Source organism: Tsukamurella sp. NPDC003166 (assembly GCF_040611135.1).
Lineage (GTDB): Bacteria > Actinomycetota > Actinomycetes > Mycobacteriales > Mycobacteriaceae > Tsukamurella.
Genome location: NZ_JBEXNL010000007.1, coordinates 114,728 through 223,699, shown reverse-complemented (window position 1 = coordinate 223,699; position 108,972 = coordinate 114,728). Strand labels below are relative to the sequence as shown.

Genomic DNA, 108,972 nt, shown 5'->3' with positions numbered 1-108,972 from the left:
GGCGCATCATCTGGCCACTGACTGATCGCAAGACGGATCCGGGCATCAACAGGCTCATTCCTCGGCACCGATCAATGCGACCACCCCGAGCGCCGCTGCCGGAGCGAGAAGTGTCACCACCAACCACCCCCACACTGTCACCGATGTCCTGATGCAGAACCGTCACCGATGTCGTGCGACATAACAGTCGCCCGGAAAGGGTCGATGACGAGGGGCGACGTCGCACCCGGGATCACGTCCATGTGAATGAATGTTCTCAAACTCTTGCGATCGCGTGTGATGTGGTTCACGATAGATTTATGACCAAGATCTATCGCATGCGGCGGCGGACGCCGGAGACTCTGGACGATCTCGTGACCCTGGCGGGGCTGTCGAACAACGCGGCCAATGTCGTGATGCAGCTCGCGATCCCCGGTGTCGGGCACGGTGTCGAGGAGAGTCGCGTGGCGTCCGGCCGGGCGATCGATCGGCCGCTCAAGCGGGCCCGGACGACGACGCAGTACCTGGCCGTCGCGCTGTACGGCTCGGAGCGGGACCGGTCGGTGTATCGCAGGGCCATCGCGGAGGTGCATTCGCACGTCCACTCCACCGAGGACAGCCCGGTCCGTTACAGCGGAAACTCCCGGAAGCTGCAGCTCTGGGTCGCTGCGTGCCTGTTCTACTACTACGTCGATCAGTACGAGCTGGTGCACGGCCCGCTCGACGAGTCCGCGCTGGACCGGCTCACCGTCGAGGCCTCCGTGCTCGCGACGGGCGTGAACGTGACCGCCGAGGAGTGGCCGCAGACCTGGGCCGATTTCACGGCCTACTGGGAGAAGTCGCTCGACGACGTCGCGATCGCCCCCGAGGTCCGCGCGTACCTCGACGACCTCGCCACGCTGCGGTTCGTCCGGGAGCCGTGGGGTCCGATCGGCGTCGCGCTCGCCGCGCTGCTCGGCCGCCCGTACAACTTCTTCACGCGCGGCACCGTCCATCCCCGCATCCGCGCGGCGATGGGCTGGTCGTGGAGCGATGCCGAGCAACGGCGACTCGAGCGGCTCATGCGCCTCGTCGCGGTGGCCGACCGGGTGTTCCCGGGGAGCCTGCTGTACCGCGCCTACCTCGTCGACCTGCGCGCCCGGGTGGTGCTGGGGCGCAATCCGCTCGGCACCACCCACCTCGACGACGGTGCCCGTGCGGCCTGACCCGCAGGCGCGCGGGCCGTGCCCGACCCGCGGTCCGACGGTCCGCCCCGGATCAGACCTCGATCCCGGATCAGACCTCGATCTGCTCCGCGAGCTTGGTGAGCCGGAAGCGGGCCATCGCGAGGTTCGCGCGCGAGCGGTCCAGCACCAGGTAGAGGAACAGGTCGTCGGAGCCCTGGTTGATCGGCCGGACGATCTGGTACTGGGTGCCGAGCGTGATGAGGATGTCCTCGATGTGATCGTCGAGGTCCATGTCGCCGAGCGTGCGGCCCATGGCCTGGACGAGCGCGGAGTTGCCCGCCGCAGCCACCTCGAGGTTGAAACTCGACGGCTCGCCCGCCGTGGCCAGCGCCATGCCGCTCTGCGCGTCGACGAGCGCGACGCCCAGCGCGCCGTCGATGTTCATCGCTTCGTTCAAGGACTCGTTGAATTCGGTCATGTCACCGGGTTCCTTCGGCTCGTGCTCGACCTGCAGCGTCTGCAGGGTTTCGGCGTCGACGTAGGTTTCATCGATCTGGGTGTACGGGAACGGATCGATCGCGAGCGGCTCGCGGAACACCGGCTGTGCCGGCTCCTCGACGCCCGCAGTCTCCTCAGCCGCGGCCCCCTCCGCGGGCTCCTCCGCAGCCGGCTCCTCCGCGTCGTGCTCATGATCCACGAACTCGGCGTGCTGCACCTGAGCTTCGTGCACCTCGCCGTCCTGGATCTCCGACTCGTACGGCTGCACCGGCTCCTCGTCGAGGTCCGCTGCGACCTCCCCGGCAGCGTCCGCCGCCTCGTGCGCGTGCACCTCCACATCGACCACCTCGACGTCGATGTACGAATCGTCCGGCTCGTCGAGAGTCTCGGCCACCGGCTCGTCGTGCGGGGCGAAGGTCGCCTCGAAGGTCTGGTCGGCACCGTCGGGCGACGACACGGGCTCGGCCCAGAGGGCCTCCGCGCGGCCCTCGGCGCGCGGCTCGAACCGCGGCGGCGCGAACTGATCGAAGCCCCCGTCGAATGTGGTCGCGGACGAGTTCGACGCCGTCTGCGGGCCCGTGGAGGTGCTGTAGCCGAAGCCGCCGATGACACCCGCGTCGAAGGTGTCCGACGCCTGCTGCACACCCTGGAAGGTCTCGGAGGTCAGCGGGTCCGTCAGCGGGTCGGGCTTGGCGGCCCGCGCCTCGGGTGCCGGACCTCCGGCCGGGGCCGCCGACGGTGCCCCGGTAGGACCGACCGACGGCGAACCCGGTGCCTGCGGCGGCGCGCCCGCCGCGGCGCGCGCAGCCTCCTGCGCGGCGACCTGGACCTCCGGCGGCGGGATCACCCGCGGCCGCCGCGGCGCCGGAGGCACCTGGCCCGGCGAGGGCGTGCCGGACGGGCGGGGCGGCACCGTCGGGCCGGCCGGAGCGGGCGGGGGCGCCGGGCGCGAGCCCATGCCGGTGTCGTGGACGCCGTAGTAGTCCTCGACACGCTGCCGATTGCTCGGCGGTCGCCGGTTCGGATTCGGGCCGCTCATGTGAGCTTCTTCGCGCGGATCTCGTGGCCGCTGGAGGTCAGGCAGCGGCCGGACTCGAGGTCCCACTGCCAGCCGTGCAGGTTGCAGGTCAGCTTGCCGCCGTCGACCACGCCGAACTTCGACAGGTCCGCCTTGAGGTGCGGGCAGCGGCGCTGCACCTCCCAGCCGTCCAGCTCGGTCGACGCGGTGTCGTCGTGCGCCTCGGAGAACCAGCCGTCGGCGTAGGCGATCCGCTCGTCGGTGAGGCACTTGAAGAAGGTGTAGAGGAACTCGTTGTAGCCGCCGATGCGCCAGGTGGTGAACCGCGTCGACAGGAAGATCGTGTTCACCCAGTCGGGCTCGTCGTCGCGGAGCACCGTGCGCACCAGCTCGGCGGCGATGCGGAAGCCGTACCGGTACTTGCCGTCGCCTTCCTCCGGGCTGCGGACCGTGCGGTTCGGGAAGTCGAGCACCACGGTCTCCACCGAGCCGTCGGGCGAGGCCATCTCCAGCCCGACCGCGTAGCCGATCCCATCGCTGATCAGCGCGGACGCCTGCATGATCGGCTCGAACTTGGCCTTCAGCGGCTCGAGCAGCGGCACCCCGTCGTCGGCCGCCCAGGTGGCCTTCTCGGCCTCGAGGAGCGGCGCCTGGCGCGCCGCGAAGGCGTCCAGGTAGGCGGTCTTGTTCTCGAAGATGTCCATCACCTCGGCCTCGGAGACCGGGTGCGTCAGGGACTTCAGCTCCTTGCCCGCGAAGTCTCCGACGGTGCCGGGGATGAACAGCAGGCCCCCGTCGTTGCCGTTCTTCTTCATCTCCTCGAGGAAGGTGATCTGGTCCGGGAAGATGTTCGACGGGTCGCCGCCGATCGTCTCGCGGTCCACGCGGCCCTCGTCGTTGAGGTAGCGCAGCTCGGGGTCGAGGAACGCGGGCGGGCCCGCCGACGGCACGACCCAGGTGCCGGCGACCTGGTCGACGTAGCTACGCGCGCGGTCCATGCCGCGCTGGCGCTTCTGCTCGGCGAAGCGGCGCTTGGAGCCCTTCGGCATGTCGTAGACCATCGGGTACCAGATGGCGCCCGAGTACTGCAGCAGGTGCACGTCGACGCCGCCGAACTCGTCGAGCACCTCCATGTCCACGGGGCGGGCGTCGTTCATGTTGAACAGCACCGTCTCGCCGTCGGAGACGACGAGGCCCGAGTCGCCGATGGGGCCGTCCGCGGGGGCGCGCAGGGCGATGATCATCACGTCCAGGTCGCCCTTGGGGCCGCTGATCGTGTGCTTCACCGAGTCCTGCGTCTCGAAGAACTTCGTGAAGCCCAGCTTCTCCAGCTCGCGCCGCAGGTCCGGCACCGGGTAGTCCGGCAGCAGGACGGTCGCGTCCTTGCTGACGTTCTCGGCCAGGTTCTTCGCGTCGAAGTGGTCGCGGTGCAGGTGGGAGACGTAGAGGTAGTCGACGTCACCCAGGGCTTTCCAGTCCAGCTGCGTGTTGTCCGGGAACGGGAACCACGACGCGAAGTACGCGGGGTTCACCCACGGATCGCACAGGATGGTGCCTGCGGCGGTGGAGATGTGGAAACCCGCGTGCCCGACGCTGGTGACCTGCACGGTGAAGCCTTTCGCCTGTTTCACTGACCAGTACAGCCTAATGGGAGCGTCGACACCTCGGCTGCGGCACCGCGCAGACGTGGCCACGGTTACTCTTGCGGTGTGGAACCCGTCTACGGAACGATTCTCGAAGTTGCCCGCGGTATGTGGGCCTTCCAAGGCATCAAGTTCACCGAGGTGGACTTCCATAAGTTCCCCCGCACGGGCGGGGCTGTGGTCGCCATCAATCACACCGGCTACCTCGACTTCCCCTTCGCCGGGAAGCCCGCCTACGACGCCGGCCGACGCAAGGTGCGGTTCATGGCGAAGAAGGAGGTCTTCGACAACTCGAAGTCGGGGCCGATCATGCGGGCGCTGCGGCACATCCCCGTCGACCGCGAGGCCGGCGCGTCGGCCTACGCGGCCGCGGTCGATGCCCTGAGGTCCGGCGAGCTCGTCGGCGTGTACCCCGAGGCCACCCACAGCCGCAGCTTCGAGCTCAAGGGCTTCAAGTCCGGCGCGGCCCGGATGGCGATCGAGGCGAACGTGCCCATCATCCCCGTCGTGGTCTGGGGCGCCCAGCAGATCTGGACCAAGGGCCTGCCCAAGCGGCTCGGCCGGAACAAGTTCCGCATCGTCATCGGCGTGTGCGATGCGCTCGATCCCGTCGGGCCGCCCGAGGAGCTGACCGCGCGGCTCAAGGAGTCGATGCAGGCCATGCTTCTGCAGCTGCAGGACCTGTACGGCCCGCACCCCCAGGGCGAGCCCTGGGTGCCCGCGCGCCTGGGCGGCACCGCGCCCACGCTGGAGGAGGCCGATGCGATGGACGCCGCCGACCTCGACGAGCGACGTCGCGCCCGGGAGGACCGGCAGGCAGACGGTGCCTGACGACCGTCCGCGCGAGGCGCCCGGGCTCGACGTACTCGGCCCGGCCCCGCTGCTCGTCGCGAGCGATGTCGACGGGACCCTGGTGGACGACGACGAGCGGATCAGCTTGCGCACGCACGTCGCGCTGAACGCCGTGCAGGCGTCGGGCGGGCACTTCGTGCTGGCCACCGGGCGGCCGCCGCGCGCCGTCGACCCGATCGCCGCGCAGCTGGACTTCGCGCCGCTCGCGGTCTGCGCGAACGGCGCCGTGCTGTACGACACCGGGACCTCGCAGGTCGTCTCGGCGTCGCTGATGTCGCCGGAGCTGCTGGACAGGGTCGCCGAGCTGGTCCGCCGACACCTCCCCGGCGCGGGTTTCGCCGCCGAGCGCGTGGCCCGGGGCGAGCACGACTCCGCCACCCCGCGGTTCGCGGCGTCCACCGGGTATCAGCACGCCTGGCTTGAGCCGGACACGGTCACCGCCGCCGACGCGGAGGTGCTCGCGCACCCGGCCGTGAAGCTCCTGGTCCGGCAGCCGGGATTGACCTCCGACGAGATGTCCGCCCGGATCCTCCCGCACCTCGACGGTGTCGCCGACGTCACCTACGCCACCAACAACGGCCTCATCGAGTTCCACGTCCCGGGGGTCACCAAGGCCACGGGCATCCGCGCCGCGATGGAGCATCTCGGTCTCGCGGCCGACGTCCGCACCGCCGCCTTCGGCGACATGCCCAACGACTCGGAGATGCTCCGCTGGGCCGGGGTCGGGGTCGCGATGGCCAATGCGCACCCCGCGGCCCTCGACGCCGCGAACCTCGTCACGGCGACCAATCTCGACGACGGGGTCGCCCGGGTCCTGGAGCGCTGGTTCTAGGAGGTTCGACGGTGCGCCGTTGGCCGGGCCGGCTGGGCCGGGCCGGGTGGGGGCGTCACCGCTCGCTTGAACCTCCTCCCGCTCGCCCAGCGGCTCGGGTCGTCCGATGCGCTCGACGGCGTCGTCCCCACCCGTCCCTCGTGCCGTCGCCGTCTCGCGAAGCCGGCTACCGCTGTGACCAATGTGACTAATGTTGCTTACGTGACGAATGTTGCTGATGGTGTTAGTCTCGACCTCACGTTGAGCGTTGTCCCGTCCGGGCACGGCTCACCTGCGTCGAGCTAAGGAGAAACCATGCCCGTATGGATCGACGGTGGCCCGCGTCGCCGCCGCGTACGGCGTACCGTCGCCCTGGCGATGCTCCCGGCACTGGCCGTGGGTGGCGCGGCGGCGCTGCTCAGCACCACGAACATCGTCGGCGATCCGCAGCTCACGGCGGGTAGCGAGGTCACCTTCACCGGCCAGGGCAACGGCCACGGCCGGGGACTCGGCCAGTGGGGCGCCTTCGGCTACGCGAAGTCCGGATGGACGGCCGAACAGATCGTCGCGCACTACTACGGTGGCTCCCAGCTCTCCCGCGCGGACACGAACCTGCCCGTGCGCGTGCAGCTCACCACGCAGAAGGCGGCGAACGTCCTCGCCCCGGCCGGCGCCAAGATCGGCGACCAGCAGATCGCGCCCGGCCAGGCCGTGCGCATCGACGGCGACAAGGCCGTCATCACCACCGGTTGTGGCGGCCCCGTCGTCAAGACCGTCCCGGCCGGGGACGCGACGATCACCCCGCTGAACGGCGCGGCCAACCGTCCGACGGCCGAACTCCTGAAGTTCTGCGGCACCAACGCCACCTACCGGGGCGCGGTCGCCGCGAAGGACGGCAAGGTCTTCAACGTCGTCAACATCGAGGACTACCTGCGCGGCGTGGTCCCGGTCGAGAGCAAGGCCGAGTGGGCCGACCAGGGTGGCTACGAGGCCCTGCGCGCCCAGGCGATCGCCGCCCGCTCCTACGCGCTCGCCGAGGGCGCCAAGCGCGGCGACACGTACAACGACACCCAGGACTCCCAGGTCTATGGCGGCGCCGCCAAGGAGGACCCGCGCACCGACAAGGCCGTCGCGAGCACCGCGGGCCTGGTCATGGCGAAGAACGGCTACGCGGTGCCCACCGAGTTCTCCAGCTCCACCGGCGGCTTCACCGCGGGCGGCGATTTCACGCCCGTCAAGGACGACGGCGACGTCGTCTCGCCCTACCGGAACTGGACGCAGAAGGTGCCGACGGCGAAGATCGCGCAGGAGTTCGGCGTCGGCACGTTCACGTCCATCCGCGTGACCAGGACGCAGTCCGCCCAGGCGCCCCGGGTCGAGGCCGTCGAGATCGTCGGTAAGACCAAGACCGTCACCGCGACGGGCGCGGACGTCCGCAAGAAGCTCGGCCTGCGCTCGGACTGGTTCACCATCGACGGCCAGGCCCCGGCCGCCGCGCCCGCCCCCGGCACCCCGAGCAGCCCCGGCGCGACGCCCGCGCCCGTTGCTCCCGGCGCGGGCACGGCACCGTCGGGCTCCTCCGCGGCACCGGTCCCCGGGCGGGTCGTGGACCGACAGATCGTGGCGGCCCCGGTCGACCCGTTCAACCCCGTCCCGACCGCGCCGAACGCCGCACAGTCCGCGCCCGAGGCCGCCGGCACGGCGACCGCTGCGGCGTCGGCCGTCACAGCGGCACCCGCCGCCCCGGCCGTCCCGACGGTGCCCGGCGCCGCCCCGGCGGCACCCGCGACGCCCGCTGCTCCGGCGGCCCCCGCCGCCGCGTCGGTCCCGACCGCGCCCGCCGCACCCGTGATCCCGGGCATCCCCGCGCCGCCGACCGCGTCCGCGGTCGCGCCCGTGGCGCAGGCCGTCACCGGCAAGGCCGCCGTCGAGGCCGCGTACGCCGGTGCGGGCGGCGAGGCCGGCACGCTGGGCAAGGCGGTCTCGAACCCGATCACGTTCCCGGACGGCTCGATGTTCCAGTCGTATCAGAACGGCACGATCTACTACACGAAGGCGAACGGCGCCCAGGTGGTGCCCTCGGGCGTCGCGGCCCCCACGACGCTGCTGAACTGGGTCACCGCGTTCGCGTCGGGCGGCGCGCCGAGCCTGCCGCCGCTGCCGCTGCTCAACCTGATCCCCGGTTGGGGCGACCTGCTCGGGATCAATCCGAGCGCCACCGCGGCCGCGCCCGCGTCCGGCGTGCCCGCCGTGCCGGTGACCCCCGGCGCATCGTCGAGCGCGGCGGCGACCCCGGCCGTTCCGTCCGCGCCCGCGGCCCCGTCGGCCCCCGCGGCGGCCGCTGCCACCCCGGCGACGACCCCGGCGGCGCCGAACACCCCTGCCGCTGTCGCTCCGGCCGCGGGCTCGACCCCGTTGGCCGTCCCGACGGTGCCGGGCGCGCCGCAGTGACGAGGGCCGTGGCGGCCGGCTCCGGGGAACCGGCGCCGGCCCGCCTCGGTCACAGCGCTCGGCAGGGTGGCGTCATGGACGCCGTCCGGCCGGTACCCTGAACGTCCGTGGCAACCTCCTCTCCCCAGTCCTATGACCTCATCGTCGTCGGCTCCGGCTTCTTCGGCCTGACCATCGCCGAGCGCACGGCCGCTGAGCTGGGCAAGCGGGTCCTCGTCGTCGAGCGCCGGCACCACCTCGGCGGCAACGCCTACTCCGAGGCGGAGCCCGAGACCGGCATCGAGATCCACAAGTACGGCGCGCACCTGTTCCACACGTCCAACGAGCGGGTGTGGGAGTACGTCAACAAGTTCACCGACTTCACCGGCTACCAGCACCGCGTCTTCGCGATGCACAAGGGCCAGGCCTACCAGTTCCCGCTGGGCCTGGGCCTGGTCAGCCAGTTCTTCGGCCGCTACTTCACGCCCGACGAGGCGAAGGCGTTGATCCAGGAGCAGGCCGCCGAGTTCGACGCCAAGGACGCGCAGAACTTCGAGGAGAAGGCGATCAGCCTGATCGGCCGCCCCCTCTACGAGGCCTTCATCAAGCACTACACGGCCAAGCAGTGGGAGACCGACCCGAAGAACCTGCCCGCCGGCAACATCACCCGCCTGCCCGTGCGGTACAACTTCGACAACCGCTACTTCAACGACACCTACGAGGGCCTGCCCGTCGACGGATACACCGCGTGGCTGGAGAACATGGCCGCGTCGGACCTCATCGACGTGCGCCTCGACACCGACTGGTTCGACGTCCGTGACGAGATCGTCGCCGCCTCGCCGGACGCGCCGATCGTCTACACCGGCCCCCTGGACCGCTACTTCGACTACTCCGCCGGCCGCCTCGGGTGGCGCACGCTGGACTTCGAGACCGAGGTGCTGCCCACCGGTGACTTCCAGGGCACCCCGGTGATGAACTACAACGACGCCGACGTGCAGTACACCCGCATCCACGAGTTCCGCCACTTCCACCCCGAGCGGGACTACCCCACGGACAAGACCGTGATCATGCGCGAGTTCGGCCGCTTCGCGAACGACGACGACGAGCCCTACTACCCGATCAACACCCCGTCGGACCGCGAGATGCTCGCGGCCTACCGGGCCCTGGCCAAGACCGAGGCCGCGGAGCGCAAGGTGCTCTTCGGCGGCCGGCTCGGCACCTACCAGTACCTCGACATGCACATGGCCATCGCCAGCGCGCTGTCGATGTTCGACAACACCCTGCGCCCGCATCTCGAAACCGGTGCCGCGCTCGCCGAGGAGGCCTAAGTGACCAGCGCGAAGACCCTGCTGCAGCGCGTCATCCTGCCGCGCCCGGGCGAACCGCTCGACGTGCGGTCGCTGTACATCGAGGAGGCCGAGACCAACTCGCGCCGCTCGCACGCGCCCACCCGCACCCAGCTGAACGTCGCCGGTGAGTCCGAGGTCAGCTTCGCCACCTACTTCAACGCCTTCCCGGCGTCGTACTGGCGCCGCTGGACCGTTCTGAAGGACGTGGTGCTGCGGATCGAGCTCAAGGGCACGGCCCGCGTCGACCTCTACCGCTCCAAGGTCGACGGTGCCCGCATCGCCCTGGGCGGCGGGCTGGTCGAGACCGACGCCACCGGCTACGGCATCGCCGAATTCGCCACCGACCTCGGCCCGTTCGAGGACGGCGGCTGGATCTGGTTCGACGTGACCGCCGATTCCGACACCGAGATCCTCTCCGCCGGCTGGTACGCAACCCTCGGCGAGGAGGGCCTGCCGGCCAAGCGCGTCACCGTCGGCATCCCCACCTTCAACCGGCCCGACGACGCCGTGGCCGCGATCGCCGCCCTGACCAGCGATCCGCTGGTCGACGAGGTGATCGACGCCGTCCTCATGCCCGACCAGGGCAACCGGAAGGTCATCGACCACCCGGATTTCGCGACCGCCGTTGCACCCCTGGGGGAGCGCTATCACCGCTTCGAACAGGGCAACCTCGGCGGCTCCGGCGGCTACGGCCGCATCATGTACGAGGCGCTGCGCCTGACCGACAGCCCGTACGTGCTGTACATGGACGACGACATCGCGATCGAGCCGGATTCGATCCTGCGCGCGCTGCAGTTCGCGCGGTTCGCGAAGACCCCGATGCTGGTCGGCGGGCAGATGCTCAACCTGCAGGATCGCAGCCACCTGCACTGCATGGGCGAGGTCATCGACCGCAACACCTTCATGTGGACCGCGGCGCCGTTCGTCGAGTACGACCACGACTTCGCGGAGTACCCGCTGAAGGACAAGGAGAACAGCAAGAATCTGCATCGGCGCATCGACGTCGACGGCAACGGCTGGTGGATGTGCCTCATCCCGCGCGTCGCCGCCGAGGAGATCGGCCTGCCGATGCCGCTGTTCATCAAGTGGGACGACTGGGACTACGGCCTGCGCGCCGCCCGGGCCGGCTACCCGACGGCGACGGTGCCCGGCATCGCGATCTGGCACATGGCCTGGTCCGACAAGGACGACGCCATCGACTGGCAGGCGTACTTCCACCTGCGCAACCGGCTGGTCGTCGCCGCGATCCATCACGAGGGCAGCACCCGGGGCATCATGACCAGCTCCATCAAGGCGCTGATGAAGCACCTGCTGTGCCTCGAGTACTCGACCGTCGCGATCCAGATCGAGGCGATGCGCGACTTCCTGCGCGGCCCCGAGGCGCTCCACGAGCTGCTGCCCACCGCGCTGCCGAAGATCGCCGCGATGCGCAAGGAGTACCCGGACGCCGTGGTGCTGCCCAGCGCCACCGAGCTGCCGCGCACCAGCGGCCAGGCCACCGCGTTCGGCACGAAGATCCCGCTGAACCCCGTCACCAAGGTCACGACGCTGGCGAAGGCCGTGCGCAACAACCTGCGTCCTGCTGATCCGCGCAACCACGAGGTGCCGCAGGCCAACTACCCGCCGCTCGAGGCGCGCTGGTTCAGCCTGGGCCGGGTCGACGGGGTGACCGTCACCACCGCCGACGGCCGCGGCGTGGTCTACCGGCAGCGCGACCGGGAGAAGATGTTCGCGCTCATGCGCGAGAGCCTCGCCGTGCACCGGGAGGTGGACCGCCGCTTCGCCGAGATGCAGCAGCGCTACCGCGCCGCGTACCCCGAACTGACCAGCCGGGAGGCGTGGTCGACGATCTTCGAGCCCGAGGAGACGAAGTGACCGACAACCCGGAGCAGGCGCTCAAGCCGGAGGAGATGATCCTCGTCGGCGTGCAGGCGCAGTTGGCCGGCCGGCCCGGGGTGCTCCCGGCGGCCCGCGGCCTGAGCCACTTCGGTGAGCACTCGCTCGGCTGGCTCGGCCTGGCCGCGCTCGGCGCGGTGCTGCAGCCGCAGCGTCGCCGGGAATACGTGACGGCCGGCGTGGGCGCCTTCGTCGCGCACGCGGCGTCCGTGGTGATCAAGCGGATCGTCCGGCGCAGGCGCCCCGACCATCCGTACATCACCGTCGGCGTGGGGACCCCGAGCAAGCTGAGCTTCCCGTCCTCGCACGCGACGTCCTCGACGGCCGGCGCGATCCTGCTGGGCCGAGCGTCCGGCGTGCCCGGCGGAGCCGTGCTCGCGCCGGCCGCGGTCGTGCCGCCGATGCTCACCTCGCGCATGGTGCTCGGCGTGCATTACCCGACCGATGTGGCGGCCGGTGCCGCGATCGGTGCCGTGACCGCGCTCGCCGCGATCGAGGGTGAGAGACTGTGGGCTGACCGAGCGGTGCGTTGCTCCGCGAAGAACCAGAGCAAGGGACCGAAGAGCTGATGAGCGAGGAGCCGATCGAGCACGGCGAGCCGAAGGCACCGTCGAACCTCGCCAGCGGATTGGTCAAGGCCATCCGGCCCCGGCAGTGGGTCAAGAACGTCCTGGTCGTGGTCGCCCCGCTCGCCGCGGGCAAGGACCAGCTGGAGCACGTCAACTTCGCGGGCGTCGGCGTCGCGTTCATCGCGTTCTGCCTGGCCGCGTCCTCGATCTACCTGATCAACGACGCGCTCGACGTCGAGGCCGACCGCGCGCACCCGACCAAGCGCTTCCGACCCATCGCCGCCGGCGTGGTGCCGGTGAACCTGGCCTACGTGCTGTCGGTGCTGTTCGGGGCCGGCGCCATCGCCGTCTCGTTCCTCGCGAACTGGCATCTGGCCGTGGTCATCGCGGTGTACATCGTGATCCAGCTCGGCTACTGCTTCGGCCTCAAGCACCAGGCCGTCATCGACATCTGCATCGTCAGCTCCGGCTTCCTGCTCCGCGCCGTCGCCGGTGGGGTCGCCGCCGACCTGCCCAAGGGCCTGTCGCAGTGGTTCCTGCTGGTGATGGCCTTCGGCTCGCTGTTCATGGCCGCGGGCAAGCGCTACGCCGAGCTGCAGCTCGCGGAGCGCACCGGCGCGAAGATCCGCAAGTCGCTCGAGTACTACACCACCACCTACCTGCGCTTCGTCTGGACGCTCGCCGCGACGGCCGTCGTCCTCTGCTACGGCCTGTGGGCCTTCGACAAGACCGCGCACGCGAGCAACATCTGGTACTCGCTGTCGATGGTGCCCTTCACCGTCGCCATCCTCCGGTACGCCGTCGACGTCGACGGTGGCGAGGCGGGCGAGCCCGAGGAGATCGCCCTGGGTGACCGCGTGCTGCAGGTGCTCGCGATCGCGTGGATTGGAACCGTCGTTGCCGCGGTCTACTTCGCCTGACGAGACGGCCCCGTCGAGCACGACCGACGCCGGGGCCCCGTCGAGGATCTCCGCACCCCGGGTCAGTCTCTGGCTCGGGGTCGTGGTCTGTGCGGTGGCGTTCGCGTACGGCGCGTGGGAGCGCCGGTGGATCGCCGACGACGGGCTGATCGTCCTGCGGACCGTCCGGAACCTGCTGGCCGGCAACGGCCCCGTGTTCAACGTGGGCGAGCGCGTCGAGGTCAACACCTCTGCGGCCTGGACCTACATCATCTGGTTCTTCTCGTGGATCAGCGGCGTGCAGACCGAGTACGTGGTGCTCACCGTCGCGTTGGTGTTGTCCGTCGCCGCGATCCCGTTGGCGATGCTCGGCACGGCCCGCCTGTACAAGGGCGGCGCGGGCTGGTCGCGGCTGCGCGGCTCGGGGCTGCTGCTCCTGCCCGCGGGCGGCCTGGTCTACATGGCGCTGCCGCCGGCGCGCGACTTCGCGACCTCCGGCCTCGAGGTGTCGCTGACCATCTTCTGGGTCGCGCTGCTGTGGTGGCTGGCCGTCGCCTGGTCGCAGGCCGACCGCGATCCGGTCGAGCGGCGCGATGTCGTCCGGTACTGGGCCCTGACGCTCTCCACCGCCTTCGTCGCGGGCCTGTCCTGGCTGGTCCGGCCCGAGATGGCACTGGTCGGCGGTCTGGTGCTGCTCGTGATGTTCGCGGCGCCCATCGGCTGGCGGCTGCGGCTGGGGATCACCGCGGCCGGTGGATTCCTCCCCGTCGCGTACCAGATCTTCCGGATGGGCTACTACGGCCTGCCGGTGCCGAACACGGCCGTCGCGAAGGACGCCACCGGCTCCAAGTGGGGCCAGGGCTTCACCTACCTGATGAACCTCGTGGAGCCGTATTCGCTGTGGCTGCCCGTGCTGGCGCTGCTCCTGGCGATGCCGCTGCTGCTCCTGCCCGCGCGCGGCGCGCGCGCCCCGCTGACCGGCCGGTTCCGCCTGCCCCGCGGCGCCCGCGGCCTGCGCGACCAGCTGCAGCGCCCCGCGGTGATCGTGGCCGTGATGTTCCTCGGCGGCGTCGCCGAGACTCTGTACTGGCTGCGTCAGGGCGGCGACTTCATGTCCGGCCGCGTCCTGCTCGCGCCGCTGTTCCTGCTGCTCCTGCCCGTGATGGTGATCCCGCTGCGGATCCCCGCGCGGCAACCGGGCGACTCGAAGGTCCGCGGCCTCGCGCGGCTCGCCGGCGGCACCGCGGGCGCCGCGATCGCGGCGGTGCTCTGGGTCCTCGTCATCGGCTGGGCCCTGCACGCCACGACGCTGCGGGGCCAGCCCGACGGGACCTCCATCGGCCGGACCGGCATCGTCGACGAGCGGGCGTTCTACTCCCTGCAGACGGGCCACGCGCACCCGATCACCGCCGACGACTACCTGGACTACCCGCGCATGCACGCGCTCCAGGAGATCCTCCGCCAGACCCCGCGGGGCGGCGTCTACCTGCCGTCCATCGACTATGACTGGTGGTTCATCGATCCGCTGCCCTACCCGCGGCCGGACGACGTGCCGCTGCGGCAGACGGTGTTCTTCACCAACCTCGGCATGACCGGGATGAACCTGCCGCTCGACGTGCGCGTGTGGGACCAGATCGGCCTCGCCTGGCCGATGGCCTCGCACACCGCGCGGCTCGAGGACGGGCGGATCGGGCACGACAAGGACATGTTCCCGGACTGGGCCGTGGCGGAGGCCAAGGCCTATCCGAAGCGTCCCGCGCTGCCGGGCTTCATCGACCCCGACTGGGTGAACCAGTCCCGGGTCGCGCTGACCTGCCCGCAGATCCAGCAGCTGCAGGCCTCGTACTCGGCCCCGCTGACCTTCGACCTGTTCAAGCGGAACCTCAAGCTGTCGTACGCGAACTACAAGCTGCGCATCGACCGCGTGCCCGAGTACACGCTGCGCATGTGCCGACTCGATGTGCCGCCGCCGCTCACCGACGAGCAGAAGTCGATGCCGAAGCCCTGAATCCGCACGCACGACTGCCCGTGTCACTGAGTGGAATGCCGTTGTTGTTCCCGTATTCCGCTCGCGCGAGGATCGATCCAGCGCGAGACGACGGGAGACGGACATGGCACTCGAATCAGGCGACCACATCTGGTATTACGACGGCCAGGGCAACGATCGGGCGGTGAGCGGGGAGCAGACGTCGACGGAGGCGAACATCCCCCGCCTCGACTGGTTCCCCACCGCCGATCCGAACGTGGCGACGAGCTACTGCGACAACGGTTGGCACATCTACCAGTTCGTGGTGTACGACGAGGAGCTGCGGCGCGGCCAGCCGCAGATGAGAAGCGGCGCAGGGACATTCGCCTGGCTCAACAACAACCCGGGGAACCTGACCAGGGACGGCCGGTCGTACGGACAGTTCGAGGGGAAGGCGAACTGGCACAACTTCATGATCTTCCCGGACTACGACACGGGATTCGCCGCCATCCGGCAGTGGCTGGGCAATAACGGCTACCTGCCCCGCACGATCACGCAGGCGTTCACGAAGTACGCGCCGGGCGGCGACGGGCAGAACTCTCCGGAGAAGTACGCGCAGGACGTCGCGGACGCGGCCGGTGTGGGAACGGACACGCTGCTGAGCGACCTGACCGACGACCAGTGGGCGTTGTTCCTCAACGCCATCGAGAAGGTCGAGGGATCCGTCGAGGGAACCTCGTTCGCCTACAACGATCCCGAGCTGCCGCCCGCGATCGCGGCCCTGGTGAGTGAGGTCTGATCATGCCCATCGACAACGAACCCCGCGCCCTCGCCGTGGACCTGTTGAGCAACGTGCTGAACTACATCAAGCAGAGCACGCCCACCCGTACCGACGGAAAGGCGACTCAGGGGTACGTCTACTCGGTTCTGCGGGTGGGGCAGATGATCTCGCCCGCGGACTACGCGCAGCCGTGGAGCCCGATCGGCGGGACGCCTGCGGATACGGCGACGGCGCAGCAACCGCCCGCGGATCCGGCCGCAGCAGCGACCGCCGCGGCCCAGAAGGCCGCGCAGCAGGCGAACACGAAGCGCGCCCTGAGGGCCACCTTCAACGTCGAGAACCTCGTCGACACCATGCTGGTGGTCACGAACGACGAGACGTTGGAGACGTACAGCGGCGGCGGGCGGCACCTCGGCTTCGCCTATCACGAGATCCTGCAGGCGATGGAGGCATTGCCCACCCCGCCGCGGTCCGCAGACGATCAGGCGCGGCTCGACGCGGCACAGAAGGTGCTCTGGAACGCCGACGGAACACCGACCCCGTTGTACGCGACGTACACGCGGAATCAGACCGCCTTCGCGACGGCCCAGGCTAACTACACGCTCAAGAGCGTCCAGCTGGTGGCGGATCCTGACACCGCGGACCAGGCCGAACTGCTGCTGCGCCCGGAGCAGGCGAAGGTCCAACAGGCGCAGGACCAGTGGAAGACCCAGGGCGCTCCCGACGTGGAGGCCGCACTCGCCGCGATCGAGAGCCTGGGCGTCTCGCTCGAGCAGGGCGCGATCATGGATGCGCGGAAGCTGTACGAAGCCTGGAACATTCCGGTGCTCAACGTCCCCGGCGCGAGCATGCCCTACTCGTTCGTCCTGCCGTCCACCTGGGCGGCCTTCGACAAGGACGACTCCGGTTGGACGCAACTAACCATCAAACAGGACGAGTACACCTCCCACTACGACAGCCATAGCTACAACGTCAACGTCGGCGGCTGGAACGGCGAATCCGAGTCCACATCGGGCGATCTCGGCCTGAGCATCTGCGGATTCGGCTTCAACGGCTCGTACTCCGAGGCGGATTCGAACAGCCACTCCGAATCCTCCTCCGACAGCAAGGACGGCTCGAGTTTCAAGAACGACGCGACGAACCTCACGATCGACTTCGAATACGGGCTGTGCCAGATCGCCCGGCCCTGGATGATGACGGACCTGTTCCGGCTGCAGAACTGGTATCTCAAGGGCGAGAAGGCGAATGTGATCAGCACCGGCAAGGTGGACGATCAGGTCGGGGACGAGAAGGCGCTGTTGCCCATGTTCCCCACGCACTTCCTCGTGATCCGGAACGTGAACATCAGCACCTCGCATTGGGGGAGTGACGGCCAGACCTTGCGCGACTACTACGAGAAGCACAGCAACAGTGCCGAAGAGCACTCCAGCTCCGTCGGAGGCGGCGTGGAGGTGCCGGTCTTCGGTCCGCTCTGCCTGGACGCCGGCGCCTCGCACAGCGAGAGCGGCTACAGCGGAAGCTACTCGGATGAGTCGGGCGGCACGTACTCGAACGACTACAAGGCGCACTTCGACGGCACGACACTGACAGTACGAGGGGCGCAGATCGTCGCGTGGCTCAGTGAGGTGCTCCCAGCCTGCCCGCCGAAAGACGACCCCGCGCTCGCCGCGAAGTAGCCCGGCGATGACGAATTCGCTGGATCCATTGTCCGACGCGGTGTCCCAGTTCTTCCTCGGCAAGATGGGGGCTCCCGCGCCGACGGGGCCGGGCAGCGTCGTCCTGGTACTCGACGCGTTCGGGACGCCGCTGACCCCGGGAGAGTTCGGGGTGGGCGGCACCACGGCGCAGCAGCAGCTGTTCGCCCACGCCCGGGCCGCGCAGCTGGCCGATCAGGTGCCCGCGGAGAATCTGTTCCGTGGCGGCTGGTACCTCGCGCGGCAGGGCAGCCGGCTCTCCCGCTGGTACGGAACCGCGATCTCCGGGGCGGAGTGTGTCAGCTCCTCGGCCTCGGCACGGGCGGCTTTCGAGGCGCGAAAGGCAAGCGCGGGCACAGCGTTCTCGGTGAACGCGCTGCCGGAGGCGGTCGGGGTCACCGGTGCGGGTACCACGGTGGATCCGACCGGAGTCATGGACACGAATTACGCGACGGGGATCGCGCCTCCCGCGTTCTACGCCCCGGGCTCGGACGTGTGGGAGCCTCACACCATCAGTACGCGCGTCCCGGCCGCCGCGGGAGCAGCGGCGGGCGATTCCCGTCCGCCCTTCGTCGTGTTCCACCGCCGCCGCCCGGACTTGGGCGTTCTCCCCGAGCTCGAATCGCTGACCGGAGTGGAGTCGTTCAGCGCGGTCGGCGGGCCGGTCGTCCTCGCGGGCCCGCCGCTCACGCACCCGCTGGACCGGTCGGTGCCGCTCGCGCATGGTCCGGTCGTCTACTCGGATCTCGTCGCCCCGGTCGAGTCGGCCGTTCCCCAGGACGGGGTCGTCGCCGACGACGCCGGAGACGCTGCCGACAGCGCCGCCGGGATCGACGTCGCATTCGAGTACTGCATCGTGCGGTTCTCGCGGCCGTGGTGGGACGAGGTGTTCCTCAGTTCGGCGGACTGGATGCTCCCGGGGTACTACGCCGGGCAAATCGCGAGCGGGAATCCGGCCGACCCGGCCGACCTGATTCCGGCGATCGCGGTCGGTGCGGCCGTGGTGCGGAATCTCTCCATCACCGCGGATTGGAACTCGGGGCAGCGTGCGAGCCTGGCCGCGAGCAACAGCCTCGGGCCGTTCAGCACGTCGGGCGCGTCGCTGGCGGGAGGCACGCTCAGCCGCGCGGGGATGCAGGTGGTCGCGTGGATCTGCCAGGTGCCCCCGGTGCTTCCCCCGCGCGACGATCCCAGCCTGCCGCCGCGCCCCGTCGCCCCTCCCACGACTCCCACGACCGCTTCGACGGGTACTTCTGCGGGCCCGGGCAGCGACGGCTCGGGCCCCGTCACCGTGGCGGACCTGGCGGCGAGGAACGTGACGTGCACGGTACCGGAAGCGGACCTCGCGAGCTGGCTGGCGGACCCGGCGACGACGCCGTATCCGGCGCTGGCGCAGGCCCTGCTGTCGATACTCGGAAACCGCCGCTTCGCGGTTCCGGTGCCTATTGATTGTATTCGTAGTGATTACGAAGAAGAACTACACTACCCATCGCCGCGGCGACGGTCGGACGTCGACGATGCCGGCCTGCAGAAAGCGGTCATCGCGACGTCGCACGAACAGAACGGAACAGACGCCGCGGTGTTCACCGATTTGTTGGAATGATCGCTCGCGTATCCGTGTGAAATTCTGCAGAAATGGCCTCGCCGCACCGGAGCAGGTCGGCGCGGACGCTGGGGCGCGCGATCGCGGACCAGGGCGCGGTGAGGCCGACCGCTCCGACGACGTGCCCGGATCCGTCGGTCACCCTGCCGACCGCACACGCCCACCCGAGGCGGACCTGCTCGGCCTCGATCGCGTAGCCGGATTCGCGGTACCGGTCGAGCGCCTCGAGGATCCGTCGCGGCGAGGCCTGGCTCATCGGGGTGAGCGGCGCCAGGGGCCGAGTGAGCAGGGACGGCACGCGCTCCGGGTGCTCCGCGAGGAACGCCTTGCCCAGCATGGTGAACACGAACCGGTCGCCCAGCCGGCGCGCTGTCGGCCAGTTGTCTGGGCGCATCGTCGCAGGTACGGTGCTGTCGAGTGAGGCGGCGGCCAGTCGGATCTCGGCACCGTCGAACCGGGCGAACCAGGCCACGGCGCACCTGCTGCGCGCGGAGAGTTCCTGCAGATGCGGTTGGGCGGCGAGATCCGTGCACCCGCCCGCCGCTCGTGCCGCCTGGCTCGCGAGGCGGGTGCCGGGCGCGTACCCGGGCCCGACGCGGGCGAGCATCCGTCGCGCGACGAGCGCGTTCGCGATCCGTAGCGCGCTCGGTTTCGGGATGCCGGTCGCGCGGCTGAGTTCGGCAAGGGCCACGGGCTGCGTTGCGTCGGTGACGACGTCGAGAATCGCGAGCGCCCGCCCGATTACGGTGTGATCATCAATTCCGCTTTCGTGATCATGCGTGGCGACGGACATCATCCCTCCCGACGTCTCCCGTAATTACCGCGTCCGTGTGCGACATTCAATGATGCTCCGTTTTTGAACAGAATTCGAGCCCCACGACAATTGGCGGCAATTTTGCGATCAAGAATGAACGGATTATCGTGTGTAAGATTCAGACCGTGAAGACGGCGCGATTACTCGGTGCGATCGCGGATTGCTCCGTGCACACGATCCGGACGGTACGGCGCCGCGGCGGTCAGAGCCGGTGCCGGTCCAGGAACTCCTCGATCGCCGCGGCGAAGACCTGGTTGTCGTCGCCCGCGACCATGTGCCCGGCGCCGCTCACGTCGGCGACCTCGGCCTGCGGCACGCGCTGGAGCATCTTCTGTACACCCTCCTCGCTGACCACGTCGGACTTGCCGCCGCGAACGATGAGCGTGGGGACGGTGACCCGGGCGGCCGCGGCGCCGAGCCGGTCCTTGTCCTGGATGCGGGCCTCGCCGCGGTCGTCGCCGCGGATGAACGCCGGGTCCCAGTGCCAGTACCAGCGGCCGTCGGCGCGCTGCCGCACGTTCTTCTTCAGGCCCTCGAGGTTGCGGGCGCGCTTGCGGGCGGGGTTGTAGGCGGCGACGGCGTCGGCGACCTCCTCGAGCGTGGCGAAGCCGTCGGTGTGCGCGGAGAGGAACTCGGTGACGCGGTCGATGCCCTTGGGCTCCACGTCCACCACGACGTCCACGAGCACCAGCGCGGAGGCGATACCGGGGTTCTCGCCGACCGCGCACAGGCTGGTGATCCCGCCGAGCGAGGCTCCGATCAGGACGGGCGGCGGACCGTCGAGCGTGTCCAGCACGGCCAGGAGGTCTCCGACGAAGTCGGCCAGTGCGTAGGAGCCGTCCGCCGCCCAGGCGGTGTCGCCGTGTCCGCGCGCGTCGAGTGTGATGACGGTGTGTCCTCGTGCCGCCAGCGCCGCGGCGGTGCGGTCCCACGAGTGCCGGGTCTGCCCACCGCCGTGCAGCAGCACGAGCGTCGTGCCGCCCTCGCCCCAGCGGTCGCCCGCGATCGTCAGGCCGGCGGCATTGACGGTGAACGGCTGCGAGGACGGGTACATTTCGGTCATCGAACAGTCCTATCACGACTGCAACGGCCGGTGACCCGGACCACCCTCCGCGCGGCACCGGGACCGCGAATGACACGCGTGTAACACTGGTCCCATGTCATCGATGGGCCGATTCGGAACGCTGCTCGTCGCCGGTGCGCTGGCGGCCGGAACCGTCGTCGCGGCACCGTCGACCCTGACCACCGCGCCCGCCCACGCGGACCCGGCCCCGGCGAAGTCCCGGATCGTGGGCGCGCAGTGGCAGGGGGACCACCAGGTGGATCTGACCGTCTACTCCGCGGCGATGAACGACACGATCACGGTCCAGCTGCTGCTGGCCCGCGACTGGCACGCGGACCCGAAGGCACGCTTCCCCACGCTCTACCTGCTCGACGGGATGCGGGCGCGGGAGGACCGCAACGGCTGGCTGATCGAGACGAACGTCGCGGACTTCTACCGCGACAAGAACGTGACCGTCGTGCTGCCCGTCGGCGGCCAGTCCAGCTGGTACACCGACTGGAAGCGCCCCGACAACGGCAAGAACTACCAGTGGGAGACCTTCCTCGCGAAGGAACTGCCTCCGCTGCTGCAGCAGGGTTGGCGGGCCACCGACGTCCGCGCCGCGGCCGGCGTCTCCATGGGCGGCACTGCCGCGTTCACCCTGGCGGCCCGCAACAAGGGGCTCTACCGGTTCGCGGGCTCCTACTCCGGCATCCTGTCGACCAGCACACCCGGTACGCCGGAGTCGATCGCGCTCGCCATGCGCGACGCCGGCGGCTTCAACGCCGACGCCATGTACGGCCCGCCGACGGATCCCGCGTGGGCGCAGCACGACCCGCTCAAGCTCGCGGAACAGTTGCGCGGCGTGAGCCTGTATTTCAGCTCCGGCAACGGCTCCGGCGGCACCGGCGCGCCCACCGACCTGCAGGCGATGGCGCTCGAGGTGCTCTCGCGGTCCTCCAACCAGGCCTTCGCGGTCGAGCTCAACCGCCTCGGCATCCCCGCGAACGCGCTCTACCGGCCGTCGGGCAACCACAGCTGGCCGTACTGGCAGTTCGAGAACGGCCAGGCGTGGCCGCAGGTGCAGTCGGCGCTGGGCGTCGCGAACCCGAAGCCGTGCGGCATCGGCGGGGCGATCGCCGAGGCCGCACCGAAGACTCCGGCGCTCGGATCGTGCGTCACCGTCGAGTACGCCGTTCCCGGCGGCCGGGCGCAGGACTTCCGCGGCGGGCAGGTGTTCTGGTCGGCCGACACGGGCGCCCAGGTGGTGGGCGGCGCGATCGGCGGCGCCTACCTGGGTGCGGGCGGCCCCGGCGGCGCGCTCGGTTACCCGACGGCGGGGGAGCGGGCCCTGCCCGACAAGAACGGCCGCTACCAGCAGTTCCAGCACGGCACCGTGTACTGGACGCCGCAGACGGGCGCACGAGCGGTGCGCGGCAAGATCGGCGAGAAGTACGCCGCACTGAACTTCGAGCGCTCGGCACTCGGCCTGCCCGTCTCCGACGAGACGAAGCTCGCCGGCGGAGCCTTCCAGCGCTTCCAGGGCGGGCAGATCTACTGGTCGCCGAAGACGGAGGCGGCGGTCGTGAGCGGCCCCATCTACGCGGAATGGGGCCGTCAGGGCTACGAGGCGGGCCGGCTCGGCTACCCGCTCGCCGACGGTACGCCGATCCCCGGTGGCTGGGAGCAGCGCTTCGAGCACGGCGTGATCGCCCTGGTGAACGGCGTGGCCACCACGCGCTGACGCCCGTCCTGGGGTTGCGCTTCACCGCTGCCGGTAGCCTTGCAGCGTTGCGTGCGGACGTACTTCAAGGAGAGAACACATGGCTGGACTTCGGAAAGCCCTTGTGGCCGCGGTGCTGACGGGTGGCGTGCTGCTGGGCGCCGTCGCGTGCGGCGGCAGTTCGACGGTCGAGGCGCCCACCACCGCGGCCGACGGCGGTACCTCGTCGGGTCCGACGACGCTCCCGGCGACCGCGCCCGCGTCGTCCTCGGCGGCGCCGACCAACCCGAAGGACGCGGCCTTCGTCGCGAAGATGAAGTCGCAGGGCCTCGTGGCCTCCGACTCGGACATCCTGGGCGCAGCGGGTTACGTGTGCTCCGCGCTGTCGCAGAACCCGAACAAGCAGTACCAGGAGAAGACCCTGCCGACGCTGGTCAAGGCGATGATCGGGACCTCGCGTACGGGTGGCGGCGTCAGCGCCGAGCAGGCCGACAAGCTCGCCACCGCCGACGCGACCAAGCTGATCGCCGAGGCCAAGACCTCCTACTGCAAGGCCTAGCCGGGTGACGCACCAGCAGCCCGACGGTAAGCCCGGCGGACGCCGGTTCTCGCCCCTCACGATCGCGGTGGGCGTGATCGTGGTGATCGCGCTGGTGCTGCTGGCGATCCTCGTCGGGACGTGGCTGCGGCCGGGGCCCTCGATTCCGCCGCCGTCGGAATCGCAGAGCTCGGCGCCGAGCACCTCCGGGTTCCCGCCGCGGCCGAAATCCCAGCCGGCGGACTGCCCGGACGTGCAGGTGATCTCCGTGCCCGGCACCTGGGAGTCGAAGAGCACCGACGACCCGTACCGGCCCACGTTCAACCCGAACTCGTTGATGCTCAAGGTGACCGGGCCTCTCGCGTCGTCGATCCCGGGCTCGCGGGCCGACATCTGGACCACGCCGTACGTGGCGCAGCTGTCGAATCCCGTCGCGATCCCGCCGGACGGGCAGGCGTCCTACGAGAAGTCCCGCACCGAGGGCTACGACAAGTCGGTCGCGCAGATCACGAAGGTGTACCAGCGGTGCAAGCTCACCGGCTTCGTGTTGATGGGCTTCTCCCAGGGCGCCGTGATCGCGGGTGACATCGCCGCCGAGATCGGCGCCGGCAAGCTCATCCCCGCCGAGAACGTGCTCGGTGTGGGCCTGATCTCCGACCCGCGGCGCGAGCCGGGGGACGCGCGCACCGTGGGCCCGAACCCGCCCGGTGTCGGCGTCGAGGTCGCCTACGGCGGCTTCAGCTTCGGCAGCCTGTCGCTGCGCGGTAAGCGCGAGGGCGGCTTCGGAGCGGTGAAGGACCGCACCGTCTCGCTGTGCGGCGCCAAGGACCCGATCTGCAACCAGCCGAAGGACATCTTCCAGGTGGACGAGCTGACCAAGACGCTGCCCGAGCTGCAGAAGGTGCTCACCGGCAATTCGCACGCGCTGTACGCGACCACCGCCGACTGGAACCTGAACGGCCAGACCGCGACGCAGTGGCTGCAGGGCTGGGCGCGCGGCGTGATCGACAAGGCGCCTAAGCCTCCGCACAGCTGACCCTGGTATCCACAGAGGAATGGCAGGCAAGAGCAAGCGCGCCCTGAACGTGTTCGGCATCGCGGTGATCATCGCCGCGATCATCGCGCTCATCGTGGTGGGAACCCTCCTCTGGTCGATGTGGAACAGGACGGGTCCCACCCCGCCGGGCGAGCCCACCGGCCCGCAGGCGGCAGGGTGCCCGGACGTGCAGGTGCTGTCCTTCCCCGGCACGTGGGAGTCCTCGGCGACCGACAGCCCGGAGAACCCCGCGTTCAACCCGCGCTCGCTCATGTTGCAGGTGACGAACCCGCTGAAGAAGCGGTTCGCGCCCGCGCGCGCCGATGTCTGGACCGTGAACTACGCGGCGCAGTTCCACAACCCGATCGCGGTCCCGCCGGACGGCCAGATGACCTACCAGGCCTCGCGCCAGCAGGGCACGGACCGCGCGATCGCGAAGATGAAGGCGGTCACGGCGACGTGCCCGCGCACGGGCTTCGTGCTGGTCGGCTTCTCGCAGGGGGCCACGATCGCGGGCAACATCACCGCGCAGATCGGCGCGGGCAAGGGGCCGATCGTCGCGCAGCGGTTGCTCGGCGTCGGCCTGATCTCCGACAGCCGCCGGGTGCAGGGGCAGGGGCGCGCGATCGGCGTCGACCCCGAGGGCGAGGGTGTCGAGGTCACGTTCTCCGGCTTCAACTTCTCGGGTGTCGACCTGCAGGGCAAGCGCGACGGCGGCTTCGGCTCGGTGAACGACAAGGTCGTCACCATCTGCGGTTCCAACGACCCGATCTGCAACCAGCCCAAGGGCGGACTGCTGGGCCTGGCCACCGGCCTCCCGCAGGTGATCTCGACGATCACGCAGAACTCGCACGCCGCCTACGGCACCACCGCCAACTGGTCGCTCGACGGTAAGACGGCGACCCAGTGGATGACCGGCTGGGCCGCGGGCGTCATCGACAAGGCGCCGAAGACCACGTGATCGTGCACCGTTGACCCCCTCACAGGGTGGTCAACGGCACACGATTCGTCAGCTCACCGGGCGGGTTGCTGCTGGGTGGCGCAGTGGATCCCGCCGCCGGCTCGTCCCCGTCGGCCCTGGCGTTAGGTGGGGGAGTGAATGTCGCGTGGGGGTCGGTCGAGCCCCTGCTGGAGGATCGGCGTCTGGTGGGGGAGCGAATCTGGGGCAGGGGAATCGGCGCCGCGCGGGGGACGACGGTGCCAACGCCGCCCCGCGTTGTCGGCCGATCTTCGTCCGGCCGACCTCCGTCCGGCCTGCTCCGCCCGTCCGCCCGCTCACCTGGCCGCCCCGCCAACCGCCGGCCCGACAAGCCCCGCCCGGGCCGCACCGTCGAACCGTTAGGCTGTCCGCAACCATGTCAGACCGCACCACCGCCGACCAGGAGTACGCACACGTGAGCACTGAGCCCCGCAAGTTCCGGTTCGCGGCCGGCGGCGCCGGCAACGCCGACGAGGGCGGCGTGCGCAAGTTCGTCAAGCTCGCGCAGGAGGCCGAGGAGCTGGGGTTCGACACCTTCGCGATCCCGGACCGGCTGGACGCGCAGGTGGGTCCGTTGGCGGCGCTCGGCGCGCTGGCCGTGAGCACCTCGACGATCCGGCTCGCCACCTCGATGCTCGCGATGCCCTTCCGGCACCCGGCGGTCCTGGCCAAGGAGCTGACCACGATCGACGTGCTGTCCAAGGGGCGCCTCGAGATCGGACTCGGCCTGGGCGCGTTCAAGGACGATTTCGACCAGTCGGGCATCGAGTTCGAGTCGCCCGCCCGCCGGCTGCAGCGCCTGGACGAGGGCCTGACGGTGCTCGACGCGCTGCTCCGCGGCCAGGAGGCCGAGTTCGAGGGCGAGATCTTCCGGGTCAAGGACCTCAAGGGCTACCCGCGGCCGCGGCAGGGCCCGCGCCCGCCGATCGCGATCGGCGCCGGCGCGCGCCGCACGCTCGAGCTGGCCGCGCGCCGGGCCGACGTGGTCTCGATCAACCCGCGCAGCTCGGCCGAGGGCAAGCTCAAGATCTCGGACATGTCGCTCGACGCGGTGAAGAACAAGGTCGAGGTCGTCGAGGCCGCCGCCGGTGAGCGCTTCGCGGACCTCGAGCTGTCCTGGTCGATCGCGACGATCGTGGTCACCGACGACCGCGAGCAGGTCGCGGATTTCGCGCTCAAGGCCATCGAGCGCGGGCTCTCGGCCAACATCGAGGTCGACAAGGAGGTGACGATCGACGACGTGCTGGGCTCGCCCTACCTCGCGATCGGCACCTTCGACGAGATCGCCGACCAGGTCCGCGCGACCCGCGCGGCCACCGGCATGTCCTACGTCGGCGTCGTCCCCACTCAGATGGAGGCCTTCGCGCCCGTGCTGGAGCAGCTGAAGGGCGAGTGACCCGACCTCACGGTTTTCGCGCCCGCCGTTACCGCGCGGTACGATAGCCGGGTTTGCGGATTTTTCTGCGCGTGTCACCTGACCAAACGGGTGAAACGCGTTACGGATATCGAGCACTATGAGGTGGCGCACAGGTCCGCAACGGGTCCGCGCCGCCACGCGATGTACCACTGTATGACCGGCGCTGCCCGGCACCGGTTACGAGGAGCGATGCATGAACAACGAGTTTGACCAGTTTCTGGATGAAGACGGCAACATCTTCTTCCGCCCCGGAACCACACTGGTCGACTTCGTCGAGAGGAACGCACGGGAGCGTGCCGATACCCTCGCGTACCGCTTCATCGACTACAGCCGCGAGCGTGACGGCGTCGTCCATGAGCTGACCTGGTCGCAGTTCGGTGCCCGCCTGCGCGCCATCGGCGCCCGCCTGCAGCACATCACCAAGCGCGAGGACCGGGTCGCGATCCTGGCCCCGCAGGGCCTCGACTACGTGACCGCCTTCTTCGGCGCGCTCTACGCAGGCAACATCGCCGTGCCGCTGTTCAGTCCGGACGAGCCGGGACACACGGACCGCCTGCGCATCGTCCTCGAGGACTGCAAGCCGACGGCGATCCTGACCAGCTCGGGCTCCGCCGAGGCGTGCCGCAACTTCTTCCGCCACCTCCCGGCGAAGGAGCGGCCCCGCATCATCGCCGTGGACGCCATCCCGGACTCGGTGGGCTCCACGCTCAAGCCCTTCCCGATCTACCGCGACACCATCGCGTACCTGCAGTACACCTCGGGTTCCACGCGCAACCCGGCCGGCGTGCAGATCACCTACGAGGCCGTCGGCACGAACGTCATCCAGATGATCCACGCGCTGGACCTCAACGAGAACTCCCGCGGCGTCACCTGGCTGCCGATGTTCCACGACATGGGCCTGCTCACGGTCATCCTGCCCGCCCTCGGCGGCAAGTTCATCACCATCATGAGCCCGTCGGCGTTCGTCCGCCGCCCGGGCCGCTGGATCAACGAGCTGGCCGCCGTCGAGGACGGTGCTGAGACCTTCGCCGCCGCCCCGAACTTCGCCTACGAGCACGCCGCCGCCCGCGGCCTGCCCAAGGAGGGCGAGACCCTCGACCTGTCGAACGTCAAGGGCCTGATCAACGGCTCCGAGCCGGTCACCGTCTCCTCGATGAAGAAGTTCAACGAGGCTTTCGCCCCGTACGGCCTCTCGCCGAAGGCGATCAAGCCCTGCTTCGGCATGGCCGAGGCGACGCTGTTCGTCAGCTCGACCCCAGTCGAGAACGAGGCCCGCGTGGTCTACGTCGACCGTGACCAGCTGGCTGCCGGCACGTTCGTCGTCTCGGAGGAGGGCGCGGAGGGCGCCGTCCCGCAGGTCTCCTGCGGCGACATCGCGCTGAGCCAGTGGGCCTGCATCGTCGACCCGGAGACCGGCAAGGAGGTGCCCGACGATTCCGTGGGCGAGATCTGGCTCCACGGCATGAACATCGGCTCGGGCTACTGGGAGCGCGACGAGGAGTCCCGCGAGACCTTCCAGAACTACCTGACACCCCTCTCCGAGGGCAGCCACTCCGAGGGTGTGAAGAACCTCGAGAAGGCCAAGTGGATGCGCACCGGCGACTTCGGCGTCTACCACGGTGGTGAGCTGTACATCACCGGCCGCGTGAAGGACCTCGTCATCGTCGATGGCCGCAACCACTACCCGCAGGACATCGAGTTCACGGCGCAGGAGTCGGACACCAAGTACATCCGCACCGGCTACGTCGCGGCGTTCTCGGTGCCGGCGAACGAGCTGCCGCAGGCCGTCTTCGACAGCGCGCACTCGGGGATCACCTACGACGCGAACGACCAGTCGGAGCAGCTCGTGATCGTGGCCGAGCTCGGTGCCGGCGGGGCCAAGCAGGACCAGCAGGCCCTGGCGGACGGCATCCGCTCGGCCGTGGGCGCGGCGCACGGCGTGCTCGCCCGCGACGTCCTGCTCGTGCCCGGCGGCTCGCTGCCCCGCACCAGCTCCGGCAAGATCGCCCGGCGCGCCGGGCGCGCCGCCTACATCGACGGCACGTTGCGCGGCGGCTACACGCAGACCGCGTTCCCCGACGCCGAGGCGAACGACGTCCAGTAGCGCCCACCGGCGCTCTCCACAACTTCATCACACGCGACCCAGGCAACACCCACGGTCTCGACGCGAAGGGTAGAAACACCATGGCTGAGAACGAGTACACCCCCCATGAAGGCCCGACCGGCAAGGCCCGCGAGGATCTGAGCCTCGAGGAACTGCGCGCGTGGATGCGGCAGTGGATCGCGGATGCGACCAAGCAGCCGCTGGAGAACATCACCGACGACAAGTCGCTGGACGAGTTCGGCCTGGGCTCGCGCGACGCGGTCTCGATGGCGTCCGACATCGAGGACTTCACCGGTGTGCAGCTGACGGCCACCGTCGCCTTCCAGCACCCGACGATCGCCCTGCTCAGCCAGCGCATCATCGACGGTGACCCGGTGGTCTCCGACGACGACCTCGCGGCCGAGGCGGCCCAGTACGACCGGGGCGAGGACTTCGAGGCGAACCGCGGCCGGCACGACGTGGCCGTGGTCGGCCTCGCGACCCGTTTCCCCAAGGCCGGCGAGACCCCGGAGTCGACGTGGGAGTTCCTCATCGGGGGCGGCGACGCCACGACCGACCTCCCCGAGGACCGCTGGCTGGAGTTCAAGCAGGACCCGCGCCTGAGGGCGGTCCTCGACGACGCGAACGTGTTCGGCGGTTACCTCGACGACGTGGCCTCCTTCGACGCCGAGTTCTTCCAGATGACGCCGCGCGAGGTCGAGATGGTCGACCCGCAGCAGCGGCTCGCGCTCGAGCTCACGTGGGAGGCGCTGGAGCAGGCCAACATTCCCGCGAGCTCGGTGAAGGGCACCCGCACGGGCGTGTGGATGGGCAGCTCCGCCAACGACTACCAGATGCTCGCGGTCGCCGACCCCACGAAGGCGAACCCGTACGCGCTGACCGGTACGTCCAGCTCGATCGTGGCGAACCGCGTCTCCTACTTCTACGACTTCCACGGCCCGTCGGTCACGGTCGACACCGCCTGTTCGTCGTCGCTGGTCGCGATCCACCAGGCGATCCGCAGCCTGCGCGACGGCGAGACCGACATGGCGGTCGCGGGCGGCGTGAACATGCTCATCGTCCCGGCCGCGACACTCGGCTTCGACACCATCGGCGCGCAAGCGCCCGACGGCAAGATCAAGGCCTTCAGCTCCGACGCGAACGGCATGATCCGCGCCGAGGGCGGCGGTGTGGTCCTGCTCAAGCGTCTCGCCGACGCCGAGCGCGACGGCGACGAGATCCTCGGCGTCATCGCCGGTTCCGCCGTCACCTCCGACGGCAAGTCCAACGGCATCTTCGCGCCGAACCCGGAGGCGCAGGTCACCAACCTGCGCGACGCCTACATCGACGCCGGCATCGACCCGCGCACCGTCGACTACCTCGAGGCGCACGGCACCGGCACCATCCTGGGCGATCCCCTCGAGGCCGACGCCATCGGCCGCGTGCTGGGCCGCGGCCGCGAGGCCGAGAAGCCGCTGCTGCTGGGCTCGGCGAAGACCAACTTCGGCCACATGGAGGCCGCGGCCGGCATCGCCGGCGTCGCGAAGGTGCTGCTCGGCATCCGCAACGGACAGATCCCGGCGTCGCTGCACTTCGCCGGCCCGAACCCGTACATCCAGTTCGAGGCCAACCGCCTGCTCATGGCGACGCGGAACACGGAGTGGCCCCAGTACTCCGGTGCGAAGCTGGCCGGTGTCACGGGGAACGGCTTCGGTGGCACCAACGCCCACGTGGTGGTCAAGGAGTACGTCGCACCGGAGATCGTGGAGGGCGAGACCGAGGGAGACGAGGCCGCGAGCGGCATTCCGGCGTTCTACGCGGCCGCCGTCGAGGGCGCCGCGGTCCCGCTGGTGCTCACCGCCTACGTCCCGTCGCGCCGACGGGCCGCCGCCGCCGAGCTCGTCGAGTGGCTGGAATCGGAGGAGGCCAAGGACTACTCGATCGCCGAGATCGGCCGGACCCTGGCGCACCGCAACCACGGCCGCGTGCGGTCGGTGGTGATGGCCAAGGACCTCGACGAGGCGATCAAGGGCTTCCGTGCCATCGCCGAGGGCAAGAACGCCCCGAACGTCCTGTCCGCCAACCAGCCCGACGCCACGGGCCCGGCGTTCATCTTCTCCGGGTTCGGCAGCCATCACCGGAAGATGGCCAAGCAGCTCTACCTCGAGGACCCCGTCTTCAAGCACTACTTCGACAAGGTCAACGAGCTGATCATCGACGAGTCGGGCAACGACTACGCCGACATGATCACCGACGACGAGCAGACCTTCCACATCGAGACGGGCCAGGTGGGGATCTTCGCCATCCAGGTGGCGCTGGTCGGCCTGTTCCGTCACTACGGCATCGAACCCGGTGTGGTGCTTCCCCATTCGATGGGTGAGGCCACTGCCGCCTGGGTCACCGGCGGCCTCTCGCTACCGGATGCGGTGCGCGTGATCTGCCAGCGCTCGCGCCTGATGGGCGAGGGCGAGGAGATGCTGCCCGAGGAGATGGAGCGCTTCATGGCGCTCGTCGAGTACAGCGCGGCCGACATCGACACCGTGCTCGGCGATTACGAGGGCCTGGAGATCTGCGTCTACGCGGCGCCCACGCACACCGTCATCGGCGGCCCCGGCAAGGTCATCGACAAGATCGTCGAGGAGACCGAGGCCAAGGGCCTGATGGCCCGCAAGCTGGTGACTCGCGGCGCTTCGCACACCTCCCAGATGGACCCGCTCCTCGGCGAGCTGCAGGCCGAGCTCATGGGCATCGAGCCGCACGTGCTGCAGTACCCCATGTACTCGACCGTGAACAAGGACGAGTTCTACAAGGCGGGCCACGCGCCGGTGCACGACGTGGACTACTGGATCAAGGGCCTGCGCCACAGCGTCTGGTTCACCCAGGCCGTCGAGAAGGCCGTCGAGGCCGGCTACCGCACGTTCATCGAGTTCTCCCCGAACCCGATCACCCTGATCTCCGTCGCCGCGGTCACCTTCGGCTCGGGCATCCAGGACGCCGCGCTGGTGCAGACCCTCAAGCGCAAGGAGGACGAGCCTGGCACCATCATGACGGCGCTCGCCACCGTGTTCTCGCGCGGCCACCACGTGGACGTGGCGGCGCTGTTCGGCCCCGGCCGCTACGCGCCGGTGCCGCGAACGAAGTTCCAGCGCAAGCACATCTGGATCCAGACCAAGCTGCCCGACGGCGGCTCGGGCGTCGTGCCCGGCGGCCACGTGGCGCTGCCGGACGGCCGCCACGTGTGGCAGCTCGACGCGGGCGCCCTGACCCTGGGCGACCAGTCGCAGATCTCCCTGGTGGATCTCGCGAAGCACGCTGCGGTCCAGGTGCTCGACGGTGCCGCGGTCACCGCGGCCGTCGAGCACGGGGAGCCCAAGGACGGGCTCACCCTCACCACGACGCTGACGCCGCACCCCGGCGGCGCGTCGATCCAGGTGCACGAGAACACCGGCAGGGGCTTCCGGCTCCTGCTCGATGCCGTCGTCGTGGGCGGCGAGGCGTCCGGCACCGCCGCCGCGCCGCTCATCACCAAGGCCGCCGCGCCCGCCGCGGAGGAGATGGACGAGCTCGACGGGACGGAGCCCGAGATCACCGTCTCCGAGGAGACCGAGGCCCCCGCGCCCGAGGGCAGCGCCGAGCGCTGGTCGCCGGATTCCGGTGAGACGGTGGAACACCGGCTCGGCGTGATCATCGCGGAGACCATGGGCTTCGAGATCGAGGACCTGCCCAAGGAGATCCCGCTGATCGACCTGGGCATGGACTCGCTCATCGCGATGCGCATCAAGAACCGCGCCGAGTACGAGTTCGACATCCCGCCGATCCAGATCCAGGCCGTGCGCGATGCGTCCTTCAACGACGTCGTGCAGTTCGTCGAGTACGCGGTCGAGCACCGCGATCAGGTGGATGCGCTGGCCGAGCACCAGTCCGGCACCGGCGAACTCGCCGACGCCGGCCAGCTGGCCGAGATGATGAAGGCCGCCAAGGCGGAGGCCGCGGCGAAGGCCGAGGCCGCAGCCGACGCCCCTGCCGAGACTCCCGTGGTGGCCCCGGCCGCTGAGGCCGCGCCGGCGGCACCGTCGGACCCGGTGGCGGAGGCCGAGAGCCCCAGTACCCCCGACCTTCTGGACGGCGCCGCCATCGCGGAGGCCGTGGGCGACGGCGTGCCCCCGCGCGACGCCGCGGAGCGCCTGACCTTCGCCACCTACGCGATCGTCGTGGGGAAGTCCCCCGGCGGCGTGTTCAACGAGCTGGAGGTGCTCTCGGAAGAGGTCGCGGAGAAGCTCACGGCGCGCCTGTCCGAGCGGGCCGGCGGCGAGATCGACATCGAGGACGTCATCGACTCGAAGAACATCGAGGAGATGGCCACCTACGTGGGCGCGGTCATGAACGAGGCCACCCGGGTCGACGGATTCGTCCGCACCCTGCGCAAGCCGGAGAACTCGGATCGCCGCCCGCTCTTCCTGTTCCACCCCGCCGGCGGTAACACCACCGCCTACGAGGCGCTGCTGCGCAAGCTGCCCGAGGATCTGCCGATCTACGGTTTCGAGCGCATCGAGGGCGAGATCGAGGAGCGGGTCGCCGAATACCTGCCCAAGCTCAAGGAGATCCAGCCCGAGGGGCCGTACCGGCTCGCGGGCTGGAGCCTCGGCGGCGCGTTCGCCTACGGCCTCGCGCGCGCCCTCGAGGACGAGGGCCAGAAGGTCGAGTACGTGGGCCTGCTGGACGTCGTGGCGCCGACGGTGCCGCTCACCGATGAGCCCGCGGAGAAGCGGGCCCGCCTCGAGCGCTGGGAGAAGTTCGCGCGCAAGAACTACGACATCGGCGATGAGATCGAGCTGCCGATCGACCGCCTCGCGGCGGCCGACGACGAGGGCCAGTTCCGGATCATCATGGAGCTGGTGCAGCTGTCCGACAAGAAGATCCCGACCTCGATGATCGAGCACCAGCGCACGTCCTTCGTGGACAACCGCATGCTGATCAAGGTGAACCCCGCCGACTACGGGAAGTTCGGTGGCACGGTCACGCTGTACCGCGCGGATCGCATGCACGACGGTGCGGTGGAGCTGGAGCCCAACTTCGCCGACATCGCGCCGGACGGCGGCTGGGCGCCGGTGGTCGAGGACCTGCGGATCGTCAAGATCGGCGGCGACCACCTGCAGATCATCGACGAGCCGTACGTCGGCAGGATCGCGACACACATGACCACGGAGCTCGACGCCGCAGACGGCGTCGCGTGATCGACGGCAGGGGATAGGGTGACTGACGTGACGGACGTATCGGACCAGGTCGACCTGACCACCACCGCGGGCAAGCTCGACGACCTCTACCGCCGCCTGGAGGCGGCGAAGGACCCGGGCAGCGAGCGGGCCCGTGCCCGCCGCGACGCGAAGGGCCTGCCCAGCGCGCGTGCCCGCATGCGCATGTTGTTCGACGAGGGCACCTTCGTCGAGCTCGATCAGCTCGCGAAGTCGCCCGGCGACGACAAGATCAAGGACGGCGTGGTGATCGGCTACGGCACCGTGAACGGCCGGAAGGTCGCGGCGTTCAGCCACGACCAGACCGTCGGCGCGGGCACCGTCGGCGAGATGTTCGGCCGGAAGATGGTCAAGCTGTACGACTTCGCGGCGGCCGCGGGCCTGCCGGTGGTCGGCATCAACGACTCGGGCGGCGCCCGCATCCAGGACGCGGCCACGTCCATCGCCTGGTACGCCGAGCTCGGCCGGCACCAGGACGGCCTGTGCGGCCAGGTCCCGCAGATCTCGATGATCCTCGGCACCTGCGTCGGCGGCGCGGTCTACGCACCGGCCAACACCGACGTCCTCGTCGGCGTGCAGGACAACACCTACATGTTCGTCACCGGCCCCGAGGTGATCCGCCCGACCACGGGTGAGACCACCTCCGCGGAGGACCTCGGCGGCGCGATCAAGCAGGCGCAGTGGGGCAACCTGCACCACGTCGCGGTCGACGAGCAGGCCGCGTTCGACTGGGTCAAGCGCTACCTGTCCTTCATGCCGGACTCGATCCACCAGCGCGCGCCGCTCATCAACCCGGGCCTGGAACCGGAGCTGACGGAGACGGACCTCTCGCTCGAGTCGATCATCCCGGACGCCGACACGGCCGGGTACGACATCCACGACGTGATCCTGCGCGTCTTCGACGACGGTGACTTCCTCGAGTACGCCGAGTTGTGGGCGCCGAACATCGTGACCGGCTTCGCCCGCGTCGACGGCCAGCCCGTCGGCGTCGTCGCGAACCAGCCGATGCACATGGCCGGCACGCTCGATACGCAGGCGTCCGAGAAGGCCGCCCGGTTCGTGCGCCTGTGCAACTCCTTCAACATCCCGCTCGTCTTCCTCGTGGACGTCCCCGGCATCCTGCCCGGTGTCGAGGAGGAGAAGATCGGCACGATCCGCCGCTCGGGCAAGTTCATCTTCAGCTACGTCGAGGCGGCCGTCCCGAAGGTCACCATCATCCTGCGCAAGTCCTACGGCGGTGCGTGGGCCGTGATGGGCTCCAAGCAGTTGGGTGCCGACTTCGTCTTCGCGTGGCCGACGGCGCGTCTGGCCGTGATGGGTGCCGAGGGTGCCGCCGCGATCATCAAGCGGCGCGAGATCGAGGAGGCCGGCGAGAACGGCCCCGCGATCCGGCAGGCCTTCATCGACTTCTACAACCAGTTCATGGCGACGCCGTGGCTGGCGGCGGAGCGCGGCTACATCGACGGCGTGATCGAGCCGAAGGAGACCCGTCTCCTGATCCGCAAGTCGATCGCGCAGCTGCGCGACAAGGAGCTGCAGCGCGTGCCGCGCCGCACCTACCTCATGCCGATGTAAATGGCGTCTCTGGAGGGCTTTCCGCAGCTCGCCGGGTCGGTGCTCACCGACCCGGACGTGATGGCGGCCTACGCCGTCGACCACTGCTCGCCGGTGCACGGAGCGGTCCCGCTCGCGGTGGTGCTCGCCGAGACCACCGAGGACGTCGCCGCCGCCGCGGCCTGGTGCTACGCCAACGACGTCGTGATCGTGCCGCGCGGCGCGGGCAGCGGCCTCGCCGGCGGGGCCAGCGCCATCGAGGGCTGCGTGATCATCTCGCTCGCGAAGATGAACGCGATGCTCGAGATCAACGTCGCCGATCAGTACGCCCGCGCGGAGGCGGGCGTCCTCAACGCCGACCTCGACCGCGCGGTCCGCGAGCACGGCCTGATGTACCCGCCCGACCCGTCGTCGTTCGAGATCTGCTCCATCGGCGGCAACGTCGCGACGAACGCGGGCGGCCTGCGCTGCGTCATGTACGGCGTGACGCGCGAGTACGTGCTCGGGCTGACCGTCGTGCTGCCCGACGGCCGGATCATCAAGACCGGCAGGCGCACCGTCAAGGGCGTCACGGGCTACGACCTGACCCAGCTGCTGGTCGGCAGCGAGGGCACGCTCGGCATCGTCACCGAGGTCACCGTCAAACTCCGTCCCGCGCCGGTGATCCCGCCGACGACCGTCGCCGCGTCCTTCCCGGACGTGGTGAGCGCGGCGGCCGCGGTCGCCGCGGTGGTCGGCACCGGCGTGGTGCCCGCGCTCATGGAGCTCATGGACCGCCGCACCCTCGAGTGCGTGGAGGCGCTGCGCCCCTTCGGGCTCGAGGAGGAGACCCGGGCGATGCTCATCGGCCAGGGCTCGACGCCCGCCGACGCCGCGGTCCTGGCCCGCGAGTTCGAGGCCGCCGGGGCGCACTACACCGTGGTCTCCGACGATCCCGTCGAGGCGGCCGAGCTGCTGGCCGTCCGCCGCGCCGCCTTCCACGCCTACGAGCACGCGGGCAACATCTTCTCCGAGGACGTGGGCGTGCCCCGTTCGCAGCTGCCGGAGATGTTCGCCCGGATCGAGGCCATCTCCGCGAAGTACGACGTCGACATCCCCACGTGTGCGCACGCCGGCGACGGCAACCTGCACCCCACGCTGATCTACCCGAAGGATCAGCGGGAGGTGCCCCAGGCCATCTGGGACGCCGCCGACGAGGTCTTCCAGGCCGCGCTGGAGCTCGGCGGAACGCTGACCGGTGAGCACGGCGTGGGTGTGTTGAAGGCCCGCTGGGTGGGCGAGGAGCTCTCCGAGGACGTCCTCGACCTGCACCGCGGCATCAAGGCCGTCTGGGACCCGAAGAACCTCCTCAACCCCGGCCGCGGCTTCTAGCGCCGCTGTTGCGCGCACCGCCGCGTGACGTCACGTCGGCGATCGAGGGGGCAGCCCGGGTGCGGATGCGCTCCCGCACCCGTTTCGCCCTGTCGCACCCGGCGTGCCGGGTGCGCTCGCGCGGTTCGGGTGCGGATGGCTTCTCGCACCCGAATCGCCCGCCGCGGCCGGGTGGATCAGGCCAGCGATGCCACGAACACCGCGGCGACGGCCTCGAGGCCGCGCTGATCGTCGTCGCTGAACCGCGCGGGTAACTCGCTGTCGAGATCGAAGACGCCGACGAGGGCACCGTCGGGCCCGATCAACGGCACCACGAGCTCCGAACGGGTGGCGGCGTCACAGGCGATGTGGTCCGCGACCGCGTGCACGTCGTCGACCCGCTGCGTCTCGCGCGTGCGCGCGGCGGCCCCGCACACGCCGCGGTCGAGCGGGATGCGGATGCACGCCGGCAGCCCCTGGAAGGGGCCCACGACGAGCTCGGCACCGTCGAAGAAGTAGAAGCCCACCCAGTTGAGGTCGGGCACCGTCGCCTTCACGAGAGCCGAGAGGTTCGCGGCGTTGGCGACCCGATCGGGCTCACCGTCGATCAGGGCCCGGGCGTGGTCGGCGAGCTCGGCGTAGCGCTCGGCGGGGGAGTCGGGGAGTTCGGGAAGGGAGAACGACACGCCCCGACGGTACGGGGTCCGACGGTGCGCCGACACCTTCCGTCGACCCTGATTCTGGGCGGAAGCTGAGAGGTTCACGGGTTGAACGCGGCCTGATCCGAGGCCGAAAAGTACCGGTTGTCCAGCGCTGACCATGCAGTATGGACGATCTTTGCGTTCGGGAGTAACGGACGCCGACGCGCGCCCGACTAAGAGTTTGTCAGGAACTGAGATGTCGCATACAGTGCCTGATGAGCACTGCTCCGCCTGTCTTGCCGTGCCATGGGGGTCTCCTGTGGTACCGGACGGTCCCGGTCCACCGGGCCCGCGCAGGCGGTAGGACGCGCCCACCGGGCGACCGAACAAGGAAGAGAGTTACGAATGCGTATGCGTAACGGCTTGGCCAAGAAGGCTGTCGCTGCCGCCGTCACCGTGGCTGCCATTCCGGCCCTCACGATCGCCGGCACGGGCGCCGCGAACGCGTGGGGTCCGGGCAGCGCCAAGAACCCGCCGAAGGGCTTCAAGCAGGCCTTCGTCAACGGCGCCGGCATGCCGAACGTGAAGGTCCGCACCTGGGCGTCCACGACGACCGACCCGAAGACCGCCCCCACCGTGGTCTTCCTCGACGGCCTGCGCGCCACCTGGGACGTCTCGGGCTGGGAGCGCGACGCCAACGTGGCCTTCCTGTCGCAGAAGGGCATCAACGTCGTGATGCCCGTCGGCGGCACCTCGAGCTGGTTCACCGACTGGCAGGCGCCGTCGTCCACGAACCGCCAGCCCTACCGTTACACCTGGGCCTCGTTCCTGAAGACCAGCCTGCCGCAGTACATCAAGAGCCTCGGCTTCAGCGACAACGTCTCGCTGGTCGGCCTCTCGATGTCCGGTAGCGCCGCGATCATCAACACCCTCGACTCGAACGGCTACTACAAGCGTGCCGCGTCGCTGTCGGGCCTGAACAACATCTCGGCGCCGGGCATCCCGATCGCCGTCGGCATCGCCTCCCTCGATTCGGGCGGCTACAACGCCGGCCTCGACATGTGGGGCGGCCCGTTCGACTCGCGCTGGGCCAAGAACGACCCGACCGTCCAGGTGAACCGCCTCAAGAACATCCCGCTGTGGATCTCGGCCGGTAACGGCGTCTTCGGCAAGTACACCCCGAACCCGGGCCCCGCCGATGTCATCCAGGGCGTGCCGCTCGAGTGGCTTGCGCTGTCGCAGTCGCGCTCCTTCCAGGGCGCCGCGCAGCGTGCCGGCCTGAACAAGGTGCACTACGACTTCCCGCCGGCCGGCACCCACACCTGGGGCTACTGGCAGGACCAGGTGTGGCAGATGCAGCGCACCGGTTGGTTCTCGAAGTAGACTTCGCGAACGCACGAACAGATCACACGACAGACGGCCTCGTTCGGACGAATGGGGTCGTCTGTCGTATTGTGATGTGGATGACTTTCCTGAGGAATACGGGAGCGTCTGTAACGACTTACCCTGTGATTTCGATGAGATCCAGGGAGAGTGTCACCCATGTGACGAGTGTGAAACATGTGACATGTGTGACGAACGATGTTAGAGTGACGGCTGTGACTATGCTTGGTCGGGAACGACGGGCTGTCCGGTCCACCAGCAAATGCGCGGCAACGCGTGAAAAAGGAGAGGTCAGCAATGCGAGCAGCCTGGGGTAAGCGAGCGGGTGCGGCGGTTCTCACCGCGGCCATGGTGCCCGCCCTCGCCGGCATGGGTGCCGGCGTCGCCGGTGCCTGGGGTCCGGGTAGCGCCAAGAACCCGCCCAAGGGATTCAAGTCCGAGAAGGTCGACGGTGCCGGCATGCCGGCCGTCACGGTGCGTTCGTGGGCTTCCACGACGACCGATCCGGCCAAGGCCCCGACCGTCGTCCTGCTCGACGGCCTGCGCGCCACGCAGGACGTCTCGGGCTGGGAGCGCGACTCCAACGTCGCCTTCCTGTCGGAGAAGGGCGTCAACGTCGTCATGCCCGTCGGCGGTACGGCCAGCTTCTACACGAACTGGGCGAACTCGTCGAAGCAGGGCAACGGCACCTACAAGCCCACCTGGGGCAACTTCCTGGCCACGAGCCTGCCGGCGTACATCAAGTCGCGCGGCTTCTCGAGCAACCTCTCGCTCGTCGGCATCTCGATGGGTGGCGGCGCCGCCCTCATCAACGCTGCCAACAACCCCGGCGTGTACAAGCGCGCCGCGGCTCTGTCGGGCTTCCTGAACACCTCGGCCCCGGGCATGCCCGTCGCCGTGGGTGTCGCGATGCTGGACGCGGGCGGCTACAACGTGCTCGACATGTGGGGCGGCCCGTTCGACGCCAACTGGGCGAAGAACGACCCGACCGTGCAGGCCGGCCGCATGAAGGGCCTGAAGCTGTGGATCACCGCCTCGACCGGTGAGCCCGGCAAGTACACCCCGAACCCGTCGCCCGCCGACATCGTCCAGGGTGTGCCGCTGGAGATCCTCGCCAAGTCGCAGTCGGAGGCCTTCAAGGCCGCCGCCGACAAGGCCGGCGTGTCCGCTCACTACGACTTCTCGTCGGTGGGCACCCACACCTGGGGCTACTGGAGCGACCAGGTCTGGCAGATGCAGCGCACCGGTTGGTTCAACTGACCCCGCGCTGACGCAGCGATCGTAAGGAAGGCCCCGGGCACTCGCCCGGGGCCTTCCCGCGTATCGGTACCCTCTTCATCGAACCCACAGCAGAAACCTGAGGCCACAGACGATGACCCTGCGCGCTCCCACGACCACCGACGCCGACGAGCCCATCGGCTTCCGGATCGACCCCGTGCTCGCCCGGAGCTGGCTCCTGGTGAACGCGGCGCAACCCGAGCGGTTCGACGATGCCGCCCGCTCGCGTGCGGACATCGTGGTGCTGGACATCGAGGACGCGGTCGCGCCCAAGGACAAGGCCGTCGCCCGGGCGAACGTGGTCGACTGGCTGGGGCGGGAGAACGACGGTGTGCCCCCGGGCGCCTGGGTGCGCGTGAACGGCTTCGGCACGCAGTGGTGGGCCGACGACTTGGAGGCGCTGCGCGATGCGAAGCACCTGGGTGGCGTGATGCTCGCGATGGTCGAGTCGATGGACCACGTGACCGAGACCGCGAAGCGGCTGCCGGACACGCTGATCGTCGCGCTGGTCGAGACGGCCCGGGGGCTGGAGCGGATCGGTGAGATCGCGTCCGCCAAGGGGACCTTCCGGCTCGCCTTCGGCATCGGCGACTTCCGCCGGGACACCGGCTTCGGCGGCGACCCGATGACCCTGGCGTACGCCCGGTCGCGGTTCACCATCGCCGCGAAGGCGGCGCACCTCCCCGGCGCCATCGACGGCCCGACGGTGGGCTCGAAGGGACTGTTGCTCAGCGAGGCCACGGCCGTCTCGGCCGAGTTCGGCATGACCGGCAAGATCTGCCTCACGCCGGATCAGTGCCACCCGGTGAACGAGGGGTTGAGCCCCTCGCCCGAGGACATCCGCTGGTCGCGGGAGTTCTTCGCGGAGTTCGACCGTGACGGCGGCGAGATCCGCAACGGCTCCGACCTGCCGCGCATCGCACGGGCCACGAAGATCCTCGACCTCGCCCGCGCCTACGGCATCGTGGTCTCGGACGGGATCGAGGGCGAGCACGCCCCGGCCCCGTCGGACACCTTCCACTACTGACCCCGACGGCGAAGCCCCCTCGCCGCCTCGCGGGCGGTAGGGGGCTTCGCCGCGTCGAGGGTCAGGCCTGGCGCAGGGCCTCGATGTCGAGCGTCAGGGTGATCTTGTCGCCGATGACCTTGCCGCCGGTCTCCAGCGGCATGTCGATGGTGATGCCGAAGTCCTGGCGGGTGATCACCGTCTTCGCCTCGAACGCGGCGACCTCGCCCTGGCCCATGCCGGGATTGGTCCCGAGGAACTCGAGGTCGAACTGCACGGGCTTGGTGACTCCGCGCAGCGTCAGCTCGCCGGACAGGACGTATTCCGAGCCCTTCGCCGCGACGCCGGTGGACACGAAGGTCGCCTTCGGGTGGTTCTCGGCGTCGAAGAAGTCGGCGGTGCGGATGTGGGCGTCGCGCTGCGCGTTGCGGGTGTTCACCGAGGTCACGTCGACGTCAGCGGTCAACGACGCGGTGCCGTCCTCGGCGACCGTGATCGTGCCGGAGAACTCGTCGAAGCGGCCCTTGACCTTGCTCACCATGAGGTGGCGCACGGAGAACTCGACGGACGAGTGGACGGGATCGACGACGTAGGTGCCGGCGGGGAGGGCGTTGCTCATGGGGTGCTCCTTCGATGGTTGAACTCTCAAGACTCACCCACCATAACCGGACCGCAGTCCGATGTATTCCGGATGCGGTGAACACGCCCTGAACATCCCCTGAAGACCGTTTCCTACCCGGCTCCGTGGAACACGGCCTCCACGTTGTTGCCATCCGGATCGCGGACGAAGGCGCCGTAGTAGCCGGGGTGGTACTCGGGCCACAGGCGCGGGGCGTGCAGCGATGGGGCGCCCAGCTCCAGCGCCGCCGCGTGGAAGGCGTCGACGGCGGCGGTGTCCGGCGCGCTGAACGCGATGTGCGCCTCCCGGTTCGACGTGCCCTCGGCGGCGCCCGAGATCCAGAACACCGGCTGCTCGGAGCCGTAGCCCACGGCCACGTCGAAGTCCATGACGCGGCGCGAACCGAGGACGGCCAGCACTCCGTCGTAGAACCGCTTGGCGGCGTCAAGGTCGGCGCAGTTGATCCCGAAGTGGTCGATCATGACGGCTCCTCGTCTCCGCCGGGCACGGGCCGCGCCCGGAACACCCCCAGGTCTATCAGCGAAGGCCGACAGGTTTCGCGAATCCGAGCCGATCGATCAGCCCAGCGCCGCCCGCGCCGCCTCACGTGCGGCCTGCGGGTCCGTCGCCGCCACCGCCGCCTCCGCCGCCCAGCGACACTGCTGCAGGGTGACGCCGCCGACCCGGGCGCCCACGGCCGCCGCAGCGCCCGCGGCGCAGGACAGCGAGGTCACGCCCAGACCCACCAAGACGCACGCGAGCAGCGGGTCGGCCGCGGCCTCGCCGCAGACGCCCACGGGCTTGCCCGCAGCCGAGCCGGCGCGGCCGGTCAGCTCGATCAGGCGGAGCACTGCGGGCTGCCACGGATCGGTGAGGGCCGCGAGCTCGGTGCTCATCCGGTCGGCCGCCATCGCGTACTGCGTGAGGTCGTTGGTCCCGATCGACACGAAGTCGACCTCGGCCAGCACGGCGTCGGCGCACAGGGCCACCGCGGGCACCTCGACCATCACCCCGGCGACCAGCCCGCGGGAACGGCACTGCGCGGCGAAGTCCCTCGCCTCGGCGGGGGTGGCGATCATCGGCGCCATCACCCAGGGCTGTGCCTGGGCGCCCTCCGCGGCGGCCGCGATCGCGTCCAACTGCCGCTCGAGTAGGCCGGGATCGCCCTCGGCGATGCGGATCCCGCGTACGCCGAGCGCCGGGTTCTCCTCCTCGCCGTGGTCGACGAACTTCAGCGGCTTGTCCGAGCCGGCGTCCAGCGTCCGGATCACGACCTTCCGCCCGGGGAAGGCGTCGATCACCTCGCGGTAGAGCGCCGCCTGGTCCTCGACGGAGGGCTCGTCGGCCCGGTCCAGGAAGGCGAGCTCCGTCCGGAACAGCCCCACGCCCTCGACCTGCCGCTCGGCGGCACCCCGCGCGGTGGCCCCGTCCTGCACGTTCGCGAGGATCGCGACGGCCGCACCGTCGGACGTGTGCCCGGGGCCTCGCCACCGGGCGACCTCCGCCGCCCGCCGGGCCGACTCGGCCACCAGGGCCCTCGCCTCGCCCTCGTCGGGGCCGACGGTGACGGTGCCCGCACCGCCGTCGAGCAGCACGGGGGTCCCGGCGTCGACGGTGCCGGCCTCCGCCAGGCCGACGATGCACGGGATGCCCAGCTGCCGGGCGATGATCGCGGTGTGGCTGGTGGGGCCGCCGAGCCGGGTGCCGATGCCCACGATCAGCGCGGGGTCGAGGCCCGCGGTGTCGGCGGGGGCCAGATCGTCGGCGAGCAGGATCGACGGTGCGTCCGGCACCGGCACACCGGGCTCCGGGCCGCCGAGCAGCTCGGCGACGACCCGGTCCCGCACGTCGCGCAGGTCGGTGACGCGCTCGGCCATCAGGCCGCCGATCTTGGTGAACATGTCCGCGAACTGCTCGGTCGCGGCGGCGACGGCGTTCGCGGCGGGCGTGCCGGCGCGGATCAGCTTCTCGGTGGTGCCGATCCAGGCCTTGTCCGAGGCCAGGCCCGCGTTCGCGCCGAGGACCTCCGCGGCCGCGCCCTGGGCCTGGGCGGCCCGCAGGCGCAGCCGGTCGGCCACGGCCTGTGCCGCGGAGGAGAAGCGGGCCGCTTCGGCGTCCCGGTTCTCCTCGGGCAGGTCGACGGGCGGCGGGACCTCGGGCCGGGCGCCGGGCCACATGACGGGGGCGTAGGCGACCCCGGGCACCACGGGGGTTCCGGTGAGGACGTGTGGCTCGGTCGTCTGCTGCGAACTCATGTGATCTAGATTACGAAATCCTCTTGACTTGTCAACACAAACAGGCGTAAAAACAGAAAAAACAAAAGGGAAACCACAGACTCCCACGAACTCGGAGGGGCGATGTACGCGGAAGAACGACAGCGCGCGATCAGTGAGCTGGTCGGTGGGCGCGGCCGGGCGTCGGTCATCGAGCTGGCGGAGCGCTTCGACGTCACGCCGGAGACGGTGCGCCGCGACCTGGACGCGCTCGAGCGGCTCGGCGGCGTCCGGCGCGTGCACGGCGGTGCCGTCGCCGCGGGCGTGCTGGCCGGCGCCGAATCGGGGCTGGGGGAGCGCGAGGGCACCAACGCCGAGGCGAAGCGGGCCATCGGCGTCGCCGTCCGGCGCTTCCTGCCCCCGGCGGGCGGCTCGGTCCTGTTCGACGCGGGCACCACCACGATCGCCGCGGCGCGCGAGGTGCCGACGAACCTGCACATCACCGCGATCACCAACTCGGTGCCCGTCGCCGCTGCGCTGTCCATCCGCGAGACGGTGGAACTCCGGCTGCTCGGCGGTCGCGTGCGCGGCCTCACCCAGGCCGCGGTCGGCGCTGGCACCGTCGCCGAGATCGCGGGCCTGCGCACCGACGTCGCGATCATCGGCGCCAACGGCCTCAGCGCCGAGCGGGGGCTCTCCACGCCCGACGCCGACGAGGCGGCGGTCAAGACCGCGATGGTCCGTGCTGCCGACATCGTGGTCCTCGTCGTCGACTCGACCAAGTTCGCCCGCGAGAGCCTCGTCGCCTTCGCCCCCCTCGACGCGATCGACGTCCTCGTCACCGATGCGCCGGTCCCCTCGGATCTCGCCACGGCGCTCGCCGAGCACGGCGTGGACGTGGAGGTGGCCCGATGATCGTCACCGTCACCGCGAACCCCAGCCTCGATCGGCTCGTGGCGCTCGGCGCGCCCCTGCAGCGGGGCGCCGTGCAGCGCGCCCAGGGGGCCGCCGCCGACCCGGGAGGCAAGGGCGTCAACGTCTCCCGCGTGGTCCACGCCGCGGGTGCGGGCACCGTCGCCGTGCTGCCCGCCGATCAGGGCGACCCCCTGCTCGTCGCCCTCGCCCGCCTCGACGTGCCCGCGATTCCGGTGCCCGTCGGCCACGAGGTCCGCAGCAACATCACCGTGACCGAGCCCGACGGCACCACCACCAAGCTCAACGCACCCGGACCGCACTTGGCGCCGGAAACGGTGCGGGCCCTGGAGGACGCCGTCGTCGCGGCGGCCGACGGTGCCGCCTGGCTCGCGCTCTGCGGTTCGCTCCCACCCGGCCTGCCCGACGACTGGTACGCGCGGCTCGCGGCGCGCCTCGGCGCGGGGCCCGGCAGTCCGCGGATCGCCGTCGACACCTCGGGGGCGGCGCTCGCCGCGTCCGCGGTGCACGGTGTCGCGCTGCTCAAACCCAACGCCGAGGAGCTCGCCGAGCTCGTGGGGCGCGATCCCGCCGCGGGCGCCGAGTTCGAATCACGCGCCGCTGCAGGCGATCCCGGTCCCGTTCTGGACGCCGCGCGGGAGCTGAACGGCGCCACCGGGGCGGCCGTCCTCGCCACCCTCGGCGGCGCGGGCGCGCTGCTCGTGACCGCCGACGGTGCCTGGGCCGCCACGCCCCCGCCGATCACGGTGCGCAGCACCGTCGGGGCGGGCGACAGTTCCCTCGCCGGATACCTCATCGCGCACGAGCGCGGCGCCCAGCCGCCCGAGTGCCTCTCCCTCGCGGTCGCTTACGGCGCCGCGGCCGCCGCACTGCCGGGCACTCAGGCGCCCCGACCGGAGGAGCTCGCCGTCGCCGACGTGCGGGTCACGGCCCTCTGACTCCCTCCCGACGATCCATCTGCAGAACCGGAGAACACCCATGACCGAATCGATCATCGCGACTGACCTGGTCGCGCTCGACGTGTCGGCCGGCGCCGACAAGACCGAGGTGATCGGCTACCTCGCCGGGCGCATCACCGCCGCCGGCCGGTCCACATCCGTGGACGGCCTCGTCGAAGCGGCGCTGGCGCGAGAGGCGCAGTCCGCCACCGGCCTTCCCGGCGGGATCGCCATCCCGCACTGCCGCTCCGCGGCCGTCACCGCGGCGAGCCTCGGCTTCGCGCGGCTCGACCCGAAGGTCGACTTCGGTGCCCCGGACGGCCCGGCCGATCTGGTCTTCCTCATCGCCGCACCGGAATCCGGCGGCTCCCAGCACATGAAGCTGCTGAGCGCACTGGCCCGCGCGCTCGTGCGCCCCGAGTTCACCGCGTCGCTCCGCGCCGCCGCGACCCCGGAGGAGGTGGTCGCGCTCGTCGAGGAGGTGATCGCGCCGACGCCGGCCGCGACCGCCGCCCCCGCGGCTGCCGCGACCGCCGCCCCCGCGGCTTCCGCGGCTGCCGCGGCAGCGCCCGCACCGGCGAAGGCACCGTCGGGTAAGCCCAGCCTGGTGGCGATCACGGCCTGCCCCACGGGAATCGCGCACACCTACATGGCGGCCGATGCGCTCAAGCTGGCGGCGGAGCGCGCGGGCGTCGAGCTCACCGTCGAGACCCAGGGCTCGTCCGGATCGACGCCGCTCTCGGCGGAGACCATCGCGGAAGCGGGGGCCGTCATCTTCGCCACCGACGTGGGGGTCAAGGGCCGGGACCGGTTCGCGGGCAAGCCCGTCGTCGCCTCCGGCGTCAAGCGCGGCATCAACGAGCCCGACGCGATGATCGCCGAGGCGGTCGCGGCCGCAACCGATCCGAACGCCGCGCGGGTCGACGGTGCCGCCGCCGCGAGCACCGAATCCGCCGCGTCGAAGGTCGGCATCGGCGGCCGGCTCAAGCAGGCCCTGCTCACGGGCGTCAGCTACATGATCCCGTTCGTCGCCGCCGGCGGCCTGTTGATCGCGCTCGGCTTCCTGCTGGCGGGCTACGAGATCGGCAGCAAGCACGGCGACAGCGGCATGACCAATGCGCAGTACATCGCTCTGCACGACTCGCTCTGGAATCTGCCGGACGGTGGACTCCTCACGTACATTGGCGCGGTCAGCAATGCGACCGGCGCCGCCGCGATGAATCTCATGGTCGCGGTGCTGGCCGGCTACATCGCCTACGCCATCGCCGATCGTCCGGGCCTGGCACCGGGATTCGTGGCGGGCGTGCTCGCGGTCACCGTCAACGCAGGCTTCATCGGCGGCGTGGTCGGCGGCCTGCTCGCGGGTGTCGTCGCGCTGTGGATCGGCAAGCTACCCCTGCCGCAGTGGGCGCGCGGCCTCATGCCGGTGGTGATCATCCCGCTGTTCGCCACCCTCATCACGGGCGGGCTGATGTACATGATCCTCGCCGGCCCGCTGCGCTGGGTGAACGAGGAGATGACGAGCGCCCTCAACAGCATGAGCGGCAGCTCCAAGATCGCCCTCGGCGTGGTGCTCGGCCTGATGATGTGCTTCGACCTGGGCGGCCCGGTCAACAAGGCGGCCTACGCATTCGGCGTGGCGGGCATCGGCCTGGCCGATGCCGGTCCGGCCCAGTGGGAGATGATGGCCGCCGTGATGGCGGCGGGCATGGTGCCCCCGCTGGCGCTCGCGCTGGCCTCGACGGTGCTGCGCCCGAAGCTGTTCACCGAGCCCGAGCGGGAGAACGGCAAGGCGGCTTGGTTCCTCGGCGCTTCGTTCATCTCCGAGGGCGCCATCCCGTTCGCGGCGGCGGACCCGCTGCGGGTGATCCCGTCGATGATGCTCGGCGGCGCGGTCACCGGCGGACTGTCGATGGCGCTCGGCGCGCAGCTGCGTGCGCCGCACGGGGGCGTCTTCGTCCTGTTCGCGATGAACGGCACGTGGTGGAAGTTCCTCATCGCGCTCGCCGTCGGCGTGGTCGTCAGTGCGGTGACCGTCGTCGCCGCCAAGTCCCTCGCCGGCCGCAACGCCGCTGCCGTCGAATCCGCTGAGCCCGCGGCCGTCGCCGCGTAATACTGGACCCGAGCGCTCCACGGCCGACCGGCCGCGCCGAGCAGAACACCACCCCACGAGGAGAGACATGCCCAGCACCACCGTCACCGTCGGATCGGCCGTCGGCCTGCACGCCCGCCCCGCCGCCGTGATCGCCAATGCCGTCAACGAGTCGGGCCACGAGGTCACCCTCGCGGTCGCCGGCGGCGAGCCGGTGGACGCCGGCTCGGCGCTGATGATCATGACCCTGGGCGCCGAGCAGGGCGTGGAGGTCACCGTCGAATCCGCAGATCAGGGCACCGTCGATGCGATCGCCGCGCTCGTCGCGCAGGACCTGGACGCCTGAGCGGACCCGCGTACGCAGGAGGGGCGGCCGGATCGATCCGGCCGCCCCTCGCCGCGTCAGGCGGGGACTCCCGGCGCCCGGAACCGCGAGCGGTAGGCGCTGGGTGAGAGCCCCGTGCGGCGCTTGACCAGGGCGCGCAGGTTCGCGGCCGTCCCGAGCCCCGACCGGTGCGCGACGTCCTCCATGGTGGCCGGCGTGCCCTCGAGCAGGCGCAGCGCCGACGCGACCCGGGCGGACGTCAACCAGGCGAGCGGCGTCGTGCCGAGCTCGTCGCGGAACCGCCGGTGCAGGGTTGCGGGGCTGACGTTCGCGTGCCGCGCGAGGTCGGCCACCCCGAGTGGGCGGTCGAGCCGCTCCTGCGCCCAGTCCAGGGTCGCCGACAGCGGGACGCGTCGGGGCGCGGGCACCGCGCGCTCGATGAACTGCCGCTGCCCGCCGTCGCGGAAGCCCGCGAAGACCAGCCGCCGACTCACGTGGTTGGCGATCTCGGCGCCGTGATCGGTCCGGACGATGTGCAGCGCGAGGTCCAGCGCCGCCGCGCTGCCCGCGGAGGTGAGTACGTCACCGTCGTCGACGTACAGCTCGCCCGGCCGGACGTCGACGTCCGGGTGCAACTCCCGGAACAGCTCGGCGACCTGCCAGTGCACCGCGGCGGGGCGCCCGGCCAGCAGGCCCGCCTCGGCCAGCGTGAACGCGCCGGTGCACAGCCCGACGAGCCGCGCGCCGCGGGCGTGCGCGTGCCGGAGCGCCGCCACGACGTCCGCACGACTCGGGGTCTGCGGGTCCGGCCGGTTGGGCACGACGATCGTGTCGGCCTGGTCGAGCGCGGAGAGATCCGCGGCACCGGTGAGGGTGAACAACCCGTCGCGCACCCGGACCGCGGACTGCGCGGCCACCACCCGGGTCCGGTAGAGCTCGAAGCCCAGCTGAGCGGCTCGCCGGGTGCCGAAGACCTCGCATGCGCACGCGAACTCAAAGGGATTGGAGCCCTCGTCGACGAGGATCGCCACCGAGCGCGGCTGCGAGGATTCTTGCGACATGTGCTATTCCTAGCACTTCTGCGACGTGTCTCCCCCGCGCACACTGGGGCGCGTGGACAAGCACAACGTCTTCCGGGAAGCGGAAGAGCTGCAGGAGTACTGGAACCAGCGGATCCTCGGGCGCGCGAACGGGAACCTGTTCAAGGTGGCCAAGGGCATCGGCGAGGTCGACTGGCACGCGCACGACGACCAGGACGAGACCTTCCTGCTGCTCAACGGCGAGCTGACCGTCCGGCTGCGGGATCGCGATGTCGTGCTGGAGCCGGGAGACCTCTTCACGGTGCCCGCGGGCGTCGAGCACGCGCCGGTGGCGCCGACGGAGGCGCACTTCCTCATCGTCGGGCCGGCGGTCACCTCGAACGCGGCCGGCGGCAAGCCGGCGTGGAGCCACTGATGGGGCCCGCGGAGGAGGGTTCCGTCGACCTGCCCGTCCTCGACTACCTGCGGCACATGATCGACGGGACGCTGCGTCCGGAGTATCGCACGCACATGCGGTACCCGACCGCGATCTCCCGGACGCTGGGCTTCAGGCTCATCGTGATCGGCGAGGCGGAGGCCGTCCTCGCGGTCGACGCCCGCGTCGACCGGGTCGGGAACCAGCAGGGCACCGTGCACGGCGGCTTCCTGACGGAGCTCGCCGACGCGGCGATCGGCACGGCGTGCTCCACGCTGATGGGCCCGGGCGAGAGCTTCACCAGCATCGGGCTCGCCGCGACCTTCCTGCGGCCGAGCTGGGACGGCGGTCTCACCGCTACAGCCCGCGCGACGCACGTCGGGCGCACCGTGTCGCACTGGTCCTGCGTCATCACGCGCGACACCGACGGCAAGGATGTCATGACCGCTACCAGCACCGTCATGACGCTACGGGGCGAGCAGGCGGCGGGGCGCTGACCGCGTCCGGGCTAGTTCACCGGAGCGATGCAGTAGCTCACGCGCTGCGGTGCGGCGTAGTTGAGCGCCGTCGAGCCCCGGCAGGTCAGCGGGGCGCCGCCCGCGCGCTCGGTCACGCGGATCACGTTCGACGGTCCGCTGCCCAGCGCGGTCGGGCAGGTGACGGGCCGGATGTCCGTGGTCGCGGCAGCGTCGGGCTTGACCTGATAGCAACTGCCCAGCGTGAGCCGCGGGACTACGCACAGCGTCGCGCCCGCGGATTCGACGCGGGCGTAGCTCGGCACGCTGCAGGCGGTCTTCGCGGCGAGCTTCTCCGCGACGGCGAAGCTGAAGCCGTCACCGTCGCAGCCCGTGCGCACGGCGTTCCCGCCGGACACCGTCACGCAGTCCCCGACCTCGACCGCGCTGACCGGCGCGACCTCGGGGCTCGCGGGCTTGACGCCCAGGAGCAGGACCGCGGCGCCCATCACGGCCACCGCGATGATTCCGGAGTAGACGACCGAACTGGCCACCTTCCAGGTCGTCGTCGGCCGCACCTCGTCGAATCGTCGGCCCATCGTCGTCGCGGCGAGGCGACGACGGAGCGCGGCGAGACGGGGCTGCGCGTGGTCGAGGAAATGCGTGGCCATAGTCTCAATCTTAACTTGAGACTCATGAGTTAACACAAGTCTCAGTTTTCACACGGCGAGTCGGCGCGGCTGGGCACGCGGTCCGCCCGCTCTCACTAGGCTTTCCTGCATGTCACAGGACGCACCCGTCATCGCCGTGGGGCCGAAGGCCGACCCCGACTTCGACGCCGCGATCACCGCGGGCGGCGGCGTCCCCGGCCCGCTGTCGCGCGCGTCCGGCCTCGTCTGGACCGATTCCCGCGCGCCGCTACCCGACCTCCCCTCGGGGGTGCGCTGGGTGCAACTCCCCTTCGCCGGCATCGAGGGCTTCCTCGGCAGCGGCGCCCTCGCCCGCCACCCGGAGGTCGTCTTCACCTCCGCGGCCGGCGCGTACGCCGCCACCGTCGCCGAGCAGGCCCTGGCGCTGCTCCTCGCCGGGGTCCGTGGGCTCTGGCGTCGGGAGGACTCGTGGGACGCCGCGGCGGCTGCCGCACGGACGGGCCGCCTCGGCGGTTCGACGGTGGCCGTGGTCGGCGCGGGCGGCATCGGTCGCGACCTCATCCCCGCGCTGCGCGCGCTGGGCGTCAAGGTCGTCGCGGTCAACCGCTCGGGCCGGCCCGTCGACGATGCCGTGGTCGTCCCCGCGGACCGGATCGACGAGGTGTGGCCCACCGTCGATCACGTCGTGGTGGCGGCACCGTCGACCCCGCAGACCCGCGCCCTGGTGAACGCCGAGGTCCTCGCGCAGCTGAAGCCGCACTCCTGGATCGTCAACGTCGCGCGCGGGTCGCTGATCGACACCGACGCCCTGGTCGCCGCGCTGCGCGGGGGCCGGATCGGCGGGGTCGGCCTCGACGTGACCGATCCCGAGCCGCTCCCGGACGGGCACCCCCTGTGGTCGATCCCGAACGCGATCATCACCCCGCACGTCGCGAACCCGCCGCAGCACCTGCGTCCGGCGCTGCTCGAGCGCGTCGAGGTGAACGTGCGCCGGTTCGCGAACGGGATGGCGCCGCTCGCCGTGATCGATCGGGACCGGGGCTACTGATGGCCGGGGCCGCGCGCGGAGCTCCATCGCGGTCGCCCGACGACGTCGACCTCATCGTGCGGGGCATCGTCGGATTGGCCAAGCGGATCCGTGCGGACGCCAGGTTCGTCGGCGCGGAGGTCTCCTACGTCGACTTCACCCTGCTGTTCGTGTTGCACGAGTCGCCGGGCATTCGCGCCGTCGACCTCGCGGAGGCCGTGTCGATCGACAAGTCCACCGCCAGCCGTCAGCTCGCGGGCCTGGAACGACGGGGGCTCATCCGCCGCGACGCCGATCCGGCGAATCCCAGGTCGCGGCAGCTGCGCCTCACCGAGCGCGCCGAGCGCGTGCTGGCCGACACCGACCGCGAGTGGCGGCGCCGGATCGCCGCCCGGACCGCCGACTGGTCGGCGGACGAATTGCGCACATTTGCGACACTCATCGATCGCTACATGAGCGTCGATCTGCCGGAAGACACCCGCCCCGACCAGGTGGTTAATATCACTAAGGATCCTACTTTCGAGTAAGTTTGGGTGTGTTATGGTCAGCCCACTGTTCTGAGCATCAGGCGGGCCACGTCTTCTCCGATGCCTGGTGATCCCAGGCGCCTCACGGGATCCGCCCCCGTTCACACCGCGGCGGGGGTGCACGCGCGTGTGTCCTCGCCCTTGTTGCCGGAGCTCCGGGCCGCATCCGCGTGCCCCGGTAGGGACGACAGGAACGAATCAATGAACGTCGGTGAACCGACCATGTCCCCGTTCGGGGGACAGCAGTGGGAGTGCTGCGCATGATCATCGGAGCTTTGAAAGAGGCACGGCCGGGCGAGACCCGCGTCGCCGCCACCCCCGCCACCGTCGCCCAGCTGATCAAGCTCGGTTACGAGGTCGTCGTGGACTCGGGCGCCGGTGCGGCGTCCTCGTTCTCGGACGAGGCCTATGTCGAGGCGGGTGCGTCGATCGGTGATGCACGCACGGCGGACATCGTGCTGGGCGTCAACGCCCCGTCGGCCGCGCAGCTCGACGGTATCCGCCCCGGCGCGACCGTCGCGGGCCTCCTGGCACCCGCCCAGAACCCCGAGCTGCTCGAGGACCTGCGTCGCCGTGAGCTGACCGCGCTGGCCATGGAGTCGGTGCCGCGCATCTCGCGCGCGCAGTCGATGGACGTCCTGTCGTCGATGGCGAACATCGCCGGCTATCGCGCCGTCGTCGAGGCGGCGCACGTCTTCGGCCGGTTCTTCACGGGTCAGGTCACGGCCGCGGGCAAGGTCCCGCCGGCCAAGGTGCTCGTGGTGGGTGCCGGCGTCGCCGGCCTCGCCGCGATCGGTGCCGCCGGCTCGCTCGGCGCGATCGTCCGCGCCACCGACCCGCGCCCCGAGGTGGCCGATCAGGTCGCCTCGCTGGGCGGCGAGTACCTCTCCGTGGCCAACGAGAAGGCCGAGGTCTCGGCCACCGGGTACGCCAAGGAGATGGACGACGACTACAAGGCACGCGAGGCGCAGCTGTACGCCGAGCAGTGCAAGGACGTCGACATCATCATCACCACCGCGCTGATCCCCGGGCGCCCCGCGCCGCGGATCATCACGGAGGAGATGGTCGCCTCGATGAAGCCGGGCAGCGTCATCGTCGACATGGCAGCCTCGAACGGCGGCAACGTCGCGGGTGCGGTCAAGGACGAGGCGATCGTGACGCCCAACGGCGTCACCATCATCGGGTACACGGACCTCGCGGGTCGCCTACCCGCGCAGGCCTCGCAGCTGTACGGCACGAACCTCGTCAACCTGCTCAAGCTGGTGACGCCCGAGAAGGACGGGCAGCTCGTGCTCGACTTCGAGGACCCGGTCCAGCGGTCGATCACCGTGACCCGCGCGGGCGAGCTGCTGTTCCCGCCGCCGCCGGTGCAGGTCTCGGCCGCGCCGAAGGCGGAAGCCGCTGCCGCGGTGGAGCCGAAGCCCGTCAAGGAGCCGATGTCGGCGTCCAAGAAGGTCTCGCTCACCCTGATCGGCGTGGTGCTCTTCGGCCTGCTGATCAGCTTCGCGCCCAACCCGTTGCCGCAGCACTTCACCGTGCTCATGCTGGCGATCGTCATCGGCTACTACGTCATCGGCAACGTGGCGCACGCGCTGCACACGCCGCTGATGTCGGTGACGAACGCCATCTCCGGCGTCGTCGTGGTCGGTGCGCTGCTGCAGATCGCCAGCGACAACACGACGGTGCTCGTGCTGTCGACGATCGCGATCCTGGTCGCCTCGATCAACATCTTCGGTGGATTCGCGGTCACGCGCCGCATGCTCGCCATGTTCAGCAAGGGGGCGTGATCCATGACCATCACCGCAATCGCCACCGCGGCGTACATCGTCGCGTCGCTTCTGTTCATCCTCTCGCTGGCCGGGCTGTCCAAGCACGAGTCCTCCAAGAGCGGCCTGACCTACGGCATCACCGGCATGGGCATCGCGCTCGTCGCGACCATCGCGCTGGTGCTCAAGAAGGTCTTCGATCTCGACAGCCTTGACCTGAAGTGGCTGCCGGTCGTGCTCATGGCCGGTGCCATCGTCATCGGCGCCCTGATCGGATTCTGGCGCGCGCGCATCGTCGAGATGACGGGCATGCCGGAGCTGATCGCCCTGCTCCACTCCTTCGTCGGCCTCGCCGCCGTGCTCATCGGTTGGAACGGTGCCCTCGAGGGCTTCGACACCACGGGTGTGAACGCCGGTGACATCCGGTCGCTGACCAACATCCACGAGGCCGAGATCGCGATCGGCATCTTCATCGGTGCGGTCACCCTGACCGGGTCGATCGTCGCCAACCGGAAGCTGTCCGGAAAGATGAAGTCGGCGCCGCTGATGCTGCCGGGCAAGAACTTCATCAACGTCGGCTCGCTGGTGCTGTTCGTCGTTCTGACCGCGGTGTACGTCGCTCGCGACACGCACCACGACACCGCCTCGCTGATCCTGCTCGGGGTCATCACCGCGCTCGCCCTGTTCCTGGGCTGGCACCTGGTCGCCTCGATCGGCGGCGGCGACATGCCCGTCGTCATCTCGATGCTCAACAGCTACTCCGGCTGGGCCGCGGCGGCGTCGGGCTTCCTGCTGAGCAACGACCTGCTCATCGTCACCGGCGCGCTCGTCGGCTCCTCGGGTGCGTACCTGAGCTACATCATGTGCAAGGCGATGAACCGGTCGTTCATCTCCGTCATCGCGGGTGGCTTCGGCATCGAGGCCGGCCCGGCGGACGACAAGGACTACGGCGAGCACCGCGAGGTCAACGCCGAGCAGGTCGCCGAGCTCCTCACCGGCGCCAAGTCCGTGGTCATCACCCCGGGCTACGGCATGGCCGTGGCGCAGGCGCAGTACGGCGTGGCCGAGCTCACCAGCGAGCTGCGCAAGAAGGGCGTCGACGTCCGGTTCGGCATCCACCCCGTCGCCGGCCGCCTGCCCGGGCACATGAACGTGCTCCTCGCCGAGGCGAAGGTCCCGTACGACATCGTGCTCGAGATGGACGAGATCAACGACGACCTCGCGGACACCGACGTGGTGCTGGTGATCGGTGCCAACGACACGGTCAACCCGGCCGCGTCCGAGGACCCGAGCAGCCCCATCGCGGGCATGCCCGTGCTCACCGTGTGGGAGGCCGAGAACGTGATCGTCTTCAAGCGGTCCATGGCCGCCGGTTACGCCGGCGTCCAGAACCCGCTGTTCTTCCGCGACAACTCGGCGATGCTCTTCGGTGACGCCAAGGACCGCGTGCAGGACATCCTCTCCGCCATGCGCTGATCCCACAGCACTCGGGCCCGGCACCGTCGTCTCGACGGTGCCGGGCCCTTCTGCATCCCACCCCCGAATTGAACACTGTTACCAACGGTGAAACCGCAGGTCGCCCCGTGCATGAACAGTGTTCAATCGGCTTCTGGGTCAGGCCCAGGCCTGTTCGATGGCGGTACCGCCGTCGGTGAAGGGCAGGTCCTTCCCGACGGTGTCCGGCCGGTCCAGTACGGAGGCCGCGACCAGCGCGACGTTCGCGCGCGACGTGCCGGGGTTGTCCGCGGACCGCGTCGCGTCCGGATCGACGCGGCCGGTCGGCTCGTCGAGGGTGAGGCGGCCCGGCATGAGCACGGTCCAGTCCAGGTCGGAGGCGCGCAGCGCGACATCGGCGGCGGCCTTAGCTTCCGCGTAGGGGAAGAACGGATCGGACTCCGGGACGCCGTGATCGGGCGCGGCCCCGAGGTAGGAGACCATGACGTAGCGCTTCACCCCGGCCTGCTCGGCCGCCTGGATCGAGCGGATCGCGGCGTCGCGGTCGACGGCGTAGGTGCGCTCCGGATTCCCCCCGCCGGCGCCCGCGGAGAAGACGACCGCGTCCGACCCGGCGAGGGCGGCAGCGATCTCCTCGCGAGAGGCGTTCTCGACATCGAGGACCCGCGGTCTCGCTCCCGTTGCGGCGACCTCCTCCGACTGCCCGGGGTCGCGGATCCAGGAGGTGACCACGTCGCCCCGGGAGCTGAGGATCCGCGCCAGAATCAGCGCGATCTTGCCGTGTCCACCGATGATCGTGACTGCTGCCATGCGTTCCAACGTACGCGCTTCGTCGTGTGGTCGATCTTGCCCGCTGCACGGGAGGAATCCGCCACACAGCTCAGCCCCCGAGCGGCATCGTCGTGAGGCGCAGCGCGAGGACCAGCAGGAGTACACCGATCCCGAGGTTGATCGCGCGCCACACGCCCGGCCGGCCCAGCACTCCCGCCATCCGTCGGGCACCGAACCCCAGCAGGCAGAACCACAGGACACTGGCGACGCAGGCTCCGAGTGCGAACCACCAGCGATCACCGGCGTACCGCGTGGAAGCCGACCCGAGGAGCAGCACGGTGTCGAGATAGACGTGCGGATTGAGCCAGGTCAATGCCAGCACGCCCGCGACGATCGGCAGGACCGACGCCCCGCCGTCACCGCCCGCGACCAAGCCGGCCGAGGTCCGGGCCGACCACAGCGAGCGAAGTCCGTACCCGACGAGCACCACGACACCGGCCCACTTGACCGTCTCGAGCAGCACCGGCCGCCCGGACACGGCCGCCCCGAGCCCGGCGACTCCCGCGACGATGAGGACGACGTCCGACGCGATGCACACCGCGACAACCGCCGCGAGCCCGCGACCCCGCACGCCCACCTGCAGGACGTAGGCGTTCTGCGCGCCGATGGCGACGATGAGCGAGAGGCCGAGGCCCATGCCGGCGAGGAGTGCGGAGGTCATGTCCACGACGCTAGGGCTCGAGCGACATAAGTACGAATGCGATGAGGCGATGACCCATTAGAATCACTTCATGCTGAGCGGGCATCATCTCGAGACCCTCGTCGCTGTGGTGGAGGAGGAGAGCTTCGGTGCCGCGGCGGCGCGGCTACGGATCACGCAGTCGGCGGTCAGCCAGCGGATCCGGGCCCTCGAGCAGCAGGTCGGGCATGTCGTCGTCACCCGAGAGGGACCGTGCCGCCCCACGGCGCAGGGTGAGGTGCTGCTCGGGCTCGCCCGCGGCGTCGCCTCCCTCGAGGCCGACGCGCTGGGCCGCTTGGCGGGCGGCGCACCGTCGACCGTGCTGGACATCGGGGTCAATGCGGATTCCCTGGCCACCTGGTTCCGCGACGTGATCGCCGCGATCGCGGCGCAGCCCGACGGTCCGCTGTTGCGGCTCGTCGTGGACGACGAACACCACACCGCCGACGTGTTGCGCGCGGGTTCGGTGCTGGGTGCGATCACCACCGACCCGGAGCCGGTGCAGGGCTGTTCGGCGGAGTTCCTGGGCACCATGCGCTACCTGCCGGTGTGCGCGCCGGCGTATGCGGAGCGGTGGCGTGTCCGTGGCCGCTGGCGCTGGCGCGAGATGCCGATCGTCCAGTACGACCTGCGTAAGGACGAGCTGCAGACCCGGGTGCTGCACCGTCGCGGGATCGAGGACGGGCCTCCGATGCACCGGATCCCGTCGTCGGAGGGCTTCGCGCACGCGGTCCGGGCCGGGCTCGGCTGGGGCAGCCTCCCGGAGGCGGACATCGGCGACGCGATCGACCGCGGCGCGTTGCTCCGCCTCACGGATGACACCGTCGACGTGAAGCTGTACTGGCAGTCCTGGCGGTTGCACACCCGCGCTGTCGAGCTGCTCACCGATGCCATCCACGCCGCGGCGGCGATCCACCTGCGCTGATCGCCGACCGACTCCGATCCGCCGCGGACCGGGGTACTTTCGGGACATGTCGGATCCCGCGCCGCACCCCCTCCGCACCCTCCACGAGGGCCTGAGCGACCTCGACCGCCGCCTGTTCGACGCCGTCGCCGATTCGCCGAGTCCCCTTCTGGACCTCACGATGCGACCGCTCTCCGCGGCGGCGGATCACTCCAAGCTGTGGCTGGTCATCGCGGCCGGGCTCGGCGGCTTCGGGGGCCTGTCGTCGCGGCGCGGCGCCGTCCGTGGAGTGGTCTCCCTCGCGGTCACGAGCCTGATCGTCAATCAGGGGCTCAAGCGGATCTACCCCCGTCGCCGTCCGGTGTTCGACGGTGTGCCGCTCCGTCGCGCCCGGCGCCAGCCCACTTCCACCTCGTTCCCGTCCGGGCACTCGGCGGCCGCGGCGGCGTTCGCGATCGGCGTAGGGCTCGAGAACCGTACCGCCGGATATGCACTGGCCGGCCTGGCGGGCGCGGTCGGGCTGTCCCGGGTCGCCACCGGCGCGCACTATCCGGGCGACGTCCTGGCGGGGTTCGCGGTGGGTGCGGGCGTCGCGATCGCGGGCGCCCGGCTCGTGCCGCCCGTGGACGACAGCCGCACGATGACGCCGGAACCCACCGTCGAGCACCTCGAGACCGATCGCGACGGTGCGGGCTTGATCGTGGTGCTCAACCCCGCATCGGGCGATGGCACCGGCACTCGCGTGGCGGAGGAGATCCGCTCGGCGCTGCCCCTGGCCGAGATCATCGAGCTCGCCGAGGATTCCGACATCGAGGCGGTCGCCGCGGACGCAGCGGAGCGGGCGGAATTCCTCGGCGTGGCGGGCGGCGACGGCACCGTGGCCACGCTGGCCGCGCACGCTGTGGCCACCGGCAAGCCGCTCGCGGTCTTCCCTGCGGGCACCTTCAATCACTTCGCGTTGGACATAGGTTCGGAAACCGTTGCCGCCGTCGTCGATTCGATCCGCAGCGGCCGGATCGCCAAGGTCGACGTGGTGTGGCTCAACGACGAGAAGCTGCTGCTCAACACCGCGAGCATCGGCGCGTACCCGGACTTCGTCGAGGCGCGCACGCGCTATCAGAAGCGCCGCATCGGCCGCGCCACGGCCACCGTCCGCGCGATGCGCCACGTGCTGCGGCACTCGTCGCCCGTGACGGTGCGGATCGAGGGCCGCCCGGCCACCGTCTCCTTCTTCTTCCTCGGCAATTCCATGTACGGCGCACCGAGTTTCGTGCCCGGCCGGCGCTCCCGCCTCGACGACGGCGTGCTCGATGTGCGGTATCTCGAGGACGGGCACCGGTACGCCTGGTCGCGGCTGCTGTTGTCGTGGATCAGCGGCCGGATCCGCAACTCGAAGGTCTACCGCGAGCTGCAGGCGCCGGTGGTCACCATCGACGCCGACGAGCCCTTCCGTGTGGCACACGACGGCGAGGCGGGGGATCTGCACACCCGTGCGACCTTCCGGGTCGCCTACCGCGAACTGCGCGTGTTCGGAACGAGTCTCACCCGCTAGGCCGTACCCAGCAGCGTCATGTCGTTGGCCTCGATGTCGGCGGCGATCAGTGTGCCCGTGCCGCTTCCGGTTCCGGTGCCATCGGCGCGGGTGTGCACGGAGTTGACCACGCCGACGGCGGTGAAGGTCCCGTCGGGCCACTTGGCGTAGACCGGCCCGCCGGAGTCGCCTTCGACGGCGGGGATCCCGGCCCACGTGACGCGGGTGCCCGACACGTCGTCGAGAACCCCGCAGTGCCGGCCCGTCCGGGCTCCGACGATGCAGATCTCGGGCCGTTCCGTGCGCAGGCGATCCGGGGTGCTGAACCCGGTCACCGGTCCGATCGCCGGCGCGACCGGCGCGACATCGCGGCCCGCCACCTGGATGATCGCGATGTCCTGCCCGCGCGCGCTGCGGGTCGCCTTGATGTACTCGCCGAAGGGGACGCTGCTGTCCGCGGAGGTCAGGTAGCGCGCCACGGGGTTGCGGTCCGGCCGCACCTGCCGCGCGGCCTCGGCGCAGTGTCCGGCGGTGAACGCCACGATCTGCCCGTTCGGGTAGCGGGCGAGGAAGCCGAGCGTGCAGATGCTGGAGTACACGCCGAACGGGTCGGCGTAGGTGGCGATGCCCGCTCCGGTGGTGGGCCGCGTCGCGACCGCGGCCGGGAGGCCCGGCGCGACCACGTTGTAGGGGGCCACGCTCGGCGTCGTGACCACCGCAACCGGGGTCGACGGTGCCTCCGGCGCCGGGCGCGGATCCTCGGGCAGCACGGCGCAGGCGGAGGCGAGCACGAGGACGGACGCCGCACAGGAGACGAGGCGGAGGGGGATCATCGGCGCGGCCGACCGTCAGGCGCGCGAGCGGATGGCTTCGGCGACTGCGGTGATGGCCAACGCGCGCACCAGGTCCACCTTCGCCTCCACCGCGCCGGTGGCCGCGGAGATGAAGGCGTCTCCGTCGAATCGGGTGTGCGGCGGGTCGATCGCGCGGGCGAGGCCGTCGTGCGCGCCCTGCGCGAGGATCAGGCACTCGACCTTACTGAGCCGGGCGTTGGTGATCACCACGCCGATGGTGGTGTTCTCGCGGTTCCCGCCGCGTTCGAAGGGCTCGTAGCCGAAGTCCGCGGTGGTGGTCGACTCGCCGGTGAGGATGTCGCCGAAGGCGTTCACGGCGCACAGCGCGCCCACGATCACCGCGCCCGCGCGCACCTCGGCGTACGCGAGGCCCGCGTCGCGCATGCCCTCGACGCCGCGGGCCTTGCCCACGGTGGCACCGGTCCCGGCGCCGATCAGCCCCTGCAGGTCGGCATCGGCGGACGCGGAAGCGGCTGCGGCGTAACCGTCCTCGGCGGTGGGGCGCACAGTCGGGTCTCCGACCATGAGGTCGAACAGGCCCAGGGCGGGCACGATCGGGACCCGGCCGGCGACGGTCTCGACGCCGCGCCCCTCCTCCTCGAGGCGGCGCATCACCCCGTCGGCGCTGGCGAGCCCGAACGCGGAACCCCCGGTGAGTACGGCGGCGTGGATCTCCTCCACGGACCGCTCGGGGGCGAGCAGGTCGAACTCGCGGGAGGCGGGGGCGCCGCCGCGCACCTCCCCGGACCCGACGGTGCCGTCGGGGAAGGTCACGACCGTGCAGCCGGTGCGGGCCGCGGTGTCGGTGGTGTGGCCGACGCGGACGCCGGGGATGGTGACGATCGCACTGACGGGCATGCCCTCAGGCTAGTCTCCCGGGCCCTCCCACGGCGCCTCGTCCGCGGTCGGGAGGTCACCGGGCAGCAGGTCCCGTCGGAACCCCCGCCAGGTGGGTTGCCGCAGGTGGCCGCCGCGCCGCAGCGACGAGTAGCGGACGTCGCCGATCACCTTCGGCAGCACCCACACCGCATCACGGACCTCCGGATCGTCGATCGGGGCCGTGAACGGCGAGCGGCGCATCCGCAGCGGCTCCAGCTCCTCTCGCAGGGCCGCGAGGTCGCGGTCCGAGAAGCCTGATCCCACCGACCCCAGGTACACCAGCCCGGTCTCGGCGGGGAGGCCGACGAGCACCGAGCCGATCCCGTTCGCCCGCGAGCCCTTCCCGGGTTTCCAGCCGCCGATCGCGACCTGCAGGTCGCGCCAGTTCTTGTGCTTGAGCCAGGCCCGCACGCGCTGCCCGGGCAGGTACGGGGAGTCGCGGCGCTTCGCAATGATCCCCTCCCAGCCGAGCTCCGCGCTCAGCGCGGCGGCCTGTGCGCCGTCGGCCGCGTCCACGAGTCCGGGCAGGCTCACCGAGGTGTCCGCTTCGAGCAGCGGCGCAAGGCCTTCCAGGACCTGTCGGCGCACCGCCCATGGGCGTGTGGTGAGGTCGACGCCGTTCAGCGCGAGCACGTCGAACAGGAACAGTCGCACGGCGCCGGCCCTGGTGTCGCCGCCCGCCATCAGGTGGAACGACGGTACGCCGCTGGCGTCGAGCACCACCGCCTCGCCGTCGAGCACCACGTCCATGCCGTCGAGATCCTGTGCGAGCGACTCGAATTCGGGGAACTCCCCGGTCACCACGCGCCCGGACCGGGTACGCAGCGCGACGGTGCCGCCGCGCACCGTCGCGATGATCCGGTAGCCGTCCCACTTGCCCTCGAAGGCCCAGTCCGCACCGGACAGAGCGTCGATGGGGGATTCGGTGGGCAGCATGGGATCCGGTGCCGACGTGGTCGCCGGGGCCTGGGCGGCCGCGGTCTTGTCCTTGGTCAGGTGTGCCAGCCAGTTCTTCTCGCCGGTGCGGATCAGCGCGTACCGCTTGCCCCGCAGGCGATTCCCGTGCAGGGTCACGATCACCTCGCCGCTGCGCCACTTCTCCAGCTCGTAGGTGCCGTGGTCCCAGATGGTCACGTCGCCGCCGCCGTACTCGCCCTTCGGGATACTGCCCTCGAACGCGGCGTAGTCCATCGGGTGGTCCTCGGTGCGGACGGCCAGGTGGTTGATCTCGGGATCGTCGGGCAGGTTCTTCGGCACCGCCCAGGAGGCGAGCACCCCGTCGTGCTCCAGACGGAAGTCGTAGTGCAGGCGGCGCGCGTGGTGCTCCTGGATGACGAAGATCGGATCGCCCGTCGACGGTGCGCCGCCGAAGGGCTCGGGCGTCTTCCGCGCATCGCGCTTGGCGCGGTACGCGCCCAGGTCGACGGGCTCGGGCGGCGGCGCCGACGGTGCCGACGGCCCGGCTCCGGAGCCTGCCGACCCGGGGTCGTCGGCACCGTCGAGCCCGGCCAGGAGGTCACCGTCGGACAGGGCGCGCGCGAGGACCTCCCCGAACTCGAGCTGGCGCAGGCCGGGCCGGGTGAGTTCGTCCCAGGCGCGCGGCGCGGCGACCCACGGGTGATCGCGTCCGCGCAGTGAGTAGGGCGAGACGGTGGTCTTGGACGCGCTGTTCTGCGACCAGTCGACGAAGATCCGCCCGCCGCGCTGGTCCTTCGCCATCGACGCGGTGACCAGATCGGGCGACTCGGACTCGAGTTGGGCGGCGATCGCGTGCGCGACCTTCCGCGCGCCCTGCGAGGAGATCCCGCCCGGGAGTGGCGCGTAGACGTGCAGTCCCTTCGAGCCGCTGGTCACGGGGTACGCGTCCAGGCCCATCGCGGCCAGGAGGTCGCGGATGCGCAGCGCGAGGGCCGCGCAGTCGTCGAGGGTGACGTCGGGGCCGGGATCGAGGTCCAGCACGAGGCGATCGGGCGGGCCGGGGAGCTCCGGGGCGAGCGACTCCGGGCCGGTCGCGGCGGCACCGTCGGCCACGAAGGTCCACTGCGGCACGTGCAGCTCGAGGGCCGCCTGCTGCCCGAGCCAGACCATGCCGGCCGCGCTGTCGATGACCGGGTACAGGGACTCGCCGTCGGAGTGGTGTTGGCTGCCGCGGCGGATCCACGCGGGCGCGTGGCCGGGCAGCCGCTTCTCGAAGAAGGCCGTCTTGTCGACGCCGTTGGGCCAGCGCTTGCGGGTGAGCGGCCGGTCGGCCAGGTGGGGGAGGGCGAACGGGGCGATGGCCTGGTAGTAGTCGATGATCTCGGCCTTGGTGGTGCCGGTGGCGGGGTAGATCACTTTGTCCAGGTTGGTCAACTGCACGGCGATGCCGCCGACCTCGCGGTTCTCCCGGATCTGCGCCACGTGGCCATTATCCGGCACCCCATGGGAATGGCACTCGGTTCGCGGGGTGATGCGCCCCGCGCATCCCCTTTGCTGATCAGCCGATCATGCGGAGGAAGGCGGTGACCTGGGGTGACTCGGTGCGTCGATGCACCAGGGCCGTGCCCCCGCCGCGCACGGCGCGGACGCACTGCCAGATGAGGTCGTCGGGGATCGCGGTTCCGATGGGGACGACCGCGAAGTCGGCCTCGTGCGCGATGACCGCCGCGACGGGATCGTCCACCGTCACCTCGGAGATCGGCGGAGCCTGCTCGCGCCGCCACTGGGCGATCGAGGTCTCCACCCGCGGCGGAGGTGGTTCGGTGCACGCGATGCGGAGGCCGGTCGGTGGCGATCCGCGAAGGCTTGCCAGTGCGTCGAACGCGGTCACGATGGTCTCGATCAGGGCTACGGCGGGGGCGGCCTCCGGGCGAGGATGAGAGCCGGTCGCGGAGCGGGTGAACAGCTCGAATCCGACCAGGCGCTCGGCGGCCGCGACAGCGCGCGTGACGGTGGACTGCGCGACGCCGTGCGCACGGGCGGTCTCGTGGATGCTCCGCGTCCGCACCACCGTGGCGACGAGACGGAGTCGGTCGATGTCGGTCATGCACGGACGGTAGGCGGGAGGCCTGACATGCGGCCACGGAGCCCGGCCGCCTGCGACGTGCCACGCTGCTCGGGCGGGTGATGCACGGCGCGCATCATTATCGGGCCCGTGCCCGTGCCCGTGCCCGTGCCCGTGCCCGTGCCCGTGCCCATGCCCATGCTCCGTGCCCCGTGCCGTCGGTTCGGCGCAGGCCTCGCATTCCGCACTCACACCAGTCACAATGGTCACATGCGCGCGATATGGACGGGTGAGCTGTCGTTCGGGCTGGTCAACGTGCCCGTGAAGGTGTATTCCGCGATCGAGAGTCACGACGCGAAGTCGCACCAGGTGGATGCGAAGGACGGGGTCCGGATCCGGTACAAGCGCGTCCGCGAGGGGACCGACGACGAGGTCGAGTTCGCGAACATCGCCAACGCCTTCGAGTCCGAGGGTGGCGACACGGTGGTGCTCTCCAAGGAGGACGTGAAGTCGATGCCGGTCGAGAAGCACCGGGAGATCGCGGTCACGGAGTTCGTGCCCCGCGAGGAGGTCGACCCGATCATGTTCGACAAGCCCTACTACCTCGAGCCCTCGTCGAAGTCGCCCAAGGCGTACGTACTGCTGCGGCAGGCGCTGCAGGAGACCGATCGCCTGGCCATCTGCACCTTCACGCTGCGCAACCGCACCCGGCTCTGTGCGCTGCGGGTCGTGGACGAGGTCATGGTGCTGCAGACCCTGCTCTGGCCGGACGAGATCCGCAAGCCCGAGTTCCCGGCGCTGACCGAGGAGGTGAAGATCCGGCCGCAGGAGCTGGCCATGGCCGCCTCGCTCATCGACTCGATGGCCACGGATTTCGATCCCGAGCAGTACGAGGACGACTATCAGGTGCAACTGCGCCAGCTCATCGAGGCCAAGGCCACCGGCGGCACGGCCTTCCCCGAGGCGCCCGAGGAGGAGACCGAGGACGACGAGGTCGCCGACCTGCTCGCCGCACTCAAGGCCTCGGTGCGCAGCCGGGAGGCGCAGGCCGATCGCCCGGCCCGCAAGCGCGCGGCCGGCTGAGAGGTTTCACGCCCGGGCGCGGGCCTGCAACTCGCGGACCACGGCGTCGAGCCAGTCGCCGACGTTGGCGCGCGCCTCGAGGGTGTCCGGGTAGCGGCAGCGCAGGTGCAGGCCGGCCTCGTCGAGAATGAACCAGAGCATCACGCCGTCGGTGCGGATGGTCGCGCCGACGTACTGGGCGTCGAGACGGGCGGCGTCGATGCGGACCGGGAGCCGCCGCAGGTCGAGCCACGAGATGGCGAACATGCCGGGCGCCTCGGGCATCCCACCCCACTCCGCGAGCACGTCCTCCAGCGGCCACGAGCCCAGGCCCACCGCCTCGCGCACGGCGTCGGCGGCGGCGGCCGGCTCCGCCGACGGCGAGTCCAGTACCGAATTGGTGATGAACCAGCCAACCGAGTCGTGCCACCGCTCGTCGTAGCGACTGTGCACCGGGAACACCGCGCGCAACGGGGCGCCCGCACGATCCAGCGTCACCCGCGTCATCGCGGCGACGGTCGCCGACAGCGTCGACACGCCCGCCGCACGCGCCGCGTCGGCGAAGGCGGCCACCCCATCGGTACCCAACACGTCCCGCACCTCGACCCGTTCGGCGTACGGCTCGGGTGCGCCGAGCGGCAGCGGGAACACCGGCATGACACCGCCGCTGGCGGTCAGGATCTCCCGCCACCGATCGCGCACCTCCGCGGGGGCGCGGGGACGCTCGCGCAGGGCCCGGGTGTGGTCGACGAAGGGCGGCACCGGGTCCCACGACGGTGCGCGGCCGGCACCGAGCTCGTCGAGTGCGGCGAGCAGGTCGCGCGCGATCACCAGCATCGACCACATGTCGGTGTGCGCGTGGTCGGCCGCAACGATCACCGTCGGACCGGCGGCGGTCTCCAGCACGCACAACCGGTGGGCCGGACGCCGGTACGGGGAACAGGCGTCGTCGAGCACGTCCCGCAGCGCGTCGCCCACCGCCTGCCCCGGCCCGATGGAGTGCTCCACCCACGCTCCCGGTCCGACGGTGACCTCGTGCAGGGTCGGGCCGTCGGGCCCGGGGAGGAAGGCGGTGCGCAGCGTGCCGTGGCGGGCGATGACGGCGAGCCACGCCTGCGCGAGCCGATCTCGCGGTACGAGGTCGGGGAGCCGGAAGGACAGCGCCATCCACGATCCGGGCCGATCCCCGGCGCCCACGTGCCGCGCCTGGTCGAACGACACCGGCAGCGCGGCGCCCGGCTCGGACGCCGTGACGTCGTAGCCGTACAGCCGGCCGAAGGGCAGTCGCAGGTGCGCGACATTGGTCAGGCGCATGGCGGTACCCTAGCCCTCCAACGCACCCTCCGCGCGGCGAGAGAAGGCCGATGACCAGCTTCGACGTTCCCGGTGCCCGCCTCGCCGTCGAGTACAGCGACGAGGGCGGTCGCCCCGTGGTCCAGTTGCACGGGCTGACCTCGAGCCGGGCCCGGGACCGGGTGCTCGACCTCGATCTCGGGCGCGGCCTGAGCGGAACCCGGTTACTGCGCTACGACGCCCGCGGTCACGGCCGGTCGACGGGCCGCCCCGTCCCCGCCGACTACCGCTGGCCGAACCTCGCCGACGACCTCCTGCGGCTCCTCGACGAGTGGTTCCCGGGCGAGCGGGTGCACGGCGTCGGCCCGTCGATGGGGACGGGCACGCTGCTGCACGCCGCAGTGCGCGATCCCGACAGGTTCGGTGGCCTCACCCTCATGGTGCCGCCGACGGCCTGGGCGACCCGCGCCGCGAAGGGTGACGAGTACCGCGCCGCCGCAGCGTTCCTCGAGGACCACGGGCTGCAGGCGTTCCTCGCCGCGGGGGAGGGTGCGCCGGTGCCGCCGGCCGCCGTCGGGCATCCGGCGACGGTGCCCGACGTGCCGGAGGCGCTCCTGCCGGCTCTGTTCCGGGGTGCCGCCGACAGCGACCTGCCGGATCCCGCGGCGCTTGCGCGGCTGGACATCCCGGTGACGCTGCTCGCGTGGATCGACGATCCGGCACACCCGGTGTCGACGGCGGAGGCGCTCAGCAGGACGCTCCCACGGGCGTCGTTGTCGGTCGCCCGGACGCCGCAGGACGTGCGGGCGTGGCCGGCGGTGCTGTGCGCCGACGTCGCGGGGTGATCCGTGAGATCGCCACGCCCGCGAGGCACAACGCGCCGCCGAACAGGCCCCACGCGGTGGGGGTCTCCGCGAGGAACGTCCAGCTGAGCAGGATCGACAGGCCCGGCACGGCGTACGACGACGAGGCCGTGACTCCGGCGGGGGTGTGCGCCAGCGCGTAGGCCCACAACAGGAAGGCGAGCGCGGTCGGGACGATCCCGAGGTAGAGCACCCCGACGGTGCTGCTCGTCGGCGCCGCCGCCAGCTCGCGGAACAGCCGGGGCGCCCACGGCAGCAGCACGAGCGCTCCGACTCCCGCGCCCAGCGCGGTGGCGGTGAGCGGATCGACGGTGCGCAGCACCAGCTTCTGCGCGACCACGCTGATGCCGTAGAGCAGTGCCGCGGCGGCCGCGAGGGCGACCCCGGCACCGTCGCGCCTGCCGTCCCCCGTGAAGGCGATGACGGCCGCACCGGCGAAGCTGATCGAGATCCCGACGACGAGCAGCGGCGGGAAGCCCTCGTGCAGGAAGGAACCGGCGAGGACTGCCACGATGATCGGCGCGATGTTCACGAGCAGTGCGGTGGTGCCGGCGTCGAGGTGTCGTTCGGCGGCGTTCACCAGCACGGTGTACAGCGCGAACCAGAGCGCGCCGTAGCCGACGGTCAGCGCGAGCGTGCGTCCGCGGGGCAGCCGGAATTCGCCGTTGTACAGCGCCTTCATCGCCCAGACGACGCCGAGCGCGGTAGCGCCCACGAGCAGGCGCCCCTCGGCCATGGCGATCGGGGAGACGTGCGGGCCGATGGCGCGGATCACCACGAAGGCGGAGGCCCACGCGAACATCACGGCGACGAGCGCCAGGGCGGGGAGTCGATTCGTCATGCCTCGACCCTGCGCTCGTATCGGAGTAAGCACAAGCGAATGTTTCTGCAGTACCATTCAGTAGTACTGAATGGAGGCCCCTCATGCTCGACGCACACCGGCTCATGATCTTCCGCTCCGTCGCCGCCACCGGCTCGGTCGCCGCGGCGGCGGCCAGCCTGGGCTACACCCCGTCGGCCGTCTCGCAGCACGTCGCCGCGCTGCAGCGCGAGACGGGGCTCAAGCTCCTCGAACGGGTCGGACGCGGCGTCGAGCTCACGCCCGCGGGCCGGGTGCTGGCCACGGAAGCCGACGGTGTCCTCGCCCGCCTCAACGACCTCGGCGCCACGGTCGACGATCTGCGGGCCGGCAAAGCGAGCCGGATCACCATGAACGTCTTCGCCACCGCGGGTACGCACTGGATGCCCGCGGTCGTCCAGACCTTGAGCGCGGAGTTCCCCGACACCCGACTGCGCCTGCGGATCGAGGACGAGGTCACCGAGATCGCCGCCCGCCGTCCCGATCTCGCGGTCGCGGTGCGGCAGGAGCACGCACAGACGACGGCGGTCGCGGGGTTCTCGCACGAGGACCTCGTGGTCGAGTCGTACGTGGCCGTGGTGCCCGACGGGCACGAGTTCGCCGGCCGTGAGCTGGTGGAGATGTCGGAACTCGAGCACGAGCGGTGGATCGACAACGACGTGCGTCGCGGAGCCTGCCGGCAAGCGGTGCTCGATGCCTGCGCCGCAGCCGGATTCACACCACGGTTCGTGGTGGAGACCACCGACTACCCGTCGGCGCTGCGGTTCGTCGCGCGCGGCGTGGGGGTCACCGTCCTGCCCCGTCTCGGCGCGACGGAGTTGCCGCCCGGCACCGTCGCGGTCGACGTCTGCAATCCGGCGCCCCGGCGCACCATCGTCGCGTACGTCAAGGATTCGGAGTGCCGTAACCCCGTGGTGCGGCGGGCGATGCACCTGCTCCGCGAGGCGGCGGCGGACGGAGGATCGGCCGAACACTGATCGGCGATCGCCCATCGGGATCGTCGATCAGGAATCCGCTGATCTCTCGGTCGTCAGGCCGGCGGCGACGAGCGTCGTCGCCACTCCGGCGGCCAGGGGCACCAGCATCGTCACCGCGAATCCCGTGTGGCCCCATGCCAGTACCTGCGCGAACACGGCGCCCGCGCAGGCGATGGCCAGGGCCGTGCCCACGGAATCGGCCAGCTTGAGGGCGCTGGAGTTCGTGCCCTGTTCGTCGGCGGCGCTGGCGCCCAGCACGAGCACCGACAGCGTCGGGTAGGTCAGGCCCATGCCGAGACCGCCGATCGCCCACGCGACGAAGATCACGGGCCACGGGGCGTCGGCGGCGAAGCACGCGGTCACTCCGGCCACCGAGGCGAGCACGAGGGCCGCCCCGAGGAGCGGGAGTCGGCGACGCACCGGCCCGGACGCGGGGATCCGCGCCTGCACCTGCGCGGCGCCGGCCCAGAGCAGGGCGGCACCCGTCATCACGGAACCGGCGGCGAAGGGCGACATCGCGTCGACGTGCACGAGGTACAGCGGCACGTAGATCTCCGCCGCGAAGAAGGTGCCGGCCAGGAGCAGGTTGGTGAGGACCAGGCGCGGAATCCCGCTGCGCGCCAGCAGGGTCCCGGCCGGCAGCATGCGCCGCGTCGCGGCGACTGCCACCGTCAGGCACGCACCCGTGAGCACCAGGAAGCCCGCCCCGCCCCGGGGCGCCGCGAACTGCGCCACCGCGGTCGACGCACCCGCCACGAGGGCGGCGAACAGGACCGTACCGTCGGGCGGACCGTCGGAGACGAAGCCGGATTCGTCCAGCCCGACGGTGGCCCGCAGCGTCGCGCCCAGAGCGGCGACGGCCGGGAGCGCGATGCCGAGGAACACCCAGCGCCAGCCCACGGTATCGGCGGTCAGGCCCGCGATCGCGGGGCCGACCAGCGAGGGCACCACCCACGCGGTGGAGAACGCCGCGAAGATCCTCGGCCGGTCGTCGGCGGGGATCAGGCGGCCGACCATGGCGTAGAGGACCACGCTGAGCAGGCCGCTGCCGAGGCCCTGCACCGCGCGGCCCAGCGCCAGCGCGTTCATGCCCTGCGCGGAGCCGACCACGATCAGGCCGAGGACGAACAGGATCCCGCCCGCGACCAGCGGCGGACGGACGCCGCTGCGGTCCACCCACGGCCCGGCCCAGGCGATCGCCACGATCATGGCAGCGAACGCGGAGCCGAAGGCCACCGAGTACTCGGCCGTGGCGCCGAACTGCTCGGCGGCGCGCGGCAGCACCGTGCCGACGGCGAGGGATTCGAAGGCGAGGAACGAGATCAGCGCGACCGAGCCCACCTGGAACCACCGCAGGCCGCTCGTGCGGCGCTGCGGTTCGGCGTCGGTATCCATGCTCACCACAGGCACGCTAATACCTCGACCGCGGTTGACGGCAAGCGGAAATTCAGTTGATTCGTCCCGTGCGAATAGGCAACGTGGAGGGGTGTCCACCGACCTCGGCGCGCGCTGGAACGTGCCCCGCATGCTGCGCCCGCTGCTGCGCCGGAACTACCGGTTCCTGTTCGTGACGCTGCTGTGCGCGCTCATCGCGGACGGCATGTGGATGATCGCGATGGTCTGGCAGGTCATCCGCATGGGCGGCTCGCCCACCAGCGTCTCCGTCGTATCCGGCGGCGCCGCCGCGGGCCTGCTCGTCTCGACCCTCGCCGGCGGCGTGCTCGCGGACCGCCTGCCGCAACAGCGCATCCTGTTCGTGCTGGAGATCGTCAACGCGATCACGATCGCGGGCGTGGGCGCGCTCGTGCTCACCGACGCGGTGACGGTGCCGATGATGCTGGTCGCCACCGTCGTCCTCGGCCTGGTGTCCGGCTTCTACTTCCCCGCCTACTCGGCGCTGGTGCCGCGGCTCGTCTCGCCCGGCGAGCTGCTCGCCGTCAACGGCTACGAGTCCGCGGTGCGGCCGGCGGCGTCCATGGCCGCCGGGCCGGCGATCGCGGGCGCCCTCATCGCGCTGCACTCGCCGGGTCTCGCCCTCGTCGTCGCCGGGTGCCTTCCCGCCCTCGGAGCCCTGTCCGTCTCCCGGATCGCTCTCGTGCCCGACGGTGCCGGAGCCGACGGAGCCGACGGGCACGAGCCGGGACATCCGTTGCGTGAGCTGTGGGAGGGCGTGCAGTACGTGCGCCGCACCCCGTGGCTGCTGGCGACGCTCCTGTTCGCCAGCCTGCTCGTACTGCTCGTGGCCGGGCCGCTCGACGTGCTGCTGCCCTTCGCGATCAAGGACCACGCCGGCGGCGGACCGTCGGACCACTCGATGATCCTCGCGGCCTACGGCTTCGGCGGCGTCGCTGGCGCCCTGCTCATGGCCTCGCGGAGGCTGCCCCGCCGCTACCTGACGGTGATGATGTGCCTGTGGGGTGTCGGCGCACTGCCGCTCGCGGTGTACGGAACCGCGACGAACGTCCTGCTCATGGTCGCGGCGGGCTTCGTGCTGGGCGTGGTCTTCGAGGCCCCGGTGGTGATCTGGGGGACGCTGCTGCAGCGGCGTGTGCCGCGCCGGCTGCTCGGCCGGGTCTCCAGCCTGGACTTCTTCGTCTCGTTGGTGTTCATGCCGCTGTCGCTGGCACTGGCGGGTCCGGTCAGCCACGCGATCGGCCTCACCGCGACCTTCGTGCTCGCGGCGGTGCTGCCGATCCCGCTCGCGCTGATCGCGATCCTCGCCGCCCGGATGCCGCGCGACGAGCTGGAGCATCCGTTGCCCGAGGACGACGCGCCGGTTTCGCCGACCGTGAACGCTCCGCCCGGCGGGCGCACCGTCGGATAGGGTGAAACGTATGACGAGCGGGGTGGCGAGCATCGAGACGCACGAGTCGGCGGAGGCTGCGCGCCCGCCGCTGCTGCGTGAGGTGTTCGGCCGCGTGCTGCGGCAGGAACGGACGCGGCAGGGCCGTACCCTCGCCGAGGTCGCGGGTGAGGCGGGAGTCTCCACGCAGTACCTCTCCGAGGTCGAGCGCGGCCGCAAGGAGGCCTCGTCGGAGGTCCTGAGCAGCGTGTGCGACGCCCTCGGCGGATCGATGATCGAGTTCGTCGGCGGCGTGCACCGCGAGCTGCTCGGCGCGCGTCCGCGCCCCGTGGCGCTCGCCGCGGCCTGATCGAGCCGCGACCGCGGTCGGTATCGGTGGTTTCGACCTCGCTCGCGGCCTGCTACTTCTTCTTGGCCGCAGGCTCCTCGACGGTTCCCTCTGCTTCGGCGGCCGCTGCGTCGGCCGCTTCCGCCTCCTTCGCGGCGACGGCGTCCTTGCTGTACCGCAGCAGGTGCGGGTGCACCGCCCGGAAGCCGCGGGCGCGGTAGGCGCGCAGGCTCTTGGTGTCGATCCCGGGGTCCTCGGCGATCGCCTGCGTGAAGTTGTCGTCGATGAGCACGGTCCCGGGCCGGGCGGCGCTGGTCAGGCGGGCTGCCAGGTTGACCACGCTGCCGAACAGGTCGCCGTAGCGCTGCAGTACCTCGCCGTACGCCATGCCCACGCGCAGCTGCGGGAACTCGATCTCGATCGCGTCCAGCTCCGGGTAGGTGTGCGGCTGCTGCAGTTCGAGGGCGATCCGGGCGGCGTCCGCGGGGTTCTCCGCGGCGAACATGACCTCGTCGCCGACGCCCTTGATGATCCATCCGCCGCCGCCGTAGATCACCGACTGCATCCGTGCCTCGAACGTCGAGACCAGTGTGTTCAACTCCTCGATCGCCAGCCCGCGGCTCAGGCGCGTGTACCCGACCATATCGGCGAAGCCGACCGCCATCTGCGCGGACATGACATCGGCCGCGTTCTCGGGAGTGACCAGCCGCTGGGTGGCGGTGATCAGATGCCGCCGCCACACGTGGGCCTGCAGGTTCTCCATCTTGTCGATCACCCGAGCCACGCCCGCTGACGGGTCCTTCACGCCGGTGTCCTGCGCGTTGTCGAGGTACGTCCGGACGATGCCGGCCTGCCATTCGGCGAGCCGGTACATCGCCTGGCCGAGGGACTGCGCGCCCGGGACCACCGCATCGCTCTCCACGACGCCGAAGGAGAACAGGTCCGCGAGGTCCTTGACGATCGCCACGTCGTCGCGGGTGAAGGCCTTCTGGTCGTCGTCGCGCAGGTCCGCGAAGCCGGCGGAGGTCCACCACACGCGGAGATCCTCCACGTCGATGCCGCCCTGCTCGGCGAGCTCACGGAAGGTGTACTTGCGTTTGCCCGGCAGGAGCAGAGCGTCGATGTCGAGTTCTTCGGCGTCGCCCATGGGTCCACTGTATGGGGCCTACCCTGGAGGGCGTGACGATCAGTGTGTTCGAGCTGTTCTCGGTGGGCATCGGCCCGTCGAGTTCGCACACCGTGGGGCCGATGCGCGCAGGGGCGGATTTCGCCGATGAGCTGCGCTCCCTGCCGTCGACGGTGCGCGCCCTCCACGTCGACCTCTACGGCTCGCTCGCCGCTACGGGACGCGGGCACGGGACCTTCGCCGCGGTGCTGTTGGGCCTCGAGGGCAATCGTCCGGAGACGGTGGATCCGGACTACGTCGTCACGCGCGGCGCGGAGATCGAGGCGTCCCGCACCGTGCGGATCGCGGGCCGGGACGAGGTGTCCCTGTGCGCCGAGCAGATCGTGCTGCACCCGCTGACCGTGCTGCCCCGGCACACCAACGGCATCCGGTTCCGCGCGGAGTTCGACGCCGTCGGCTCCGACCGGGATGCGATGTCCGAGCACGAGGCCGTCTACTACTCGGTGGGCGGCGGCTTCGTGGAGCGCGAATCCGGCGCGGAGACGGTGAACCCGCTGGCGGGATCGCCCGGCGTTCCCCATGACTTCGACACCGCCGCCGCGCTGCTGGAGACCTGTCCGCGCGCGGGCCTGACGGTTCCGCAGCTGATGCTCGAGAACGAGATCGCGCTCCGCCGTGCCCGGACGGGCGAAGACGAGCAGGTGGCGGAGCGCGAAGTGCGCGCCGGGCTGTTGCACATCTGGTCGGTCATGGAGGCGTGCATCGAGCGGGGCTTCCGATCCGAGGGGATTCTTCCCGGCGGGCTCGGGGTGAAGCGCCGTGCGCCGGGTCTGTACCGCCGGCTCGTCGAGTCCGACGGTGCCGACGCCATGGACTGGCTCAACGTGGCGGCCATGGCCGTCAACGAGGAGAACGCCTGCGGCGGCCGGATCGTCACGGCGCCGACGAATGGTGCGGCCGGGATCGTGCCGTCGGTGCTGTACTACGCGCTGAAGTTCCGGTCGTCGTTGGCCGCGCGGCGCGAGCAGGTGGTGTGCGACTACCTGCTGACCGCCGCCGCGATCGCGGTGCTCTACAAGCGCCGCGCCTCCATCTCCGGCGCCGAGGTGGGCTGCCAGGGCGAGGTCGGCTCCGCGTGCTCGATGGCTGCGGGCGCGCTGGCGCAGGTCATGGGCGCCACGCCCGCTCAGGTCGAGAACGCCGCCGAGATCGGCATCGAGCACAACCTGGGGCTCACGTGCGACCCGATCGGCGGGCTCGTCCAGATCCCGTGCATCGAGCGCAACGCCATCGCCTCGGTGAAGGCGGTGAACGCCGCCCGCATCGCGCTGCACGGCGACGGGACGCACCGCGTCTCGCTGGATCAGGCGATCGAGACCATGCGCCAGACCGGCGCCGACATGCTGTCGAAATACAAGGAGACCTCACTCGGCGGCCTCGCCGTGAACGTGCCGGAGTGCTAGGAAACGCTGTGGACGGAAGGCGGGATACCACGTCGAACGTGAACTTCACCTCGGGGGAGGCTCCCGGCGAAGGTCGCGCTCATCGTCGACATCGACCATCGCGCGCACGTCTACGCGCTCGCTGACGCGCGGCGATTTCTTGTCAGGGAGCGTCGATAAGGTGGCGGTCATGGACGTGCTGACGGTGGCTGCGGTGTGTTTCCGGGACGAGGCAGGGCGGGTGCTCACGGTGCGCAAACGCGGCACCGACGCGTTCATGCTGCCCGGCGGCAAACTGGAGCCGGGGGAGGCCGCGATCGACTGCGCGGTCCGCGAGATCGACGAGGAACTGGGGGTCGCTCTGACGACCGAGGACCTCACCCACCTGGTGTCCTGGCGCGGCCCCGCCGCGAACGAGGCGAACACCGATATCGAGTCCACGGTGTTCGCCACCGCACTGCGCGTCGAGCCGCGGGCCGCGGCCGAGATCGCGGAGGCGCGCTGGCTGGACCCGGCCGACCACGGCGACGTGACCATCGCGCCGATGCTCGAGCAGTACCTGTTCCCGCACCTCGCTCGCGCATGAGGATCACCCAGCCGCAGGCCCGCCGGATCGCCCTGGCTGCGCAGGGCTTCGAGTCGGGGTTCGCGGGCAACGCCGCCCCGACGATGCGGCAGGTGCAGAAGACGATCGACCGGCTCAAGCTCATCCAGATCGACAGTGTCAACGTGGTCGCGCGTAGCCAGTACCTGCCGCTGTTCGCGCGGCTCGGTGACTACGACGTCGCGCTGCTCGACCGCGCCCGTGATCGTGCACCGCGCCGGCTCGTCGAGGCGTGGGCGCACGAGGCCTCGCTGGTCCCGCCCGAGACCTGGCCGCTGCTGCGGCACCGTCGAACTGCGGACCGGGTGGTCGGACGGTTCGCGAGCTACGAGTCGCGCAACCCCGGCCAACTCGACCGGTTGCGCGCCGAACTGGCGGACCTGCCGCCGATCACCGCCCGCGCCCTCGAGGCGCACCTCGAGCACGACCAGGTGGTGGAGAAGACGCACTGGGGCTGGAACTGGTCGTCGGTGAAGGAGGGCCTCGAGGTGCTCTTCCATGCGGGCGAGGTCACCAGCGCGGGGCGCACCAGCCAGTTCGAACGGCTCTACGCGCCCACCTCGACGGTGCTCGGAGAGCTCGCCGAGCGCGTGGTCCCGGACGAGGACGCGTACGTCGAGCTCATCCGGCAGTCGGCGAAGGCGCACGGCATCGGCAGCGTGCGCTGCCTGCGCGACTACTTCCGGTTGTCCACGGCGCAGGCGGCGCCCGCCGTCGAGAAGCTCGTGGCCGCAGGCGAACTCATCCCGGTGGAGGCGGACTGGTGGTCCGGCGCGGTCTACCTGCACGCGGAGGCGAAGCGGCCCAGGGGAATCGCCGCGCGGGCGCTGCTCTCGCCCTTCGATCCCGTGGTGTGGCAGCGGGAGCGGGCCGAGGCGCTGTTCGACTTCTTCTACCGCATCGAGATCTACACGCCCAAGGAGAAGCGGGTGCACGGCTACTACGTGCTGCCCTTCCTGTTCGGCGACCGGATCGTGGCGCGCTGCGACGTCAAGGCCGACCGCGCGGCCGGCGAACTGCTCGTGCACTCGGTGTCGTGGGAGACCGGCGGTCGTGACCCCGAATCCGAAGCGGCGCTGGAGAAGACCGTCGCCGAGATGGCCGGGTGGCTGGGGCTCGAGTCCTACCGGCTCTGAGGCACGGCGCGCACCGTGATCGTGGCGAACACCCGGAACAGGGCGTGCGCGTCGGGGCGATAGTGCCCCTGGTCCGGGGCGGACTGACGCGAGGCGCCGTCCCACCGCCTCTTCGTCACCGCGCCGTAGTCCAGCCGGTACCCGGCCCTCGTGGCGAGCACTTGCAGCAGCGTCTTGGCCGCGCGGCCGTTGCCCTCGCGGAACGGGTGCGCGCAGTTGAGATAGGCGTAGGCCTCCGCGGCGCGGTGCGAGTACACCCGCCGGTCGCGCTCCTCGCCCAGGAGTCGAACGGGCTCGTGGGGGAGCCGGTTCTGCAGGATGCGCGTGGCGTCGCCCAGGTACCGGTCGATCAGCGCCGCCGAGAAGGTCTGATGCCCCAAGCCCATGTCGTACCTGCGGCGCACACCGGCCCAGGGGTAGATCGCGCCGAACAGGGCACGGTGGATCGCGACCAGCTGGACGCCGTCGAAGGTCTCGGCGATGGTTGTCGCGCCGGTCTCGATGCCGATCTGCTGCGCGGTGCCCACCTCGAATTCGAGCTGTCGCAGCACGCTCGCGTCGCGGATGCCGAAGCGGTTCCGCAGGATCCGGGTGCCGGGGTAGAAGGTGTCGAGGAACTCTCGCGGCACGTCGATGAGGTCGGGCGGCCCGACCTCCGATGCCGCTTCCAGCGCCCGCGCGATCGCGTCGCCGATGTACCGGGCGAGGGTGGCACCGTCGGACACGGCACGGAGGCGATCGACGTCCAGCGGGGTGGGGGCCCATCCCTCGAGCACGCTGTTCGCGATCGCCTCGCCCAGCACGTCCATCCCGGCAGCCTATCGAGGAGGTGCCTCGGGAACTCAGCGGATCGGCCGTTTTCAGGAGCCGATCTCGACCTCCCGCGTCAGACCGAGCCGATCGAGGAAGGCGCGGTCGTGGGAGACGATCACGAGCGCCCCCTCCCACGCGTTGAGCGCCTCCACCAGCAGTTCCACGGACGGGACGTCGAGGTTGTTGGTGGGCTCGTCCAGTGCCAGGAGCGACGGTGCCGGATCCCCGAGTAGGGCGATCGCGAGCGCGAGCCGCAGCCGTTCGCCGCCGCTGAGCGTGTTCACGATCCGCTCCGACTGCCTACCGCGGAACAGCATCCGGGCGAGCGCGGCGTGCGCGTGCTGCGCGTCGAGGTCCGGATGGGCGTCCCGGACCGCGTCGAGTAACGAGCCCTCCTCGGCCGCGCCGAACCGCACGTCCTGCGGGACGTAGCCGATCACCGTCGGCGGCTCGGCCTCGCGGGCGGCGGCGATGGCGCGCCGCAGCACCGTCGTCTTGCCCGCTCCGTTGGGGCCGACGAGCGCGACCCGCTCCGGGCCTGTGACCTGCAGCGGACCGTGGTCTAGCTGGAGCCGGTGCAGTCCCGGGCCCGGTTCGGGCATGGCGATGCGGACCGCCCGATCGTCGCGGACGCCCTCCCTGGCGGCGTCCAGGGCGTCCCGGGCGGAGTCCACGCGGTCCTCGTGCAGGCCCCGGTGCTTGCCGGCGGAGACCTCCGCGGCGTTCTTGCGCAGGCCCGCGATGATCTTCGGGACCCGCTTCTCCGCCTCCGCCTTGGCGGCGAACCGCGCGCGCCGATCCAGCTTGACCTGCGCCTCCACCAGATCGCGGCGCTGAGCCTTGAGGTCGACCTTGGCCGTGGTCACGGCCTGTTCCGCGGCGGCCTGCTCGGCGTCGAGGACCTCGCGGTAGTGCGAGTAGGGCCCGCCGAACACGCGGACGGATCCCCGGTACAGCTCGACGGTGCTGTCCATCGTCTCGAGCAGCGTCAGGTCGTGGCTGACCACGACCGCGGTCCCGTTGAACCGATCGAGCGAGTCGGTGAGCAGGCCGCGGGCCCGCTGGTCGAGGTTGTTGGTCGGCTCGTCGAGGAGGAGGGTGTCGGGCCGGCGCAGCAGCTGCCCGGCGATGGCCAGGAGGGTGGCCTCGCCGCCGGACAGCGTCCCGACGGTGCGGTCCAGGGCCCCGAGTCGCAGGCCCAGGCCGTCGAGGACGGCGGTCGCGCGCTCCTCGACGTCCCAGTCGTCGCCGACGGCCTCGAAGTCCTCGGGCGCGGCCGAGCCGCCCTCGATGCGGCGCAGCGCGGCGACGGTGCCGCCGATGCCGAGCGCGTCGGCGAGCGTGTCCTCCGGCTGCGCCTGCGGGTGCTGGGGCACGTACCCGACGACCCCGGTGCCGCTCACGGAACCTGCGGTCGGGATGATCCGGCCTGCGAGGATACGCAGCATCGTGCTCTTTCCGGCGCCGTTGGCACCGACCAGGGCGGCGCGTCCGGCGGGGATGGTGAAGCTGAGGTCGTCGAAGATTGTCGTGCCTTCGGGCCAACGCAGGGAGAGTGCGGAGACAGCGAGAGAGGTAGCCATGAATGCTCCTTGAAGTCCATCGGGGCGCGGCACGGCGGGTGAGGCGGGTGCGCGAAGAACAGGTCCGGGGACGTCTCAGGAGAGCATGGGGCTGAGTCTAGACAACGGTGCGTGCGCTTCGCATCCTGTTTTCGAGGCCCCATTGATGTGATCTGCGTCCCACTACCGGCCGTGGCGCTTGTGCGGCGCGCGGTGTGTGGTGCTAGTTTCAAACCATGTCCGGGAGTCTTGAGGCCCATCTGCGCGTCGGTTATGAGACCGTCGCGCTGGGTTGCCGTCTCCCCATGGTTCGCGTGCACTGTCGAATGTGTTGCTGCTGAGCGTCTGCGCTCGCACTCCCGCCGGCCCGTCGATCGGGTCGAGTCGTTCGACAACTCCATCTTCACGTCTGCGCCCGGGGTGAACCCCGGAGGTCGCGGCGTACGCACACCTTCGAGGAACCATGACCGTCATCGATTTTCATGCCGACCTTCCCGCTTCTGTCTCCGCTTCGACCCGTACGGCGCCGGCCCGCGCCGCCCAGGTCCGCCCCGCGGCGGCCCGCACGACCCGGCCCCGCAACCCCCTCGCCCGTCCGGCCGGCGTCGAGCGGCAGGCGCGGCCGGCCGCCCCGGCTCGCGTCTTCGCTCCGCAACTGCGGGTCTCGGAGAAGCCGGCGGCCGCCGTGCTGCGCGTGATCCGTCGCGGCGGCCTCGTGCTGCGCGATGAGATCGCCCGCGAGACCCAGCTCTCCGCGGCCACCGTCAACCGTCAGGTCACCGCACTCATCGAGGCCGGCTTGGTGCGCGAGCGCGCCGACCGCGCCGCGAGCGGCGTCGTCGGCCGCCCGCGTCTCCCGCTCGAGGTGGATCCGAACGGCCCGCTCGCGCTGGGCATCCACATCGGGTTCCGGGTCAGCACGGTGACGATGCACGACGTGGCGGGCAAGGTCGTGGGCGCCATCCAGATCCCGACGCCCGAGAGCGGTGAGCCCGGCGAGGTGCTGTCGGTGATCGCCACGAGCGCCCGACGGTTCCTGGCGCGCTGGGACGGCCGTACCGTTCTGGGCGCCGGCATCGCGATCGGCGGTCGCGTCGACGACCGCGGTGTGGTCGCCGACCATCCGCGCCTCGGCTGGAAGGACGTCGCTCTGGGCGAGCGTCTTTCGGGTGCGATCGGCCTGCCGGTGACCGTGGCCCCGCACGTCGAGGCGATGGCCGCCGCCGAGCTGCACCTGTCGGAGGACTACGAGTCGCAGGGGTCGACGCTGTACGTCTACGGCCGCGAGACCGTGGGCGTGGCGCTGGCGCTGCACGGCGCGGTGCACTCGCCGAAGTCCGGTCCGCACACCATCGGTCATCTGCCGACGCGCAACGTGGAACTGCTCGATCCCCAGCGCACTGGCCGGCTCGAGGACGCCGTCACCGACACCGCAGTGGTGGATGCCGCACGCGCGCAGAAGCTTCCGGTACGAACCATCGCCGATCTGCACAGGCTCGCGGATGCCGGCGATGTGACGGCGCGGGCGATCGTCGCCGAACGCGGCCGCGTCCTGGGGGAGGCGGCGGCCCTGGTCGCGGACATCTTCAACCCCGACCGCCTGATCCTCGGCGGTCAGGCGTTCACCGACCACACCGCGATCCTGCCCCACGTCTCGGCCGCGCTGAAGGCCACCTCGGCCGAGCCCGGCCGGGCGGTGCGGGTCAGTGGTGCTGGTGGTCGCGTCCAGCAGCAGGCCGCCGGCGCGGCCGCGCTCGACGGTGTCTACACGGATCCGCTCGGCGCCGTCGCCCGCGTGACCGCGTAGTCGGCTACTTCGCGTTCTTCGCCATGAGGTGGCTCGCCGCCGCCTGCTGGTGCACCTGGGTGAGCGTGCTGGCGGCGTCCGTGGTGATGAAGTAGCGCCCGACGGCGAGGCTGCAGGAGTAGGCCTTGCGCGGTTCTCCGGTTGCCCGCGTGACGAAGGACTCGCAGGAGGCGTCCTTCACGCCGGCCGGTGGCGCCTCTTTGGCCGAGACGCTCTCGGCCTGCGGCTCGGCGGTCACGTCGTTCGACAGGTCCAGGAGATAGCGCGCGTCCGCGGCGCTGCGGGTTCGGTACACGACGCTTCCGGCGGCGCCGATGAGGTCGACGCCGGCGCGCTCGTACTTCGCCATCGACGAGGTCCACCTGCCGTTCGCGGAGTTCGCGTAGGCGCGGGGCGACAGATACCCGACGCCGGGACGCTCGCCGTCCGGCATCGTCGGAGTGCCGTCGATGGTCAGGGACATGATCCCGTCCCGGTCCGGCGGGAGCCCGAGCATGTCGGACGCCGACACCGTGATCTTCGCGAGTTCCGGCACCTGGAGGGCGAGCCACCGCGCGGCCAACTGTTGCGCGGTGCCGGCCGGCACTGACGCGCTGAAGCCGACGCCGAGCAGGTAGTCGTTCACCGGCATCCACCAGACCGTGGGCAGCGCCACGGTGGTGATCGGCGGACCTGCGAACGCGCCGGGATGGCCGTCCAAGGCATGGTCGGGGCCAGTGGCTCGGGCGAGTGTCGTGAGTTGGTCGGCCGCTTTCCGCGCGTTGTCGGCCGTTCGATACCGCAGGGTGATCGTGGACATTCCGGACGTCGTGTCGCTGGTGCGGCCGACCGGGTCGGTCTGCCGGGCGGAGATCGCTCCTCCTACGAAGGTGTCCCCACCACCGAGGAGTGCGATCGCCTGGGCGGTGCCGAACTGATAGGTCAGCGCCGTGATCGACGCGAAGACCGGTGTTCGGGCGTTGCTCGACAGCCAGTCGTAGGACTTGTCGACCTCGGCCGGGGAGATGAGGTGGGCGGAGAGCTCGTAGCTGCTCTGCACCCGTCGGTCGCTGCGGTCGGTCCGCGACGAGACGAGGCGGGGACTCGTGGGGTACCCGCCGGTGTCTAGTCGAACCGCCGCGCTCGGGTCGGGCTGCGCGGTCCCGGCGACCGTCGACGTGCATCCGGTGACCGCGAGGACGGTCGCCGTGCACACGCCGATGAGTGTGCCTCGCATTCCGCTCATGTCGGACAGCATGGCACGGGCGCGAGGCGTGCCCGCAGGGGAGTCATCGGGCCCTCGATCCTGCGAAGACCCGAACGAATTGCCAACGTGAATTCCGTTCGGTTCGGTGTGGTGGGAAACGAAGAAGGTGCCGAGTGCACGGGTGCGCTGCCCGTCGTCGCGGGATCGCCCTGGGAAACGCCTTTTCCGACAGCGTCTTACCGCAAGCCCCGGTTGGCCTCGATTCCCACCGGCGGCTGCCGCACGGACGAATCGCGGGGGTCGCCGTGGGTTGGGTCGGGACGGGGTGCCGCCTTCTCGGTCGACCGGGGTGCATTGTCCGACAACCGGCATTGTCGCGTGCCGCCGTGCTAGCCCTGACCAGGCGATCTTGAGGTAGCAAAAACGATAGTTCAGAGAAGTGCAGTTGCAATGCGGGTGGTACATTCTTTTGCGACAACGAATTCAGGCGGCGTTCCGTGCCGACTGCGGGGGTAGGACAGGAGGGTGGCATGGGTTCCGACCAGGACGGCGATGCGAACCTCGGCCAGAGCGCTGGAGCACGCGCAATCGAAGCGCGTGCGGCCATCGCGACGGCTCAGTTGCGATCGACTGTGACGTCGATCAGTTCCTCTGTGGGCTCCACCAGCGCACACGGAGAACGGATCGTCGAAACCATCGACGACCTCATCGACGATGTGATACCCGAGCTCGAGGCCGCTGAGGCGCTGACCGCCGCTCAGGCGTCGGGTCGGGCCGCCCCGTCGCGTTCATCGGTGTGGGTGTCCGCCCAGCAGAAGGTCGGTTCTCCCTCGTGAGCACCCGGTTCGCAGCGGCCCCCGCGCCGCGCACGACCTGATTGAGGATTCGTTGTGATCGATCGCCCTGATACGCCCCATGCCGATGTCCTCCTCGACGGCATCTGGGAGGACGAGGTGACCCCGGACGACCTGGCGTCGCGGGCGTTGTCCGCTGCGCAGGCGTCGTCCTACGCCTTCCGCGTCGCGAGCGAGGGGACCACGGCGACCGCTCAGCTGGGCGAGGTCGACGTCTCCGAGTTCCTCGAGTCCGAGACCGGCAAGTGGGCTCAGGGCTTCATCGGGATCGTCCGTGTCGGCGAGTCGCTCGTGCACGTCTCGCACGCTCTCGGCGAATTGGCGCGCAGCCTGCAGCAGGTGAACCTGGAGCAGTCGGAGATCGTTTACCAGGTCGAGGCCGACATCGAGGCCGCGCAGCGACAGTCCGCTGTCGCCGGCGTCGACCCCGCCGACCGGATCGCCGAGTTGATCGCGGCGGCCCGGGCGCGGGCCACTGAGGTCGCCGACAAGATGCCGACCCCGGAGCAGTCCACCAGGCGGAAGAAGCCCGCCGTCGGTCTGGTCAGCGGGTTCATGGCCTTCGGCCGGGTGCCCGGCACCAGCACGGAGGCCGGCGAACGCAATGGTCGCGTCGCGCGCAACGGGCACGCCCGCAACGGCGAGGCCCGCAACGGATACGCGGTGCGCGACGCCCGCGCAGCACAGAACGGACACGCCGAGCGGAACGGTCACGCGGAGTTCGACGAAGCCGCGCAGACCAACGGGACGACTGCGCACGAGGCGATGGTCGGGGATACCGCGTCGGCCGCTCCGGCGTCCGCCACCGAGCAGGATGTCGCGGTCCCCGTCGAGCAGGACGCCGCCGCTGCCGCGCAGAACGCCTTCGCGAACTCGGGCGACGAGACCACGCTGGTCCTGGGTTTCATGTCCTTCGGACGCACACCGTCGAGCGCGCTGCATCAGGAGGCGGAGGTCGTCGAGCCGGCGGAGAGCGTCGGGGTCGACGCCGACGAGTACGTCGCTCCGCAGATCGAGGATGCCCCGCCCCCGGACGCTTCCGCCGCGGCTGACTCCGATCTCGGCGTCGCCGAGGTGACCGACTCCGACACCGCCGACGTGGCACCGGTTTCCGAGATCGACGAGCCGGCCGCTGTCGACAGCTTCATCGACCTCGGCAGGGTGCCCACGGCCCGCTCGCTACCGTCCGCTGACGACGCGGTGGTGCCGCAACCGCTGATGAACGGCTTTCTGGCCTTCGGGCGAACGCCCGCGGCGAACGGGAACTCCGCGGCAGCCGTGCGCGCCGAGCCGTCTGCGGCGTCCAGCGGTCCGATCCCGATCATGCCGCCGGCGCAGTTCGTGCCGATTCCGGCGTCGAGCCCGGTCGTGGACGAGGTAGTGGCGCAGGCGGTCGACGAGGCCCCCGCCGCGCTTCCCCTGGCCGACCGGGCCAGGTCCGTTCCGGCGCCCGCGGTCGACGACGACTTCCTCGCGTTCGGACGTGTGCCGTCCACCGGTGCGTGGGCGGGCGCGGGAGCGGTCCCGACGGTGCCGTCGTCGCGCGCACCCGAGGCGGCCGCGGCCGTCGGGCCGACCGAGGAGATCGAGCGGGACGCGGTCGAGACGGGCGTCGAGCCCTCGGCGCAGGACGTCGACGATGTGCGCGATCTCGGCCAGGGTGCGCCGGACGAGTCCGTGGACCCTGCGGACGTCTCCGTCGAGACCATTGATCGTGTGGAGGATCCCGCCGCGGCTGACGTGGAGATCGCGGACGACGAGATCGCGGACGACGAGCACGACGACGAGCACGAGGACGCTGAGATCGCGGGCGAGGAGACCGTGGTCGACGAGCACGAGGCCGAGATCGGCAGTGCCGGAATCGAGGACGGCTCCGTCGACGATGCGGCCGATGCTTCCGGCACGGACGTCGACGCCGTCGAGGTGGCAGCCGCGCCCGAACCCGCGGTCGACCCCGAGCCCGCGGTCGACCCCGAAGCCGCGGTCGACCCCGAGCCCGAGCCCGTCCGGCCACAGCGCCCGGTGCGGTCGACGGTCAAGGCGGTCAAGTTCTCCGACCTGATGAAGGCCGCGGGCAGGAGCCCCGTCGCCGCCGCGCCGGTGCCGTTCGCCGTAGCCGCGGCCGCGGACGAACTCGCGGCAGTGGAGCCGCCGGCGGAGCCCGCGGCCCCGGTCGCACCCAAGGCCCCGCCGGTGCTCGCCACCGGACCGGCGATCCTGGGTCGCACGGAACCGCTGGTGCTGAAGAAGCGGGCGTCCCCCGCTGTGCAGCAGGTCCACGATGCGGTCGCCTCGATCCTCGGCTCGCTGCGCGGCTCTCCGCACGGCCCGGACTCGGGGTTCCATTGGGCCGCGGGATTGCTCGAGAACGACGCGGAGACGATCATGGTCGTCACGACGTCGGACGCGGGTTGGCTGCCGCCGGGCGTGGTGATCCCCGCGGGCGCGCGCGTCGTCTGGAACATGCCCACCGGCTACCGCTGGGCGGCCATCGACGACCCGGTGCGTCTGCTCATCGAGTACGCCACGCTCGAGGAGTACTCGCTCACCGCCGTCGCCACCACTCACCCGAGCCGCGTGTACAGCGCGGTCGTGGGCGCCGAGAACGTCGTCGGTGTCGATCGACCGGGCATCCTCCTCCCGGGAGGCCGCGGCAGGCTCGAGGCCACTGTCTCGCCGGCTCGGCTGCAGCACATCCGGTCGTTGAACTCGGACGAGGCGGGTCGTCAGGCCCGGGCACTCGTGCGTGACCTGGAGTCGCTGGCCATCGCCCCGGAACACGCGATCGGGATCGAGGCCGCCCGGCTGGATGCGCGCTGCTTCCTCGAGGCGAAGGGGGAGGTACCGCCTGCGGTGCTCGACCAGCTGAACCGGGACGAGCAGGCGCTCGGCGACGTCCTCCGCCTCGATCGCATCCCGGCCTCGGCCGATGATCTGTTCCGCAGTGCGCCCGATGCCCGCAGGTTGCGGGACCGCATGATCGAACGCGCGATCGTGGTCACGACCCTCGCCGCGGCGTACGGCGACGTCGAGTCGGCCCTCTACGCATGGACGTTCGCCCGGTTCCTCGCGGGCCAGGACCAGGACTCGACTCAGGCACGATGACGACATCGAATCCGACTGCCCAGCGGTACTTCTCGCTCGGGCTGCGATCGCTCGCGGCGCGTACCGATACGAAGGAGCCGGCTCAGGCCTTCCGTCTCGCCGTCGAGGCCGACCCCACGATGTGCGATGCATGGATGGGCCTGATGGCCGTCGACAGGTCCCGACTCGGCGATCCCGCAGCCGCTCGCGGGCTGCTCGATTCCGCCCGCAACTTCGGTGCGGAACTGCGGCGCAACGGCATGGTCGTGGATCCCACCGAGGGTGCCCTCGGGCTCAAGATCCCCGTGCAGATGGGGGTGGTCGAGCTCGGGATGCCGGTCACGGATGTGACCTACGCCCGTGCCGGCGCAGCGGTGATCCTCGCCCAGGCCGGCTTCCTCGCCGAGGCGGCGCGGGAACTCACGCGTCTGCAGCGCGAGGTGACCGCCGACTCGCCGGCGCAGCGGAACTACCTCCGCTACCTGTGGATCTGTCTGCTGGGCCTCGCGCACCGCTGGCCCGATGTCCTTTCGACGGTGTCCGACGGCCGCGAGCCGCTCTGGGTCTCGCCCGAGACCGACGGTGCCGTCCGGTTCTGGCAACTCGGGGTCACGGCGCTGACGGCGCGGGCCCTCGTCGGGACCGGCGACGCCCACCAGGCGCTGTCCGCGACCAGGACCGCGCTCGCGTCGGAGGACTTCAAACTCGTGCAGGCGAGTCTGATCGTCACGCAGGCGTACGCCCTGCGCGCCACGGGCGACGAGGAGGGCGCCGTCAAGCTGGTGCGCGACGCCCGTGCGTGGATCTCCAACCGCGCCGATCTGGACCACGCGGCCACCGGGAGATCCTTGGAGGTGGTCACCGCGCAGTCGATGACGACCCGCACCGACCCGTGGAACCCGTCGTCGGGTACGACCGCGCAGGAGATCGAGCAGGAGACGCTGGATCGGCAGCGCGATGCCGTCCTGGCCGACGCCTGGCGCGAACTGGACGGGCTCGTGGGCAGCCCCGACGTGAAGTCGCAGATCCGTCGTCTCGCGTCGAAGGTCGAGATGGACCGGGAGCGCAAGCTGCTCAGCGAGGAGCTCGGGGAGGAGTACAGCGAGGAGGAGATGCGCCTGTCGGCGATCATCACCGGCCCGCCCGGCACCGGCAAGACGACCGGCGTGCGGATCCTGGCGAAGCTGTACTACGGGCTCGGCGTGATCGCCCGTCCCGAGGTGTTCGAGCACCAGCCCAGCGACATGATGACGGGCTACGTGGGGCAGGCGGGTATCCGTACCAACAAGCTGATCGATGAATCCCGGGGCGGCCTGTTCTTCCTCGACGAGGCGTACGGGCTCGTCGCGGGTGACGGCGAGGACCAGGCCTCGCGCTTCGGTCGCGAGGCGCTCGAGGCGCTGCTGGCGCGGATCGAGAACGAGGGCGACAAGCCGCTGCGCGAGAAGGTGGTCGTCGTGCTCGCCGGGTACGACGATGACATGAACCGTCTCCTACAGGTGAATCCCGGACTCCCGCTGCGGTTCCCGACGCGGATCTCGTTCAGCTCGTTCTCCCCGGACGAGTTGGTGGCGATCGCGGAGTCGGTGGCGGCGAGGAGTCGCGAGGAGCTGGGGGAGGGTGTGCGCGCCTATCTCGAGGAGCACAACAAGCGGCTCGCCGAGGTCAGCGCCCTGGATCTCAAGGGGCGCATGTGCTCCGGTGTGGACCTCATGTCGAATGCGCGTTTCATGCGCACCGTCATCTCGGGCGCACGGGGCTTCCGCGATTTCCGGGTGAGCGCCATCGACCGCTCGATGCTCTCGACCGAGGAGAAGCGCGCCCTGCTGCGCACCGTCGAGCTGGAGGACGTCCGGCTCGCGTACGAGGAGACCCTGCGCGTATCCCCGAACTTCCCGTGGTCGGAGTGGCACTTGTTGGCGGAATGGCAGGCGGAGGCGAATGGCTGAGACGACCCCGGACCCGTCGAACACGAAATCGGGCCTGCAGGAGCGGGTCCGCGGATTCCGGCTCACCTCGAAGTACCAGAAGTCGGGCGAGGCGTACCTGCAGCGCCGTAACGAGGAGGCGCTGGTCCGCCGCGATACGCGGTGGATCGACGACGTGAAGAAGTACCAGGGTTCGCCCCTGTACATCGCCCTCGCCGCCGGCCTGATCGGTGTGCTGGGCTGCGTCATCGGGGCGGTGATCTTCCCCGCGGGCAAGGTCAAGGACGGCGACATCATCCAGGACAGCCAGACCGGTGCGTTGTACGTGAAGGTGGGCGGCGCGCTCAGCCCGATCCCGAACGTGGTCTCGGGACAGCTGATCATCGGGTCCCCGGCGAAGCCGGTGCAGGCCAAGTCGTCGGAGATCGAGAAGCTGCCGCGCGGACCGATGGTCGGGATTCCATACGCCCCCACGGTGATCCGCAACTCCGACAGCACCTCCTCGCGGTGGACCGTCTGCGACACCACGGCGACCGGATCGGCTGTGCCGCTCGATCCGTCGACCGGCCTTCCGACGACCGCCACCTCGGACGTGAAGGTGACCGTCATCGGCGGGGAACCGACGCCCGCCGACGGTACGGACGAACTGACCGGCGACCGCGCCCGCCTCGCGACCTTCGACGGCCAGACCTGGCTCGTCTACGAGCACGACGGAGTCGTCGGTCGCGCACGGCTCGACCTCGGCAACTCCGCGATCCGGGAGACCCTGGGGATCTCGATCGACCAACGCGTGATCCCCATGTCCGCGGGCCTGTTCAACGCCCTCGCCGCGCGCGAGCCGATCGACGTCCCGCCGATCAGCGACCTCGGGAAGCCGGTGCGGTTCCCCAACTCGGACAAGCTGCTCGTGGGAACGACGCTGCGAGTCCCGACCGTCGACGGGAGCTGGACCTATTACGTCGTCGCCGCCGACGGCATCCAGCAGATCGGGCAGACCGCCGCCGCCATCCTGCAGACGGTCTCGCCCGTCAAGAGCGGCGTCGTGGAGACCGAGGCCGCCAAGGCGAACCAGTGGCCCAAGGTGGGCGGCCGGATCGCGGTGGAGCACTTCCCGGCGGGCAAGGTGCGGATCGAGGACACCACCGCCGACCCTGTCACGTGTCTGGCCTGGGCGCACGACGGCGACAAACCGACTGCGTCCCTGAGCGTCCTGGTCTCCAGCGGGCTGCCACTGACCCCCGAGCAGAACGGGGCCCGGATCCCGCTGATCGGAGCCGCCGGATCGGCGGGCACCGTCGCCGACGATGTCTACCTGCCGGCGAACAGCGGCCGGTACGTGTACGCCACGGGCTCCGCGCAGGACTCGCGGGAGCACAGCGGCGAGTTCTGGATCGCCGACACCGGGATCCGCTTCGGCATCGACGATCAGGGCTCGAACGAGGTCGGATCCACCGCGAAGGCGCTGGGCCTGCGCAACCCGGTTCCTGCGCCGTGGACCATCGTGAGCCTCCTGGCGCAGGGGCCGACGCTGTCGCAGGCGAGCGCCTCCATCAAACACGATGGCGGCGCGCAGGACCCGGTCGTCGCGAAGTTCGATCCACGCGGCACGAAATGAGGGACGGACGATGAGCAGGCAGGTCTTCGAGCCCCCGCTGCACCCGAAGAAGGAGCCGCGGGTCATCAAGAAGGAGGTGGAGGTCCGCACCCCGGACACCATCGACGAGGTCGACCCACCCGGCAAATGGCGCACGGTGATGATGCCGGTGATCATGGTGGTCGCCGTGCTCGGGATGCTGTTCATGATGATCCGCATGAACCGGGGCTTCAACCCGGTGATGCTGCTCATGCCGATGATGTTGCTGTTCGGCATGTTCGCGTACATGGGCGGAGGCCCCGGCGGCAGCGGCAGCAAGTCCAAGGGCCAGCTGCTGCACGACCGCAAGCAGGCGAGTCGCTCGATCGGCGCCTCGCGGGAGAAGGCCCTCGCACGCGGCCGCAACTACTACGACGCGCTCGCGCACGCCTATCCGGACCCGGCCGTCGTGGCCTCGCTCATCGGCACGGAGCGGATGTGGGAGGTCGGCGACGGTGACCAGGAGCGACGGAGCCGCTTCACCGCGGCCCGGTACGGGCGGGGCCGCATCGTGCCCAAAGCCAAACTCCTCACCCCCGAGGCGCCGGACGGCGAGTTCCTGGATCCGGTGCAGTGGACCGAGACCGTCAAGTTCCTGCACACGCACTCCACGGTCGCCGACATGCCGGTCGCGTTCACCCTGCGCAACCTGCCCGTGCTCGGCGTCGGTGGCGATCGGGAGCGCAGCGCGGGCATGGTGCGCGCGATGCTGAACCATCTGGCGATCACCCACGGTCCGGACCGGCTCCGCATCGCGGTCGTCGCCGACACACCCGACGGCGGTCGCTGGGAGTACCTGAAATGGCTACCGCAGGTGCAGCATCCGACGCTCATCGACGCACTCGGTTCGCGCCGCATGATCTACGGCAACTGGACCGACTTCCTCGAGGACCTGGCCGGCGGCGACGAGCAGTCGGTCGCCGAGGGGGACCGCATCGTCGATTACGCCCGACCCTTCACCACCGAGTCGGAGGTCACCGGCCGCACCCGGCACACCGTCGTCATCGTGGAATCCGCGGAGCGGGCCCGGATGACGGACCAGGCGATCGCCTCTCTCGCGGACGTCACCTGGATCCTCATCGCCCCGCCCGACGGCGTCATCGACTCCTTCCCGCACGCGGTGCTCCTCGACGTCGACGAGGCGGGCATCGTGACCCGGTGGGACTCGGACCTCCCGCTGGAGGCGCCCAAGGAGATCGCCCGCGCCGACTACCTCGACCTCGTGGACGCGCACACCACCGCCCGGAAGCTGGCCCGCTGGGAGTTGGAGACCACCGCCTCGCTGCTCTCCAAGGAGCGGCACGACACCGGTCGTGATTGGGCGAACCTCGTGCAGGTCGACGATCCCGGGGCCATCGACGTCGTCGACTTCTGGCAGCGCATCAAGCGGTTCGACGACCCCCGTCGGCTCAACTTCCCGATCGGCTTCGCGCCCGACGGGACCCGGATCTTCCTCAACATGCGCGAGGCGAGCCAGGGCGGCACCGGTCCGCACGGCGAGATGATCGGCACCTCGGGCTCGGGCAAGTCGGAGTTCCTGCGCTGCCTCGTGCTCGACGCGTGCCTGTTCCATCCGCCGTCGATGCTGAACCTGCTCCTCGTGGACTTCAAGGGCGGCGCGACCTATCAGGGCATGGAGGACATCCCGCACGTCGCGGCCGTGGTGACCAACCTCGAGAAGTCCGAGAGCATGGTCGATCGCATGATGGAGGTCATCACCGGCGAGCTCAAGCGGCGCCAGCAGCTCTTCGACAGCGCCGCCGCGAAGTACCCGTCGTTCAACATCATCGGGCTCACCGAGTACGAGAAGGCCCGCGAATCGGGGCACTGCCCGGATCTCGAGCCGATGCCCGCGCTGCTCGTGCTCATCGACGAGTACACCGAGCTCCTCGAGGCCAAGCCCGAGTTCGTCAACATCTTCAGCCAGATCGGGCGCGTCGGCCGGTCCGTGGGTGTGCACCTGCTGCTCGCGTCGCAGAACGCGGAGATGGCCCGCTCCCGTGGCCTGGAGTCGAACATCCACTACCACATCGCACTTCGTACCGGCACCGCCGGCGATTCGCGTGCGGTGATCGGTGTCCCCGATGCGAAGAACCTCCCCGGCAAGCCCGGCAACGGCCTGATCAAGACGCTCCACGAGGACGACCTGATCCGGTTCTACGCGGGATTCACCGGCAAGCCCTACTTCGCGCCGGAGGCGGCTCCCGAGCCGGTGGTCCGCGAGGTGGTCCAACCGACCGCCGACGACCTGTCCTCGCGCGGATTCACGGCCCGCCGCGTGGACATCCCGGACCTCGCCGCCGAGATCGTCGAGGACGACGAGATCGTGCGGACCGAGGAGGAACTGCTCGCGGCGCCGACGGTGTTCACAGTGGTCAAGGAGTTGCTGACGCAGGCCCCCGCGCGCCCGGCCTACAAGCCGTGGCTGCCCGAGCTGACCTCGACCACGCTGGACGCGGTGGCACCGTCGTTGAGCGCGGACGAGTGGGAGGCGCCGAAGGTGACCACACCCGCCACGCTCAAGGCGCCCTTCGGCGTGTTCGACGACCCCGCCAAACACCAGCAGCCCGTCTGGGAGCTGGACCTGTCCGGCGGCCAGGGCAACGTGCTGATCTACGGTGCGCCGCAGAAGGGCAAGACCACGGCGGCGATGACCCTCGTGACCTCGCTCGCGTTGACCCACTCCCCGGAGCAGGTGCAGTTCTTCGTGGTCGACTACACCGGCGGCGGCTGGATGCGACTCGAGGACCTGCCGCACGTCTCCCGGATCGCGACCCGCGCGGAGGAGGATGCGATCAACCGGATCGTGTCCCAGATGTCGGACCTGATCGATCAGCGTGTCAAACTCTTCCGCAAGTACCGGGTCAACTCGATGGCCGAGTACCGCCGGCTGCGCAGCGATCCGGCTGCGGAGGTCAACGCCGAGGACGCCTTCGGCGACGTCTTCATCGTGATCGACGGCTTCGATGCCGCGGTCACCGAGGGCGGCGTGTTCGAGGACAAGGTCGCCGTGTTGGAGGCGCTGGCCTCCGGTGCGCTGAACTACGGCGTCCACTTCGTGGTGACCACCGCGCGGAACACGGTTCTGCGCGGTCTCGCGAGCCACATGCACACCATCATCGAGGGCCGGGTGTCCACCGCGAGTTACGACATGTCCGTGGTGAACTCGCAGCGCAACAAGGTGGTCCCGGACCGGGCCGGTCACGTGATCACGACCGATCGCGAGTTGCTCGCGTTGGTGGCGCTCCCCCGCGCCGACGGCGACAGTTCGCCCGAGACGCTCAGCGCCGGCATCGAGGAGGTCGTCGAGCGGATCCGCCGGGCCAACACCTCCGGCGTGACGGCGCCCAAGCTCCTCGCGCTTCCGGAGATCGTGCTGCAGGACGACCTCTTCTCCGTGATTCCGGCTGCCGCGAGCGAGCGCGAGCGGGTGCGCCTGCCCTTCGGTGTGCGCGAGAGCGACGGCGGCCTCGCCGTCGCGGACTTCGGCCGCGAGGCGCACATGTTCGTGGTGGGCGAGGGCGGCTCGGGCCGATCCGCCCTCGTGCACACGCTGATCGAGGCGATCAGCCGCCGGTATCCCACGATCGACGACGGCGCCATCGCACTGCTCGACCCCAAGCGCGTGCACCGGGGCGCCTTCGCCCCGAACCCGAAGAACCTCGGGCTGCACGGCTCCGACCTCTACGACTTCCTGCGCAGGTGGCAGGACAAGCTCGTGGAGTGGATGGGGGAGGGCGAGACCGACCCGAACGAGGTCACCTACCGCCGCGTCCCCGACGCCGCCGACAGCGCGGCGCTCGCGCGACGGGACTGGTGGACGGGGCCCGAGGTGTTCCTCATCATCGACGACTACGACGCGGTCGTGGCGCGCGGCGACCGCGCCAACCCCCTCACCCAGACCGTGAAGCTGATGAACGACGGTGTCATTCGCGGCTTCCACGTGATCGTCGTCCTCAACGACACCGAGTTCTTGTACAAGGCCAGTTCGGACCCGCTGATCCAGTTCCTGGACACGCACAGCTCGATGGCGCTGGCCCTGTCGGCGGACAAGTTCAACCTCAACATCGCAGGTGAGCGGGGGCAGCGCTTCGGCATCCCGGGCCGCGGGCGATTCCATCCGGGCCGCGGCGCACCGTCGGACATGGTGCAGGTCGCCTGGAACGGGGTGCGGCGGGACGAGTCGGTCGCCGCGGAGGACGTTTGGGGATGAGAATTCTGGACAACCGGGGATTGACGAAGTTTGACAATTCTGTTTTAGTTGCAACTTGAAAATCAAGTAAAGGGGATAGCAGGTGGGCCTGAACGTGGCGCCTATACAGCTCTTGGCAGGAACCAACGAGGTCCTGGCGAACGTCGCCACCACCTCGGGCTTGATCGGTGGCGCCGCGGGCACCATCGGCGCGGTGGTGCCTGCGGGCGCCGACGACGTGTCGCTGCTGGTCTCGGCGGGTTCCGCCGCGCACGCGGCGAACTTCCTCGCGACCTCCGTGGTCGATCATGCGGAGGTGGCCCAGTACGGTGTCAGCCTCTCCGCCGTCGCGTCGACCTACATCATGGCCGACAACGCCGTCCAGTTCTGACGTGAGTGTGATGTCGTGACATTCCCTGCGCTTCCGCCCGAGGTCAACGTGGGCCGCCTCATGTCCGGGGCCGGCCCCGCGCCGGCCACGGCCGCAGCTGCTGCGTGGGCCTCGGTGGCGGCGTCGGTGAGCGCGCGCTCGGTCTTCCTCGGTTCCCTGCTCCCGCGCCTCGCGGCGTCCTGGCAGGCTCCGGAGACGGCGCTGATGACGCGCAACGTCGCGATGTACATGGCGCACAACGAGGCCGTGCGGGTCCAGGCGCTGCTCGCCTCCACCCGGCACACCAAGCAGGCGGCGGACTACTCGGCGGCGCTCGCCGGGATGGCCCAGTTGCCGGAGATTGCGCAGAACCACATCACCAACGGGGTGCTCAACGCGACGAACTTCCTCGGCGTGAACACCGCGGCCATCGCCGCGAACGAGGCGCAGTACGCGGCCATGTGGGCGCAGAACGCGTCGATGATGGCGGTGTACTTGGCGAACTCGGTCGCCAACATGACCTTCGAGCCCTTCATCCCGCCGAAGCCCATGGCCACGGCCATCGGCGTACCGATTCCCGCCGCCGCGGCCGGCGCCGCATCGGTCGGCGATGCGGTGGTCACGAAGATGACCCTCGCGGCGCAGGGCGCGCAGGCCACGGCCAGTATGCTCGCGATGCGCGTCGCGGGTGGCGTGCTCACCGGCACCAAGCTCGCCCAGAGCGTCGCGATCAACGCGCAACGGTTCGAGCAGGTCGCGTCGAACGCCGCCACCGCGGAGTCGCAGTCGCGCGACACTCCGGGCGCCGTGCGCTCCACCACCGGACAGCGGCTGGGCGGCGCGCTCGTGCAGCAGCTCGGCGGTACCGCGCCGCAGGTCGCGGGTGTGGCGGGCGGCGTTGCGGCCACCGGCGTCCAGCAGGTCCTGCAGGGCGCGGGCGGGGGCGCCCAGGCCGTCGGCGGCGGCGTGGCCGGCGGTGTCGTCTACCAGCCGATGAGCGCGCTCATCGGCGGCGTCAGCGCCGAGAACCGCACCGGCACCGTCGGGTACTACGGAGCCCGGCCCGGGTCGCCCACGCTCGAACGGATGTCCCGCGGCGAGCGGTCCACGAGTTCGGCGGCGGCCCTGCGGGCCGTGCCGGGAGCGACCGCGGCGCTGCCGCAGGTGGTGGCACCGTCGAACTGGATGACGGACGGCCTGACGGTGGCTCCCCCGCCCCCGCCCGTCCCGCGGGTGGCGGTCGAGCCGCTGCGGCCCGTCCTTCCCACGGGGACCACCGCGCCGGTCGCGCGGTCGAAGGGCAAGCAACGTGAACGGATCGTGGTGCCGGACACCGCGGCCGTCCCGGTCTATCAGGACTCGGTGCCCGAGTTCGAATCCGTTCCCGTCGACGTGCCGGCGAGTGGGGAGGCGCGCTGATCCCCGCCGTAGCGAACATCGACCGACACAACTCTGAACTGGAGGAATCATGCCCCCGCAGATCTACGAGCTGAACACCGTCACGCACGCCGCCGGTACCGCGAAGACCCACGACGTCGCCGCGACGACACTCGCGAACATCAAGTTCGTGCGCACGACGGCCGAGGCCTACCGCGCCGCCAACGCCGGTGACACCACGAACAAGGCCTCCGCACACATGGAGGAGCTCATCGCCGTGTGCAACGCCGAGCAGCAGAAGCTCGAGGCCGTGGCCGAGGCCCTGGGCCGCAACGGCGGCCTCATCTCCAGCACCGACGGCGACGCCGGCGGCCTGTTCACCGGCTACGTCGTCTAGACCGCCGCTACCACCGAAGGACAACGACGATGACCTCACCCTTGATCAAGGTCGACTACACCAGCTACGACGTGACCTCCCTGTCGCTGAACAAGGCGGCCGCGGTGGCCGACGCCAACATCGCTGAGCTGACCGCGAACAACACCGCGAACCTCAACGCGGGCAACTGGGTCGGTGTGGACCAGGAGAGCTACCAGCACGTCCACGAGGTGTGCCTCAAGGCCAACGAGAACCTCGCCATGGCGATCCGCAAGACCGGCGTGAACATCCAGACCGCCGCCACGATCCATCAGGCCGGCCAGGCGCAGGCCGCGGGCCTCTACGGCGTCTAGAACGATCGGGGCCGGTCGTGTGCCGGCCCCGCAGGGAACCAGGAGGGCGGGTAGCTGTGCTGCGCGAGGAACAGGCGGCGAAGCTGTCCGCCTTCGCCGTCGACGTCGACGAACTGCTGCTGTTGATGCGGCTGTCCGATGTCACGGAGTTGGCGCCGATCGTCCTGGCGGTCCACCCCACCGTCTACCGGCCGGACGACCAGCTGATGGTCGACCTCGCCGTGATGCCCGGCCTCCTCGCGGCGGGCCTGGTCGACGGCGCGGGGCGCGTCGATGCACAGGTGGCGCAGTGGCTTCGGGTGCTGCAGTCGCCGACCGCCGAGCTCGCGATCCGCGTCTTCGACGGCGACGCGGTGCTGCGCGGGGCGGCCGTGCGGCGCGCCGGTCAGGTGGTCGTCGCGTTCCGCAACGACGATCAGTTCACGGTCCAGGGGTTCACGACCGACCGCGAGGACTTCGACGCGACGATCGTGGAACCCTTCTGGCGAGTGCTCGGTGCCCGGGAGCCGGCCGAGTTCGACTCGCTCACCGTCGACGCCGCCGAGCTCGCGGAGATCGTCGCGACCTTCGATCCCTCCGTGGGCGACGCCCGCAGTGAACGGGCCATCCGCGGCAGGCTACGGGAGCACGACCTGTCGCCGCAGACCATCGACCTCCTGGTGGAGGTCGCGCGGTACTCCGGTCGACGGACCGAGATCGTCTACCACCGTGTGGATTCCAGTGGCGTTCGGGTGCAGGCGCGGTGGGCGGTCGGCGTGATGGACACCGATTCCGGCCGCGTGCTGTCGACCACGCAGCGCGGATCCGGCGGGTTGCTCGACGTGACGATCAGCCCCGGGACCCGGCGGAGGTTCGCCGAGGGGCTCGTGGAACTGGTCGAGCGCGGCGGTTCCGCCGGATGGTTCGATACCGCGAACTGAGAGCCCCACCCCTCTGGCTCTCTGACCTGCTCGTGTATTAATCTGCAAACATACTGATGAGTAAGAGAGGTGCAGTCCATGAGCGACGCAGCTACGAACGTTCGGGTGCCTTTTGTGCCGCAAAACGGCCATGGTGAGAACACCACCGCGGCCCCGGTGCTGCCCTCGACCGATACCGCCGCCGCGCCGGTGATCCGCCCGACCGCCCCCGCCGGACTCGTGTCCGAACCGGTGAGCGGCGAGTGGGAGGAACCCGCACTGCCCGAGGTCGATGACCTCGACGTGGCGGGCGTCGTCCCGACCGTGGTGGCGAGCTCACCCCTGGTCGTCCCCGGAGACGAGCGGCCCACCGCGGAGCAGCCCGTGATCGACGACGAGCCGGTGGGCCCGTCGACGCCGGCCGCGTCCGTCGATGCCGGCGGTGCCCCGACGTCGGATGCGAAGGCCGGGGTCCCGAAGGCCGACGAGGCGGTCTCGGACCGGTCCGAGCCCGCGCCGTCCGACGAGCCCGCGCTCCCCGCGCCCGCGGCGGTTCCCGCCGAGAAGGCCGCGCCGAAGCCCGTCGCCGCGCAGGTGCCCACCCAGCAGGGCGCGGGGGTCTCGTCGCCCGTGCCGGTCCCGCAGCAGTGGCAGGGGCAGAACGGGTTCGCGAGCCCGCAGGCCCCACAGGCTCCCGCCGCGCAGGCCGCTCCTGTCCAGCAGGCGCCCTTCCAGCCCGTGCCGCCCACCGGTCAGTTCCAGGCGCCCCAGGCGTCCGGACAGATCCAGCGCCCGGCGTCGCCGCAGCCCTTCGGGCAGCACGGCGCGCCGGTGCAGAACGGCCAGGCGCCGATCGCTCCGCCCCAGCACCAGCAGGCCCCGATGCGTCCGATGGGCGAGTCGGTCTCGGCGCCGATGTCGACGGCGTCGTCCTCGTTCAACCAGCAGATCCGGTTCTCGGACGCGGCGGTCCGCGTGTCCGGCTGGCGCGCCTTCCTGCGCCGGATGGGCCTGGACATCGGCCCCAGCGCGAACGATCAGGAACACGCCGAGCTGGTGCACCGCATCCGCGTCCCGAAGAACAAGTTCCACGTCACCAGCGTGTTCGCCGACAATGCCGGTGGCACCCTCATCGTCGGTGTTCTGGGCCAGATCCTCGAGCGCACCCGCGCCGACAACGTCGTCGCCCTCGACCTCGATCCCGACGGTGGCGACCTCGACCAGGTGACCGCGTGGCACCAGGGCGGGTCGACGGCGCGCACCCTGATCCAGCAGAGCGACCTGTCGGACCGCAACCAGGTCGACAAGCACCTCGCCGTCACCTCGACCAACCTGCACGTGCTTCCGAGCCCGTGGCGGTTCAACGGCCGCGACGTCGCCGATTACGACGACGTGCTGGACCTGTACTCGATCTTCCGCCCGCACTACAGCCTCGCGCTGGCCGACGCGGGCCGCGGCCTGCAGACCCTCACGGGAACCGGTGTCCTCGAGATCTCCTCGGCGCTGATCCTGCCGGCCTCGGCCACCACCCGCGGCGTGCGCAAGGTGGCCGCGACGATCGACTGGCTGCGGCACCACGGCTGGCACGGTCTGCTCGCGAACACGATCGTGGTGATCAACCACACCAAGCGGCGCAGCAGCGTCTCGGTCGAGCAGTTCGACGAGTTGTTCCGGGCCGGCCAGAAGCTGCGCGTTCACGAGATCCCGTACGACCCGCACCTCGACTCCGATCAGCCGATCGACCTGGACCTGCTGCGCAAGCGCACGGTCCGGGCCTTCGAGGAGTTGGCCGCGGACCTGGCCGACGGGTTCAACTCGGGCTACGAGCCCCCGGCAGCGCAGAAGCTCGCGGAGCTGCAGCAGGTGCGCACGAGCGAGGGACGCTAGCACGAGATGGTCTTCCCGATCACCCCGGAGCCCGCAGCCGGTACGCAGCAGGCGGGCCCCGGGCGGTCCGCCGTCCCCGAGCAGGTGCGCGTCCTGGTCGAGGTGGGGGAGAACTCCGTCGAGCGGAGCCTACTGGCCCGCCGTCGGCTGTCCGTCGTCATGGATTCGGTGATCCCGGGGCTGGAACAGATCTTCCCGGACCACGACTTCTCGACGACCGGCGCGTGGACCTTCGCCCGCGAGGGCGGCACCCCGCTGGCGCGCGACAAATCGCTCGGCGACGCCGGCGTGCTCGACGGTGACCGGTTGATCCTCGCGGAGACCTTCTCGACGCAGACCTTCCGCCCGCTCATCGAGAGCACCGCCGACGCGATCCAGGAGTTCTGCCGGCAGCGGTTCCGCCGGTTCGAGTCGACGACGGCGCGGGTGCTGGGCCTCGTCGCGCTGGTGCTCGGCGCGGGGGTGTTCGCGGCACTGGTGCTCACCGCATGGTTCGCGCACTCCAGCGCCCTGTGGTGGTTCCCGGTCGCGGCCCTCGCCGCGATCGCCGTGGTCCTGGCCGCCGTCTCGGCGGACCGCCAGTACGGCGCGCGCCAGGTGGCGTACGCCCTGCAGATCGCCGCGGTCCCGGTCCTGTTCACTGCCGGGTTCGTCCTCATCCCGCCGGACGGCGCCGCCGACGGTGCCTTCACCGCCGCCAACGTCCTGGTCGGCGCGCTGTTCGCGCTGATCGGCGTGGTCGTGCTCGGGCGCGCGAGCGGGCTCGGCGCCGCGGTCCTCGCGGGCATCGGACTCGCCACCGCCGTGACGGTGGTGGCGAGCGCGCTGTTCGCGTACACGCCGCTGGAACGCCCGGCGATCCCCGCGATCGGGGTGATCGGCGCTCTCCTGCTCGCGAACTGGGCGCAGGGGTGGGCGCTGATGCTCGCGCGCGTGCGTCCCGACACGCTGCCGCCGCCCGGCGAGGACATCGACCGCGGCGAGCTGGACGCGGCGTATCACGTGGACACCTTCGACGACGAGACCACCACCGAGCTCGCCCGGGCGCAGGAGAACACCGGCCTGGAGCGCAAGGCGCGCACCGCCGCGAAGCTCCTCACGGGGTTCTACGCGGCGATCGCGTGCGTGCTCGTGGTCTCGGCGCTCACCGTCCTGGTGCCGCACAGCCACTACTTCTGGGGCGAGGTCGCGATCGCCGCGCTGGTCTCGGTGATCTGTGTGCTGCGCGGCCGCACCCTCGACGACCGCGTGCACGCGAGCGTCTTCTTCGTCGCCGGATTCCTCGTGGCCGCGGGCCTCGCGGTGATCCTGATGACCGCCGTCGATTCCGATCTCGCACGCCTCGCGGTGATCGTGGTGAGCGCGATCGCGCTCGCCGCGTTCGGAACCGGTGCACTGCTGCTCGCCGATCGCGTGTCCACCGACCCCGCCGGCCACGGCCGCCCGCTGTCCGCGCGCCTGATGGGCCGTATCGAGTTCGGCGAGACCTTCGCGATCTTCGCCGTGGTCATGCTCGCGCTGTGGACCACCCGGGTGTTCGCGGTCATGCGTGAACTCGACCTGTCGTTCCTGAAGTAGAGGGTCCGTGCGCGCTATCCCACAGACGGCCGTCGCCCTGGCCGCCACCGTCACCGTCGCCATCACCGGGAGTTGGGCACCCGCCGTGTCCGGCGCCGTGGTGCCGCCCGTCGCCGACATCGGTGGCGCCCCGCCCGATTCCGACGGTCCGGAGCGTCCGCTGCGGTACAACAATCCCCGCTGCGTGGAGCCCGGCGTGCTGCCGAACTCGAACCTGGCAGCGGCACCGGCACCGTCGAACACCCTGCGGATCGACGAGGCGCACAAGTTCGCCACGGGCGCGGGCGTGACGGTGGCGGTGCTCAGCACCGGCGTGCGGGCGCAGGCGCGGCTGCGCGGCCTCGACGGTGCGGGCGACAACATGGTGGCCGCGGATCGCGGTCTGGTGGACTGTGATTCGACGGGGACGCTCGTGGCGGGCATCGTCGCCGCGCAGCCCGCGGCGGGCGACGGTTTCGTGGGAGTGGCGCCCGACGCGCGGGTCGTCTCGATCCGGGTCGACTCCGCGGCCTTCTCCCTGCAGAACACGCCCGCCGACGACGCGGATCCCAATCAGAGCCGAGCAGCGGTCACCACCCGCAGCATCGCCCGGGCGATCGTGCGTGCCGCCAACCGCGGCGCCAAGGTGATCCTGGTGCCGGAGCCGGTGTGCATGGCCGCGGACAACCCGTTCCGCCAACGCGAGATCGGTGGCGCGGTCGCGTACGCGTTGCGCGCCAAGGACGCGCTGGTCGTCGTGGGCGCCGGCGCGACGGACCGCAAGGGCGGCACCGTCGGGGCGAACGACTGCAAGGCCAATCCCGACCCGGACCCGGGACAGCCCGACGATCCCCGCGGCTGGCGGACGGTGACGACGGTCGCCACCCCGAACTGGTTCGACGGCCAGGTCCTGTCGGTGGGGGCGACCGACGCGCAGGGCACGCCGCTGGCCGGCTCGCTGAACGGCCCGTGGCTCGACCTGTCCGCCCCCGGCGCGGGGCTGGTGTCGCTCAGCTCGCGCGGTGGGGACGGCGTGGTGAACGGCGTCCCGTCGGAGCGGACGCTGGTGCCCTTCGCGGGCCCGGAGTTCGCGGCGGCCTACGCGGCCGGGACCGCGGCGCTCGTCCGCTCCCGGTATCCGCAGCTCAAGGCGACCGAGGTCGCGGCCCGGATGGTCGCGACCGCGCACGCCCCGGGCCGCGGCACCGACAACAAGGTCGGCCGTGGCCTCATCGACCCGGTCGCGGCGCTGACCGCGAACGTGCCCGCCACGGACGCCGACATCGACCCGCAGTCGGTGGAGAAGCTGCTCGTGCCGCCGCCTCCGCCCGAGCCGGACACGCGGCCGCGGCGCATCGCCGCGATCGTGGCCGGTGCGGGCGCGATCGCGCTGGTGGTACTGGGCGGCCTCGTGGCGCTGACCCGCCCCGGCCGGAAGCGGAGGGCGTGATGGAAGCGACGACTCCCACTCATCCCGAGATCGCCCGACTGCGAAGGCTGTTCGGTATCCGAGTCACCCTGCGCCGGGCGCTGGTGTGGGCCGTGCTCTCGACCCTGCTCGCGGCGGTCCTCGTGGGCGCCTGGCCCCTGTGGGCCGTCATCGCGCTGGTCCTCGCGGGCGCGCTCGTCGCCTTCGTCTCCGTGCACGGCACGGTGCTCACCGAGCGGATCGGTGCCCGGTGCCGCTACCTGCGCCGCCGGCGCCGTGCGTCCGGCGGCATCCCCGGCCGCGTGATCGATGTCGACGGCTGCGGCGTCCGTCAGGGCGACGGCTACGACCTGGTCTCGGCGATCGAGCTCACGGCGGACCCGTCGGAGACCCGCCTGCGCGAGGGCCGCGCCTACGCCGCCGATACGGTTCCGTTGGACCTGCTGGCGACGATGATGACGCAGTACGGCCTCGATGTGGACATCGACGTCGCGTCCGTGGGCCGCCGGGTACCTCCGGGACCCGCGTACCGCGCCTCCTACGCACAGGGCGTGCGGTTCTACTCCGCCATGGCGGAGCGTTCCACGTGGCTGGTCCTGCGGGTGAACACGCAGCGCAACCTCGCCGGCATCGTGCGCCGCGGGCCCTCCCGCACCGCCGGCCCGAAGGCCCTCATGGCCGCGACCCGCCGCCTCGAACAGCGCCTGCAGGAGCGGCTGATCCGCGCCCGCGTGCTGCCCGCCGCGGAGCTCGCGCGCCTGGACGCGCGCATGACCTTCGGCGCGGATCCCCTGGGCGGCACCGAGAACTGGCAGAACATCGAGCACGGCACGGAGTTCGCCACCACCTACCTCGTGGACCCCGTGCGCACCTCCACCGACAAGCTCGACCGCTGGTGGGGTCTCGACAGCGACAGCACCGCCGTGGTGCTGCGCCTGCGCAAGGCCACTGCGCAGTCGCCGGTCGAGATCAGCGGACTCGTGCGCTACGACACGGCCGTACCGATCGTCGACGACCTCGACGACGCCCTGGTCCCCATGCCGGGCCGCCAGATGGAGCTCGCCCGGGGCACGCTGCCCGGCGGCGGGTCCAGCATCGTCGACCTGCCGTCCGCGCCGCTCACCGATCTCGGCGCCGTCGAGATCCCCGTCGGCCCTGCGGGTCCCGTGTGGGGGATCTCCGGGAACGATGCCGTCGCGCTGCCCCTGTTCGACGGTTCGCCCGTCCCCGAGACGCTGCGCGTCGAGTTCGCGACCGAGCTGATCGCGCTGCAGCTGGTGCTGTTGCGCTCGGTGGGTGCGGGCGCGTCGGTCGCCGTGCACACGAGCCGTCCGGACCAGTGGGCCACACTGGCGAGCACTCTCGCCGATCCGGCCCGGTTCCGGATCGCCGACGGTCCCGCCGGGCGCCCGGCGGACATCACCGTGCTCGACGGTGTTCCCGCCACCGCGGTGCCGGAACGCACCATGCTGACCCTCCGAGCCCCCGGCGCGGTGCTCGTCGACAGCAAGGCCGACCTCGTCGTCGAGCAGGTCTCCCCGTCGAAGCTGCGGGTCGTGATCGGCGACCGAGGCGCCTTCGAGGTGGTCCTCAACCCCACCGACGAGGAGCTGCGGTACTGCGACATGCAGGTTCAGCAGTCCGTACCCGTGGTGCCCCTGCCGCCGCCCCCGCGGATGCCGCGTCAGGCGCCGACCCAGCCGCGGCTCACGCCCGCACAGCCGCCGGTCACCGGACAGGCGCCGGTCGGTCACCCGATGCAGGTCCCCCCGACCGCCCTCCCGCCGCAGACCGCCGTCCCGGCTCCGCCTGTCCCGGCTCCGCCGGTGGCGGCTCCGCAGCAACCGGCACGGCATGCGGTGCCACCGCGGTCCGAGCAGCCGCGGCCGGGGACGGGCGCACCGTCGACGCCGCCCGCGCCGCCGGTCCGGGCTCCGCGCCCCGTCCGGCCGCTCCCCCCTCCGCCCTACGAACGGGGTAGCGGTGCTCCCCGTAAACAGGGGGGGAACCGATGGGTGCGTCCGTCGCAGGACCAGGGCGGTGACGGACCGGCCCGCCGTCCGGTGCGTCCGCCGACCGCACCGCGATGGGGTCAGTCCACCGAGCGCCCGCCCTCCGACGAGCCGCCAACCTCACGTTAAGCGGCTCGCAACCTGCAGCGCGGTAGATTCATGACGCTGTAGACGTGCGTGAGTGGAGGTGTCGTGGTCGCCCAACCTGGTGAATCGATCGCGGGGTACGTGATCGAGTCGGTGCTCGGTACCGGTGGCATGGGCACGGTCTACCGGGTCCGGCACCGCACGCTGCCCCGGTCCGTCGCACTGAAGGTCCTGCAGAGCCAGCTGTCGGCGGATCCGTCGGTGCGGGCGCGGTTCGATCGCGAGGCGGACCTCATCGCCGGGCTCAAGCACCCGCACATCGTGGACGTGTACGACCGCGGAGAGTCCGACGGGCACCTGTGGATCGCGATGGAACTGGTCGAGGGCGGCAACCTCGCCGAGATCGTGCAACGCGAGGGACCCTTCAGCCTGGACCGCGCCGTCGCGGCGATCGAGCAGGTCGCGGACGCGCTGGACTACGCGCACCAGCACGGGATCCTGCACCGGGACGTCAAACCCGCCAACTTCCTCGTGGACCGGGGCCGGCGCGGAGAGCAGGTCAAGCTCGCCGACTTCGGTATCGGCGCGGCGCAGACCGAGGTCGGGCAGCACACGCAGGCCGGAACCGTCGTCGGCACGCTGGCCTACACCGCTCCCGAGGCGCTGCTCGGCAACCCCATCGACCACCGCGCCGACATCTACTCGCTGGCGTGCGCGGCCGTGGTCCTGCTGACCGGCGCCCCGCCGTTCACCACCACCGTCTCCGGGCAGCTCATGCTGGCGCACATCAGCCAGAACCCACCGAGCATCCGGCTCAAGCGGCCCGACCTCTCGCCCGAGATCGACCACGTGTTGGGCCGGGCGATGGCGAAGAACCCGGCGGACAGGTACTCCACCGCCGGCGAGTTCGCGGATGCACTGGCCGCCGCCGCGCGCCGCATGTCCGGCGCATCGGGCATGGCGCCGCCCACCGCGCCGGTGGGCACGAACTGGCAGGGCACGCCGTCGAATCCGGCGCTGGCGACGGGCTTCAACCGGCCCGCGCCGGCGCCGGGAACGCTGCCCGGGTTCGCCGGGCCGCCCGGGTACGGCCCGAGCGGGCCGACGGGGACCAGCAGCCCGTCGATGCCCGGCGCGCCACAGCGCAGGAGTCGCAAGCCGCTGCTGATCGGCGGAGCGGCGGCACTCGTCGTGGTCCTCGGCGCGGTCCTGGGATTCGTGTTCCTCGGCGGCGACAAGGACACCGGGCCGGCGCTCGACGCGTGGAGCGCGCGCACCGTGACCGATGTCAACGGCGAGACCAAGCTCGACGACCGGCCGCAACGCATCGTCGCCCTCGGCGCGGGCGACGCGGAACTGGTGTCTGCGTTGGGCTTCGACGTCGTCGCCGGTGCGAACGGCCCGAAGTCGGAGCTGCCCTCCTGGGTGCCCGCGCTGGCGAAGGTGCCGACGGCGGGGACGGCGTCCAATCCGGACAAGTCGGTGATCGAGAAGGCCAAGCCCGACCTCATCATCGACACGGACCCCGCGGCCGCGAACACGGTCAAGGATCTCAAGTCCCTGGCGGGTGGCCGCGCCATCGCCGTTCCCGAACAGGGCAAGTCGGGGTGGACCTGGCAGGAGCAGCTCGCGTTCATCGCCGAGGCGCTCGGCGCGAAGGGACGCGCGGACGCGGTGAAGAAGACCTACGAGGCCAAGATCACCGAGCTGCGTTCCGCGCATCCGGATTTCAACGGCAAGAAGCTGGACGTGGTGCACTACGACGGCTCGTCGACGCGGATCGCCACCAGCTCCAGCAATCCCTTCCAGCTGCTCGGGCTGCTCGGCTTCTCGATGCAGACGCCGGTCTCGGGATCCGGTTCCGGCTGGATCACGTTGGGCTCGTCGGACTACTACAAGGCGGTCAACTCCAGCGACGTCGACCGCACGATCGTGGCCCGCACCGACCCCGCCGCGGGCAACGGCGGCTTCGACGGCATCCCCTCGTCGTTGATCTACGGCGTGCCGATCATCATCGTGGACAAGACGAACGGCGTCGACGCGTTGATCTACGGCGGACCGCTCGCGATCGATACGGTGGAGTCGACGGTACTTCCGGCGATTTCGAAGGGGATCAAATAGATGGCCGAGCAGACGCTCACCGAGGACGACCTCACCCGCTACGCGGCGGCGCTCGCCGAAGGTAGGAAGCCGCTCGTGTACCTGGTCGAGGCCGTCCCCAGCCTCGGCCTCGCCGCCGGCGCGTCGGCCCGGGTCCTCGAGGTCGACGGTGCCACGGTGACGGTGAAGCCGACCGGCGTGGACGACCAGTTGCCCTACGAGGCACGGGAACTGCGGTCGACGAAGCAGCCGAAGCCGGTCAAGCGAGCGCCGAAGAAGGCGGTCGCCGCCGGGTCGGCGCCCGCGGCACCGTCGGGCCCGGCGGCGGGTGGCGCACCGTCGGGCGGGCGCCCGGGGACGCCCGCGCCCAAGGCGGCGCGGTCGGTGACGATCACGCTGCACGTCGGCGCCGACAACACCGCCTCGCTCAAGGTGACGCGGAACGCGCAGAAGCCGGCCGGTGCGTCAGGCATCGCCCTGCCCGCCGTGCACAAGGCCCTCGCGGGCCTCGGCGACAAGGAAGCACGCGCCGCCGTCGACGAGGTGCTGTCCGCAGCCCGCGACGCCGCGGCCGACAAGGTGGCGGCGCTGCAGGCCGAACTGGCGGCCGCCAAGAGGTCGCTGGCCACCCTCGACCGCGCCAAGCGGGGGAATGCGACGCCGGGGCGCGCTCGTTAGAGTGGGGCATGGCCCTCGACTTCCCGCATCTCGACCTGTCCGCCGATGAGGTACTGACCACCACCCGGTCCGTGCGCAAGCGTCTCGATCTGGAGCGGGAGGTTCCGCTCGGCGTGATCACCGACGCGCTCGAGGTGGCGCTGCAGGCCCCGTCGGGCAGCAATGCGCAGGGCTGGCACTGGATCGTGCTGACGGACCCCGAGCCTAAGAAGATCGTCGCCGAGTACTACCGCACGTCCTACTTCGCGTACGCCGAGGCCGGTGCGGCCGCGCGGGCCGCGAAGCCGCCGAAGGACCTCGAGACCGCTGAGAAGGTCGCCTCGTCGGCCACCTACCTGGCGGAGATCATGGAGCAGGTCCCCGCGCTGGTGATCGGCGCGATCCATGTGCCCGGCGGCGAACTGCCCGCCGGCAACCAGGCCGGGCTGTGGGGCTCGCTGCTCCCCGCCGCCTGGAGTCTCGCGCTGGCGCTGCGCGAACGCGGCCTCGGATCCGCCTGGACTTCACTGCATCTCGAGTACGAACGCGAGATCGCCGATGCTCTGGGTATCCCGGCGAGCGTTCGCCAGGGCGTGCTCATGCCCGTCGCGTACACGAAGGGCACCGATTTCAAGCTCGCCAAGCGTGCCCCGCTGGACACAGTGCTGCACGTCAACGGGTGGTGATTCCGCGGTACGCCGCGGTCGACCCGGGCGGTAATACGAACCGTCAGCGCGCCGCGTTCGCGAGCACCGCGTTCACGATGCGATCCATCGCGTCGTCGGGGACGGAGCGAGTGTAGTCGCGCGAGGTGTATGCGAGCACGACTGCGTTTCCGTAGACCGCAGCGGCGGAGAGGAGCTTGGTCCTATAGGCGGACTCGGCCCCCTGCGTCCAGGTGACGCGCGCCGTTCGTCCTGGCCAGAGCTCCTGGTGGTACATCGTCCATCGGCGCTCCGGCGGACCGATCCTGAACTCCGGCCCACAGGAGACGACGGCGTCGCGCACACTCTGGTAGACGGAAGCTGCGGTGGTCGAGTCGGCGAACGTGCCGATGGTGATACCGAGGAGATTGGTCGACGTGTTCGCGGCGGTCTGACCCGACTGTACGACGATCCGCTGCTGTGCTCCTGCCCAGATCGCCTGGGATGACGTGCTGGCGTCGTTGCATCGCTCGGGCACCGCGCTCCAGGCGGTCGAGTTCGACGCCCCGGTGCCGGAGAGGTCGATGGGGGTGATGCCGGCGTAGTCGATGCCGGTGGCCTCCGCGATCCGCGCGGCGGTCGGGAACAACGACACCACAGGAGCGACGAGGTTGGTCTCCCGGCTACCGGCCGCCACGGCGGCGGCCGCGGGCGTCGACGCTGCAGCGGCGGGGCCGGCCGCGGGGCCGGACGAGTCGTCGGAACCGACTGACACTGCGACGATGGCGATCACCGCCACGAGGATCGCCACGGCGGCGATCGCGAGGGCGACGACGAGCTGCCTACGGTTGCCGGTCGGCGGCGTCGCCGGCCCGTTCCCATTCGCGAGGGACATGCGAAGAATGTACCGGCGCTCAGTCAGAAGCCCGGCGGCGCGTCGATGCCCGCGACCGATGTCAGGCGGTGATGACGCCGACCCAGATGCCGGCGACCAGCCCGATGACCAGGCCGTAGAGGGCGAACAACCGCAGCGAGGAGCGGAACATCGTCGGAAGGCCTCTCGTGTTCGGGCGAATCAGAGCAGGACGGCGGCGATGAGTCGGCCGATCGGCACGCCCACGGCGAACCCGACTCCGATGAAGGCGACAGCGATGAGGCGCTCCTTGAGGAACAGTGTCCATGAGGGGTCGACCAGGGGTCGCTGCGACCAGCTCCACGGCTTGCCGTGTCGCGGTCGGGACCGGAACCTGCCGGACATCATCGCTCCTCGGCGGTAGTCGATGCGGCGGCATCCGGAGCCGCGGCG

86 protein-coding genes and 1 pseudogene (1 of these 87 running past the window's edge) are annotated in these 108,972 nt (G+C 70.8%); 62 read left to right on the top strand and 25 right to left on the bottom strand.

Annotation, left to right across the window (positions count from 1 at the left end):
- Positions 1-299: 299 nt before the first annotated feature.
- Positions 300-1,184, top strand: coding sequence for an oxygenase MpaB family protein (locus tag ABZX10_RS11130; RefSeq protein WP_355538776.1), 885 nt, complete (start codon positions 300-302; stop codon positions 1,182-1,184).
- Positions 1,185-1,254: 70 nt separating this feature from the next.
- On the opposite strand, the gene ABZX10_RS11125 is transcribed toward ABZX10_RS11130, so the two are convergent.
- Both ABZX10_RS11125 and ABZX10_RS11120 read right to left on the bottom strand, forming a co-directional pair.
- Positions 1,255-2,682 carry a hypothetical protein gene (locus tag ABZX10_RS11125; protein WP_355538773.1) on the bottom strand — a complete coding sequence of 476 codons (1,428 nt, stop codon included), beginning with the start codon at positions 2,680-2,682 and terminating at the stop codon, positions 1,255-1,257.
- Entirely contained in the window at positions 2,679-4,268 is a 1,590-nt protein-coding gene (locus ABZX10_RS11120) for a Rieske 2Fe-2S domain-containing protein (protein WP_355538794.1), read from the bottom strand. Before ABZX10_RS11120 ends, ABZX10_RS11125 begins: the two co-directional genes overlap by 4 nt.
- Positions 4,269-4,370: 102 nt before the next feature.
- Between ABZX10_RS11120 and ABZX10_RS11115 the strand changes: the two genes are divergently transcribed.
- The 11 genes from ABZX10_RS11115 to ABZX10_RS11065 all read left to right on the top strand — a co-directional run bounded on the left by ABZX10_RS11115 (position 4,371) and on the right by ABZX10_RS11065 (position 19,154).
- On the top strand, positions 4,371-5,135 hold the full coding sequence (locus tag ABZX10_RS11115) for a lysophospholipid acyltransferase family protein (protein ID WP_355538770.1): 765 nt from the start codon (positions 4,371-4,373) through the stop codon (positions 5,133-5,135).
- On the top strand, positions 5,128-5,988 hold the full coding sequence (locus ABZX10_RS11110) for an HAD family hydrolase (RefSeq protein ID WP_355538767.1): 861 nt from the start codon (positions 5,128-5,130) through the stop codon (positions 5,986-5,988). Before ABZX10_RS11115 ends, ABZX10_RS11110 begins: the two co-directional genes overlap by 8 nt.
- A 294-nt stretch (positions 5,989-6,282) precedes the next feature.
- Positions 6,283-8,418, top strand: coding sequence for a SpoIID/LytB domain-containing protein (locus tag ABZX10_RS11105; RefSeq protein ID WP_355538764.1), 2,136 nt, complete (start codon positions 6,283-6,285; stop codon positions 8,416-8,418).
- A gap of 107 nt (positions 8,419-8,525) precedes the next feature.
- Positions 8,526-9,725 (top strand): UDP-galactopyranose mutase, encoded by a 1,200-nt coding sequence (glf, locus tag ABZX10_RS11100; RefSeq protein ID WP_355538761.1) that lies wholly within the window; start codon positions 8,526-8,528, stop codon positions 9,723-9,725.
- Positions 9,726-11,621 carry a glycosyltransferase gene (locus ABZX10_RS11095; protein ID WP_355538758.1) on the top strand — a complete coding sequence of 632 codons (1,896 nt, stop codon included), beginning with the start codon at positions 9,726-9,728 and terminating at the stop codon, positions 11,619-11,621. It begins immediately after the preceding gene.
- 35 nt (positions 11,622-11,656) lie between these two features.
- Positions 11,657-12,211 carry a phosphatase PAP2 family protein gene (locus ABZX10_RS11090; protein ID WP_355538791.1) on the top strand — a complete coding sequence of 185 codons (555 nt, stop codon included), beginning with the start codon at positions 11,657-11,659 and terminating at the stop codon, positions 12,209-12,211.
- Positions 12,211-13,131, top strand: coding sequence for a decaprenyl-phosphate phosphoribosyltransferase (locus ABZX10_RS11085; protein ID WP_355538755.1), 921 nt, complete (start codon positions 12,211-12,213; stop codon positions 13,129-13,131). Before ABZX10_RS11090 ends, ABZX10_RS11085 begins: the two co-directional genes overlap by 1 nt.
- On the top strand, positions 13,061-15,118 hold the full coding sequence (gene zomB, locus ABZX10_RS11080) for a flagellar motor control protein ZomB (protein WP_355538752.1): 2,058 nt from the start codon (positions 13,061-13,063) through the stop codon (positions 15,116-15,118). The genes ABZX10_RS11085 and zomB overlap by 71 nt, the downstream gene beginning before the upstream one ends.
- 103 nt (positions 15,119-15,221) lie before the next feature.
- Positions 15,222-15,875 carry a hypothetical protein gene (locus ABZX10_RS11075; protein ID WP_355538749.1) on the top strand — a complete coding sequence of 218 codons (654 nt, stop codon included), beginning with the start codon at positions 15,222-15,224 and terminating at the stop codon, positions 15,873-15,875.
- A gap of 2 nt (positions 15,876-15,877) precedes the next feature.
- Positions 15,878-17,533 carry a hypothetical protein gene (locus ABZX10_RS11070; protein WP_355538746.1) on the top strand — a complete coding sequence of 552 codons (1,656 nt, stop codon included), beginning with the start codon at positions 15,878-15,880 and terminating at the stop codon, positions 17,531-17,533.
- 7 nt (positions 17,534-17,540) lie between these two features.
- Positions 17,541-19,154, top strand: a complete 1,614-nt coding sequence (locus ABZX10_RS11065) for a dihydrolipoamide acyltransferase (RefSeq protein ID WP_355538743.1) — start codon at positions 17,541-17,543, stop codon at positions 19,152-19,154.
- On the opposite strand, the gene ABZX10_RS11060 is transcribed toward ABZX10_RS11065, so the two are convergent.
- Positions 19,135-19,947, bottom strand: coding sequence for a helix-turn-helix domain-containing protein (locus tag ABZX10_RS11060; protein ID WP_355538740.1), 813 nt, complete (start codon positions 19,945-19,947; stop codon positions 19,135-19,137). The genes ABZX10_RS11065 and ABZX10_RS11060 overlap by 20 nt on opposite strands.
- A gap of 223 nt (positions 19,948-20,170) precedes the next feature.
- Positions 20,171-21,031 (bottom strand): alpha/beta hydrolase, encoded by an 861-nt coding sequence (locus ABZX10_RS11055; RefSeq protein ID WP_355538737.1) that lies wholly within the window; start codon positions 21,029-21,031, stop codon positions 20,171-20,173.
- A gap of 103 nt (positions 21,032-21,134) precedes the next feature.
- Here ABZX10_RS11055 and ABZX10_RS11050 point away from each other — a divergent pair, with 103 nt between their 5' ends.
- From ABZX10_RS11050 to ABZX10_RS11010, 9 genes are all read left to right on the top strand, one after another.
- The gene (locus ABZX10_RS11050; RefSeq protein ID WP_355538734.1) at positions 21,135-22,754 is read left to right on the top strand and encodes an alpha/beta hydrolase-fold protein; all 1,620 of its coding nucleotides are present in this window, start codon (positions 21,135-21,137) and stop codon (positions 22,752-22,754) included.
- A 79-nt stretch (positions 22,755-22,833) separates the two neighbouring features.
- Entirely contained in the window at positions 22,834-23,292 is a 459-nt protein-coding gene (locus ABZX10_RS11045; protein WP_355538731.1) for a DUF732 domain-containing protein, read from the top strand.
- Between the two features lie 4 nt (positions 23,293-23,296).
- Positions 23,297-24,307, top strand: a complete 1,011-nt coding sequence (locus tag ABZX10_RS11040) for a cutinase family protein (RefSeq protein ID WP_355538728.1) — start codon at positions 23,297-23,299, stop codon at positions 24,305-24,307.
- 19 nt (positions 24,308-24,326) lie between these two features.
- Positions 24,327-25,268, top strand: a complete 942-nt coding sequence (locus ABZX10_RS11035; RefSeq protein ID WP_355538725.1) for a cutinase family protein — start codon at positions 24,327-24,329, stop codon at positions 25,266-25,268.
- Between the two features lie 394 nt (positions 25,269-25,662).
- Positions 25,663-26,682 (top strand): TIGR03621 family F420-dependent LLM class oxidoreductase, encoded by a 1,020-nt coding sequence (locus ABZX10_RS11030; RefSeq protein WP_355538721.1) that lies wholly within the window; start codon positions 25,663-25,665, stop codon positions 26,680-26,682.
- A gap of 214 nt (positions 26,683-26,896) precedes the next feature.
- Positions 26,897-28,807, top strand: coding sequence for a long-chain-fatty-acid--AMP ligase FadD32 (gene fadD32, locus ABZX10_RS11025; RefSeq protein ID WP_355538718.1), 1,911 nt, complete (start codon positions 26,897-26,899; stop codon positions 28,805-28,807).
- Positions 28,808-28,887: 80 nt separating this feature from the next.
- Positions 28,888-34,020: a polyketide synthase Pks13 gene (pks13, locus tag ABZX10_RS11020; RefSeq protein WP_355538715.1), complete on the top strand. Its 5,133-nt coding sequence runs from the start codon at positions 28,888-28,890 to the stop codon at positions 34,018-34,020.
- A gap of 54 nt (positions 34,021-34,074) precedes the next feature.
- Positions 34,075-35,613 (top strand): acyl-CoA carboxylase subunit beta, encoded by a 1,539-nt coding sequence (locus ABZX10_RS11015; RefSeq protein ID WP_355538788.1) that lies wholly within the window; start codon positions 34,075-34,077, stop codon positions 35,611-35,613.
- Positions 35,614-36,963, top strand: a complete 1,350-nt coding sequence (locus ABZX10_RS11010) for an FAD-linked oxidase C-terminal domain-containing protein (RefSeq protein ID WP_355538712.1) — start codon at positions 35,614-35,616, stop codon at positions 36,961-36,963.
- Positions 36,964-37,139: 176 nt separating this feature from the next.
- Here the strand turns inward: ABZX10_RS11010 and ABZX10_RS11005 are convergent, their stop codons facing one another.
- A complete protein-coding gene (locus tag ABZX10_RS11005) occupies positions 37,140-37,628 on the bottom strand; it encodes a GAF domain-containing protein (RefSeq protein WP_355538709.1) in 489 nt (162 codons plus the stop codon).
- Between the two features lie 366 nt (positions 37,629-37,994).
- On the opposite strand from ABZX10_RS11005, the gene ABZX10_RS11000 reads away from it, so the two are divergent.
- From ABZX10_RS11000 to ABZX10_RS10990, 3 genes are all read left to right on the top strand, one after another.
- Positions 37,995-38,966 carry an alpha/beta hydrolase family protein gene (locus ABZX10_RS11000; protein ID WP_355538706.1) on the top strand — a complete coding sequence of 324 codons (972 nt, stop codon included), beginning with the start codon at positions 37,995-37,997 and terminating at the stop codon, positions 38,964-38,966.
- Positions 38,967-39,263: 297 nt separating this feature from the next.
- Positions 39,264-40,226, top strand: a complete 963-nt coding sequence (locus ABZX10_RS10995; RefSeq protein ID WP_355538703.1) for an alpha/beta hydrolase family protein — start codon at positions 39,264-39,266, stop codon at positions 40,224-40,226.
- Positions 40,227-40,338: 112 nt separating this feature from the next.
- Positions 40,339-41,271 carry a CoA ester lyase gene (locus ABZX10_RS10990; protein WP_355538700.1) on the top strand — a complete coding sequence of 311 codons (933 nt, stop codon included), beginning with the start codon at positions 40,339-40,341 and terminating at the stop codon, positions 41,269-41,271.
- A 61-nt stretch (positions 41,272-41,332) separates the two neighbouring features.
- Here the strand turns inward: ABZX10_RS10990 and ABZX10_RS10985 are convergent, their stop codons facing one another.
- The 3 genes from ABZX10_RS10985 to ABZX10_RS10975 form a co-directional block, all read right to left on the bottom strand.
- A complete protein-coding gene (locus tag ABZX10_RS10985) occupies positions 41,333-41,869 on the bottom strand; it encodes a YceI family protein (protein WP_355538697.1) in 537 nt (178 codons plus the stop codon).
- 113 nt (positions 41,870-41,982) lie between these two features.
- Complete coding sequence (locus ABZX10_RS10980; protein ID WP_355538694.1) at positions 41,983-42,351, bottom strand: VOC family protein; 369 nt, start codon at positions 42,349-42,351, stop codon at positions 41,983-41,985.
- 96 nt (positions 42,352-42,447) lie between these two features.
- The gene (locus ABZX10_RS10975; RefSeq protein ID WP_355538691.1) at positions 42,448-44,124 is read right to left on the bottom strand and encodes a putative PEP-binding protein; all 1,677 of its coding nucleotides are present in this window, start codon (positions 44,122-44,124) and stop codon (positions 42,448-42,450) included.
- A gap of 102 nt (positions 44,125-44,226) precedes the next feature.
- On the opposite strand from ABZX10_RS10975, the gene ABZX10_RS10970 reads away from it, so the two are divergent.
- The 4 genes from ABZX10_RS10970 (at position 44,227) to ABZX10_RS10955 (ending at position 48,391) form a co-directional block, all read left to right on the top strand.
- A complete protein-coding gene (locus tag ABZX10_RS10970; RefSeq protein WP_355538689.1) occupies positions 44,227-44,997 on the top strand; it encodes a DeoR/GlpR family DNA-binding transcription regulator in 771 nt (256 codons plus the stop codon).
- On the top strand, positions 44,994-45,953 hold the full coding sequence (locus ABZX10_RS10965; RefSeq protein WP_355538686.1) for a 1-phosphofructokinase family hexose kinase: 960 nt from the start codon (positions 44,994-44,996) through the stop codon (positions 45,951-45,953). Before ABZX10_RS10970 ends, ABZX10_RS10965 begins: the two co-directional genes overlap by 4 nt.
- Positions 45,954-45,993: 40 nt before the next feature.
- A complete protein-coding gene (locus ABZX10_RS10960) occupies positions 45,994-48,066 on the top strand; it encodes a fructose-specific PTS transporter subunit EIIC (protein ID WP_355538683.1) in 2,073 nt (690 codons plus the stop codon).
- A 67-nt stretch (positions 48,067-48,133) separates the two neighbouring features.
- The gene (locus ABZX10_RS10955; protein ID WP_068573642.1) at positions 48,134-48,391 is read left to right on the top strand and encodes an HPr family phosphocarrier protein; all 258 of its coding nucleotides are present in this window, start codon (positions 48,134-48,136) and stop codon (positions 48,389-48,391) included.
- Between the two features lie 56 nt (positions 48,392-48,447).
- Here the strand turns inward: ABZX10_RS10955 and ABZX10_RS10950 are convergent, their stop codons facing one another.
- Positions 48,448-49,431: a helix-turn-helix domain-containing protein gene (locus ABZX10_RS10950; protein WP_355538679.1), complete on the bottom strand. Its 984-nt coding sequence runs from the start codon at positions 49,429-49,431 to the stop codon at positions 48,448-48,450.
- Between the two features lie 52 nt (positions 49,432-49,483).
- On the opposite strand from ABZX10_RS10950, the gene ABZX10_RS10945 reads away from it, so the two are divergent.
- On the top strand, positions 49,484-49,825 hold the full coding sequence (locus ABZX10_RS10945; RefSeq protein WP_355538676.1) for a cupin domain-containing protein: 342 nt from the start codon (positions 49,484-49,486) through the stop codon (positions 49,823-49,825).
- Between the two features lie 95 nt (positions 49,826-49,920).
- On the top strand, positions 49,921-50,322 hold the full coding sequence (locus tag ABZX10_RS10940) for a PaaI family thioesterase (protein ID WP_355538785.1): 402 nt from the start codon (positions 49,921-49,923) through the stop codon (positions 50,320-50,322).
- Positions 50,323-50,333: 11 nt separating this feature from the next.
- On the opposite strand, the gene ABZX10_RS10935 is transcribed toward ABZX10_RS10940, so the two are convergent.
- Positions 50,334-50,951: a hypothetical protein gene (locus ABZX10_RS10935; RefSeq protein WP_355538673.1), complete on the bottom strand. Its 618-nt coding sequence runs from the start codon at positions 50,949-50,951 to the stop codon at positions 50,334-50,336.
- 109 nt (positions 50,952-51,060) lie between these two features.
- Here ABZX10_RS10935 and ABZX10_RS10930 point away from each other — a divergent pair, with 109 nt between their 5' ends.
- From ABZX10_RS10930 to pntB, 4 genes are all read left to right on the top strand, one after another.
- A complete protein-coding gene (locus ABZX10_RS10930) occupies positions 51,061-51,978 on the top strand; it encodes a D-isomer specific 2-hydroxyacid dehydrogenase family protein (protein WP_355538670.1) in 918 nt (305 codons plus the stop codon).
- Positions 51,978-52,484, top strand: coding sequence for a MarR family transcriptional regulator (locus tag ABZX10_RS10925; RefSeq protein WP_355538667.1), 507 nt, complete (start codon positions 51,978-51,980; stop codon positions 52,482-52,484). Before ABZX10_RS10930 ends, ABZX10_RS10925 begins: the two co-directional genes overlap by 1 nt.
- Before the next feature lie 260 nt (positions 52,485-52,744).
- A complete protein-coding gene (locus ABZX10_RS10920; RefSeq protein ID WP_355538664.1) occupies positions 52,745-54,271 on the top strand; it encodes a Re/Si-specific NAD(P)(+) transhydrogenase subunit alpha in 1,527 nt (508 codons plus the stop codon).
- Between the two features lie 3 nt (positions 54,272-54,274).
- Entirely contained in the window at positions 54,275-55,726 is a 1,452-nt protein-coding gene (pntB, locus tag ABZX10_RS10915; RefSeq protein ID WP_355538661.1) for a Re/Si-specific NAD(P)(+) transhydrogenase subunit beta, read from the top strand.
- A 138-nt stretch (positions 55,727-55,864) separates the two neighbouring features.
- Here the strand turns inward: pntB and ABZX10_RS10910 are convergent, their stop codons facing one another.
- The gene (locus ABZX10_RS10910) at positions 55,865-56,515 is read right to left on the bottom strand and encodes an SDR family oxidoreductase (protein WP_355538658.1); all 651 of its coding nucleotides are present in this window, start codon (positions 56,513-56,515) and stop codon (positions 55,865-55,867) included.
- 70 nt (positions 56,516-56,585) lie between these two features.
- Entirely contained in the window at positions 56,586-57,197 is a 612-nt protein-coding gene (locus ABZX10_RS10905; protein WP_355538655.1) for a LysE family transporter, read from the bottom strand.
- 70 nt (positions 57,198-57,267) lie between these two features.
- Between ABZX10_RS10905 and ABZX10_RS10900 the strand changes: the two genes are divergently transcribed.
- Together ABZX10_RS10900 and ABZX10_RS10895 are read left to right on the top strand one after the other, a co-directional pair.
- Positions 57,268-58,140 carry an ArgP/LysG family DNA-binding transcriptional regulator gene (locus ABZX10_RS10900; protein WP_355538652.1) on the top strand — a complete coding sequence of 291 codons (873 nt, stop codon included), beginning with the start codon at positions 57,268-57,270 and terminating at the stop codon, positions 58,138-58,140.
- A gap of 46 nt (positions 58,141-58,186) precedes the next feature.
- Positions 58,187-59,671, top strand: a complete 1,485-nt coding sequence (locus ABZX10_RS10895) for a phosphatase PAP2 family protein (RefSeq protein ID WP_355538649.1) — start codon at positions 58,187-58,189, stop codon at positions 59,669-59,671.
- Here ABZX10_RS10895 and ABZX10_RS10890 read toward each other — a convergent pair.
- The 4 genes from ABZX10_RS10890 to ABZX10_RS10875 all read right to left on the bottom strand — a co-directional run bounded on the left by ABZX10_RS10890 (position 59,668) and on the right by ABZX10_RS10875 (position 64,408).
- Complete coding sequence (locus ABZX10_RS10890; protein ID WP_355538646.1) at positions 59,668-60,483, bottom strand: hypothetical protein; 816 nt, start codon at positions 60,481-60,483, stop codon at positions 59,668-59,670. The genes ABZX10_RS10895 and ABZX10_RS10890 overlap by 4 nt on opposite strands.
- 15 nt (positions 60,484-60,498) lie before the next feature.
- Positions 60,499-61,362, bottom strand: coding sequence for a P1 family peptidase (locus ABZX10_RS10885; protein ID WP_355538643.1), 864 nt, complete (start codon positions 61,360-61,362; stop codon positions 60,499-60,501).
- A gap of 9 nt (positions 61,363-61,371) precedes the next feature.
- The gene (locus ABZX10_RS10880; protein ID WP_355538640.1) at positions 61,372-63,783 is read right to left on the bottom strand and encodes an ATP-dependent DNA ligase; all 2,412 of its coding nucleotides are present in this window, start codon (positions 63,781-63,783) and stop codon (positions 61,372-61,374) included.
- A 76-nt stretch (positions 63,784-63,859) separates the two neighbouring features.
- A complete protein-coding gene (locus ABZX10_RS10875; RefSeq protein WP_355538637.1) occupies positions 63,860-64,408 on the bottom strand; it encodes a LysR family transcriptional regulator in 549 nt (182 codons plus the stop codon).
- A 228-nt stretch (positions 64,409-64,636) separates the two neighbouring features.
- On the opposite strand from ABZX10_RS10875, the gene ABZX10_RS10870 reads away from it, so the two are divergent.
- On the top strand, positions 64,637-65,449 hold the full coding sequence (locus tag ABZX10_RS10870) for a Ku protein (RefSeq protein WP_355538634.1): 813 nt from the start codon (positions 64,637-64,639) through the stop codon (positions 65,447-65,449).
- Between the two features lie 12 nt (positions 65,450-65,461).
- Here ABZX10_RS10870 and ABZX10_RS10865 read toward each other — a convergent pair.
- Positions 65,462-66,742, bottom strand: a pseudogene (locus tag ABZX10_RS10865) (condensation domain-containing protein); the annotation flags it as partial.
- Positions 66,743-66,792: 50 nt separating this feature from the next.
- On the opposite strand from ABZX10_RS10865, the gene ABZX10_RS10860 reads away from it, so the two are divergent.
- Positions 66,793-67,566 carry an alpha/beta hydrolase gene (locus ABZX10_RS10860; RefSeq protein ID WP_355538631.1) on the top strand — a complete coding sequence of 258 codons (774 nt, stop codon included), beginning with the start codon at positions 66,793-66,795 and terminating at the stop codon, positions 67,564-67,566.
- On the opposite strand, the gene ABZX10_RS10855 is transcribed toward ABZX10_RS10860, so the two are convergent.
- Positions 67,469-68,425, bottom strand: a complete 957-nt coding sequence (locus tag ABZX10_RS10855) for an EamA family transporter (protein WP_355538628.1) — start codon at positions 68,423-68,425, stop codon at positions 67,469-67,471. The two genes, ABZX10_RS10860 and ABZX10_RS10855, sit on opposite strands and share 98 nt — an antisense overlap.
- A gap of 83 nt (positions 68,426-68,508) precedes the next feature.
- Here ABZX10_RS10855 and ABZX10_RS10850 point away from each other — a divergent pair, with 83 nt between their 5' ends.
- Positions 68,509-69,420, top strand: a complete 912-nt coding sequence (locus ABZX10_RS10850) for a LysR family transcriptional regulator (RefSeq protein ID WP_355538625.1) — start codon at positions 68,509-68,511, stop codon at positions 69,418-69,420.
- A gap of 27 nt (positions 69,421-69,447) precedes the next feature.
- Here the strand turns inward: ABZX10_RS10850 and ABZX10_RS10845 are convergent, their stop codons facing one another.
- Positions 69,448-70,815, bottom strand: coding sequence for an MFS transporter (locus ABZX10_RS10845; protein ID WP_355538782.1), 1,368 nt, complete (start codon positions 70,813-70,815; stop codon positions 69,448-69,450).
- A 91-nt stretch (positions 70,816-70,906) separates the two neighbouring features.
- Here ABZX10_RS10845 and ABZX10_RS10840 point away from each other — a divergent pair, with 91 nt between their 5' ends.
- Complete coding sequence (locus tag ABZX10_RS10840; protein WP_355538622.1) at positions 70,907-72,244, top strand: MFS transporter; 1,338 nt, start codon at positions 70,907-70,909, stop codon at positions 72,242-72,244.
- Positions 72,245-72,254: 10 nt separating this feature from the next.
- A complete protein-coding gene (locus ABZX10_RS10835; protein ID WP_068745334.1) occupies positions 72,255-72,572 on the top strand; it encodes a helix-turn-helix transcriptional regulator in 318 nt (105 codons plus the stop codon).
- Positions 72,573-72,624: 52 nt separating this feature from the next.
- Here ABZX10_RS10835 and ABZX10_RS10830 read toward each other — a convergent pair whose 3' ends face one another.
- A complete protein-coding gene (locus tag ABZX10_RS10830) occupies positions 72,625-73,698 on the bottom strand; it encodes an adenylate/guanylate cyclase domain-containing protein (protein WP_355538618.1) in 1,074 nt (357 codons plus the stop codon).
- Positions 73,699-73,730: 32 nt separating this feature from the next.
- Here ABZX10_RS10830 and ABZX10_RS10825 point away from each other — a divergent pair, with 32 nt between their 5' ends.
- The 3 genes from ABZX10_RS10825 to ABZX10_RS10815 all read left to right on the top strand — a co-directional run bounded on the left by ABZX10_RS10825 (position 73,731) and on the right by ABZX10_RS10815 (position 76,859).
- Positions 73,731-75,140 carry an L-serine ammonia-lyase gene (locus ABZX10_RS10825; protein WP_355538615.1) on the top strand — a complete coding sequence of 470 codons (1,410 nt, stop codon included), beginning with the start codon at positions 73,731-73,733 and terminating at the stop codon, positions 75,138-75,140.
- 169 nt (positions 75,141-75,309) lie between these two features.
- Positions 75,310-75,705 carry an NUDIX domain-containing protein gene (locus tag ABZX10_RS10820; protein ID WP_355538612.1) on the top strand — a complete coding sequence of 132 codons (396 nt, stop codon included), beginning with the start codon at positions 75,310-75,312 and terminating at the stop codon, positions 75,703-75,705.
- Positions 75,702-76,859 carry a crosslink repair DNA glycosylase YcaQ family protein gene (locus ABZX10_RS10815; RefSeq protein WP_355538609.1) on the top strand — a complete coding sequence of 386 codons (1,158 nt, stop codon included), beginning with the start codon at positions 75,702-75,704 and terminating at the stop codon, positions 76,857-76,859. Before ABZX10_RS10820 ends, ABZX10_RS10815 begins: the two co-directional genes overlap by 4 nt.
- Here the strand turns inward: ABZX10_RS10815 and ABZX10_RS10810 are convergent.
- Together ABZX10_RS10810 and ABZX10_RS10805 are read right to left on the bottom strand one after the other, a co-directional pair.
- Positions 76,847-77,668, bottom strand: coding sequence for a Fic family protein (locus tag ABZX10_RS10810; protein ID WP_355538606.1), 822 nt, complete (start codon positions 77,666-77,668; stop codon positions 76,847-76,849). The genes ABZX10_RS10815 and ABZX10_RS10810 overlap by 13 nt on opposite strands.
- 51 nt (positions 77,669-77,719) lie before the next feature.
- Positions 77,720-79,255: an ATP-binding cassette domain-containing protein gene (locus tag ABZX10_RS10805; protein WP_355538603.1), complete on the bottom strand. Its 1,536-nt coding sequence runs from the start codon at positions 79,253-79,255 to the stop codon at positions 77,720-77,722.
- 442 nt (positions 79,256-79,697) lie between these two features.
- On the opposite strand from ABZX10_RS10805, the gene ABZX10_RS10800 reads away from it, so the two are divergent.
- Positions 79,698-81,041 (top strand): ROK family transcriptional regulator, encoded by a 1,344-nt coding sequence (locus ABZX10_RS10800; RefSeq protein WP_355538600.1) that lies wholly within the window; start codon positions 79,698-79,700, stop codon positions 81,039-81,041.
- A gap of 4 nt (positions 81,042-81,045) precedes the next feature.
- Here ABZX10_RS10800 and ABZX10_RS10795 read toward each other — a convergent pair whose 3' ends face one another.
- Positions 81,046-82,266, bottom strand: a complete 1,221-nt coding sequence (locus ABZX10_RS10795) for a hypothetical protein (protein ID WP_355538597.1) — start codon at positions 82,264-82,266, stop codon at positions 81,046-81,048.
- Positions 82,267-82,757: 491 nt separating this feature from the next.
- On the opposite strand from ABZX10_RS10795, the gene ABZX10_RS10790 reads away from it, so the two are divergent.
- The 17 genes from ABZX10_RS10790 (at position 82,758) to ABZX10_RS10710 (ending at position 107,708) form a co-directional block, all read left to right on the top strand.
- The gene (locus tag ABZX10_RS10790) at positions 82,758-83,063 is read left to right on the top strand and encodes a hypothetical protein (RefSeq protein ID WP_355538594.1); all 306 of its coding nucleotides are present in this window, start codon (positions 82,758-82,760) and stop codon (positions 83,061-83,063) included.
- Positions 83,064-83,117: 54 nt separating this feature from the next.
- Positions 83,118-86,186 (top strand): hypothetical protein, encoded by a 3,069-nt coding sequence (locus ABZX10_RS10785; protein WP_355538591.1) that lies wholly within the window; start codon positions 83,118-83,120, stop codon positions 86,184-86,186.
- On the top strand, positions 86,183-88,114 hold the full coding sequence (locus tag ABZX10_RS10780) for an AAA family ATPase (RefSeq protein WP_355538588.1): 1,932 nt from the start codon (positions 86,183-86,185) through the stop codon (positions 88,112-88,114). The genes ABZX10_RS10785 and ABZX10_RS10780 overlap by 4 nt, the downstream gene beginning before the upstream one ends.
- Positions 88,107-89,708 (top strand): type VII secretion protein EccB, encoded by a 1,602-nt coding sequence (gene eccB / locus ABZX10_RS10775; RefSeq protein ID WP_355538585.1) that lies wholly within the window; start codon positions 88,107-88,109, stop codon positions 89,706-89,708. Before ABZX10_RS10780 ends, eccB begins: the two co-directional genes overlap by 8 nt.
- Before the next feature lie 10 nt (positions 89,709-89,718).
- Entirely contained in the window at positions 89,719-93,939 is a 4,221-nt protein-coding gene (gene eccCa / locus ABZX10_RS10770) for a type VII secretion protein EccCa (RefSeq protein ID WP_355538582.1), read from the top strand.
- 82 nt (positions 93,940-94,021) lie between these two features.
- Positions 94,022-94,309 (top strand): PE family protein, encoded by a 288-nt coding sequence (locus ABZX10_RS10765; protein ID WP_082778137.1) that lies wholly within the window; start codon positions 94,022-94,024, stop codon positions 94,307-94,309.
- Between the two features lie 15 nt (positions 94,310-94,324).
- Positions 94,325-95,707, top strand: coding sequence for a PPE family protein (locus ABZX10_RS10760; protein ID WP_355538578.1), 1,383 nt, complete (start codon positions 94,325-94,327; stop codon positions 95,705-95,707).
- A 49-nt stretch (positions 95,708-95,756) separates the two neighbouring features.
- Positions 95,757-96,062, top strand: coding sequence for a hypothetical protein (locus ABZX10_RS10755; protein ID WP_068573712.1), 306 nt, complete (start codon positions 95,757-95,759; stop codon positions 96,060-96,062).
- A 29-nt stretch (positions 96,063-96,091) separates the two neighbouring features.
- On the top strand, positions 96,092-96,394 hold the full coding sequence (locus tag ABZX10_RS10750) for a hypothetical protein (protein WP_068573714.1): 303 nt from the start codon (positions 96,092-96,094) through the stop codon (positions 96,392-96,394).
- A gap of 56 nt (positions 96,395-96,450) precedes the next feature.
- Positions 96,451-97,314 (top strand): ESX secretion-associated protein EspG, encoded by an 864-nt coding sequence (locus ABZX10_RS10745; RefSeq protein WP_355538573.1) that lies wholly within the window; start codon positions 96,451-96,453, stop codon positions 97,312-97,314.
- Between the two features lie 78 nt (positions 97,315-97,392).
- Positions 97,393-99,180, top strand: a complete 1,788-nt coding sequence (locus ABZX10_RS10740; RefSeq protein ID WP_355538570.1) for a hypothetical protein — start codon at positions 97,393-97,395, stop codon at positions 99,178-99,180.
- A gap of 6 nt (positions 99,181-99,186) precedes the next feature.
- Positions 99,187-100,758, top strand: a complete 1,572-nt coding sequence (gene eccD / locus ABZX10_RS10735) for a type VII secretion integral membrane protein EccD (protein ID WP_355538567.1) — start codon at positions 99,187-99,189, stop codon at positions 100,756-100,758.
- Between the two features lie 7 nt (positions 100,759-100,765).
- On the top strand, positions 100,766-102,187 hold the full coding sequence (gene mycP / locus ABZX10_RS10730; RefSeq protein WP_355538564.1) for a type VII secretion-associated serine protease mycosin: 1,422 nt from the start codon (positions 100,766-100,768) through the stop codon (positions 102,185-102,187).
- Positions 102,187-104,307, top strand: a complete 2,121-nt coding sequence (eccE, locus tag ABZX10_RS10725; RefSeq protein WP_355538561.1) for a type VII secretion protein EccE — start codon at positions 102,187-102,189, stop codon at positions 104,305-104,307. Before mycP ends, eccE begins: the two co-directional genes overlap by 1 nt.
- Before the next feature lie 63 nt (positions 104,308-104,370).
- A complete protein-coding gene (locus tag ABZX10_RS10720) occupies positions 104,371-106,386 on the top strand; it encodes a protein kinase (RefSeq protein ID WP_355538558.1) in 2,016 nt (671 codons plus the stop codon).
- Positions 106,387-107,043: a hypothetical protein gene (locus tag ABZX10_RS10715; RefSeq protein WP_355538555.1), complete on the top strand. Its 657-nt coding sequence runs from the start codon at positions 106,387-106,389 to the stop codon at positions 107,041-107,043. It begins immediately after the preceding gene.
- Between the two features lie 8 nt (positions 107,044-107,051).
- Positions 107,052-107,708: a nitroreductase family protein gene (locus ABZX10_RS10710; protein ID WP_355538552.1), complete on the top strand. Its 657-nt coding sequence runs from the start codon at positions 107,052-107,054 to the stop codon at positions 107,706-107,708.
- A gap of 43 nt (positions 107,709-107,751) precedes the next feature.
- Here the strand turns inward: ABZX10_RS10710 and ABZX10_RS10705 are convergent, their stop codons facing one another.
- Together ABZX10_RS10705 and ABZX10_RS10700 are read right to left on the bottom strand one after the other, a co-directional pair.
- Entirely contained in the window at positions 107,752-108,561 is an 810-nt protein-coding gene (locus ABZX10_RS10705; RefSeq protein WP_355538549.1) for a hypothetical protein, read from the bottom strand.
- A 180-nt stretch (positions 108,562-108,741) separates the two neighbouring features.
- Positions 108,742-108,972, bottom strand: partial view of a hypothetical protein gene (locus tag ABZX10_RS10700; protein WP_355538546.1) — the 3' portion only. 15 nt of this gene lie beyond the right edge of the window; the window shows 231 of its 246 coding nt (coding positions 16-246); its start codon lies off the right edge, out of view; the stop codon is at positions 108,742-108,744.

Bases quoted from the DNA above. Each gene is read 5' to 3' on its own strand.
- ABZX10_RS11130 (WP_355538776.1), top strand. From the start codon at position 300: ATGACCAAGATCTATCGCATGCGGCGGCGGACGCCGGAGACTCTGGAC.
- ABZX10_RS11125 (WP_355538773.1), bottom strand. From the start codon at position 2,682: ATGAGCGGCCCGAATCCGAACCGGCGACCGCCGAGCAATCGGCAGCGT.
- ABZX10_RS11105 (WP_355538764.1), top strand. From the start codon at position 6,283: ATGCCCGTATGGATCGACGGTGGCCCGCGTCGCCGCCGCGTACGGCGT.
- ABZX10_RS11090 (WP_355538791.1), top strand. From the start codon at position 11,657: ATGATCCTCGTCGGCGTGCAGGCGCAGTTGGCCGGCCGGCCCGGGGTG.
- ABZX10_RS11085 (WP_355538755.1), top strand. From the start codon at position 12,211: ATGAGCGAGGAGCCGATCGAGCACGGCGAGCCGAAGGCACCGTCGAAC.
- ABZX10_RS11075 (WP_355538749.1), top strand. From the start codon at position 15,222: ATGGCACTCGAATCAGGCGACCACATCTGGTATTACGACGGCCAGGGC.
- ABZX10_RS11070 (WP_355538746.1), top strand. From the start codon at position 15,878: ATGCCCATCGACAACGAACCCCGCGCCCTCGCCGTGGACCTGTTGAGC.
- ABZX10_RS11065 (WP_355538743.1), top strand. From the start codon at position 17,541: ATGACGAATTCGCTGGATCCATTGTCCGACGCGGTGTCCCAGTTCTTC.
- ABZX10_RS11060 (WP_355538740.1), bottom strand. From the start codon at position 19,947: ATGTCCGTCGCCACGCATGATCACGAAAGCGGAATTGATGATCACACC.
- ABZX10_RS11055 (WP_355538737.1), bottom strand. From the start codon at position 21,031: ATGACCGAAATGTACCCGTCCTCGCAGCCGTTCACCGTCAATGCCGCC.
- ABZX10_RS11050 (WP_355538734.1), top strand. From the start codon at position 21,135: ATGGGCCGATTCGGAACGCTGCTCGTCGCCGGTGCGCTGGCGGCCGGA.
- ABZX10_RS11045 (WP_355538731.1), top strand. From the start codon at position 22,834: ATGGCTGGACTTCGGAAAGCCCTTGTGGCCGCGGTGCTGACGGGTGGC.
- ABZX10_RS11035 (WP_355538725.1), top strand. From the start codon at position 24,327: ATGGCAGGCAAGAGCAAGCGCGCCCTGAACGTGTTCGGCATCGCGGTG.
- ABZX10_RS11030 (WP_355538721.1), top strand. From the start codon at position 25,663: ATGTCAGACCGCACCACCGCCGACCAGGAGTACGCACACGTGAGCACT.
- fadD32 (WP_355538718.1), top strand. From the start codon at position 26,897: ATGAACAACGAGTTTGACCAGTTTCTGGATGAAGACGGCAACATCTTC.
- pks13 (WP_355538715.1), top strand. From the start codon at position 28,888: ATGGCTGAGAACGAGTACACCCCCCATGAAGGCCCGACCGGCAAGGCC.
- ABZX10_RS11010 (WP_355538712.1), top strand. From the start codon at position 35,614: ATGGCGTCTCTGGAGGGCTTTCCGCAGCTCGCCGGGTCGGTGCTCACC.
- ABZX10_RS11000 (WP_355538706.1), top strand. From the start codon at position 37,995: ATGCGTAACGGCTTGGCCAAGAAGGCTGTCGCTGCCGCCGTCACCGTG.
- ABZX10_RS10995 (WP_355538703.1), top strand. From the start codon at position 39,264: ATGCGAGCAGCCTGGGGTAAGCGAGCGGGTGCGGCGGTTCTCACCGCG.
- ABZX10_RS10990 (WP_355538700.1), top strand. From the start codon at position 40,339: ATGACCCTGCGCGCTCCCACGACCACCGACGCCGACGAGCCCATCGGC.
- ABZX10_RS10985 (WP_355538697.1), bottom strand. From the start codon at position 41,869: ATGAGCAACGCCCTCCCCGCCGGCACCTACGTCGTCGATCCCGTCCAC.
- ABZX10_RS10980 (WP_355538694.1), bottom strand. From the start codon at position 42,351: ATGATCGACCACTTCGGGATCAACTGCGCCGACCTTGACGCCGCCAAG.
- ABZX10_RS10975 (WP_355538691.1), bottom strand. From the start codon at position 44,124: ATGAGTTCGCAGCAGACGACCGAGCCACACGTCCTCACCGGAACCCCC.
- ABZX10_RS10970 (WP_355538689.1), top strand. From the start codon at position 44,227: ATGTACGCGGAAGAACGACAGCGCGCGATCAGTGAGCTGGTCGGTGGG.
- ABZX10_RS10965 (WP_355538686.1), top strand. From the start codon at position 44,994: ATGATCGTCACCGTCACCGCGAACCCCAGCCTCGATCGGCTCGTGGCG.
- ABZX10_RS10960 (WP_355538683.1), top strand. From the start codon at position 45,994: ATGACCGAATCGATCATCGCGACTGACCTGGTCGCGCTCGACGTGTCG.
- ABZX10_RS10955 (WP_068573642.1), top strand. From the start codon at position 48,134: ATGCCCAGCACCACCGTCACCGTCGGATCGGCCGTCGGCCTGCACGCC.
- ABZX10_RS10950 (WP_355538679.1), bottom strand. From the start codon at position 49,431: ATGTCGCAAGAATCCTCGCAGCCGCGCTCGGTGGCGATCCTCGTCGAC.
- ABZX10_RS10940 (WP_355538785.1), top strand. From the start codon at position 49,921: ATGCGGTACCCGACCGCGATCTCCCGGACGCTGGGCTTCAGGCTCATC.
- ABZX10_RS10935 (WP_355538673.1), bottom strand. From the start codon at position 50,951: ATGGCCACGCATTTCCTCGACCACGCGCAGCCCCGTCTCGCCGCGCTC.
- ABZX10_RS10930 (WP_355538670.1), top strand. From the start codon at position 51,061: ATGTCACAGGACGCACCCGTCATCGCCGTGGGGCCGAAGGCCGACCCC.
- ABZX10_RS10925 (WP_355538667.1), top strand. From the start codon at position 51,978: ATGGCCGGGGCCGCGCGCGGAGCTCCATCGCGGTCGCCCGACGACGTC.
- ABZX10_RS10920 (WP_355538664.1), top strand. From the start codon at position 52,745: ATGATCATCGGAGCTTTGAAAGAGGCACGGCCGGGCGAGACCCGCGTC.
- pntB (WP_355538661.1), top strand. From the start codon at position 54,275: ATGACCATCACCGCAATCGCCACCGCGGCGTACATCGTCGCGTCGCTT.
- ABZX10_RS10910 (WP_355538658.1), bottom strand. From the start codon at position 56,515: ATGGCAGCAGTCACGATCATCGGTGGACACGGCAAGATCGCGCTGATT.
- ABZX10_RS10905 (WP_355538655.1), bottom strand. From the start codon at position 57,197: ATGACCTCCGCACTCCTCGCCGGCATGGGCCTCGGCCTCTCGCTCATC.
- ABZX10_RS10900 (WP_355538652.1), top strand. From the start codon at position 57,268: ATGCTGAGCGGGCATCATCTCGAGACCCTCGTCGCTGTGGTGGAGGAG.
- ABZX10_RS10895 (WP_355538649.1), top strand. From the start codon at position 58,187: ATGTCGGATCCCGCGCCGCACCCCCTCCGCACCCTCCACGAGGGCCTG.
- ABZX10_RS10890 (WP_355538646.1), bottom strand. From the start codon at position 60,483: ATGATCCCCCTCCGCCTCGTCTCCTGTGCGGCGTCCGTCCTCGTGCTC.
- ABZX10_RS10885 (WP_355538643.1), bottom strand. From the start codon at position 61,362: ATGCCCGTCAGTGCGATCGTCACCATCCCCGGCGTCCGCGTCGGCCAC.
- ABZX10_RS10875 (WP_355538637.1), bottom strand. From the start codon at position 64,408: ATGACCGACATCGACCGACTCCGTCTCGTCGCCACGGTGGTGCGGACG.
- ABZX10_RS10870 (WP_355538634.1), top strand. From the start codon at position 64,637: ATGCGCGCGATATGGACGGGTGAGCTGTCGTTCGGGCTGGTCAACGTG.
- ABZX10_RS10860 (WP_355538631.1), top strand. From the start codon at position 66,793: ATGACCAGCTTCGACGTTCCCGGTGCCCGCCTCGCCGTCGAGTACAGC.
- ABZX10_RS10855 (WP_355538628.1), bottom strand. From the start codon at position 68,425: ATGACGAATCGACTCCCCGCCCTGGCGCTCGTCGCCGTGATGTTCGCG.
- ABZX10_RS10850 (WP_355538625.1), top strand. From the start codon at position 68,509: ATGCTCGACGCACACCGGCTCATGATCTTCCGCTCCGTCGCCGCCACC.
- ABZX10_RS10845 (WP_355538782.1), bottom strand. From the start codon at position 70,815: ATGGATACCGACGCCGAACCGCAGCGCCGCACGAGCGGCCTGCGGTGG.
- ABZX10_RS10835 (WP_068745334.1), top strand. From the start codon at position 72,255: ATGACGAGCGGGGTGGCGAGCATCGAGACGCACGAGTCGGCGGAGGCT.
- ABZX10_RS10830 (WP_355538618.1), bottom strand. From the start codon at position 73,698: ATGGGCGACGCCGAAGAACTCGACATCGACGCTCTGCTCCTGCCGGGC.
- ABZX10_RS10820 (WP_355538612.1), top strand. From the start codon at position 75,310: ATGGACGTGCTGACGGTGGCTGCGGTGTGTTTCCGGGACGAGGCAGGG.
- ABZX10_RS10815 (WP_355538609.1), top strand. From the start codon at position 75,702: ATGAGGATCACCCAGCCGCAGGCCCGCCGGATCGCCCTGGCTGCGCAG.
- ABZX10_RS10810 (WP_355538606.1), bottom strand. From the start codon at position 77,668: ATGGACGTGCTGGGCGAGGCGATCGCGAACAGCGTGCTCGAGGGATGG.
- ABZX10_RS10805 (WP_355538603.1), bottom strand. From the start codon at position 79,255: ATGGCTACCTCTCTCGCTGTCTCCGCACTCTCCCTGCGTTGGCCCGAA.
- ABZX10_RS10800 (WP_355538600.1), top strand. From the start codon at position 79,698: ATGACCGTCATCGATTTTCATGCCGACCTTCCCGCTTCTGTCTCCGCT.
- ABZX10_RS10795 (WP_355538597.1), bottom strand. From the start codon at position 82,266: ATGAGCGGAATGCGAGGCACACTCATCGGCGTGTGCACGGCGACCGTC.
- ABZX10_RS10790 (WP_355538594.1), top strand. From the start codon at position 82,758: ATGGGTTCCGACCAGGACGGCGATGCGAACCTCGGCCAGAGCGCTGGA.
- ABZX10_RS10780 (WP_355538588.1), top strand. From the start codon at position 86,183: ATGACGACATCGAATCCGACTGCCCAGCGGTACTTCTCGCTCGGGCTG.
- eccB (WP_355538585.1), top strand. From the start codon at position 88,107: ATGGCTGAGACGACCCCGGACCCGTCGAACACGAAATCGGGCCTGCAG.
- eccCa (WP_355538582.1), top strand. From the start codon at position 89,719: ATGAGCAGGCAGGTCTTCGAGCCCCCGCTGCACCCGAAGAAGGAGCCG.
- ABZX10_RS10755 (WP_068573712.1), top strand. From the start codon at position 95,757: ATGCCCCCGCAGATCTACGAGCTGAACACCGTCACGCACGCCGCCGGT.
- ABZX10_RS10750 (WP_068573714.1), top strand. From the start codon at position 96,092: ATGACCTCACCCTTGATCAAGGTCGACTACACCAGCTACGACGTGACC.
- ABZX10_RS10740 (WP_355538570.1), top strand. From the start codon at position 97,393: ATGAGCGACGCAGCTACGAACGTTCGGGTGCCTTTTGTGCCGCAAAAC.
- eccD (WP_355538567.1), top strand. From the start codon at position 99,187: ATGGTCTTCCCGATCACCCCGGAGCCCGCAGCCGGTACGCAGCAGGCG.
- eccE (WP_355538561.1), top strand. From the start codon at position 102,187: ATGGAAGCGACGACTCCCACTCATCCCGAGATCGCCCGACTGCGAAGG.
- ABZX10_RS10715 (WP_355538555.1), top strand. From the start codon at position 106,387: ATGGCCGAGCAGACGCTCACCGAGGACGACCTCACCCGCTACGCGGCG.
- ABZX10_RS10710 (WP_355538552.1), top strand. From the start codon at position 107,052: ATGGCCCTCGACTTCCCGCATCTCGACCTGTCCGCCGATGAGGTACTG.
- ABZX10_RS10705 (WP_355538549.1), bottom strand. From the start codon at position 108,561: ATGTCCCTCGCGAATGGGAACGGGCCGGCGACGCCGCCGACCGGCAAC.